The 115,343-nt window shown below is 39.8% G+C and carries 84 protein-coding genes (1 of these 84 running past the window's edge); 37 read left to right on the top strand and 47 right to left on the bottom strand.

Going from position 1 to position 115,343, the window contains the following annotated elements; genetic code table 11:
• Positions 1-799 precede the first annotated feature (799 nt).
• A complete protein-coding gene (locus HCG49_RS07665) occupies positions 800-952 on the top strand; it encodes a YqaE/Pmp3 family membrane protein (RefSeq protein WP_072763420.1) in 153 nt (50 codons plus the stop codon).
• A gap of 722 nt (positions 953-1,674) precedes the next feature.
• Here HCG49_RS07665 and HCG49_RS07670 read toward each other — a convergent pair.
• The 7 genes from HCG49_RS07670 to HCG49_RS07700 form a co-directional block, all read right to left on the bottom strand.
• Complete coding sequence (locus HCG49_RS07670) at positions 1,675-1,953, bottom strand: F0F1 ATP synthase subunit epsilon (RefSeq protein ID WP_168468954.1); 279 nt, start codon at positions 1,951-1,953, stop codon at positions 1,675-1,677.
• 97 nt (positions 1,954-2,050) lie between these two features.
• A complete protein-coding gene (atpD, locus tag HCG49_RS07675) occupies positions 2,051-3,559 on the bottom strand; it encodes a F0F1 ATP synthase subunit beta (protein WP_168468955.1) in 1,509 nt (502 codons plus the stop codon).
• A gap of 199 nt (positions 3,560-3,758) precedes the next feature.
• Entirely contained in the window at positions 3,759-5,381 is a 1,623-nt protein-coding gene (locus tag HCG49_RS07680; RefSeq protein ID WP_168468956.1) for a G-D-S-L family lipolytic protein, read from the bottom strand.
• Positions 5,382-5,416: 35 nt separating this feature from the next.
• Complete coding sequence (locus HCG49_RS07685) at positions 5,417-8,140, bottom strand: TonB-dependent receptor (protein WP_168468957.1); 2,724 nt, start codon at positions 8,138-8,140, stop codon at positions 5,417-5,419.
• 196 nt (positions 8,141-8,336) lie between these two features.
• Positions 8,337-10,184: a glutamine--fructose-6-phosphate transaminase (isomerizing) gene (gene glmS / locus HCG49_RS07690; protein WP_168468958.1), complete on the bottom strand. Its 1,848-nt coding sequence runs from the start codon at positions 10,182-10,184 to the stop codon at positions 8,337-8,339.
• A 131-nt stretch (positions 10,185-10,315) separates the two neighbouring features.
• Positions 10,316-12,163, bottom strand: coding sequence for a DUF4270 family protein (locus HCG49_RS07695; RefSeq protein WP_168468959.1), 1,848 nt, complete (start codon positions 12,161-12,163; stop codon positions 10,316-10,318).
• A gap of 5 nt (positions 12,164-12,168) precedes the next feature.
• Positions 12,169-12,978 (bottom strand): glycogen/starch synthase, encoded by an 810-nt coding sequence (locus tag HCG49_RS07700; RefSeq protein ID WP_168468960.1) that lies wholly within the window; start codon positions 12,976-12,978, stop codon positions 12,169-12,171.
• 103 nt (positions 12,979-13,081) lie between these two features.
• Here HCG49_RS07700 and panC point away from each other — a divergent pair, with 103 nt between their 5' ends.
• From panC to radA, 5 genes are all read left to right on the top strand, one after another.
• Positions 13,082-13,924, top strand: a complete 843-nt coding sequence (panC, locus tag HCG49_RS07705) for a pantoate--beta-alanine ligase (RefSeq protein ID WP_168468961.1) — start codon at positions 13,082-13,084, stop codon at positions 13,922-13,924.
• Between the two features lie 42 nt (positions 13,925-13,966).
• Entirely contained in the window at positions 13,967-14,317 is a 351-nt protein-coding gene (gene panD / locus HCG49_RS07710) for an aspartate 1-decarboxylase (RefSeq protein WP_072763411.1), read from the top strand.
• A 2-nt stretch (positions 14,318-14,319) separates the two neighbouring features.
• Positions 14,320-15,285 (top strand): YbhN family protein, encoded by a 966-nt coding sequence (locus HCG49_RS07715; RefSeq protein WP_168468962.1) that lies wholly within the window; start codon positions 14,320-14,322, stop codon positions 15,283-15,285.
• A 31-nt stretch (positions 15,286-15,316) separates the two neighbouring features.
• A complete protein-coding gene (locus tag HCG49_RS07720; RefSeq protein ID WP_168468963.1) occupies positions 15,317-16,459 on the top strand; it encodes an alpha/beta hydrolase in 1,143 nt (380 codons plus the stop codon).
• 174 nt (positions 16,460-16,633) lie between these two features.
• Positions 16,634-17,995 carry a DNA repair protein RadA gene (gene radA, locus HCG49_RS07725; RefSeq protein WP_168468964.1) on the top strand — a complete coding sequence of 454 codons (1,362 nt, stop codon included), beginning with the start codon at positions 16,634-16,636 and terminating at the stop codon, positions 17,993-17,995.
• Positions 17,996-18,109: 114 nt separating this feature from the next.
• Here radA and HCG49_RS07730 read toward each other — a convergent pair whose 3' ends face one another.
• Both HCG49_RS07730 and HCG49_RS07735 read right to left on the bottom strand, forming a co-directional pair.
• Positions 18,110-19,150 carry an NADP(H)-dependent aldo-keto reductase gene (locus tag HCG49_RS07730; RefSeq protein ID WP_168468965.1) on the bottom strand — a complete coding sequence of 347 codons (1,041 nt, stop codon included), beginning with the start codon at positions 19,148-19,150 and terminating at the stop codon, positions 18,110-18,112.
• An 86-nt stretch (positions 19,151-19,236) separates the two neighbouring features.
• Positions 19,237-19,998 carry an exodeoxyribonuclease III gene (locus HCG49_RS07735; RefSeq protein ID WP_168468966.1) on the bottom strand — a complete coding sequence of 254 codons (762 nt, stop codon included), beginning with the start codon at positions 19,996-19,998 and terminating at the stop codon, positions 19,237-19,239.
• 253 nt (positions 19,999-20,251) lie between these two features.
• Here HCG49_RS07735 and HCG49_RS07740 point away from each other — a divergent pair, with 253 nt between their 5' ends.
• Entirely contained in the window at positions 20,252-22,333 is a 2,082-nt protein-coding gene (locus tag HCG49_RS07740; protein WP_168468967.1) for a TonB-dependent receptor family protein, read from the top strand.
• Positions 22,334-22,637: 304 nt separating this feature from the next.
• On the opposite strand, the gene HCG49_RS07745 is transcribed toward HCG49_RS07740, so the two are convergent.
• Positions 22,638-24,182, bottom strand: coding sequence for a glycine--tRNA ligase (locus HCG49_RS07745; RefSeq protein WP_168468968.1), 1,545 nt, complete (start codon positions 24,180-24,182; stop codon positions 22,638-22,640).
• Positions 24,183-24,219: 37 nt separating this feature from the next.
• Positions 24,220-25,116, bottom strand: a complete 897-nt coding sequence (locus HCG49_RS07750) for a hypothetical protein (protein ID WP_168468969.1) — start codon at positions 25,114-25,116, stop codon at positions 24,220-24,222.
• Between the two features lie 46 nt (positions 25,117-25,162).
• Here HCG49_RS07750 and HCG49_RS07755 point away from each other — a divergent pair, with 46 nt between their 5' ends.
• Together HCG49_RS07755 and HCG49_RS07760 are read left to right on the top strand one after the other, a co-directional pair.
• On the top strand, positions 25,163-25,861 hold the full coding sequence (locus HCG49_RS07755) for a ComF family protein (RefSeq protein WP_168468970.1): 699 nt from the start codon (positions 25,163-25,165) through the stop codon (positions 25,859-25,861).
• Positions 25,862-25,914: 53 nt separating this feature from the next.
• Positions 25,915-27,528 carry an Ig-like domain-containing protein gene (locus HCG49_RS07760; RefSeq protein ID WP_168468971.1) on the top strand — a complete coding sequence of 538 codons (1,614 nt, stop codon included), beginning with the start codon at positions 25,915-25,917 and terminating at the stop codon, positions 27,526-27,528.
• Here the strand turns inward: HCG49_RS07760 and HCG49_RS07765 are convergent.
• The 3 genes from HCG49_RS07765 to HCG49_RS07775 form a co-directional block, all read right to left on the bottom strand.
• A complete protein-coding gene (locus HCG49_RS07765) occupies positions 27,512-28,288 on the bottom strand; it encodes an amidohydrolase (RefSeq protein WP_168468972.1) in 777 nt (258 codons plus the stop codon). The genes HCG49_RS07760 and HCG49_RS07765 overlap by 17 nt on opposite strands.
• 50 nt (positions 28,289-28,338) lie before the next feature.
• On the bottom strand, positions 28,339-28,818 hold the full coding sequence (locus tag HCG49_RS07770) for an ankyrin repeat domain-containing protein (protein ID WP_168468973.1): 480 nt from the start codon (positions 28,816-28,818) through the stop codon (positions 28,339-28,341).
• Positions 28,819-28,886: 68 nt separating this feature from the next.
• Positions 28,887-30,341, bottom strand: a complete 1,455-nt coding sequence (locus HCG49_RS07775) for a catalase (protein ID WP_168468974.1) — start codon at positions 30,339-30,341, stop codon at positions 28,887-28,889.
• Between the two features lie 234 nt (positions 30,342-30,575).
• Here HCG49_RS07775 and HCG49_RS07780 point away from each other — a divergent pair, with 234 nt between their 5' ends.
• On the top strand, positions 30,576-32,783 hold the full coding sequence (locus HCG49_RS07780) for a PAS domain-containing sensor histidine kinase (protein WP_168468975.1): 2,208 nt from the start codon (positions 30,576-30,578) through the stop codon (positions 32,781-32,783).
• Positions 32,784-32,798: 15 nt separating this feature from the next.
• Positions 32,799-33,203, top strand: a complete 405-nt coding sequence (locus HCG49_RS07785) for a response regulator (RefSeq protein ID WP_168468976.1) — start codon at positions 32,799-32,801, stop codon at positions 33,201-33,203.
• A 3-nt stretch (positions 33,204-33,206) separates the two neighbouring features.
• Here HCG49_RS07785 and HCG49_RS07790 read toward each other — a convergent pair whose 3' ends face one another.
• The gene (locus HCG49_RS07790; protein ID WP_240938657.1) at positions 33,207-34,550 is read right to left on the bottom strand and encodes a DUF5689 domain-containing protein; all 1,344 of its coding nucleotides are present in this window, start codon (positions 34,548-34,550) and stop codon (positions 33,207-33,209) included.
• 86 nt (positions 34,551-34,636) lie between these two features.
• Positions 34,637-37,378: a TonB-dependent receptor plug domain-containing protein gene (locus HCG49_RS07795; protein ID WP_168468978.1), complete on the bottom strand. Its 2,742-nt coding sequence runs from the start codon at positions 37,376-37,378 to the stop codon at positions 34,637-34,639.
• A gap of 123 nt (positions 37,379-37,501) precedes the next feature.
• Between HCG49_RS07795 and HCG49_RS07800 the strand changes: the two genes are divergently transcribed.
• Positions 37,502-38,572, top strand: a complete 1,071-nt coding sequence (locus HCG49_RS07800; protein ID WP_168468979.1) for an endonuclease/exonuclease/phosphatase family protein — start codon at positions 37,502-37,504, stop codon at positions 38,570-38,572.
• Positions 38,573-38,652: 80 nt separating this feature from the next.
• Here HCG49_RS07800 and HCG49_RS07805 read toward each other — a convergent pair whose 3' ends face one another.
• The 10 genes from HCG49_RS07805 to uvrC form a co-directional block, all read right to left on the bottom strand.
• On the bottom strand, positions 38,653-39,249 hold the full coding sequence (locus tag HCG49_RS07805; RefSeq protein ID WP_072763394.1) for a DUF1080 domain-containing protein: 597 nt from the start codon (positions 39,247-39,249) through the stop codon (positions 38,653-38,655).
• Between the two features lie 68 nt (positions 39,250-39,317).
• Positions 39,318-39,758 carry a hypothetical protein gene (locus tag HCG49_RS07810; RefSeq protein WP_168468980.1) on the bottom strand — a complete coding sequence of 147 codons (441 nt, stop codon included), beginning with the start codon at positions 39,756-39,758 and terminating at the stop codon, positions 39,318-39,320.
• Between the two features lie 92 nt (positions 39,759-39,850).
• Positions 39,851-42,421 carry a TonB-dependent receptor gene (locus tag HCG49_RS07815; protein WP_168468981.1) on the bottom strand — a complete coding sequence of 857 codons (2,571 nt, stop codon included), beginning with the start codon at positions 42,419-42,421 and terminating at the stop codon, positions 39,851-39,853.
• 152 nt (positions 42,422-42,573) lie between these two features.
• The gene (pgi, locus tag HCG49_RS07820; protein ID WP_168468982.1) at positions 42,574-44,226 is read right to left on the bottom strand and encodes a glucose-6-phosphate isomerase; all 1,653 of its coding nucleotides are present in this window, start codon (positions 44,224-44,226) and stop codon (positions 42,574-42,576) included.
• Position 44,227: 1 nt separating this feature from the next.
• The gene (locus HCG49_RS07825) at positions 44,228-45,496 is read right to left on the bottom strand and encodes a peptidoglycan DD-metalloendopeptidase family protein (RefSeq protein WP_168468983.1); all 1,269 of its coding nucleotides are present in this window, start codon (positions 45,494-45,496) and stop codon (positions 44,228-44,230) included.
• Positions 45,497-45,500: 4 nt separating this feature from the next.
• Positions 45,501-46,463, bottom strand: a complete 963-nt coding sequence (locus HCG49_RS07830) for a tryptophan 2,3-dioxygenase family protein (RefSeq protein WP_168468984.1) — start codon at positions 46,461-46,463, stop codon at positions 45,501-45,503.
• Between the two features lie 3 nt (positions 46,464-46,466).
• Positions 46,467-47,294 carry a DUF3108 domain-containing protein gene (locus tag HCG49_RS07835; protein ID WP_168468985.1) on the bottom strand — a complete coding sequence of 276 codons (828 nt, stop codon included), beginning with the start codon at positions 47,292-47,294 and terminating at the stop codon, positions 46,467-46,469.
• A 315-nt stretch (positions 47,295-47,609) separates the two neighbouring features.
• Positions 47,610-48,752 carry a 4-hydroxyphenylpyruvate dioxygenase gene (gene hppD / locus HCG49_RS07840; protein WP_168468986.1) on the bottom strand — a complete coding sequence of 381 codons (1,143 nt, stop codon included), beginning with the start codon at positions 48,750-48,752 and terminating at the stop codon, positions 47,610-47,612.
• Between the two features lie 366 nt (positions 48,753-49,118).
• On the bottom strand, positions 49,119-51,377 hold the full coding sequence (locus HCG49_RS07845; protein WP_168468987.1) for a patatin-like phospholipase family protein: 2,259 nt from the start codon (positions 51,375-51,377) through the stop codon (positions 49,119-49,121).
• Positions 51,378-51,394: 17 nt separating this feature from the next.
• Positions 51,395-53,182 carry an excinuclease ABC subunit UvrC gene (uvrC, locus tag HCG49_RS07850; protein ID WP_168468988.1) on the bottom strand — a complete coding sequence of 596 codons (1,788 nt, stop codon included), beginning with the start codon at positions 53,180-53,182 and terminating at the stop codon, positions 51,395-51,397.
• Between the two features lie 575 nt (positions 53,183-53,757).
• Here uvrC and HCG49_RS07855 point away from each other — a divergent pair.
• Positions 53,758-54,318, top strand: coding sequence for a 5-formyltetrahydrofolate cyclo-ligase (locus tag HCG49_RS07855; RefSeq protein WP_168468989.1), 561 nt, complete (start codon positions 53,758-53,760; stop codon positions 54,316-54,318).
• Here HCG49_RS07855 and HCG49_RS07860 read toward each other — a convergent pair.
• From HCG49_RS07860 to HCG49_RS07900, 9 genes are all read right to left on the bottom strand, one after another.
• Positions 54,290-54,940 carry a lipoprotein signal peptidase gene (locus HCG49_RS07860; protein WP_168468990.1) on the bottom strand — a complete coding sequence of 217 codons (651 nt, stop codon included), beginning with the start codon at positions 54,938-54,940 and terminating at the stop codon, positions 54,290-54,292. The genes HCG49_RS07855 and HCG49_RS07860 overlap by 29 nt on opposite strands.
• 39 nt (positions 54,941-54,979) lie before the next feature.
• A complete protein-coding gene (locus HCG49_RS07865; protein WP_168468991.1) occupies positions 54,980-55,600 on the bottom strand; it encodes a hypothetical protein in 621 nt (206 codons plus the stop codon).
• A 41-nt stretch (positions 55,601-55,641) separates the two neighbouring features.
• Positions 55,642-56,025, bottom strand: a complete 384-nt coding sequence (locus HCG49_RS07870) for a TraR/DksA family transcriptional regulator (RefSeq protein ID WP_168468992.1) — start codon at positions 56,023-56,025, stop codon at positions 55,642-55,644.
• A gap of 4 nt (positions 56,026-56,029) precedes the next feature.
• Positions 56,030-59,431 (bottom strand): isoleucine--tRNA ligase, encoded by a 3,402-nt coding sequence (gene ileS, locus HCG49_RS07875; RefSeq protein WP_168468993.1) that lies wholly within the window; start codon positions 59,429-59,431, stop codon positions 56,030-56,032.
• Positions 59,432-59,668: 237 nt separating this feature from the next.
• The gene (locus tag HCG49_RS07880; RefSeq protein WP_168468994.1) at positions 59,669-60,619 is read right to left on the bottom strand and encodes a DUF4382 domain-containing protein; all 951 of its coding nucleotides are present in this window, start codon (positions 60,617-60,619) and stop codon (positions 59,669-59,671) included.
• Positions 60,620-61,330: 711 nt separating this feature from the next.
• On the bottom strand, positions 61,331-63,757 hold the full coding sequence (locus HCG49_RS07885) for a TonB-dependent receptor plug domain-containing protein (RefSeq protein WP_240938658.1): 2,427 nt from the start codon (positions 63,755-63,757) through the stop codon (positions 61,331-61,333).
• Positions 63,741-64,460, bottom strand: coding sequence for a DNA repair protein RecO (gene recO / locus HCG49_RS07890; RefSeq protein WP_168468996.1), 720 nt, complete (start codon positions 64,458-64,460; stop codon positions 63,741-63,743). Before recO ends, HCG49_RS07885 begins: the two co-directional genes overlap by 17 nt.
• A gap of 104 nt (positions 64,461-64,564) precedes the next feature.
• Positions 64,565-65,908 carry an NADP-specific glutamate dehydrogenase gene (gene gdhA, locus HCG49_RS07895; protein WP_168468997.1) on the bottom strand — a complete coding sequence of 448 codons (1,344 nt, stop codon included), beginning with the start codon at positions 65,906-65,908 and terminating at the stop codon, positions 64,565-64,567.
• 106 nt (positions 65,909-66,014) lie between these two features.
• Entirely contained in the window at positions 66,015-67,169 is a 1,155-nt protein-coding gene (locus tag HCG49_RS07900) for a cystathionine gamma-synthase (protein WP_168468998.1), read from the bottom strand.
• Between the two features lie 87 nt (positions 67,170-67,256).
• On the opposite strand from HCG49_RS07900, the gene HCG49_RS07905 reads away from it, so the two are divergent.
• Positions 67,257-68,000, top strand: a complete 744-nt coding sequence (locus tag HCG49_RS07905) for a DUF3298 and DUF4163 domain-containing protein (protein ID WP_168468999.1) — start codon at positions 67,257-67,259, stop codon at positions 67,998-68,000.
• Here the strand turns inward: HCG49_RS07905 and HCG49_RS07910 are convergent.
• Positions 67,997-68,467 (bottom strand): DinB family protein, encoded by a 471-nt coding sequence (locus HCG49_RS07910; RefSeq protein ID WP_168469000.1) that lies wholly within the window; start codon positions 68,465-68,467, stop codon positions 67,997-67,999. The genes HCG49_RS07905 and HCG49_RS07910 overlap by 4 nt on opposite strands.
• 171 nt (positions 68,468-68,638) lie before the next feature.
• On the opposite strand from HCG49_RS07910, the gene HCG49_RS07915 reads away from it, so the two are divergent.
• Positions 68,639-68,992 carry an arsenate reductase family protein gene (locus HCG49_RS07915; protein ID WP_168469001.1) on the top strand — a complete coding sequence of 118 codons (354 nt, stop codon included), beginning with the start codon at positions 68,639-68,641 and terminating at the stop codon, positions 68,990-68,992.
• Positions 68,989-69,882 carry a DMT family transporter gene (locus HCG49_RS07920; RefSeq protein ID WP_168469002.1) on the top strand — a complete coding sequence of 298 codons (894 nt, stop codon included), beginning with the start codon at positions 68,989-68,991 and terminating at the stop codon, positions 69,880-69,882. Before HCG49_RS07915 ends, HCG49_RS07920 begins: the two co-directional genes overlap by 4 nt.
• On the opposite strand, the gene HCG49_RS07925 is transcribed toward HCG49_RS07920, so the two are convergent.
• Entirely contained in the window at positions 69,866-70,342 is a 477-nt protein-coding gene (locus HCG49_RS07925; RefSeq protein WP_168469003.1) for an acyl-CoA thioesterase, read from the bottom strand. The genes HCG49_RS07920 and HCG49_RS07925 overlap by 17 nt on opposite strands.
• Before the next feature lie 131 nt (positions 70,343-70,473).
• On the opposite strand from HCG49_RS07925, the gene HCG49_RS07930 reads away from it, so the two are divergent.
• From HCG49_RS07930 to HCG49_RS07940, 3 genes are all read left to right on the top strand, one after another.
• A complete protein-coding gene (locus HCG49_RS07930) occupies positions 70,474-71,448 on the top strand; it encodes an NAD(P)H-dependent flavin oxidoreductase (protein ID WP_168469004.1) in 975 nt (324 codons plus the stop codon).
• Between the two features lie 72 nt (positions 71,449-71,520).
• Complete coding sequence (locus HCG49_RS07935; RefSeq protein ID WP_168469005.1) at positions 71,521-72,483, top strand: YheT family hydrolase; 963 nt, start codon at positions 71,521-71,523, stop codon at positions 72,481-72,483.
• A 40-nt stretch (positions 72,484-72,523) separates the two neighbouring features.
• A complete protein-coding gene (locus tag HCG49_RS07940) occupies positions 72,524-73,003 on the top strand; it encodes a c-type cytochrome (RefSeq protein WP_168469136.1) in 480 nt (159 codons plus the stop codon).
• Positions 73,004-74,137: 1,134 nt separating this feature from the next.
• On the opposite strand, the gene HCG49_RS07945 is transcribed toward HCG49_RS07940, so the two are convergent.
• The gene (locus HCG49_RS07945) at positions 74,138-75,676 is read right to left on the bottom strand and encodes a SulP family inorganic anion transporter (RefSeq protein WP_168469006.1); all 1,539 of its coding nucleotides are present in this window, start codon (positions 75,674-75,676) and stop codon (positions 74,138-74,140) included.
• A gap of 599 nt (positions 75,677-76,275) precedes the next feature.
• Here HCG49_RS07945 and HCG49_RS07950 point away from each other — a divergent pair.
• Complete coding sequence (locus tag HCG49_RS07950) at positions 76,276-77,277, top strand: NAD(P)H-dependent glycerol-3-phosphate dehydrogenase (protein WP_168469007.1); 1,002 nt, start codon at positions 76,276-76,278, stop codon at positions 77,275-77,277.
• A 151-nt stretch (positions 77,278-77,428) separates the two neighbouring features.
• Here the strand turns inward: HCG49_RS07950 and HCG49_RS07955 are convergent, their stop codons facing one another.
• The 3 genes from HCG49_RS07955 to HCG49_RS07965 form a co-directional block, all read right to left on the bottom strand.
• Positions 77,429-79,093, bottom strand: a complete 1,665-nt coding sequence (locus tag HCG49_RS07955; RefSeq protein WP_168469008.1) for a glycerol-3-phosphate dehydrogenase/oxidase — start codon at positions 79,091-79,093, stop codon at positions 77,429-77,431.
• A 105-nt stretch (positions 79,094-79,198) separates the two neighbouring features.
• Positions 79,199-81,550 (bottom strand): penicillin-binding protein 1C, encoded by a 2,352-nt coding sequence (gene pbpC, locus HCG49_RS07960; RefSeq protein WP_168469009.1) that lies wholly within the window; start codon positions 81,548-81,550, stop codon positions 79,199-79,201.
• A 188-nt stretch (positions 81,551-81,738) separates the two neighbouring features.
• The gene (locus HCG49_RS07965; protein WP_168469010.1) at positions 81,739-82,095 is read right to left on the bottom strand and encodes a hypothetical protein; all 357 of its coding nucleotides are present in this window, start codon (positions 82,093-82,095) and stop codon (positions 81,739-81,741) included.
• 107 nt (positions 82,096-82,202) lie between these two features.
• On the opposite strand from HCG49_RS07965, the gene HCG49_RS07970 reads away from it, so the two are divergent.
• The 6 genes from HCG49_RS07970 to HCG49_RS07995 all read left to right on the top strand — a co-directional run bounded on the left by HCG49_RS07970 (position 82,203) and on the right by HCG49_RS07995 (position 87,819).
• The gene (locus tag HCG49_RS07970) at positions 82,203-82,754 is read left to right on the top strand and encodes a CvpA family protein (RefSeq protein ID WP_168469011.1); all 552 of its coding nucleotides are present in this window, start codon (positions 82,203-82,205) and stop codon (positions 82,752-82,754) included.
• A 269-nt stretch (positions 82,755-83,023) separates the two neighbouring features.
• Positions 83,024-83,380 (top strand): dsDNA nuclease domain-containing protein, encoded by a 357-nt coding sequence (locus HCG49_RS07975; RefSeq protein WP_168469012.1) that lies wholly within the window; start codon positions 83,024-83,026, stop codon positions 83,378-83,380.
• 321 nt (positions 83,381-83,701) lie between these two features.
• On the top strand, positions 83,702-85,570 hold the full coding sequence (locus HCG49_RS07980) for a DUF262 domain-containing protein (protein ID WP_168469013.1): 1,869 nt from the start codon (positions 83,702-83,704) through the stop codon (positions 85,568-85,570).
• Positions 85,571-86,022: 452 nt separating this feature from the next.
• The gene (locus tag HCG49_RS07985; RefSeq protein ID WP_168469014.1) at positions 86,023-86,679 is read left to right on the top strand and encodes a transposase; all 657 of its coding nucleotides are present in this window, start codon (positions 86,023-86,025) and stop codon (positions 86,677-86,679) included.
• 70 nt (positions 86,680-86,749) lie between these two features.
• Complete coding sequence (locus HCG49_RS07990) at positions 86,750-87,175, top strand: transposase (RefSeq protein ID WP_168469015.1); 426 nt, start codon at positions 86,750-86,752, stop codon at positions 87,173-87,175.
• A gap of 215 nt (positions 87,176-87,390) precedes the next feature.
• Entirely contained in the window at positions 87,391-87,819 is a 429-nt protein-coding gene (locus HCG49_RS07995; RefSeq protein ID WP_168469016.1) for a hypothetical protein, read from the top strand.
• A 1,357-nt stretch (positions 87,820-89,176) separates the two neighbouring features.
• On the opposite strand, the gene HCG49_RS08000 is transcribed toward HCG49_RS07995, so the two are convergent.
• Together HCG49_RS08000 and HCG49_RS08005 are read right to left on the bottom strand one after the other, a co-directional pair.
• Positions 89,177-89,725: a DUF5004 domain-containing protein gene (locus HCG49_RS08000; RefSeq protein ID WP_168469017.1), complete on the bottom strand. Its 549-nt coding sequence runs from the start codon at positions 89,723-89,725 to the stop codon at positions 89,177-89,179.
• 162 nt (positions 89,726-89,887) lie between these two features.
• Positions 89,888-95,398 carry an alpha-2-macroglobulin family protein gene (locus HCG49_RS08005; protein WP_168469018.1) on the bottom strand — a complete coding sequence of 1,837 codons (5,511 nt, stop codon included), beginning with the start codon at positions 95,396-95,398 and terminating at the stop codon, positions 89,888-89,890.
• A 531-nt stretch (positions 95,399-95,929) separates the two neighbouring features.
• Between HCG49_RS08005 and HCG49_RS08010 the strand changes: the two genes are divergently transcribed.
• The 4 genes from HCG49_RS08010 to HCG49_RS08025 all read left to right on the top strand — a co-directional run bounded on the left by HCG49_RS08010 (position 95,930) and on the right by HCG49_RS08025 (position 101,333).
• The gene (locus HCG49_RS08010; RefSeq protein ID WP_168469019.1) at positions 95,930-96,469 is read left to right on the top strand and encodes a 3-hydroxyanthranilate 3,4-dioxygenase; all 540 of its coding nucleotides are present in this window, start codon (positions 95,930-95,932) and stop codon (positions 96,467-96,469) included.
• Positions 96,470-96,532: 63 nt separating this feature from the next.
• Positions 96,533-98,182 carry a histidine kinase dimerization/phosphoacceptor domain -containing protein gene (locus HCG49_RS08015; RefSeq protein ID WP_168469020.1) on the top strand — a complete coding sequence of 550 codons (1,650 nt, stop codon included), beginning with the start codon at positions 96,533-96,535 and terminating at the stop codon, positions 98,180-98,182.
• A gap of 99 nt (positions 98,183-98,281) precedes the next feature.
• The gene (locus tag HCG49_RS08020; protein ID WP_168469021.1) at positions 98,282-99,835 is read left to right on the top strand and encodes an aldehyde dehydrogenase family protein; all 1,554 of its coding nucleotides are present in this window, start codon (positions 98,282-98,284) and stop codon (positions 99,833-99,835) included.
• 919 nt (positions 99,836-100,754) lie between these two features.
• On the top strand, positions 100,755-101,333 hold the full coding sequence (locus tag HCG49_RS08025) for a hypothetical protein (RefSeq protein ID WP_168469022.1): 579 nt from the start codon (positions 100,755-100,757) through the stop codon (positions 101,331-101,333).
• Positions 101,334-101,695: 362 nt separating this feature from the next.
• On the opposite strand, the gene HCG49_RS08030 is transcribed toward HCG49_RS08025, so the two are convergent.
• Positions 101,696-102,694: an acyl-ACP desaturase gene (locus HCG49_RS08030; protein WP_072763356.1), complete on the bottom strand. Its 999-nt coding sequence runs from the start codon at positions 102,692-102,694 to the stop codon at positions 101,696-101,698.
• 62 nt (positions 102,695-102,756) lie between these two features.
• Positions 102,757-103,482 carry a metallophosphoesterase family protein gene (locus tag HCG49_RS08035; RefSeq protein ID WP_168469023.1) on the bottom strand — a complete coding sequence of 242 codons (726 nt, stop codon included), beginning with the start codon at positions 103,480-103,482 and terminating at the stop codon, positions 102,757-102,759.
• Between the two features lie 342 nt (positions 103,483-103,824).
• Here HCG49_RS08035 and HCG49_RS08040 point away from each other — a divergent pair, with 342 nt between their 5' ends.
• Positions 103,825-106,377: an adenosylcobalamin-dependent ribonucleoside-diphosphate reductase gene (locus HCG49_RS08040; protein ID WP_168469024.1), complete on the top strand. Its 2,553-nt coding sequence runs from the start codon at positions 103,825-103,827 to the stop codon at positions 106,375-106,377.
• 116 nt (positions 106,378-106,493) lie between these two features.
• Entirely contained in the window at positions 106,494-107,450 is a 957-nt protein-coding gene (locus HCG49_RS08045; protein WP_168469025.1) for a carbohydrate kinase family protein, read from the top strand.
• A gap of 14 nt (positions 107,451-107,464) precedes the next feature.
• Here the strand turns inward: HCG49_RS08045 and HCG49_RS08050 are convergent, their stop codons facing one another.
• Both HCG49_RS08050 and HCG49_RS08055 read right to left on the bottom strand, forming a co-directional pair.
• Positions 107,465-108,601, bottom strand: a complete 1,137-nt coding sequence (locus HCG49_RS08050; protein ID WP_168469026.1) for an ATP-binding protein — start codon at positions 108,599-108,601, stop codon at positions 107,465-107,467.
• Positions 108,598-109,371, bottom strand: coding sequence for an SDR family NAD(P)-dependent oxidoreductase (locus HCG49_RS08055; RefSeq protein ID WP_168469027.1), 774 nt, complete (start codon positions 109,369-109,371; stop codon positions 108,598-108,600). Before HCG49_RS08055 ends, HCG49_RS08050 begins: the two co-directional genes overlap by 4 nt.
• Positions 109,372-109,932: 561 nt before the next feature.
• Between HCG49_RS08055 and HCG49_RS08060 the strand changes: the two genes are divergently transcribed.
• The 5 genes from HCG49_RS08060 to HCG49_RS08080 all read left to right on the top strand — a co-directional run.
• Entirely contained in the window at positions 109,933-110,934 is a 1,002-nt protein-coding gene (locus HCG49_RS08060) for an AAA family ATPase (RefSeq protein WP_168469028.1), read from the top strand.
• A 100-nt stretch (positions 110,935-111,034) separates the two neighbouring features.
• On the top strand, positions 111,035-111,901 hold the full coding sequence (locus HCG49_RS08065; RefSeq protein ID WP_168469137.1) for a DUF58 domain-containing protein: 867 nt from the start codon (positions 111,035-111,037) through the stop codon (positions 111,899-111,901).
• 5 nt (positions 111,902-111,906) lie between these two features.
• A complete protein-coding gene (locus HCG49_RS08070; RefSeq protein ID WP_168469029.1) occupies positions 111,907-113,553 on the top strand; it encodes a hypothetical protein in 1,647 nt (548 codons plus the stop codon).
• Complete coding sequence (locus HCG49_RS08075; protein ID WP_168469030.1) at positions 113,554-114,552, top strand: vWA domain-containing protein; 999 nt, start codon at positions 113,554-113,556, stop codon at positions 114,550-114,552. It abuts the gene before it with no gap.
• A gap of 44 nt (positions 114,553-114,596) precedes the next feature.
• Positions 114,597-115,343, top strand: partial view of a vWA domain-containing protein gene (locus HCG49_RS08080; protein WP_168469031.1) — the 5' portion only. 291 nt of this gene lie beyond the right edge of the window; the window shows 747 of its 1,038 coding nt (coding positions 1-747); its start codon is at positions 114,597-114,599; the stop codon falls past the right edge of the window.

A 115,343-nucleotide genomic window follows, 5' to 3' on the forward strand; every position in this document is an offset into this window, starting at 1 on the left:
GAATCATCCTAAATCAGTTCCTGACGATCTATGAAAAAAGGGTCAGACTTTAGATAAAAGTCCAACCCCTGTTATTTTAAACTTACACAGTTTACGGGATAGTGTCACTGAATTCTCTTCTAGCAACCCAAATATATTGAGTAGTTGGCCCGGCTATTAGACGCTCAAAGTACACCTCGCAAATGCCATAGCATTCACGGCATCTTTTGGTTAAAAAACCACCAAGGACGAAACCCGCTTGGCCTATGCCGAGGGAAGTCATGGTACTGGGTGGTTTTATTTTAACACCTTATGATTTATAATTTATTACTAACCCCAAACAAGTCATCCCATGATAAAACAGCCCCATAATGAGTTTATAAGGCATTGTACCCAGGATCTGACCTTGTGCAGTATAATAGTATTAATGAACTAAGAAATAGCACCTAGGTTTATCCTGACAGAATTGACATATAGCACCACCACAGAAAAAAAACTCCAAAATTTTGTTTCTACATTCTATTTGAACACCTAAAAACAGATCTGCCTGTAGTCCGATTACCCCCTATTTTGTTACTATTCATCGATTTATTTATACTTCTATTATACAATTGAGTACTTTTTCTCGCTAAAACATTTTCTATTATTTTAGTTTCTAGCTAGTTAACGAACTATCTTTAGAGTATTAAATAGCTAACGCGAATAGTTAAAACAAGTAATTAGGCGGTTTTTTTTGAAAGAGTAACTTGTGCGGCTCTGCTAGCAGTAGCAGAAAAAAGAGTAGAAGAAAAAATTTACTAATCTTAAAACATATAATACTATGTCATTACTTACTATTATTCTCAACATCCTTTTACCTCCCTTGGCAGTTTTTTTGAAACACGGTGTAGGCTCTGCATTTTTAATTAGTATAGTGTTGACTATAATCGGTTGGTTACCTGGTGTGATCCATGCATTTATAGTAAATAAATAAATTCGATTTTTAAAGGTTAAAACAGGAATCATTCTTCACTGTCCTGGCAAGATTTGAAAACTGGTAAATTATCTGGTTAACTAATCTCATAAGCCATTTTTATTTTTTTGGCAGCTGCCAAAAAAATAAAAATGGCAATAGGGTGTAGATTGCCAATATTGACCATAATATAAACTAAAACGAAACCAGTAACCCAACCCCCCAATATTCTAAGATTCACATTCCACTTTCACCATCCAGTAGTCCATCTAAACAAAAAAGGGCGGAAAACGGCCTTGAAATTCAATTGAGTGTGGTAAAAGCGTTACAACTAGGATTCATTGGTTCCTTTTGTATTGATTGCGGACAATTGTTTATGGTTTATTGAATCTCGCGTTAGGGATGGCGGCGGCATCCCCGCAGCGGAGCAAGGGATATAGCCAAGAGCCCGCCCGACCTAGGAGGGAACGCCCAAAAACAGTATACAGTAGCCAGTAAACGGAAATCAGTAATCGGTATATAGTGAAAAATAAACAGTACAAAAGAGGTATTCATCTTTGTCATCTAGCAGATTTTCAACTACAAGAAAACTAAGCTTTGATGAAGGCCCAACTTTTAGGATTGATCCTGAACAACTTTAAATCGCGCACATAACCATGGAATATTCACATTTATAGATGAGATAAGGGCAAAAAAAAACGCCAAGCGAAAAGCCTGGCGTTCTTAAAATATTTGAATGACAATTAGTCTGCGAGTACAATAACTTTATTGTTCTTCATTTCTACAGTGCCACTGGTAATAGATAGCATAGTGTCTCCGTTTGCCGCTTTAGAGAACTTATCCTTAAAGCTTTCTTCTACCACTACATTCCCCTTGATCTTTACAGTTCCTGCTTCTAACAAGGATACTACGGCGGCGTGATTAGACAACATTTGAAACTCTCCATTGATACCGGGAACGGTAACTGCGGTTACTTCTCCTGAAAATAAAGTGGCCTCTGGTGATACTATTTCTAAATACATACTTCTATTCTGTAATCCCCAAATACTTCGGGAATTGGTTTAATATTTATTGACTTCCATTAGGCGTCCTATTGTTTAGGGGCCTATTAAGAAATTATTAAGCTTCCGCTAACATTTTCTCACCAGCTTCGATCGCTTCTTCGATGGTTCCTTTAAGGTTAAAGGCAGATTCTGGTAAGTGGTCTAATTCCCCGTCCATAATCATGTTAAATCCTTTAATGGTTTCCTTAATATCTACCAAAACTCCTGGGATACCGGTAAACTGCTCTGCTACGTGGAATGGCTGAGAAAGGAAACGTTGTACACGTCTTGCTCTACCTACCGCTAACTTATCTTCTTCAGATAATTCTTCCATACCAAGGATGGCAATAATATCTTGAAGTTCTTTATATCGTTGTAACAACTCTTTTACTCTTTGAGCACATGCGTAATGGTCTTTTCCTAAGATTTCCGCTGTTAGGATTCTAGAAGTAGAATCTAATGGATCTACTGCTGGATAAATACCTAATTCCGCAATCTTACGAGACAATACCGTAGTAGCATCTAAGTGAGCAAAGGTTGTTGCTGGTGCTGGATCCGTTAAATCATCCGCAGGTACGTAAACCGCCTGTACCGATGTAATAGATCCTCTTTTTGTTGATGTAATACGTTCCTGCATGGCCCCCATCTCTGTTGCCAAAGTTGGTTGGTAACCTACTGCAGATGGCATACGACCTAGAAGTGCCGATACCTCTGAACCTGCCTGAGTAAAACGGAAGATGTTATCTACGAAAAATAACACGTCTTTTCCTTGTCCTTCTCCAGCACCATCACGGAAGTATTCCGCTATGGTCAATCCTGAAAGTGCCACACGAGCACGAGCTCCAGGAGGTTCGTTCATCTGTCCGAAAACGAAAGTCGCTTTAGACTCTTTCATTACGTTTTTGTCTACTTTAGACAAATCCCATCCGCCTTCTTCCATAGAGTGCAAGAAATCGTCTCCGTATTTAATAATACCAGACTCAAGCATCTCACGAAGCAAATCGTTCCCTTCACGAGTACGCTCACCTACACCGGCGAATACAGAAAGACCACCGTGTCCTTTAGCAATGTTGTTGATCAATTCCTGGATCAATACTGTTTTACCAACACCGGCACCACCGAATAAACCAATTTTACCCCCTTTTGCGTAAGGCTCAATAAGGTCGATTACTTTAATACCTGTGAACAAAACTTCCGTAGAAGTTGATAAATCTTCGAATTTAGGCGCATCGCGGTGAATTGGAAGACCATCTTTACCAGCTTTTGGTAAATCTCCAAGACCATCAATAGCGTCACCTATAACGTTGAATAGACGTCCGTAAACATCGTCTCCGATTGGCATTTGAATTGCACTTCCAGTTGCTTTTACCTCAACTCCTCTGCTTAAACCATCAGTAGAATCCATTGAAATGGTTCTAACTGTGTTTTCTCCTACGTGAGATTGAACTTCCAATACTAACTTAGAACCATCCTTAGAGATAATCTCTAAAGAATCGTAGATTTTTGGAAGGTCTGCTCCTGACTGAAATTCGACATCAACTACCGGGCCGATAATTTGGGAAACTTTACCTGTAACTTTTGACATTTCTTAAATGTTTATTGTTTAGCGTGATAAATTGTGAACACTAACTTTTTTACCAATAATTGGATGCTTAGTTTTTCGCGTGGCAAAGGTATATCTTTTAAATTAAAAAATAAAGTTGTTTTTTGTGGTTTTTACACTAAAAAAAAAGAACCCTATATAAAAGGGCTCTTTTTATGGAAAATTATAGTTAGAATTACCGTTATGGAATCACAGCGGGATAGTTTGTAGGATAATTACCTGAATTTAAAGTAGCTCCGGCCTCCAAAAAATTAGATTTATATTGCGCATCGATGGCTTCCAAGAATTTATTTGACAAAACTGCATATCCGCGAGCGGTTAAATGAAGTCCGTCTAACCCTATTAGTCCACCTCTCACCAATTGGGTGTTTAAAATAAAATTCCCCGAGCGAATTCCGCTTGAAGCCGCATCGCTCAAAAGCTGTTTAAAATCTACAAATGCCAATTGCTTTTCATCGGCTACACTTTTAATAGTAACGTTATAGGCATCGGTTGCCACTCTTATACTGGCTTGTTCACTTGGCAATAGCACCCATTTATCTACCAATGGCAAGGTTACGCCTTCCACAGAAAACTGTCCGGCCAATGCCTGTGGCAAGCCTCGCCCCATTAAAGCTACCACTGAAGCGGAATTTACCGTACCGATAACGGAGGCACTTGGCAATACCAATAAATCTTCTTCTGTTGCCTGTCTTGTTTGTCCGTAGGCCTCCCCTAATAGTTTGGCCACCGCTGGTGCTGCTTGTTCTGGCAATCCGAATTGGCCGATAAAAGCCGGGAAAGTCGGACTCGCATTCAGGGCCCCTTCTATTTGGGCAGCAATATCGACCAAAGTCTCGTCCCTTATGACCACTGCACTGGCGGCGGTCTGCGAAAATACCACCTTACGATTTGGCTGTTGGAGCGCATCGTAGATTTGGTTTAAAGCCCCAAAAATAGAATTCAAGAGCGGTATCTGTGTTGCAAACTCTGCATTGTCAGGATCTAAAGGATCTAATGGATTGTGTGGTACTGTGGTAAAATGTGGCAAATCGGTAATATAGGGCACATTGGTCACCACCCCTTTGGCTCCTCCGGCCGTTAAAGCATTTACAACCCCTCTAAAGGTCATGTCGAACAGGCCTGGATCGGTAATATCGTTTCCGCCGTACACGGCGGCATTTGGGTTCCCTGTCCTGTCTACCCCTACGCCGCCCGAAACGGCATAGGACAATACGTCGTTGCCCCCAATTTCCGATAGGGTAAAAAATGTAGGCTGTTGCGCCAAGGCGTCTCCCAATATAGAAGCGGTAGGCGCACTGGCCATACGTCCGAAATACGGATTTAAAGTCCCGTAGCCCTGAACACCAAGGTGAAAACTTTTTATCCCGGCCACCCCCATGTTGTTATAGGGCCCGCTTACAACATTAGTAGCCTCGGTTGTTGGTACGGCCGGCAAAGGTACCGGGCCTTCCCCATCAAAAATTAGTCTTGGCCCAAAGCTACCATCGGGCAATTGATTGCCCCCAAAAAGCATTCCCCCAATATTATCGCTCATTAGCGGCTGGGTAAAACTCCCCCCGCCAACAGCACTAAATTGTTGCGATAAAAAGTTGGGAAAAGAATTCGTTTGCCCTGCTATAAATAAGGCGCCATCGGTAAAGCCTGCCGTAAAAGACCCCCCAACGGCTACATACGTAGAGAAATTGGCATCCCCAGCCGTTAAGGTCACCACTGGTTCCACGGGCATCACGGTATCGTCTGACTCACAGGATAACAACCCTAAAGAAGCCATTGCCAGCAAAATATATCTTGTATTCTTCATCTTCTTTAAATTAAATTTTGTTTCGATTAGATTTCCTATAGGTTGTTAATGGTCCATGAAAGGTAAAATTGCGAACCGATATTTCCCGTACCAAAAGCCGTAAAATACTCCTGCCCCAATACATTGGCAGCACCTGCCTTAAAGGTCGATTTTATGCTAGGCACTTGGTAATTAATCTGTGCATCGACTACATGGAAGGACGGTACGTCTCCACTACCAAAGGTAGCTTCCCAGTAATAGGTATCTGTCCATCTCCAAGCCACGTTAAAGCCAAAATCCTTAAATAAATTGGTATTCCCAATCGAGGCTTTTACCTTATGCTCTGGCGTATTAAAATTGGTCTGAAAATCTGGATTTCCGGCTTGGTCAAAATCTAGTTTAGAAAAGGTATAGTTGGCAGAAAGGTCAAAACCATTAAACACAGAAGCAGACAACCCAAGGGCAGCACCATATGAATTTACCGCAGCATCAGAGTTGGTATACGCACTATAGGCCTTAAAATCGTTGTTTTGTATAGCGGCCAAAGATTCGCTTTCCCCTACCTTTCCGTAAAAAGGAACAAATACCGCTTCTTGTGATATAAAGTCTTGGTATTGGTTGTAATACCCGCTAACATCTACAATTAGTCTGTCTATTTTTCCCCTATACCCTAGTTCCAAAGAGGTTACTTGTTCTGGTTTCACCAATTCCACATCGGAAGCCACGGGAGCTCCTGCCAATACAGAACTTACGGTATATGAGTTTTCATAGGCATCCCTACCTAGGATATCAACGGTTGCAGGTTGTCCCTGCGCCTGTCCGCTAGCACTCACCTCGAAGGTACGCACATCCCTGTCCAAGTTAGTTTTGGCCGACCCCACCAAAATAGCCCTTCCGGCATCCAATCCTATAAATAAATCTTGGGTGGTTGGGTTTCTGAATCCTGTTTGAACAGAGGCTCTAATATTATGTCTTTCCATTTCCCCGATAGTATATCCTACGGACAATCTTGGCGAAACGAATCCGTCGAACAACTCTGATTTATCGTAACGAACAGAACCTGTAAGCTTTAATTTCTCATCGAAAAACTTCTTTTGTATTTGAGTATAGACTCCCACTTCTGAATAGTCGATAGGCCCATCATAATCGGTATAAATAGTACCAAAAGAATTTAGGCTATAGGTTCTAAAGGATCCTCCAAGCTGAATTTCGGCAATATCGGTTAAGTGGCTAAAGTTGTAATTAGCATCGGCGTGATAGATTTTGGAATTGTCCTGAAATTTAGATCCGGTCGTTAAATCGGGATCGTTGATACTTTTATTAAAGGCGGCATTAAATTCTGGCGTACCAGGCAAATACCTTCCTTCTTCGGCCTTTGCTCTTGCCAAAGCATGGGCCTGTGTCTCATTGGCCCCACCAAAAGAAGCAGCGGCATAAGTATTGATATAATCGCCGAACCATTGTCTATCGCTCTTCCAAGCTCTATTGATGTTGATTCCGGTAAAGACCATATCATAAGAATCTCCGGCCTTGTCCTCGGTAATATATCCTCTTACAAAGAAGTTGTCGTTTCTAATTTCCAATTTGTGCTGTTGCAAGAAGAAATTATCGATGGCATATCTGTTCAATCCTTGGTAAATAGTAGATCCGCTCCCTACTTTCCCTACATAGGCAATCTCAAAATCGTTCCCCCAAGGACGGTAGTACAGTCCCCAGTCTGCCTTAATACTTTCTGCATTATAATCGGTTAAATCTGTTTCCCTATATCCTGTTCTACTCACGGTAACATCTGGAATAATCCCCAGGCCACCAGAAAGGTCCCTAATATTTCCGCTTACTTCATCTCCATAGACATTTATGCCATCATAATCCAAATTGGCCCTGGTATATCCTCTTCCTAATTTATCGGTCATATTATCGGCTGCCCAATCGGTTCCTTTTAGGTATCCAAAGTTTACCTTAGCCGCAAACTTATCACTGAATTTATGCGCAGCGCGGATACCAAAATCCGTATATTCATTATCTCCAGAAGCTTCTTGCGAAGTAATTCCTTTCTTAATATATCCGCTAATGCCCGAATACTCAAAAGGACTTTTACTTCTCATAAAAAGGATTCCGTTAAAAGCATTTGCCCCGTATAGGGCCGAAGCTGCTCCCGGTAGTAATTCTACGCTCTGAACATCGGTTTCCGTCATCCCCAATAAATTCCCCAAAGGAAAGTTCAAGGCCGGAGCAGAATTGTCCATTCCGTCTACCAACTGCATAAAACGCGTATTGGCAAAAGTAGCAAACCCCCTGGTATTAATAGACTTAAAGGTTAAACTATTGGTATTGATATCTACCCCCTTTAAATTTTCCAGACCGTCGTAGAAATCGGCCGATGCCGTGTTCTTAATCTCTTTAAGCCCAAAACGCTCTACCGTTACCGGCGATTCGAAAATACGCTCCGGTGTTCTGGAAGCCGAAATTACCACCTCGTCCAAAAAGGTTTCCTCCTCATTTAAGGTTACGGTAATATTCTGATTGTTTTGGGTGATTTTTGATTGGGCAGACACATAACCGATACTGGTAATTTGCAGTGTAAACGGTGGCTCCTCTGAAGTGTTCAAGGTAAAAAGCCCGTCGAAATCGGATACCGTTCCAATGGCTTTACCTGTTATGACTATATTGGCCCCTGGTATAGGCTGACCATTAAGATCAACTATCTTTCCCTTTACGATTGTTTGGCCATAGGAAACAAGCCCAAACATTAAAAAGGATAACAACATTACTGTTCTCATACGGTATTTAAGTTTAATTAGTTATAAGCAATATACTACATTTTTTATACGAGCAATAGCAAAACATCGTAAATTATGCATGCATAGTACTTTTTTGAGAAATATAATCGCTACAATTTGCGAATCCCACAAAAAAAATCGGGTCTTGAATACATCAAGACCCGATTTTTTAAGTTTATTAAGTGTTTGTAATTTCTTATTCCACGGTAACGGATTTGGCCAAATTTCGTGGCTGATCTACATTACAACCACGCATTACTGCTATGTGGTAGGATAACAATTGCAATGGTATAGTCGTTAATAGTGGCGTAAGGCTTTCCAAGGTTTCTGGTATTTCGATCACATGGTCTGCCAATTCCTTTACCTGCTGGTCGCCTTCGGTGACCACGGCAATAATTTTACCCTTTCGAGATTTAATTTCCTGAATATTGCTCACTACCTTTTCATAGTGCCCCTTATTGGTTGCGATTACTACTACAGGCATATGTTCGTCTATCAAGGCTATTGGTCCGTGTTTCATTTCTGCCGCAGGATATCCTTCTGCGTGGATATAGCTTATCTCCTTTAGCTTTAAAGCCCCTTCTAAGGCAACAGGGAAATTATACCCTCGTCCCAAATACAGGCAATTGGTAGAATCCTTATAGACCTCCGATATAATTTCTACCAAGGTATTAGACTGCAAGGCTTTTTCTACCTTGGCGGGTATTTGTTCTAATTCGGTTAAATACTCATGGAACCTTGTAGTGGTAAACACCCCTTTTTCCTTGGCCAATTTTAAAGCAATCAGGGTTAATACCGTAATTTGGGTCGTAAATGCTTTTGTAGAGGCCACTCCTATTTCGGGCCCCGCATGTGTATAAGCCCCAGCATCGGTTTCCCTAGCAATGGAAGAGCCCACGACATTACAAACTCCAAAAACAAAGGCTCCCTTTTCCTTGGCCAATTTTATGGCCGCCAAGGTATCTGCCGTTTCTCCAGACTGTGAAATGGCAATAAGCACGTCCTTATCGGTGATCACCGGGTTCCGATATCTGAATTCCGAGGCGTATTCTACCTCTACCGGAATTCTTGCCAAATCCTCAAAAATATACTCGGCCACGAGTCCGGCATGCCAAGATGTACCACAAGCCACAATAATAATGCGGTTTGCATTTAAGAGTTTTTCAAGATTCTCATCAACCCCTGCCATCTTAATGATCCCTTGTTTGGCCAATAATCGACCTCTATAGGTATCTAAGATAGCTCTTGGTTGTTCGTAGATTTCCTTGAGCATAAAATGCTCAAAGCCTCCTTTTTCTATTTCTTCCAGATTTAGTTTTAATTCTTGGATAGAAGGATAGGCTACGGCATCGTCCTTGATCTTGCGCAGTTTTATTTCTTTACCCAAACGGATAATAGCCATCTCCATATCTTCCAAATACATAGCGTTATTGGTATATTCTATAAAAGGAGAGGCGTCCGAGGCAATAAAAAATTCACCCTCGCCTACGCCGATAGCAAGCGGACTTCCCAATTTTGCCACTACGATTTCGTCGGGTTTTTGCTTGTCAAACACGGCAATGGCATAGGCTCCGACGACCTCGTTCAAGGCTATCTGTACCGCCTGGCCAAGCTTTACGTTTTCTTTGTTCTTTATCTCTTCTATAAGGTTTACCAATACTTCGGTATCGGTATCCGAGGAAAAAGTATATCCTCTTTTAATCAACTCCTTTTTAATGGCATCGTAATTCTCAATAATCCCATTGTGAATAATGACCAAATTGCCCGAGTTGGAATAGTGGGGGTGTGAGTTGACATCATTAGGCTCGCCATGCGTAGCCCATCTGGTATGACCAAGACCTAAGCTACCTTTCAATGATATAGTACTTTGAGACTTCTTATGAAGATCTGCTACTTTCCCTTTTGTTTTGGACAAGTTAATATCATTTCCATCGTAGAGGGCTATTCCGGCACTATCGTAGCCTCTGTACTCCAATCGCTGGAGCCCTTTCATTATAACCGGATAGGCATCTCTATGCCCTATATATCCTACAATTCCACACATAATTTATTTGTTGATTAGTTAGTAATTCAAAAAAGGTTTTAAATAACACAAATGTAATGTGATGTTATTTAAAACCTTTTAAATCTCAGACAATTAACTAAAATATACTATATGTGGTACTTTTTTTGCCCTTACTTCACTTCTGTATAGTAAATTTCGAGTTTCAATTTCTTGTTTTCTTGCCCTTCAGAAGTATGATCACTTCCAAATAGCACAGTACCAAGCGGATTGATCACAGACATTAAGGCTACTTTGCCTTCTTTGCCGTTTGCCAACATAGCCTTAACAGCCCTAGACACTCTAATATCGGAGGTCACGGCCAAATTTAAGGTCGCATTGGTAGAATCCCTAACGATGATATCGTTGATATAATTGGTGATCTTTATTTTATAATGATCTCCCTTTCCATTTTTCCTAGTCAACGCTCCATCGTAATTGGTAAGGTTCCCTGCATTAAAATCGGCTTCTTGTTCAAAGAACGGATTGTACACTGGGATATTACTATCGGCCTTGTAGAGATACAATTTAGATGGTTCTATCACTTCTCCCGCGCCATCCAAAGTATTTCTGTCGACATAAAAAACAAGGTTGGCTTCGTTAATGATCCAATTTTTGTTCTTTATCTGGTTGATGATTTCTGCTCCATCGCTGTCATTGAACAATTTAATTTGAGCAAAACTTCCTGCTCCTCCTTTTAAATAAATTCTGGAAGCATTTTCGCCATTGTCCATACTATTGGCAATCTCTGTAGGATAGGCGTCATTGACAAATGTATTGACCGCATTTCCTGTAACAGCCCCTGTATTGGTATTTTTTCTTAGCAGATGCAACACAAATTCACCTTCCTTCTTTACATCAAACTCATCGTCGGAAGTATCAGAAGTCCCCTTAGTATCTACCGTATCGTACTCGTACTTAATGGTAATATTTCCTTGGGTCAAATCTAACAACATCAGGACATCGTCAGAAACGGATAAATGGATACCTCTAAAAAATTCGGCAAAATTCGATTGACTCAATAATTCTGAAGCGCCTTCCTTATCCAAAATATTCTTCTGAAAGAAAGTTTTGTCTAGCGCAACCCTTATCCCTGGTGCAAGGCGCACTGGCGCCTCCTTTGATTCATCTTCTTCTTCGGTCTCTGGATCGTCTTCTTTAAAAATAAGTTCTTCCTCGGTTTTAATCGTTACCGGTCCTTCAAATAAAAGATCTGAAACAAAATCGGGAGAAAACTGCTGAGACGAAAAATATTGCTGCGCCTCTTGGAAATTGCTATTAGGATCTAAATCCCTTAAATAGTAGGTAGAACGCTCTACCTTTAAATTAAATGGAATATCTCTATTCCCATATATACTATCCAAATCGAATTTTATAGGAAATCTGTTCGGAGCCGTATCGGTATCTTTGTCATCATTGGTTCCGTCTCCATCGGTATCCTTATTATAAGGATCGGTACCCATAGCTTTCTCTTGAGCATCTGTCAATCCGTCGCCATCGTAGTCACTGTTTGGATCGTCTGGATCCTTATCGTAAATATCTGGCACCCCATCATTATCCCTATCACCTTTGGTATTGGTCAAAAAGGGAATAAATAAGGTTACTTCCTTAACGGTCTCTTTTTCCTTTATAGTAAGGATATTATCATCGGTATCGGCATTAGCCTCTTTTTGGGCAGAGTAACTGCCAAAAACCGGATTTTCCTTTGATAATAGTACCTGGGTAGTGATCCTAGCTTCGGTTGTCCCGTATACTGGATCATTAAATTTCCCTAATTGGTATATTGGCACCTTATTGGTCTGTACTGCTTCAACTTTTTTGTTGTAGGCAAAAACATCGTACACCGCCTTATTTGCAGTAAATGGTTCGTCTCCTATTACGCCACTACCAATTGTTGTAAGATCGTCTTCACAAGAAACAAAAGTTGCCGCTAACAACATTCCTACAAGCGCAGGAAATTTCAATCCTTTTACTAAATCCATCTAAACTATTTTAATACTTCTGTGTTATAAAAATTCAGGTAAGCTTCTTCAAATTCCTGGATAGGCACATAAGGCAATACAGGTTTCTGAACCTCGGAAATATGCGTTTCCAGTTCATTTGGAAGCTCTTCCGCAGCTAAAATAACGGCATCAGAAAAATCGACCGCTACCTTTAACAAATTATTATAACTAGGATCTTCAAGGGATTTTATGCTTTCTTCGGGCACTCCGTCAAAGGCAATCTTCTTAATCATATCGCTATTTAGACTCCCTTCAAAACCTTGTCCATAGACCGAAAGCACAATTTTACTTTCCGAGAACAAAGGTTCATCGGCGTAGAATTTTTTCAAATACAAGGGAAGTAATGAAGCCATCCATCCGTGTACATGGATAATATCTGGAGACCAATTTAATTTCTTAACAGTTTCAACGACCCCTTTCGCAAAGAAAATAGCACGTTCATCGTTATCAGGAAATCCTTTTCCATCCTCATCGGTGAAAGTGGCTTTTCTTTTGAAATATTCCTCATTATCTATAAAGTACACTTGTATACGTTCCCTAGGGATCGAAGCTACCTTTATAATTAACGGCATATCCATGTCATTGATCACAAGGTTCATCCCTGATAATCTAATGACTTCATGCAATTGATGTCGACGCTCATTGATGTTTCCGAACCTTGGCATAAAAATCCTAATCTGGCCACCATTACTGTTGACCATTCTTGGGGTTTCATAAGACATTAAGGAAACTTCGTTCTCTGGTAGATAGGGTACTAATTCTGAAGATACAAACAATATCTTTTTGCCATTCATAAAAGCTATATTTTATTTATAGTGCAAACGCAGCTGCAAAATTACAAAAATTATAGAGATTAGCGGTAATTATAGTAAGTTTGCTCTCTTTTAAGTTGAACAGATGCAGTTATTTACCACTAAAAAGGATCTTGACTCCTTTCTTTACCCCCTAAGAAAAGGCAAATCGATTGGTTTGGTCCCTACCATGGGAGCCCTACATACGGGACATTTATCCCTTGTAAAAAAATCGGTAGCCGAAAACCATATTACGGTGATTAGCATATTTGTGAATCCCACCCAATTCAATAATCAGGACGATTTAGAGAAATATCCCAAAACTTTGGATGCCGATATTTCATTATTATCTTCCGTTTCGGACGATTTAGTTGTTTTTGCCCCTTCGGTTTCCGAAATATATGCCGAAGAGGTAGCTTCCAAAACCTACGATTTTGAAGGTTTGGAAAAAGTGATGGAAGGCGAATTCCGCCAAGGACATTTCGAAGGCGTTGGTACCATTGTGGAGAAATTGTTCCGATTGACCATGCCCAACAAGGCATATTTTGGAGAAAAGGATTTTCAACAGTTACAAATCATTAAAAAACTGGTTAAAATCACCCAATTGCCCATTCAAATTATTGGATGCCCCATCCTAAGGGAACCTAATGGCCTTGCCATGAGCTCTAGAAACGAAAGACTTACCCCAAACCAAAGAAACACCGCTTCCTTTATTTACAGTACCCTTCAGGAGGCTAAACATAAGTTTGGCACAAAAAGTGCAGTTTCTATAACGGATTGGGTGAAGGAAGAATTTGAAAACCATGAGTCCCTACAATTAGAATACTTTAAAATAACGGACGAAAACAACCTTCAGCCTGTATTGGAAAAGGAAAACAATACCGCCTACAGGGCCTTTATAGCGGTTTATGCAGGAGATGTAAGACTGATTGATAACATTCTGCTATAATACCAATAACAACATTGAGCAATAAATTATTAACTTTGTCCCATGCAAATAGAAGTAGTAAAATCTAAAATACACCGTGTAAAAGTTACCGGTGCAGACCTCAACTATGTTGGCAGTATAACCATTGATGAGGATTTAATGGATGCCGCGAACATTATTCGAGGAGAAAAGGTACAAATTGTTAACAATAACAATGGCGAAAGATTAGAGACCTACGCCATTCCAGGACCTAGAAATACGGGCGAAATTACCCTTAACGGTGCTGCGGCCAGAAAGGTTTGCGTTGGCGATGTATTAATTCTTATCACCTATGCCCATATGGATTTCGAAGAGGCCAAAACCTTTAACCCTTCCTTGGTATTTCCTAACGAGGAAACTAATATGTTGACCTAATCTTGAAAGCCTCCTTTAAGAAAACATTAAAATCGACACTTCCAATTCTATTGGGAGTGTTTTTAGTTTGGTACTCTTACTATAGAACCACAGAGGAGGAAAAACAGCAAATAATACATTATATAAAGGAGGCAAATTTACTTTGGGTAGGAATCTCTGTTATCCTGGGCGTACTTACCCATCTTTCTAGAGCCATTCGTTGGAACTATTTATTAAAGCCGCTAGGATATACCCCAGGGCTTATGAATAACATTCTCATTATACTAACGGCTTATTTCACCAATCTTGGTATTCCCAGATCGGGTGAAATTTTAAGGGCCACCGCACTGACTACCTATGAAGGGGTGCCCTTTGAAAAAGGTTTTGGTACCATAGTCACAGAAAGGGTCATAGACCTTATTATGCTGCTATTGATCGTCGGCATCACTTTAATATTACAGACAGATATCATATGGGCATTTTTACAAGGGAAGGGGTTTAACGGTTCCGTACTGATCGGAGTACTCAGTGTTGGTACTATAGGTCTTTTTCTAAGTATGTATTTTATAAAAAAATCGACCTCTACCCTAGCCAAAAAACTAAAAAAGATACTAAAAGGACTTATGGACGGTGTTTTTAGTATTTTTAAAATGAAAAATAAATGGGCTTTTGCCTTCCATACCCTATTTATTTGGGTGGCTTATATTGCCATGTTCTGGATTATTAAATTTACCATCCCAGAGACCATAGACCTCACGGTTAGCCAACTTATGGTTGCCTTTGTGGCAGGTGCCTTTGCCATGACCGCTACCAATGGCGGTATAGGTATTTACCCCATTGCCGTAAGCGGTGCCTTGGCCATTTTTGGCATTAGTTCTGTTTCCGGAGATGCCTTTGGGTGGATTATGTGGATATCCCAAACTTTCATGATCGTTGTTTTTGGTGCAATATCTTTTCTGTTATTGCCGTTATGGAACAGAAACAGATAGCTTTCTTCAATTTATTGCCAAAATAAAAATTATGCAACGGATAATTACTTTTTGCTTCCTATTGCTGTGCTTTACCAATAACGCCCAGCTCACGAAAGAGATCTTTGAGTCCTTTAAATTACAAGAGCGCCGCGATGTGCGCTACTATTTTCCGGAGGACTATTCTGCCGATAAAAAATATCCCCTGATCGTAGTATTGGATGCCGAGTATTTATTTGACCAAGTCTTGGCCAACGCTAAGTTTTATAGTGATTTTCACGGCATGCCAGAAGCTATTGTGGTAGGTGTAGAACAGGGCAAAAATTCTATTCGCTATGACGATTGCGACTTTGATCCCGAGAGTGGTCTTCCCTCCGAAAAAGGCAAGTTGTTTTTTGAATTTTTAGGGATGGAACTGATCCCTTATCTAGAGAGCAAATATAGTCTGGCCCCTTTTAAAATGTTCGTAGGCTATGAGCTAACGGCCAATTTCGGCAATTTCTATTTGTTTAAGGAAAACTCTCTTTTCAATGCTTTTATCGCGATATCCCCCACCTTGGCCCCAGAAATGGAATCTAGGGTTCCACAAAGGATTGCGGCCATGAAAAAGAAAATTTTCTATCAACTGATCGTCGAAGGAGAAAATAACCCACACACTCATAGCGTTTTGGCCTTTGATCAGGCATTAAAAACTGTAAAGACCGAGAATTTATATTATTACTTTGATCAATACCCGGGTGCCGATCATATTTCCATAGCTACTTACGGTATCGGAAAAGCCTTTGACAACATTTTTGGCATGTTTAAACCGATAAGTCCGGCCGAATACAAAGAACAAATTTTAACTTCCGAGGATCCTGTATTTAAATACCTTGAAACCAAACATACTACTATTGAAAATTTATTTGGGTTTAGAAAAACTACAAGCCTTAACGACATTATGGCCATTTATGCGGCAAGCCGTAAAAAGAAAGATTTTGAATCCCTAAAACCCTTGTCAGAGCTTTGCAAAAAAGAATTCCCTACCACCATGTTGGGATTCTATTTTGAGGGAGAATACTACGAACAATTGGGCGAGCCCAAAAAAGCATTGCGGACTTTTGAAAAAGCTTTTGGCATGGAAGAAATAGACTTCTTAACCAGGGAGATGGCACTAGAAAAAATGGATGCCCTAAAGGCCGATTTCGGTTTTTAGCCCCTATTGTCTCCTTAGCATACCTAACCAAAACAAGGACTAGGCCTGGCCTATTATGAATAGAAAAAAAATCTATAGCCCCTTGGACAGTTTACGCCCACTGACAAAGCCCGGCTAGAAAAACCTCAGCTGTTCCAAACTTTATTTATCTTCGTCAAAATCTTAGAATAAAGAATGGCTAAAACTAAATCGACTTTTTTTTGTCAGAACTGTGGTACCCAATACGCAAAATGGGTAGGACAATGTAGTGCTTGTAAGGAATGGAATACCGTAGTGGAAGAAGTAATCCAGAAGGAAGAAAAGACCCCGTGGAAGAGTCCTTCCAATACCACCAAAAGAATTGCCAAACCTTTACGGGTAAATGAAATAGCTACCGACAAGGAACTTCGGCTAAACACCTTCGACCTAGAATTCAACCGGGTACTGGGCGGCGGATTGGTTCCGGGCTCCCTAACTCTTTTAGGAGGAGAACCAGGGGTAGGAAAAAGTACGTTACTGCTTCAAATAGCCCTAAAACTGCCTTATAAAACCCTATATGTGTCTGGAGAAGAAAGCCAGAAACAGATAAAAATGCGTGCCGATCGCATTAACCCCAATAGTGAAACTTGTTTTATACTGACCGAAACAAAGACCCAAAATATCTTTCAGCAAATAGAGGCCACCGAACCCGATATCGTGGTAATCGATTCTATACAGACCTTACATTCTGATTATATAGAATCTGCCGCCGGGAGTATTTCACAGATACGGGAATGTACCGCCGAACTGATAAAATTTGCCAAAGAAACCAATACCCCTGTTATTTTAATTGGCCACATCACCAAAGATGGCACCATAGCCGGACCAAAGATTCTGGAACATATGGTCGATACCGTACTACAGTTCGAAGGGGACAGAAATTATGTATACCGCATTTTAAGGGCCTTAAAAAACCGGTTCGGATCTACGGCAGAATTGGGAATCTATGAAATGCAGGGCAGCGGATTGCGAGAAGTAAACAATCCGTCCGAAATTCTGATATCCAAAAACGATGAAGGGCTCAGTGGCACCGCAATAGCTTCGACCATAGAAGGCATGCGGCCTTTAATGATAGAAATACAGGCCCTTGTCAGTACCGCTGTATACGGTACGCCACAGCGCTCAACCACAGGATACAATTCCAAACGATTGAACATGTTGTTGGCCGTTTTGGAAAAACGAGCCGGATTTAAACTAGGTGCCAAGGATGTTTTCCTCAATATCACAGGCGGAATATCCGTAGATGATCCCGCCATAGATTTAGCCGTTATAGCCGCTATCCTTTCTAGCAACGAAGACGTCGCAATAGACAAAGGAGTGTGTTTTGCCGCAGAAGTAGGACTCGCAGGAGAAATACGCCCTGTACAACGTATCGATAACCGTATCCTAGAGGCAGAAAAATTAGGCTTTAGCAGCATATTTGTTTCCAAAAACAATAAAATAACCCTTAAAAACACCAATATCCGTATTCATTTAATTACAAGGATCGAAGATCTGGCCAACGCCTTATTCGCGTAATTATTAGCGCTTGGAATTAAATAGTCTTGCCCCAAATAAGATTATGAACACCAAGACGATGATAATGATAAACTGAAAAAAGCCAATTTGTAAAAAGATCATATCTATTGCTTATTAAGGGGCAGGGTTGGGGAATTCCGTATGAATAGCCTCAATACCTGCCAATACTGCATCGCTTAAGGTTACCTCTATACTAGCTATATTTTCTTTTAATTGGTCCATAGTCGTTGCCCCAATAATATTACTGGTAACAAAAGGTCTTGTATTGACAAATGCCAAAGCCATTTGCGTTAGTGACATATTGTGATCCTTTGCCAAGTCATAATATTTTTGGGTAGCTTTTACGGACATCTCATTACTGTAACGATTGTAATTTGGAAAAAGACTTACCCTAGCATTTTCTGGTTGCTTGCCACCCAAGTACTTGCCGCTTAGCACTCCAAATCCTAATGGAGAATACGCCAACAACCCTAAATTTTCCCGGTGTGAAATTTCGGCCAATCCCACTTCATAAGATCTATTCAACAGACTGTAGGGGTTCTGAATGGTTTTCATTCTTGGCAACCTTATGTGCACCTTGCTTTCTTCTAAAAAACGCATGGCTCCCCACGGGGTTTCATTAGACAAGCCCACATGTCGTATTTTCCCTTCGGCTATCAAATCCCTTAAAGTTTCTAGAATTTGATGAAAATTGTCTTCCCAATGATCCCCTACATCTTGTTTATAGCCCAATTTCCCAAAATAATTGGTATTACGCTCTGGCCAATGTAATTGGTATACATCTATATAATCTGTTTGTAAACGCCTTAAACTTCCTTCTACCGCTTCTATGATCGCTGTTTTGCTAAAACCATCGGTTCTTATAAACTTGGTTACCTCCGATCGGCCAGCGATTTTAGATCCCAATACAATCTTATCGCGATTTTTGTTTTTCTTAAACCAATTCCCTATAATTTCTTCGGTAACGGAATGTAATTCTTTTTTAGCGGGAATGGGATATAGCTCTGCCGTATCAAAAAAGTTTACTCCTTGTTCCAGCGCATAATCCATTTGCGCATGTCCTTCTGCTTCCGTGTTCTGACGGCCCCATGTCATGGTGCCCAAGCAAATCTTACTTACTTCAATATCGGTATGTGGCAATTGGGTATATATCATTCTAATTGTTTTTCTTTTATGCTTGTTGTTAAGACAATCTTCTAGTATTCCTAATAGTCGCTTATGCTATTAACACCTATAAATTCTTAATTTAACTCTATCAAAATAGGGCAATGGTCACTGTGCTTGGCTTCAGACAAGATCACCGAACGTTTTAATCGGTCGGCCAATGGCTCGCTCACCATTCCGTAATCTAAACGCCATCCCTTATTATTGGCACGAGAATTTGCCCTATAACTCCACCAAGTATAATTGTGGGGTTCCTTATTAAAATGCCTAAAACTATCTATAAAGCCAGCATCCATAAAATCGCCTATCCATTCCCTTTCTACCGGTAAGAATCCAGAAACATTTTTATTGCGAACAGGATCGTGGATATCTATGGCTTCATGACAAATATTATAATCGCCACATATCACTAGGTTCGGTCTCTCTTTTTTTAATTCACTGATATAGTCCTTAAAATCGTCCATATATTGCAACTTAAGATCTAGCCTATCCAAATTTGTTCCCGATGGCAAATACAGACTCATTACGGAAACCCCATTAAAATCGGCCCTGATATTACGTCCCTCAAAATCCATATAGTCAATTCCGGTTCCGTACTCTATATGATCCGGTTCTTGTTTAGACAAAATAGCGACCCCACTATACCCCTTTTTTTGTGCACTGTACCAGTAGTTATAACGATAGCCCAACTCCTCAAAAATACTCAGGTCTAACTGCTCTTTATTTGCCTTAATTTCTTGTAAACAGACTACATCGGGCCCTACACTCGTTAACCATTCTGCAAAGCCCTTGTTCAAGGCCGCCCTAATTCCGTTTACATTATAAGAAACTATTTTCATGTGATATTTTTATTGTTTGTCGTTCCGAAAATCTAAGCGCTCACAGCAACCAGATAATCCTAAAAATTAATTTTTAAAATTAAGCATTGTTTTTTGGAACAAAAAAGGTCTGTGCCTTAAGTTCCTTATTTCTTGCTTTTTTTATTCCACCATCCAATTTAATGGTCAACCAAACCAGATTTCCTTCATTTTAGAGCATCCCCCTTATAGCAATTTGATATTAATCCATATATTTAAACTTCAATATAAATCAATGAAGTTTTCCCTTTCCTTAGTAATTGCGATGTTCGTTTTTAAGGCATCCATAGCACAAACAGCTCCTAAAAAAGACAGTATCACCCAATTAGATGAGGTCATCATAATAGATCAGCGAAACCCGCTGTACAAAACCCTTACTATTCCGGATAAAACCCTTGGAAAAAAGGAGTTTCAAAATTACAGTCCCACAGATATGGTATCGGCCATCAATCAAATTTCGGGCATTTATGCCATATCCGGAGCCCTGAACACCAATAGGATTACCATTAGAGGGGTTGGTGCCAGAACCTTATACGGAACCAATAAATTAAGACTTTACTACAATAACATCCCTGTCACCAATGGGGCTGGTTTTTCGACCATAGAATCTTTCGATCTAGAAAACCTGAGCGCTATAGCCGTCATCAAAGGTCCTAAAGGCACCTCTTTCGGCACTAATTTAGGCGGTGCCATCATACTGCAGACCAACCCTGTTTTAGAAAACGGCTCTTATATCAACAATAATCTTACGCTGGGGTCCTACGAGCTGTTTAAGAACAACCTCTTGGTTAGCCATAAGGACGACCAACTTTCCGTACGACTGCAATACGGGCATTTAGAGACCAATGGGTATCGGGAAAACAACCGCTTCCAAAGCGATAACCTTTTATTGGATCTTGGATATCGGATAGATAAAAAAAACCATATCTCCCTGTTGCTCAACCAAGTAGATTATACAGCACAAATCCCCAGTTCTTTGGGCGAGACCGATTTTAAGGAAAACCCCAGACAAGCCGCTTTTACCTGGAAAGCAGCCCAAGGGTACGAAGCCAATAAGTACAGCCTAATAGGACTTTCGTACACCCATAAGTTCTCGGAAAAAATTCAGAATACTACCAGTCTATTTTATTCCTATCTGGACCATTATGAACCGCGGCCCTTTGGTATTTTAGACGAGTACACTCACGGTTACGGATTTAGAACAAGTTTTTTAGGATCTTTTGAACTAAACGGCTTGGCGATGAATTACAATTTTGGCGCCGAACTGTCCAGGGACCAATATCACGGGCGGGAGTTTCGCAATCGCTATCGCGAAAACAACGGCCAAGGAAGCCTAAAAGGCGATTTATTCAGTAAAAACAAAGAGTTTAGAAGGCAGCTCAATACTTTTGGAAGCCTCGACATTCCTTTTTCCGACGTTTTTTCGGCCCAATTGGGAATAAACCTCAACCATACTTATTATGACTACAGGGATTTATATAACCAAGGAGAAAATAACAAGAGCGCTAAGCGAAAATTTGACGCTATCCTTATGCCCAGTGTAACCCTTAGGTATGCCGAAAAAAATTCCCCGTCGTTTTATTTCAATATCAGCAAGGGCTTTTCCAACCCCAGTGTCGAGGAAACTTTGACCCCCGATGGCGTAATCAACCCCGATATTGATCAGGAAACGGGGATGAATTATGAAGTGGGAACCGAGCTTTCCCTACTAGACGAAAAACTACAAATTGGGTTGGCTTTATACCGTATGGACATTAAAAACCTATTGGTTGCCCAACGTGTTGGCGAAGACCAATATATCGGTAAAAATGCGGGCAAGACCAAACACCAGGGCTTAGAAATAGAAGCCTCCTACCAGATTCCCATTACCCCTACCGCATCCGTAAGTCCGTTTATCAGTTACACCCTTAGCGATCATAGTTTTGTAAATTTTATAGACGAAGACAAGGACTATTCTGGCAATCCGCTTACAGGGGTTCCCAAGCACCGGCTGACCACGGGCTTGAGGGCAAGGTTTTTTAAAAACCTGTATTGGAATACTGTCCATCAATATGTTGGGGCTATGCCGATGACCGATGCAAACACCCTGTCTAGCGATTCTTTTAACGTTTTCAATAGTAAAATAGGCTACCAAAAACAATGGAGCAAAAAACTATCCGTTGGCCTGTCCCTTGGCCTCAATAATGTTTTTGATGTCGATTACGCCCAATCCGTACTCATTAACACCACAGGATTCGGAGGCGCCGAGCCCAGGTACTATTACCCTGGCAACGGCAGGAATTTTTACAGCGGGATACAAATTCGGTATTTGCTATAGTCAACGGCGATTTCTAGGGGCCTTAGAGTTCTTTTAAGGAGCAATTTCAAGGCCTTCTTCGGTAAGGATATTTCTTTGGGCGTTCCCTCCTGCGTCGGGCGGGCCCTTGGCTGTATCCCTTGCTTCGCTGCGGGGATGCCGCCGCGGTCCCTAACGCGGTTTAAGGTGTAAATGAATCAATTAAGGACAACGATAATGTAAAACACCAAAAAAACAAACCCCTTAACAAAACAAGGTTTTGTTAAGGGGTTATAAGGTATTCGACGATGATTATGATAATGACCGTCGCATTGTAGAATATGGCTTATGCCATTTTCTTCAACCATTCTTTCATATCTACTTCCTTAGCGATAATAGACTTCACGGCATCGATAGATACACGTTGTTGTTCCATGGTATCTCTGTGGCGTATGGTAACTGTTCTGTCTTCTAAAGACTGGTGGTCTACCGTTATACAGAAAGGAGTACCATTGGCATCTTGTCTTCTGTAACGACGCCCCACAGCATCTTTCTCATCGTAGATGACATTAAAGTCCCACTTAAGTTCGTCTATAATTTCGTTTGCCAATTCTGGCAGTCCGTCCTTTTTTACCAATGGCAATACAGCTGCCTTGTTCGGGGCCAATACTGCTGGTAATTTAAGCACTGTTCTAGTAGTACCGTTCTCTAGCTCTTCTTCTTGTAAGGCATTAGAGAAAACGGCTAAAAACATACGGTCTAAACCAATTGAGGTTTCTACCACATAAGGTACATAGCTTTCGTTTAATTCAGGGTCAAAATACTGTAATTTCTTTCCTGAGAATTCTTCGTGGCTGCTTAAGTCAAAATCGGTCCTAGAGTGTATCCCTTCCAATTCTTTAAAGCCAAATGGGAATTTAAATTCTATATCTGCGGCCGCATCGGCATAGTGGGCCAATTTCTCATGGTCGTGGAATCTGTAATTGTCTTCCCCGATCCCTAAAGAAAGGTGCCATTTCATTCTGTTCTCTTTCCAAGCCTCGTACCATTCTTTTTGAGTCCCAGGACGTACAAAAAATTGCATTTCCATCTGTTCAAATTCGCGCTGACGGAAAATAAACTGTCGGGCGACAATTTCATTTCTAAAGGCTTTCCCGATCTGGGCAATTCCAAAAGGAACCTTCATTCGTCCTGTTTTCTGAACATTTAAAAAGTTCACAAAAATTCCCTGCGCAGTCTCTGGCCTTAGGTATAAGTTCATGGCACTATCGGCAGAAGCCCCTAATTTAGTACCGAACATTAGGTTAAATTGCTTTACTTCTGTCCAGTTTTTAGAACCCGATACAGGACAAGCAATTTCTAGTTCTTCGATCAGACTTTTAACATCGGCCAAATCTTCTGTTTCCAAAGATTTTCCCAATCGTTTTAAGATGGTCGTAATCTGTTCTTGATAACCAATAACCTTTGGGTTGGTTTCCAAGAATTGTTTTTTATCAAAGGATTCTCCAAAGCGCTTTGATGCTTTGGCCACTTCCTTGTCTATTTTAGCTTCAATTTTAGCAGTATAATCTTCTACTAAAACATCGGCACGATATCTTTTTTTAGAATCCTTATTATCGATTAACGGATCATTAAAGGCATCGACATGGCCGGAAGCCTTCCATACGGTCGGATGCATCAATATTGCAGAATCTAAGCCTACAATATTATCATTCATCTGAACCATGGCCTTCCACCAATATTCTCTGATGTTTCTCTTTAATTCTGCGCCATTTTGGGCATAGTCGTAGACAGCACTTAGTCCGTCATAAATTTCGCTAGACTGAAATACGTACCCGTATTCCTTCGCGTGGGATATTACCTTCTTAAAATCGTCTTCTTGTTTTGCCATATGGCAAAAATAGAATAATACCTCATATTTGGGTAATTTATTTCAAATGAAATTCTGTTGTACTCAGCAATTTCTCCTCTTCAAAAATATTCAAGGTATAAGTACCTGATATTAATGAGCCTTCGGGTACTGAAATGGCATCACAAACATTGAATTCCTCGTCCTGAAAGATAAATTGTACGCGCCTACTGTACACATTTCCATTAAAGGTAATAGTATTGGCATTATCTGCTATAATCTTCATATCGGGACCTAAAAACTGATAGTAAATGGTTCTTTCCTCCTTGTTAGTGGCCGGATTCCCCATAATGGTGATACAGCCCCTAAGTTTGGTCACGGAACTGGCCTTACTTGTCTTAATATGTTTGGAGCTTCGCAATTTAAAACCAGCTCCTTCACTATTTTCTAATGTTAGATAACTTTGATTTTTAAGCTCCAAACTCAGTTCTCTGTTCTTTTTACGTAATAAGGCTTCGGTCTCGGCCAAGGAATGACTTTTGCTTTTTAGTTCGTCCAGGATATCCTTCGTTTCTTTGTATTGGTTCCCCAAAAGCACATTGTTATACCTTAGGGTATTGTTCCTTGCTTTAAGACTATCATTTTTAGCCTCTAATTTGGATAGGTCCGTCTTAAATTCTTTTAACTTTTCTACATTAAAATTTAACTGTCCAACAGAATCTACCAATTGTTGTATCTGAAATCTTGAATCCTGTAATTCTATTTCGTTAACTTCATTGAGTGCCGAGAGGCGGTCTACATCAGATTTTACTAGGGTGAGGTCTTTTATTAAAAGTTCTTTTTCTTGTTTCAGAAAATTTATACGCCCCTTAGATTGGGCATAACTAAAATAAAAGGCAATTAAAACACCTAATATGATAGCTACCAGAACAGCAAAAGTGAACTTATAGTTGAATTTATTATCTTGTAGATTCATCTATCATAAAAAGTATTAAGTAGGTTATTAGTAATTAAGATTTGGTATGGGCTATATTTCAAATATAATAAATGATATCAATTCTATTCTTTTCCCTAGGCAATGTTTTGGATGTAATGCGCTATTAATTAGAGGAGAAGAGCATATTTGCACCATTTGTCGGAATCAATTACCCCTTACCGAGTACAATTATGAGATAGAGAATCCGGTAGACCGCATTTTCTACGGTCGAGTGGCCATTGAAAAGGCCAGTTCCTTCCTTTTTTTCACCGAAAATGGCATCGTTAAAAACCTCATCCATTATTTAAAGTACAAAAACCAGGTCCAGATAGGTCAATTTTTAGGGGACTGGTATGGACATATTTTAAAGGAAAACAATTCCTTGGCACATATCGATTATGTTATTGCCGTTCCCTTGCACAAAAACAAATTAAAAAAACGGGGCTACAACCAAGTAGCCTTATTTGCCCAGAAAATTGCCGAACATATCGATGCCCAGTACATAGACCATATTCTAATAAAAACGACCAATACCAGGACCCAGACCAAAAAGACAAGGATCCATAGATGGCAGCAAAAACAATCTCTCTATATCCTTAGCGATCCAAATTTCCTTAGCAATAAAAACGTGCTCTTGGTAGACGATGTCATCACCACTGGGGCCACCATGGAAGTATGTGCCAAAACCCTTGGGGAAACCCCTGGAATAAAACTGTATCTGGGCGCTATGGCCGTAGTGTTATAATTTTAGATTTCTCCAAATTAGTTGTTTCTTTGTTAAACATTTTTGTAATTGTTATGATGCAACGAATTTTAGGATTTCTCTTTTTATTTTTATCCATTTCTGCTTTTGTTCAGTGTGCTAGAAGAGGTGCGCCAAGTGGTGGCGATAAGGACATTACCCCGCCAAAACTGATACGGGCAGAACCAAAAAATATGTCTGTTAATTTTAAAGAGAAAAAAATCAGATTGTACTTTGACGAGTACATAAAACTAAAGGACGTACAAAACCAGTTAATTATTTCTCCCCCTTTAAAATATACTCCATTAATTTCTCCTCAAGGTTCTCCAAGTAAGTTTGTAGAAATTATCATCAAAGACACCCTAAAACAAAACACTACCTACACCTTTAATTTTGGGCAAAGCATCATTGATAATAATGAAGGAAACCCCAATCGTTTTTTATCCTATGTGTTTTCAACCGGAGACTATATAGATTCCTTATCGGTTTCTGGGGTGGTCAAGGACGGTTTTCATAAAAATGCCGACACCTTTATCAGTGTAATGCTTTATGAGATAGATAGTACTTATACGGATTCTACCATTTACAAGCGTCCGCCTAACTACCTCACCAACACCTTGGACAGTACCACTATTTTTCACCTAAAAAACTTAAAAGAAGGCAAGTATGCCATTTTCGGACTAAAGGACGAGGCGAAAAACAATATTTTTGATCAAAAAACCGATAAAATCGCCTTTATAAAGGATACGGTAAGTTTACCGACCGATTCCATTTACTTGCTGACTTTATTTAAGGAAATTCCAGATTACAGTATTTCGGTGCCCAATTTTGCTTCTAGGAATAAAATTATATTTGGCTATCAAGGTCTTGGGAAAGATATAGAAATTACCCCGCTGACCAAATTGCCCGATACGGTAAAAACATTGGTGACCAAAGAACCCAAAAAGGATACCTTAAATTTTTGGTTTACGCCCTTTAAAACCGATTCCATCGTTTTTATGGTCACCAATACTAAGGAAAAATTAAGAGACACCTTTTCTGTGAAAACCAGAAAAGTAGGTATGGACACTTTAAATTTACAGCCCAACCAAAGGGGAACTCTAAAATTCGGAAATCCACTTTATATTACCTCCAACACCCCTATTACTAATATAGACTCTACCAAAATAAGTATGATGCGAAAGGACTCTTCCACGGTTAAAATGCATCCGACCTTAGACAGAAAAGACAATACAGTAGCGATTTCCTTTGATTTAGAGCCAAATGAAAAGTACGATCTAAAACTCCTTCCCGGTGCCATTGAGGATTTTTTCGGCACAGTAAACGATACCTTATTATACCCTTTTACCACACAAAGTCTTGCCGATTTGGGGAATCTAAGACTTACCTTAGAAGGCGAAGTTACTTATCCACTTATTGCGCAGCTCACCGATGAAAAGGGGGTCACCAAAAAAGAATTGTTTGCCACAAAACCAGGAGTGCTCGAATTTAGCCATATAGAACCGGCAAAGTATGTCATTAGGGTTATTCACGACACCAATGGCAACCAAAAGTGGGATACCGGAAACTACCTTCAAAAGTTACAGCCCGAAAAAGTTAGCTATTACCCAACAATATTGGAGGTAAGAGCTAATTGGGAACTCGAACAGACCTTTACCCTTTTAAAGTAAAGCCGTCCCTATCGTCCAAAAATTTTAATTCCTTCCTGACCTTGGTGATATGCGCTCGGGTCAGGGAGGCATACAGAACCTCTTCTCGGTCCGAAAACACTAATGGATGACCAAGAAGATCGTACACCGCAGAATGCCCGGAATATTCGTGTCCGTTATTGTCTAGGCCTATTCTATTGACCCCGATAACATAAGCCATGTTTTCTATGGCTCTTGCTTTTAGCAGGGTATCCCATGCCACGATTCTTTGCTTAGGCCAATTAGCGACATAAATTAAAATATCGTATTCTTCAACATTTCTTGCCCATACCGGAAAACGTAAATCATAACATATGAGGGGACATATTTTAAATCCCTTATAATGAAGGATCAATTTGTTTTTCCCCGCAGCATATACCTGGTTTTCCCCAGCCAAAGTAAAGGTATGTCGTTTATCATAATAGGAGCAATCTCCATCTGGTGTTACAAATAACAGGCGGTTGGTATAAGTACCATTCTCATAATAAGCAGCACTGCCCACTATGGCCATATGGTGTTCTTTGGCCACTTGCTGCATCCATAGAAGGGTGTTGTACCCTTCGTCCTCCGCCATATTTTCCGGATGCATGGTAAATCCGCTCGTAAACATCTCTGGCAAAATAACCAGATCGGTGTCTTTAGAAATCGCTGCGATCTGTTTTTTAAAATTTGTTCTATTCTGATCGGGATTTTCCCATACCAAAGAAGATTGCACCAAGGCTACTTTAAGCTCATTCCCCATATTATAAGTTATTAGCGTACCTTAGTACGACTGCATTTTTGGCATCTAATTTACGTGTTTCCCAGCAATTCCATTAAGGATGGCAACCCTTGCATTCTGGCATGATCTAGGGCAGAATTGCCACGGGCATCTTTTAGTTCTTTATCGGCACCGTGTTTTATAAGAAGTTTAGCAATGACTTCTCTATTAAAGGTAGCTGCGTAAATAAGGCAGCTGGCTCCCATAGCATTTCTCGCATTTACGTCGGCTCCTTTTTCTATAAGATTTTTTGCTACCGAGGTAAACCCTTTAAAGCATACTCCCATCAGGGCAGTATTCCCAGAAGCATCCTTGGCATCTACCTCAGCCCCTTTCCGGATCAGTTCATTGGCAATTTCTCCCCTATCGTAGTAAGTGGCCAGTATTAGAGGCGTTGTTCCTCGCTCATCCCTGGCATGTATCAAGTCAGGATTTTCAGAAATCATCCGAACCACATCTGCTGTTTCCCCGTTTCGTATGACGCTAAAAAAAGATTCTATATCATTTTTCATCTTCTTCCAATTAAAAAAACTGTTCTCCTTAATTTTAGGGAACAGTTTTTATTCTTTTTATGCTATTATTAATAGTTCGCCAATTCACTAATTCCCAAGGCTTTTCTCACTCCATTTCCGTAGTCGGGATCGGCCTTGTCAAAATGCGCTAATTGCCGTTTGATCACTTCCATGGAAACCCCGTTCATGGCAGTTGCGATATTGCTAAAGAGGCGTTCCTTTTGTTCCTTATTAAAGAGCCTGAACAGATCTCCTGGCTGTTTGTATTCGCCAAAAGTATCATTCTCTTCAAAGCGTCTAATATCTCCGCTGATTTTCATTGGTGGCTCTTCAAAACTATGATCTTCCACAGGCCCTCCTTTGGAATTAGGTTCGTAATAAGCATCTGGATTCCCAAAATCATTGGTAAAGAATCGCATGGCCCCATCCTTATTATAGTGATTTACCTGCGCCTTGGCTGCATTGGCGGGCAAGGCTTCATAATGGGTCCCCAATCGATATCGGTGTGCATCGGCATAGGAAAAAATCCTAGCTTGCAAAACCTTATCCGGAGAAAAACCGATTCCAGGTACAATATTGGACGGGGAATAGGCTGCATTCTCTACGTATTGGAAATAGTTTTCCGGATTCTTATTCAACTCCATTACACCCACCTCAATCAAAGGATAATCGCCATGTGGCCATACCTTGGTTAAATCGAAAGGATTATATGGTGTTTTTTCGGCTTCGGCTTCCGGCATTATCTGTATCATTAATTTCCACCTAGGAAATTCTTTCCGTTCTATAGCCCCAAAAAGTTCTTCCTGATATTTCTCCCTGGTTTCCCCTATCACCTTTGCGGCTTCTTCATTGGTATAGTGTTTGTGCCCCTGCTGTGTTTTAAAATGAAACTTTACCCAATACCGTTCCCCTTCGTTATTCCAAAAACTATAGGTATGCGAACCATAACCATTCATGAACATTGGCGCTTTTGGAATCCCCCTATCCGACATAAGGATAGTTACTTGGTGTAAACTTTCGGGAGATAAGGACCAATAATCCCACATAGCTTCTGGAGACCTTAAGTTTGTTTTAGGATGACGTTTTTGGGTATGGATAAAATCTGGAAATTTATAACCATCCCTTAAGAAAAAAACAGGGGTATTATTCCCTACCAGATCCCAATTTCCCTCCTCCGTATAAAACTTAAGCGAGAAACCGCGTACATCCCTTTCGGTATCGGCCGCTCCCATTTCTCCTGCCACGGTAGAAAAACGGGCCAACATTTCTGTTTGTTTCCCTACTTTGGAAAATATTTTGGCTCTTGTATATTTAGAAATATCATTGGTGACCGTAAAGGTACCCATGGCTCCCCAACCTTTAGCGTGTACCACCCTCTCTGGAATTCTTTCCCTATTTTGGTGTGCCAATTTTTCGAACAATTTATAATCCTGCATTAAAACAGGTCCTCGTTGGCCAGCAGTTTGTGAACGTTGGTTGTTAGAAACCGGAGCACCTGCCGTAGTCGTTAATTTCTTTTTCATTTTTTATATTTTTTAGTCAATTGCCATAGTGACAACGGTATTAAACATGCTTTTCCTAAAATTACGAAATAATTCATCGACCTCGCGACAAAATCATATTAATTCACTATAATGCAACAGTTTATACCTGCACCAACTATTCTTATGTATTTAAAATAACCTACTTGTATAAAACCCGATATAATGGTACCTTGCCTAACCAGTAAACACAACTAACTCTTTTAACGTTCCCTATTGGATACTCTTGCTTCTATATTAACCCTTAAAGATGCCCCTGTTGCCATTGCTATGGTTGATAAGGAGTTTAATTTTATAACCTATTCCAATATTTGGTTCGAAGAGTTAGGGATCCCGAAAGAAGATATCCGGGGCAAATCATTTTTTGATGTAGTTCCTTACACCCCTATCATTTTTAAAAATATTCTAAAAAATTGCTTAAAGCAATCTGTTGTTACCAAAATAGAACAACAGCATACCAAGCCAAACGGAAGTAGTCAATGGTACGCATGGCGGGTAAAACCATGGAAAGATAGGGAGGGAAATGTTTCTGGACTTATAATAAACAGTGAAAATATTACAACCCTTAAACGCACCAAAGAACTTTTAGAAACCACGCAAAATGTGGCACGAATCGGTGGGTGGGAATTAGACCTCATTACCAACACTATTCAATGGTCCGATATTACCAAGGAAATCCATGAAGTACCCTTATCCTATGTTCCCTCTATAGATACTGCTATGCAGTTTTACAAAGAAGGAGAACCTAGGGAAAGGATCGGTAAATTTATAGAGAATGCCATTGAAAAGGGACAATCCTGGGATACTGAAGTACAGATTGTTACGGCTAGTGGCAAAGACCTATGGGTAAGAGCTAAAGGTGTACCCGAATTTATCAACGGTAAAATTGTACGTCTTTTTGGTGTTTTTCAAGATATAGATACTATAAAGAGAGCAGAGCTCGAAAACGAAATCATTGTAGAACGATTAAAAATAGCAACTGCAGCAGCCAATGTAGGTATTTGGGAGTATCACCTAGGGGATAATACCATATCGTGGGACGATCGAATGTACGCCTTATACGGTGTAAAAAAAGAAAGTTTTACCATAAGTTTCGAAGCTTGGCATTCTTGCATACATCCCGATGACAAAAAGAGAGTTCTTTTAGAAGTAGGTATGGCCCTTAGAGGGGAAAAAGAATTTAAGACCCAGTTTAAAATACTCCTCCCTTTTGACAACATACGACATATACGAGCCATTGCTACCATGCAAGAGGATGAGGATGGAAACATAATTAAAATGGTAGGGACCAATTGGGATATCACAGAATTGGTGAATACCCAATTAAAACTCGATAAAAGTCTAGCATCCTTAAAAGGTAGTTTTGAATCTTCTGCCGTAGGGATGTCCTTGGTAGGCGTCGATGGTTCTTGGCTAGACGTTAACGAGAGCCTCTGTAAAAGTTTAGGTTATACCCGAGAAGAAATGATGCAACTAACTTTTCAGGATATTACCCATCCCGATGATTTAGATGAGGATTTAGAATATTTGCAGGCACTGTTAGACGGAAAAAGTGATAGCTACCAATTAGAAAAGAGATATTTTCATAAAAAGGGACATATCGTCTATATAATATTGACGGTAACAGCCGTAAAAGATATTTCAGGCAACATTTCCCATTTTATCTCCCAAATCCTCGATATCACTTCTAGAATAGAAGCTACTAAAAAATCTAATGAATTATTAAAAGTCAGCAAAAGCCAAAACGAGAGCCTGACCAACTTTGCCCATATCGTTTCCCATAATTTAAGATCGCCTTCGTCTAACCTGTCCATGCTGATCAATTATTTAATGGAAGAAGAGGACAAGGAAGAACGGAAATTACTGGAAAACATGATATTGGATGCTAGCGAAAGTTTAAATGAAACCGTTCAACATTTAAATGAAGTTATTTCAATAAAAACCGATGTACAAGACCAATTACAAGACTTAAGTTTATTGGAAGGCATTCACAGCGTAGTGAAAAATATCAGTGGTTTGCTAAAAGAAAGCAAGGTTCAATGTAAAATTGATATCAACAAAGACGAAAAAATTAAGGCAGTTCCAGCCTATTTAGACAGCATATTGCTAAACCTCTTTACCAACAGTATTAAATATTGCAGTCCAGACCGTACCCCCATAATCAATATCACTGCAAAAAAAACAGCCGATATGGTTACCCTAGAATTTACGGACAACGGCTTGGGGATTGATTTGGACAGACATGGAGACAAGATTTTTGGAATGTATAAAACCTTCCATAAGCACAAAGACGCTAAAGGAATAGGCTTATTCATTACCAAAAATCAAATAGAGGCTATGAACGGCAAAATACAAGTAAGAAGTAAGGTCGATGAAGGCACTACTTTTATAATTTCTTTATTATCGGCCAACAACCCCCATTAAAAACAAAAAAATATCATGATGACATTTAACCATAGCTGTATCATAGACGATGACCCCATTTCTGTATTTGGAATGAAAAGATCTATGAAAAAGGTAAACTTTGCTAAAACTATAGAAGTTTATCACAACGGTCAAGAAGCTATAGACGGTATCACCTCCATGGTTGAAGCAGGACAACAAATACCTTCCGTGATTTTTTTAGATTTAAACATGCCGATTATGGACGGGTGGGAGTTTTTGGAGAATTTTATTAAAATCCCCAATTACAACACTGACTCTGTGACCATTTTCATCGTAAGTTCCTCGGTGAACCCCCGTGATATTATCCGTGCTAAGGAATATAGCATTGTAAACAACTATATATTAAAACCCATAAAGCCAGAAGATTTGACAAAAGTCTTATCTGAAATAAAACTTTAATAATTATCTGATCCCTGGACTAAAGTCCTCCGGCGCATTTTGCGGCAAATTAATGGTGCCACTGGCTCCGGTATCGTTATAGATGGTCCATTCCGAAAACGTATACTCGGAATTTCCCGCATTAATATTCTCATTGCGCAATGCTCGGCCATCTTCAAACTCATGATTAGTGCCCGAGCCATCTTCCCCTACCACCCCAAAACGATCTATGACAACCCCAAACGGATCTACCAATTCCAAATTATCGTCCCCATTAGAATCTGCAGGACCATTTGCGGCTCCCGAAAAATCCGGACTAAACCCATAAACCGTTAAGAATTCGGCAGCATTTGGCGAAATCAGAAAGGTACTTTTTGCCCCGATACTATAGTCCGTCAAATTTATAGTAGCACTAATTTCGGTATTGGCATTCGTATAACGATTCAATTTCCATCCTTTTAAACTCAAGGGCTCGGAACCAGCATTATACAACTCCACAAACCTAGCTTCCGTATTATTATTGGGGTCTGCCAATTCGGAAATAAAAATAAGATTAGAGGTAAATTCATCCTGTATTTTTTCACATCTCTCTTCGGTAAAAACAATGTCCTCTGTGTTGCGTATCGCCAATAGAAAATCTTTGTGTTCCTTTAGGATTACCCCCACTATTGAACCCCTAGCTTCCGGCAATAAATTTGCTTGAAAGTCGGCATATCCACTATTTTTAAGCGATAATTTATCGCCCTTGCAATTGGTTAAGGTCCTAAGGGTCTCCTCTTCCTTAACAGCAAAAGGAAGCCCTAATTCTTCCGATATTATCTGTACATCCTTAATTAAAACCAAGGTATTTATATGTTTATCTGACAATTGCCCCATGGTAATTTCCATTGGGGTAATGTCTCCCGGTTTATCGCAAGCTTTAATGATATGTTGGGCTACTACCGCCGCTGGTAATCGGCCTACCGATAAATTTCCAAAAGAAGAGAATACGCCTCCAAGTTTTAAAACGCCTTTACTGCTCCCCAAATAAAGCCCTTTTAAGCGAATAAGTATCTTGCTGCCCTCCTCATAAAACAAATGGGAATCCCTTAAGTCTATTTCTATTTGCAGCCCCGAGCTAGGATCCTTGGCCTTGTCTTGAAAATGAAGCGTTCCAAAAAAATTGGATGCCAAATCGGAAGAAATCACAACCCCCTCCATGACCAAATCGTCATGAAACTGAATCACCCCATCGGTATACATGGATTTTATTTCATCGAAGGAGATATTTGCCTGTAGGGCCGTCTCACAGGCCTTTTGAGGAGCGTTAAAATTAGAGTCCTTTACGCAAGCCCATACAATGCACAGTCCAAGAAGGAATAGTAACATCCGGAATAGTCTTATATTTCTCCTTATCATGACTAGCATTATTAGTTTTAATTATAAATCTTTTTACCATTAACCCTAGGCAACCCTTAAAAGCTTATGGCAAAATTTAAAAAAAAGGAACGCCCATAGCCATACCAATATTTAGGGGCAAAAGAAGGACTACCGCTTAAATTGTCCTGTTGCCATTGCCCAAAGTTTCCATTTCTGCTTTGCTCATACCCGCCAGTTCTAAAAACGGCATCGAAAACATTGGAAACACTAGCAAAAACACTGATATAGGTTCCTTTTCTCAACCACGATTTTCCCCCTATCACATTCAACAGATAGATATCGTCCAGTTTTTGTTGCGCCAATAGTTTTTGTACATTTTCGTCCGTAGCTTCGGGGAACGGCCTTCCCGTTTCAGGATCTAGATAAAAACTTTTTGTTCTGGTGATGGTCGATATTCCGGCATAATTATTTGTCAGGTAATTGGTGGTTGCGGCTACCCACCAATATTTAGGGTCTCGGTATTCAACACCTAAAGCCATGGCCAGCTGCGGGCCTTGTGCAAGCTTGTAATCCTTTATTTTAGCAGTTCCCAAATCGACACTCCCAAGCGGATTAATAATATCTTCCTGGGCCCCGGCGGTATCAAAATTTATACTCACCAAAGGGTCACTTGCATATAGGTACTTGCCTATAGCACTTACCATCGTTAATTTTACCGCCGCCGATACCTGATATTCCAACCCCAGTTCTGTGCCCATATGCAACTTGTCCAAATCGGTGATTACTTCTTGGACAAAATCGCTTCCCACCCCTGCATCTACAAAGAAGAAATTAACATCGGTAGTATTTTGAAAACGGGTATAAAATCCGCTTAACCTAGCCGTTACATTGGGCAATCGTAAATAGTAATTAAAATCTGTGGTCACGACATGCTCACTTTGTAGCTTCCCCACCGTCTGATTGTTTTCCCTTGGGTTTATGAAAACATTCTGCAGAAGGGGTGCTTTGGTCATATAGGCGCCATGCAAAACCATCCAGTGACGACCATTTAATTTATAGGTACCCCCAACCTTAGCGCCATAATTGGAAAAATTAAGCGCATCGCTTTTTCCTAAAGAATTCTCTAAATACCGCTGGTTCTTAAATTTTCCGTCTCTTTGATAATCGGTCACGGACAGCTTCGCTGCCACAAATCCCTCCCATTTTGGATAGCGCAGTTCGGCTTGTAAAAATCCTGCTATAACACTAGAATTAAGATCATACAAATAATTGAACTTATCTCCGGAAATCTTATTCACTTCCCCCTCCAAATCGTTATTGGTTTCGGAAAACGGATCTTTATCCTCGTGAAATTGTGCCCCTAACAAATCGTCTATTTCCGCGTAATTCTCGGATTCGATACTCCTATAATTGCCCCCAAAAGATACTTTCAGACGATCGTTTATTCGGTAGTTCCCTACACTACTAAACTGAAACTGTTTTTCGTCCGTAACATCCTTATAAAACACATAGGCTGCCTTACCCTTTAAGGCCAACATTGCGTTTGCCTCATTAACCTTGGACCATAGTAGCTGAGGGTTCTGAATTATCCCTTCCCTAGCCATATTGGCACTGATAAAATTGGCGCCAATAGGACTGTCGATATAATAACTAGGTAAATACCTGTAATAGGTAGGATCTGGATTGGGCGCATTAAAATATCCCAACCTGCTTTGTGAAAGGGTGCCAAATTGATAAGAAATTCCTGTGTTTACATTAAACCTTTCTGACCTATAAAAATGATTCAGCATCCCTATTGGCTCTAAAATTTTCCGTTCCCTAGAATTTCTTATATCCCCATTTTGGTACCCCCAATATGGATTATAAGTACGTCCCAATAATTCAAAGACTTCCGCTGTCATCGCCGAAGATTTTCCGCGTCGGTTAGCAGCAAGGACAACGGTTGCATTTAGGCTATGCTTCTCGTTCATTTGGTACTCTATGGCCGTAAAAAAAGAATAGGCATCATATAAAGTACCGTCCATATACCCTTCTTTGGCCCATCTTCTAGACCCCGACACACTATAAGCAAGTCCATTTTTTTTCCTCCCAGAAGAATAGGTGGCCATTAGTCGCCCGGCATATGTCCTATTAGAGGCCGATGTAGATAGGCGCAGCCCTTTCCGAAACCCGGAGGCCCTGGTATCTATGTTGGTTGTCCCCAAAATTCCACCAAAAGAGTAGTCAGAGGCTACTAGCCCATGGGTAAATTCCTGGTTTCTGGTAACATCATTGAGTCCGCCCCAATTGTTCCACTGCGGTCTACCATTAAATATCTTATTCATGGGCATCCCGTTTAGCAGTACCGTCCCATTTTCCGAACCATAGCCCCTTACCCTAAAAAATGCCTGTCCAAAATCGAAGGCGGCACGGTTTAGGAAAACATCCTTGGTAGCCTGAAGCATTCCTGAGGGATAAGATGCCGTTCTTTCGTCTTCTATATCGGCCTCCGTCAGCATAATTAAATTATCGGCCTTTTCATAAGTAATGTCCCTTTCCAAATACAGGGTTCCCACATCTATATCGCTATTTTCAATTAAAATAGGAATTCTTTTCCCCATATATTCTGGGGCAATTATTGATAGTATATAATTCCCAGGCTTTTTAATAGTCAGTTCAAATTTTTCTTCCAAGGCTTTGAAACTATAAGCGGTAACACCTTCGATCGTAATTTGAAGATGTAGAATATTTTCCTTGCTTGCTTGATCCTTTACCAGGCCAATAACCATATAACTTTCCTGGGCCGAGGCAACGAAGTTTCCAACTATAAAACAAAATATGAGGTAACTTTTTTTCATTTAATTGAATATTGGCAGCTTCTACAATCTTTTATAAGATATTCGTTTTTAGACAATTATTATCTAAATAATCTATGAACTATGCCATTTAATAGTTAATTTAACAAGTAATTACCTAAAGAAATGAAATCAACTGTTATAAGCATCCTCCTAATTCTTAATTCTATTTACCTACAAGGTCAGATAGCTAATACCTATAGAGTTAGGACAATTGCCTTTTATAATGTGGAGAACTTATTTGACACTTTGAATGACTCCTTAACTTTTGACGATGACCGAACGCCCCTTGGCAGGGATCAATGGACCTTAGAACGCTATCGGAAAAAACTAGGTAATATCGCCAAGGTACTCGCGGAGATTGGGGCACAGGAAACCAACAGTTCTCCCGATATTATCGGCCTTTGCGAAGTAGAAAACCAACAGGTGCTCGAAGACCTTATCAGGCATCCTACTTTAATAGACAAAGGCTATGGCATCATTCATTTTGATTCTCCGGACGAACGTGGGATAGATGTCGGACTATTATATAAGAAATCGGCTTTTATTCCCATTACTTTTAGCAGCCATAGGTTACTGTTAAAAAAAGATAATGGGGACCGGGATTATACCCGCGATCAATTGGTGGTTGCCGGTCTTTTAGATGGGGAGGAAATACATTTCATTGTAAACCATTGGCCTTCTAGAAGTGGCGGAGAAACCAGAAGCAAGCCCAATAGGATTGCTGCGGCTACCCTTAACAAACGTATTATCGATTCTATCATAAGATATCATCCAGACGCAAAAATATTGAGTATGGGCGATTTAAATGACGATCCGATAGACGACAGCCTAAAGAAAATTTTGAAAACAAAGGGCAAGCCCAAAAACCTGGCCACCCATGATCTATTCAATCCGATGGAACGTTTGTTCAAAAAAGGGATAGGAACCTTGGCTTATAGGGATCGATGGAATTTATTCGATCAGTTATTTTTCACCGCAAATATGCTACAAAACACAGAGGGAAGCTATAAATATTGGAAAGCAGGGGTCTACAACCCTTCTTATTTGGTAGACCAGCATGGCAGATACAAAGGCTATCCCTTGCGCACCTATGCTGGCGGGAGTTATGTCGGGGGCTATAGCGATCATTTTCCCGTATACTTGTTACTTATAAAAGAGGAGCGCCATATGACACCGTCCGTACAGGGGCAATAAAAAAACCATGTTCTTCTGGAATTTCCCAGTGAACATGGTTTTAAAAGAATATCAAAATAAGGAATCTCTTCCTTATGGTCTTAGTACACTATTTCTCGTATCTGTATATTTCTCCATTTTACCTTAATTCCGCCACCATCGTGAATTTGAAGGGCAATTGAACCTCTCCCTTGCGCAATTTTATCATCGGTAATCGTAATCATTTCGGTACCGTTTAACCAAGAGGTCAATGTACCGCCAACTACGCGGATCTTCATCTTGTTCCACGCTCCTTCTTTAAGGACCTTTTCCTTTTCGGCCGCTGGTTTAATTAACCAACCTCTACCATAAGATTCATATACCCCACCAGTGTGCAGGCCTTTAGGCGCCACTTCTACTTGCCAACCGCTAACTTTTGTGCCATCTATGGTAGAACGGATAAACACTCCGCTATTACCATTGGCTTCTTGCTTAAATTCTAGGGTAACCTCAAAATCGTTATATTCCTTTTCTGTTGCCAGGTAACCATATTGTTTGTCCGGGCCACTCTCTGAAATTAAAAGACCGTCTTCCACATACCATTTTTCGGTACCGTAAGCTTTCCAGCCATCTAAGTTTTTCCCATTGAAAAGGGATTCTTCCTGTGCAAAAATTGGCATGGCCAACAAAGCCATTACTAATAACGTAATTTTTTTCATGTCTTTAATTTAGAGTTTATAGTTGGTTTACAATAGATTTATATACTAAGGCTCTACTGAAAGGTGTATTAGTTAAGCCATTGGCCCCATGGAACCCTACTTAGAATCAATACCAATCCCAACCCGTAAAAAATAGTGATCAGCTTAAATTTCTTAGAGGCTTCCAATACCTTTTTGTGTTTAGACCAACCAATAGTAATTAAAACCAAGGCAATAATATTAACAAATGGATGTTCTACCGCCAATAATCGAGCAGCTGCATTCATTCCGCCCATTCCCAATTCCTGGATGGCATTTAGTCCATTTGCGGAAACAAAATACAATATTAAACCTACCAACAATTGAATGTGCGACAAAATCAGCGCAAAAAGACTAATTCGCAAATCTTTTTCCAATGTAAAGTCCTTTTTCCCTACCAAACCAAGGATGGCATTGGCAACAGCTAAAAAAAGAAGGGCCAATACAATGTAGGCCAAATAAGAATGTGTGTTTAATAATGTTTCGTACATGGTTATAAAATTTTAGCTATAAATGTACTGACTTTTTAAGTATAAAAAAACCCTGCCGGAGGGCAGGGTTCTAAAATAACACAAGGATGTTTTTAGAAGTTATATCGCAAACTTACATTCCATGTTCTTCCGTAACCAAAGCGCACTCGGTTATCGGTATTTACACCGTTCCAAACGTCATCTCCTGGATTTACATGTCTGTTATCCCTAGAGCTTTCTAGGTATGATTCGTCAAAAAGGTTATTGACATTAACGCGGAACTGAATTGATTTATCTTCGTTCTTCCCTACTATCATTCTATAAGACACCCCAGAATCTACCGTATTGTACGATGGTAATTTAATAGCGCCCCTATTGTTGGCGGTAGAAAATTCTGAATCTCCAAAATCAGTAGAACCATATAGGTTATCGTATAAGTTCCAGTTAGCATCTACTTTAAACCTTGGGAAAATTTCGTAATCTCCACTGATCCCAGCAGTAAACTGTGCGGCTTGACCAATTTTCACCCCGTCAATATAACTTGCGTCACCCGTTGAAAGGATATTTCCATTTTCATCCGAAGTTGTGGTGGTTACGTTTCCATCGTACTCCCAATTACCAACAGAAACAAATCCTTGAAAATTCAATCCGTCAGCAGGACGTGCAAACACCTCCAATTCAACTCCAGAATGCACTTGTTTTAATGGGCTGGTCTGTGTAAACTCATCGACAATATTATCTCCATTAGTATCGTCAGAGCTATATACTATTCTGTTATCCCAGATGGTATAATATACGTTCAGGTTAGCAGAAATAACATCACCCAAAAACTTGTAACCACCTTCGAGGCCGGTGATTTTCTGATTTTCTTTGGCCAAAGGATTCAATTGGTTCGAATTTCTATCGTCTATATACAAATCACTGTGATATGGCTGACGCGAATAGTACCCAGCATTCACGAAAACTATATTTTGATCTGATAGGTTATAAGCAGCCCCTCCTTTTAGGTTAAACCCTGGATTGTTCACCTTATCGGATTCTTCCGATTGTCCTTGGTTAGCAGCATTTAAATATTCTGTTCTTACGTGCGACTGTGTAGAAGCAGATCCTTGGAAAAATGCCGAGAAACTATTTTTTGAATACTCTAATTGTCCAAATACACCACCGTAGTTTATGGATTCTTCATAATCATAACCAAAACGCTGTGCGTGATCTGTATTTGGATTAAAAGTAACATTCCATGGATTGATACCACCATATGTTTTGGTCAGTTGGTAGGCTCCTCCGTTGTAATTGCTGGAAGCCGATACAGCACTAGCACCTAAAAACTCCCTTACGTCCCTAAAATGTATTCCTTTATACAAACGAACATCAGCTCCAAAATTAAAATTCAGGTTTTCGCTAAGCTGCTTATTGAAGTTAGACACTAAACCGTACCAGTTGTGGTTATTGTTAGACCCTCTTGCGTATAGTGGTTCTCCTGTTCCACGGTCGGTAGATACAGAGGCAAAGCTACCTCTCCCCAAAGAACCGTATAATACGGTTGACAAAGATGCAGTTTCATTGAACTTTAAATCCCAGCTTAAGTTGGCTACTGGTTTGTGATAAATATTTCTACCTCCTGGATAAGCCCCTCCATTTAAAGTATTAGGACTATCGACGTCGTGAAAGTTCCAAGAGTTGTATTTTCTTCCGTTATCCAAGAAAGTTCTTAAATTATCCGTTCCAGCTGCGGCATGCCATTGTGGAGCCCCGGTTAAAATAAAGTTGAAAATATTGTTTTCGTTTGGTACATACCCAAAAGACAAGAAATACGTTTGCCCTTGCCCTCCTGTATTATCTACATAACCATCGCCTTGCCAATGTCCCAACATGGCAGAAACGGCCAATCCATTTTCCATTAAGCCAGTAGAATAATAGCCAGTAGTTTTTACGTAATTATCGTTCCCTAACATTGTTTGAAAAAATCCTCCTTCTCTCTTGTCCACTGTTTTAGTCACAATGTTTACGGTTCCCCCGACAGAAGAAATGGCCAATTTAGAAGATCCCAATCCTCTTTGTACCTGAACGGCATTGGCTATGTCCAATACTCCAGACCAGTTAGACCAGTACATTTTTCCATCTTCCATTCCATTGATAGGCTGTCCGTTTAATAAGAAAGCGGTATTGGTCTGGTCGAATCCTCTTAGGAACATTTGACCATCTCCAAAACCACCGCCTTTTATATTTTGAACAGAGGGAGTAGATTTTAAAACTTCGGGCAGGTCCCAGTTTCCTGTTTTCTCCCTAATTTCGTTTGCCTTAATAGTAGAAACGGCAATCGGTGTTTGTCTATCCTCGGCTAAATCGATAATACCCGATCCAACAACGACAACACCTTCTAATTGTGAAGCATCTTCCATAAGGCTAATAGTTCCAATATTCCCAGCCTTGGAAAATTTTACTCTTTTGGAGATAAACCCAATATAAGAAACTACTAGCGTCCCGCTTGTGCCCGGAGCTTCAATGGAGAAGTTTCCATCAAAGTCGGCCGCGACCCCTATGGTAGTTCCCGAAATTAGAATGTTGGCCCCCGGCAGAGGACCACCTAAACTACCATCCAATACTTTACCCGTAATGGTTACCTGTGAAAACGCTGACAACGTACACAGAAAAACTGTAAGAAAGAAATAGATTTTTTTCATTTTATTGAGTTATTTAGTGTTTTATTAGGCAGCAAAAGTGCTGTAATTTTCACAACAATCTGTTACCATAATGTTAAATTAGCTGCCGCTAAATTAACAAAAAAAATAAACCAATAAAATGAATTACAATAAGTTATACTTATTGTTATAATTTATGAAATTACCTGCTCGTTCTTAAAAGTCTCAAGAAGGTTCAGGGTAGATCCATCATGATCTGCTATTTCTTGTCCTTCAATATCATTCAATACCGTTGTAGCCAATTGCTTACCAAGCTCTACTCCCCATTGATCATAGCTAAAGATGTTCCAAACAATTCCTTGGACGAATATTTTATGCTCGTACAAAGCTATAAGTGCACCAAGACTTTTTGGCGTAAGTTTATCTATCAAAAGGGTGTTCGTAGGCTTATTTCCTTCAAAAACTTTGAACGGCAATAATAACTTCCTGGCTTCTTCTGACATATTCGTTTGCACTAACTCACCATTTACCTGATCGGATGTCTTACCGTTCATAAGTGCCTCTGTTTGGGCAAAGAAGTTAGCCATAAGTTTGTTATGGTGATCGTTATCGCCATGTAAAGGAGATTTAAATCCGATAAAATCTGCCGGAATTAATTTGGTCCCTTGATGAATAAGCTGGAAAAAGGCATGCTGAGAGTTGGTCCCTGGTTCTCCCCAGATAATAGTTCCGGTTTCATAGGTAACGCGTTCTCCATTTCTGTCTACACTTTTACCATTACTCTCCATAATTCCCTGCTGTAAATAGGCCGAGAATCGGCTTAAATATTGTGTGTAAGGGATAATTGCTTCGGTTTCGGCTCCGTAAAAGTTATTGTACCAAATACTGATCATGGCTAAAACAACTGGGATATTCTCCTGAAAATCTGCCGTTTTAAAATGCTCATCCATGTCATTAGCTCCTTCCAACATCGCATCGAAGTGGTCGTACCCTACCGCCAAGGCAATAGAAAGTCCAACGGCACTCCACAATGAAAATCGGCCTCCAACCCAATCCCACATTGGGAAAACGTTATCAGCAGCAATTCCGAATTCCGCTATTTTTTCAGTATTGGTAGAAACCGCCGCAAAATGCTTGGCAACATCTTCTTGCTTGGCATGCTTTAAAAACCATTTTTTTATGGTGGTAGCATTGCTTAGGGTTTCTTGTGTGGTAAAGGTTTTAGAAACCACTACAAATAAGGTTGTCTCAGGATCTAAGCCCTTTAAAGTTTCGTATACATGGTCTCCGTCTACATTGCTTACGAAATGCATTTTTAAGTGATTCCCGTAAAATTTAAGCGCTTCGGTAACCATCGCCGGCCCAAGATCCGATCCTCCAATTCCGATATTAACCACATCGGTAAAGTTCTTGCCGGTATATCCTTTTTTATCGCCAGAAATAATAGCATCGGTAAAGGCTTTAATTTGCGCTTTTACCTCGTACACTTCAGAAACAATATTGACACCATCGAGGGTAATCACGTCCGATTTTTTTGCTCTTAATGCAGTGTGCAAAACAGCTCTATCTTCTGTTTGGTTGATTGTCTCACCACCGTATTGCTTTTCAATGGCATCTTTCAACCCTACCTCATTGGCCAATTCCATCAAGAGATCCAAGGTCTCTTGCGTCAATCTGTTTTTAGAGAAATCGACTAAAAAATCGTTCCAGCTAATAGTGTGTTTTTGGGCTCTTTTTGGGTCTTCCTTAAATAACTCTTTTAAAGTTTTTGCTTTAGTATCCGCTAGGTGCTGGGTTAATTTTCCCCAAGCTTTTGTTGTTGTAGGATTTGTATGCTGTAATGCCATTCTATTCATTAAGGGTTAACAATTCTTCACTAGGTTCTTCTATATATTCTATACAGTCTAACTGATTCTTAAAAGGGGCAATATGCGCTAGGTACTGTTTCTTAAGGCTATCAGCGATAGGGTCTGCAGTAGGCAATTTTTCACGTAGGGGATCTACTTGACGGCCATTTTTCCAAAAACGGTAGCACACATGCGGGCCACTGGTATTTCCGGTCATCCCGATCCACCCAATAACATCGCCCTGCTTGACGTATTGGCCTTTTTTTACATTTTGGGCCTTCATATGAAGGTACTGGGTACTATAGGTACCGTTGTGTTTAATTTTAACGTATTTTCCGTTACCGCCTCGTCTGGTAGATTCTTCTACGGTACCGTTGGCAGTTGCCAAAATAGGTGTTCCTATAGGGGCTGCATAATCTGTTCCCTTGTGAGGACGTACCTTATTCCCGTAAAATGCTATTCTTCTGTTTAAGTTGTATCGCGAAGAAATTCTGCTAAACTGTACAGGTGACCTTAAAAATGCCCGTCTTAAATTCTTGGCCTCATGGTCATAGTACTCCCTGATGTTCCTTACAGAATCCGTTACGTAATTAAAAGCGTAGAAAGGCTCTCCATTATGTTCAAAGTAAGCAGCTTCAATACTCCCGGCACCGGCATAGATGGTGTCGTTTATATATTTTTCTTTGTAGATCACTTTAAATTTATCGCCTTTTTGAAGTCTAAAAAAGTCAATGCTCCAAGCATAAATTTCCGATAGGCTATTGGTAATATTATAATCAATCCCCTGTTGTAAAATTGCTTCGGACAAGGAGGAATTAATGACCCCAGAAGCCTCACGGGTCACATATTTTACCTTTTGTTTTTTATTGTAGGCCACCACATCGCCCCTAAAATCTATCACGGTATAATTTATAGGGTCGCTCTGATAAATAAAAACTTCGGTAGCATTGGTGCTATCCTTCGATTTTAATATCACATAAGGTTTTCCCTTTACGATTCTTCGAACGTCAAAAGTATCTTTATAGGTCTCTGCTATCATAGCAATTTTAGGATAGTCTATCTTATTTCTAAGCATAATAGCCCCAAAGCTATCTCCATCTCTAATCGTATCTTGCACCACCTCAAAATCGTTCATTAAAAACCCAAACTGTCTTGTTTCGACCGGTTTTTTAATGGTTACGACTTCCGATAATTCATCTCCTGCCTGCTTTTGATCTTTGCAAGAAACCAAAAAAGCCAAGCCTAGCGCTAGTCCCCAATATTTATGCATTCTACTATTTTATTTTTTCTGGGTTAAAGATATGATCTACCCATTGCTTCCCCCAATTATTTAACTCCTCTTTTGAAAATAACTCCGGAAAAAACACCACTTTCTGGAATCCTGGCGGCAAGTATTCTTTCCAATTGGTACCTCCTGTAGCGTCTATGGCAGTATTTTCTTTGGTTAGATAACGATATGCCGACCCCATATGCATTAACGGCCAATTTACATTGGCATTAACATCTAGGGCTTTTAACGCTTCTATTAGTTCTTTATTGTTTCTAGCAGCTTCTGGCAACTGCTGGTATTTATGATATACTGTACTGTGCTGCACTTCTTTGGCGATCCTTATCAACCGTGGTGTATAGCGGTACTCGAACTGCTTTAGGGTAAGGGTTTTTTCACCTGTTACCACATCGGTGGCCCCTTTTTTCCAATAAATACTTTCGTACAATTCCTCTATAGAGTTTTGGCTCGAGAACTGCTCCCTTTCCGTGTGGTGAATCAGGTTTTCCATAGGGGTAGCATAGAGCTCTATCATTCTGTACTGGGCAGATTGAAAACCACTGGCTGGCAACAAGGCCATCCTAAACTGCATGAACTGTTCGCGTTGCATGCCTTTGATCATGATACTAAACGAAGAAATCAACACTTTATAATAACTGTTGATCCTATTGGCCTTTTCTATAAAAAAGTCGACGTCCTGAGATTTGTCGTCTACAAGTTGTTTTTGCTCGTGAAGGATGAGTTTAAAGTACAATTCGGTAATTTGATGGTACATTATAAAAATTTCCTCATCCGGAAAATGTGTCCTTGGCACTTGAATACTCAACAAGGTATCTAGGTTGATATAATCCCAATAGGTAAGATACCGTTGATAAAGAAGGCCGTCCAAATAAGAGCTTAGGTCTTGCCCAGAATCTTTATATTTTTCCTCTAGTTTTGAAATCTGGGAATCAATATGCTCCTTATCCATTGTTTAATCCATTATTATTTTAAATTGATGCTTTAGGCCATTATACCCATCCAGATCAGCTTTAATAGACCCTACGGCCAAATCGGCCTTGATTCTGACCGGTATTTTATTGTCGTCATTGGAAACCCATAGGGTTAAGCTTTCTTGTTCTTTAAATACCCGACCAGACTGTACGTAGGGCCTGAATTTTAAACATTCGACTTTGCCGTATTTGGTTCTCAGCACTTCCTTGCCTAAATATTTCAGCTTAAACTGAAACACCCCGTCATCGTCGTATAAAAGATCCAAGTTAATAGACTTCCCTTCGACCAAGTCTTCGGCTTCAAAATTATTTCGTAGAAAATAAAAGGCCGATACCAAGTCTTGAATACTTTCCTGGATGGTAAAATTAATCTTTTTATCCTTTTTCTTATCGTTTAGGACGGCTACGTCCTTGTTGTAATCAAAATTTATTTCGATATCCTTGGTATAGCCACCTTCGTCAATTTTACGGATAAACCTATAGGGTCTCCCATCTTCCTTGCCAAAATAGCTTTCATAGGTGTCATCGACCTTAAAAAACAAACTTGCCAGGCCAACGGTTTTCCCATTTCCAACCACATGATATACGGGAATGCCATCTATTTTTGTCGATTTTACTTGAAGTGTTGCATAGCTAGCGTTCAAAAATCCGTAGTGCAAGCGAAATTTGAGCCATTCACCAGGTTTAAAAGCAGATTTTTTTTCTTTCTTTTCAACGTCTTCGAGCTTATTGCCTTGGTTAGAACGATACATTTGGGCGTTGATAGAAATCCCTAGAATTAAAATAAGTAGAATGCTAATCTTTTTCATACTTTCTCTGATTTTGTAAAACTACTAAAAACGATTAAACTACGTTTTTATTTATAAATATCTAACAAAATTTATTCCAAAGTACTCTTAAAAAAAAAAGCCCAGTTTTACAACTGGGCTTTTCCTAAATAACCAACCAAACTTTAAATTATGAAAAACCAATACTTAAAGTTGTAAGGGAACCACCCCTTACGAGGACAAATTTAAGACAAGAATTTGTTTTGAAATAAAATTTAACGTAGTTTAACGGTTCTATTAACAGTATTTTATAGCTAAGGCACAAAAAGTGCTTTAGAAGGCATAAAATTCATATATTTATAAGGTTCCTCGGGCCTCTTGCTCTCTTTCTATTGCTTCAAAGAGTGCTTTAAAATTTCCTTTCCCAAAAGATTTTGCGCCTTTCCTTTGAATAATTTCTATAAACATAGTAGGCCTATCTAAAATCGGTTTTGTAAAAATTTGTAGCAAATACCCTTCATCATCCCTATCTATTAAAATCCCCAACGCTCTTAAGGGCTCCAAATCCTCATCTATTTGCCCTACTCGATCCAAAACATCCTCGTAATAACTGGCAGGCACCGTTAAGAACTCTACGCCCCTATTTTTAAGGGCCGTTACCGTTTCTATGATATTATCTGTTGCCAAGGCCATATGCTGAACTCCGGCCCCGTTATAAAAATCTATATACTCTTCTATTTGAGACTTTTTCCTTCCCTCTGCGGGTTCATTAATCGGGAATTTAATACGCCCATTGCCATTGCTCATTACCTTGCTCATAAGGGCCGTATATTCGGTAGAAATATCCTTGTCATCAAAGGACACCAATTGAGCAAAGCCCATTACCTTGGCATAAAACTGACACCATTTGTTCATTTCGTTCCACCCTACGTTTCCAACGATATGATCAATATATTTTAACCCCAGTTCCGCCGGTTTATAAAACGGATCCCATTTTCTAAACCCAGGCATAAATACCCCTTTATAGTCGCCTCTTTCAACAAATACGTGGACGGTTTCCCCATAGGTATGAATACCGGAAAGCACTACTTTCCCATTCTGGTCTTCTAGGGTTTTGGGCTCAAAGTAACTTTTTGCCCCCCTAGCGGTAGTTTCTTTATGGCTTTTTGTAGCATTATCTACCCATAGGGCCACTACTTTAACGCCATCGCCATGAGCTTCTATATGCCTGTTGATTTCTCCTCCCGATTGTAGGGGAGAACTAAGCACCAACCTTATTTTATCTTGCTGCAGCACATAAGACACCTTGTCTTTTTGTCCCGTCTCCAAGCCGGCATAGGCCAAGGGCTGAAAACCCCATGCAGCCATATAGTAATACGCCGATTGTTTCGCATTCCCTACATACAATTCTATGTAATCGGTACCCAATAAAGGAAGAAAGTCTTGGGCTTCCGGATTTTCTATTGGTAATTTTAAAGAAGATTTATCTACTGTTGCCATGATGTTACAATTTTGAAATTATTAGATAATGTATATTGAATAAACGGTATATCAGAAGCTTTCCATAGTTTGAAAAGCACTGTTTTTTTTTACTCTATACTTACCACATTGCCCTAAGGTGGGCTGTAATATCTATTCTAAATCGCAGCATAATTTTTATTGTTCACTCCCCTCCGATCATTAAGCTATCTTAATTTGCCCTTGGAGAAAATCCTTAACATTAAAAGAACCCGTCTTACTTAAGGATTATAACGCACTAGGAGCACTATTCCATAGCAATATAGCAAATATCCCGAATATTTACACCTATCCTCTTCTTTTTCAATCGTTTCTACTTCCTATACACCCAAAAAACCCCAAACATACTTAGAACCAATATCCGATACTGAAATAAAAATTATTGTCTTTGTTTTCTGGAGAGTAGGAATAGAGTACTTGCATGGGGCCCAGAAAAGATTGGAATCCATACCCTATGGCATACCCCGTATATTTTGGGGCTTTAAACCAATCTGCAGTCCTAAAAAGGTCATCGTCTATATTCGCAACATTAGCCGCTAACACCAAGTGGTTTTTTGGTACAAATTCATAATCTAGCCTAGCCGTTGCCTTTACATAACTATTCCCAACAAGGCTCAAAAAATCGTAGCCGTAAAAAGGCACAAAATTATTGATCAAATTAGTGCCGTAGCCCCCCATTACAAAATCGAGGGAGGTGACCGGGGAAACACCCCATTTAAATCCGCCTTCTGTTTCTAATTTAAGGTATAGGTTTTTAGCCGCAGAAAATGCCCAACCCATTTTAGCCCTCCCGACGGAGAAATCCTTAAAATTATCATTGAAATCAGAAGACAATATGTAATAATGAAAATCTCCATCGAAGTAAAGCCCCTTCTTTGGAAAATAGATATCATCATAGGTATCATAGGTCAGTTTGCCGTAGGTGCTGAAAAAATTACTCTTTTCAAAATAAGTCCTAGAATTAGCAGGCGGGGAGCCATCATTGGTACCTCCTACAGATCCCAAGGTTCTAGTGCTGTATTGCAACCATTTATGCTCCAATCCCATAATAAAGGAAAATTCCTCTTCCAGGACTGTTTGCAGGTATATTTGGTTTGTAATGTCGGTGACTCCTAAATTTATATTACGGATATTGGCATTATTCTCGACTTCGAAATTAGACTCTATCAAGGAAAAATCTATCTCCTTGCTAAAATCGTTAAACCTAGAGTTCACCCCAAAACTCCAATAAAAACCACGGTCTACATAATATTCTAGATAATACCTAAGATTGTCGCCAATTATAAAATCGAAGGAAGCTACATCATCATCTCTTAAAAAATTCTTTTTGGTCAGGTTAATAAGGCCAGAACTTTTGTACAAATCATCATAATGTACTCCAAGGCGTATGGACATCTTATCCATATTTTCTTTTAGTTTTAAAAATAGCCCCACCCCATTACCATTGGAAAGCAATTCGTATTTTATGGCATTAAAGTTTCCGGTAGCAGATAAATTATTAATCCCACGTTCTAATTTGGCAAAGGTTATCTTCTCGTCTGTATTGAACCTTAACTTCCCTTTGATATAAGCACTGGAATAATTGTTGTTTCCTTCAATCATGATTTCATTAATCAAGATACTATCCGATATATGGGCCGGCACAAAATTATCGGGCTTATTAAGGGTCCTGCCCCCAATTCTCTGTAATTCCCGAAGTTTTGACCTGGCAGCCTCCTCGCCATTTTTTATAATGGTATTCCCAAGGGCAAAATCTATCACGGAAAAATTTTTGATATCCGGAGTAATATAGATATCGGTTTCCTTAGATTTTCTATCCATATCCCTTACGGTCCTATAGTTGTTTATTTGCAATAAAATTTCGGTGGCGGTCTGTAAGGCTTCTCTATCGGATAGGCCGTGTTGTACATCGACCCCAATTATGATATCGGCTCCCATATTGCGCACTTCCTGTATGGGGTAATTATTGACTACGCCCCCATCGACCAATACTCTTCCGTCTATTTCTACAGGTTTAAAAAGCGAAGGAAAGGTACCACTGGCCAAAATAGCTTCGGGCAGGTACCCTTTATTTAAAAGCACCTCTTCTCCGGTTTCTACATCGGTAGCCATACAGAAAAACGGAATTTGCAACTTACTAAAATCCTTGACGTCCCTCACGTGGTACAACAACCTTACAAATTCATTATAAACGCTTTGTCCTCCCGAAATTGCCTGAGGAATAGATACTTTAAATCCATTAAAGGGCAAGGTCAGGGCATATCTTTCGGAATCTTCCTTTTCATAAAAGGTTTTGGCGCTTCTCGGCAAGTTATCCTGGATCAAATAATTAAAATCGGTAGTTCTAAAAATAGAATCCAAGGCCGCTGCAGAATACCCCGAGGCATAGAGGGCTCCTATGATGGCTCCCATACTGGTACCGCCAATATAATCGATCCTTACTCCGGCTTCCTCTATTACTTTTAAGACCCCTATATGTGCCAAGCCCTTAGCGCCTCCGCCACTTAAAACAAGCCCCACCTTAAGGTCCTTAATTTCATTAGGAACCTGTCCGTGGAAAATTTGAGAAAAAAGAAACAGACTTAGTATTGCCAGTAATTTTTGCATATAGTTAAGATAAGGCTTTAATGAAACGATTCATAAATTTTCTTTGCTTTTGACCTGCCTACAATGCTTATTAAATTCTCTAAAGAGGCTTCCTTGATCCGTTTAACGGACTTAAAATATTTTAATAAATCTTCTACGGTTTTTTCCCCTATCCCATCGATACTTTCCAATTCCGAATTTATGGCGGCCTTACTTCTCTTATTCCGGTGAAAGGTTATTCCAAACCTATGGGCCTCATTTCTAAGCTGCTGTATTATTTTCAGCGATTCGGACTTTTTATCCAAGTATAGCGGAATGGAATCTTCGGGAAAATAAATTTCTTCCAATCGTTTCGCAATCCCGATAATGGCTATTTTTCCTCTAAGCCCTAAGTCGTCCAGACTTTTTACGGCCGAGGAAAGCTGCCCCTTCCCCCCATCGATCACAATTAGTTGTGGCAGGTCTTTCCCCTCTGTCATCAAGCGATCATAGCGCCTGTATACTACTTCTTCCATGGAAGCAAAATCATCTGGCCCCACCACCGATTTAATATTAAAATGACGGTACTCCTTTTTAGAAGGCTTCCCGTCCTTAAAAACGACACAGGCGGCCACAGGGAAGGCTCCTTGTATGTTAGAGTTATCAAAACACTCTATATGCCTTGGCTCCTGAGACAACCGAAGATCGCTTTTCAATTGCGCCATGATTCTATTGGTATGCCGGTCCGGATCTATTATTTTAATCTGCTTAAACCGGTCTTGCCTAAAATACTTGGCGTTTCGTTCAGAAAGTTCCAATATTTTTTTCTTATCCCCTAATTTTGGCACCGTCACTTTTAGTTCTGGTGGTAAGCTTACTGGAAAAGGCAGGTACAACTCTTTGGAAAGGGATTGAAACCTTTGCCTTATTTCTATAATAGCCAGTTGTAATAATTCTTCTTCCGTTTCCTCGAGTTTCTTTTTAATTTCCATGGTATGGGAACGGATAATAGATCCATGGGATAGTTGCAAGAAATTTACATAAGCATATTCCTCATCTGAAATGATGCTAAACACATCTACATTATTGATTTTAGGATTTACTATGGTCGTTTTTACCTGATAGTTTTCTAAAACCTCTATTTTCTCTTTTATTTTTTGGGCTTCTTCAAATTTCATTTCTTGGGCCAAGGAAGTCATCTGCCCTCTAAAATAATGCAAGGATGCCTTAAAGTCGCCTTTTACAATTTCACGAATTTCTTGTATTTGTCGGTTGTATTCCTCTTCTGACTGAAAGGCTTCACAAGGCCCTTTGCAATTTCCCAAATGATACTCCAAACACACCTTGTATTTGCCCTGGTCTATTTTTTCCCTAGACAGGTCGTACTTACAGGTCCGCAGTGGATAAACACTTTTAATAAGATCTAATAAAGTATATAGGGTTTTCATACTGGTATAGGGCCCAAAATATTCCGAGCCGTCCTTTACGAGCCGTCTTGTAGCAAAAACCCGTGGAAACCTTTCCTTTTTTATACAGATCCAAGGATATGTTTTATCGTCCTTTAACAACACATTATACCTAGGACGATACTTTTTTATAAGGTTGTTCTCTAGCAATAAGGCATCGGACTCCGTAGGCACCACGATATGCTGAATACTCCGTATTTTCTTTACCAACACCCGAGTTTTACCAGAGTCATGGTTCTTGTTGAAATAAGAAGATACCCTCTTTTTTAAATTCTTTGCCTTTCCTACATATAAAATTTTATCCTCGGCATCATAGAACTGATACACCCCAGGATTGTTTGGCAACGAGCTTAATTGTACTTCTATGGGTATTTGAGTCATGTACTTGGTATAAATCTTTTCTAAATCTCCTTACTTAAAATACTGCATTTTTTTTTCAATCTACAAAATGCCCGCCCCTATTCTAGGGAGATCTTCGTGATCACAAAATAAGGATATAAAAGCTATTATTGAAGTTTGCACCCTCTTAATATTATTATAATTCCAACATTTTTACGCATTTATAAAATCAACATCCGGAAGGGATAAATTTAAGAAGTTTTTGTGTTTCCCGATTTTTTTTCGACCGCCCTACCTATGCAAGGCAGGCTGTATCAACCTTCAAAACCTGCAAATAAATAAACTAACAAGCTGTTAAATAGACTATTATATTCTTAAATCTTGTTAAATGAATGTGTATTTTATCGATAAAACCATGCCTTTTACGGAATAATTCGATGGTTTTTTTATATTTGGCTGATTATTAGAAATATAAGATGGACAAATATTTAATTACTTTGGGAGCCTATTTACTATTGATGGTCTTCTTCAAGATTTACTACACTATAGCAACTAAAAAGTAGCATTCTTTAGCGGTTCTTAGTATATTCGCTATACAGCCCGTTTGCTCAATAGTTATGTTAAAAAAAGAATTGCGTGCCACCTATGCCCAACGCCGTGAGCGCCTCAGCCACGAACAAGTATCAGAGGCTAGTATAGCTTTAGCCAACCAACTTCTTACATTACCGATTTGGAATTTTGACTATTACCATTTGTTCCTGTCTATTACCGAAAAGAAAGAGGTAGACACGGAATTTGTCATGTCCATATTACAGGGAAAGGACAAAAACATTGTTCTTCCCAAGATGAGCGACAACCGATCTTTACTGAATTATTTACTAACCGACAATACGGTCATTAAGAAGAACCATTGGAACGTTCCTGAACCCCAAGACGGTATTGAGGTACCTACCCTTAAAATTGACGTGGTGTTTTTACCCTTATTGGCTTTTGACCTAGAAGGAAACCGCGTAGGCTATGGCAAGGGATATTACGACATTCTACTGCAGCAATGCCGACCAGATGTCGTAAAGATTGGACTGTCTCTTTTTGAAGCCGAAGAAAAAATAACGGATATCAATCCAGAGGATGTTCCCTTAGATTTTTGTGTTACTCCACAACGGATTTATTCGTTTTAACTTCTTCTACACTGTCCCCAAAGGCTTTCTTATTAAATACAATAAGAATCCCTACCCCAGTACTAATAGCCGTATCGGCAATATTAAATACAGGTTCGAAAAAACGAAAGGTATTGCCTCCAACCACAGGTATCCAATCTGGCCAAGTAGTGTCTACCATCGGAAAGTAAAGCATATCTACTACCTTCCCGTGAAAGAGACTGCCATAAGGCTCTGATGAAAACAAGGTGGCCACTTGGGCATAACTATCGTTAAAGATCATTCCGTAAAAAACCGAATCTATAATATTCCCCAATGCTCCGGCAAAGATTAATGATACTGCAAAAATTAAGGTCGTGGACGATTTTTTCTTGATGGTATCCCACAGCCAGTAGCCTATCCCTACGATTGCAAACAACCTAAAGATGGTTAATACGAGCTTGCCAGTGGTATCGGCTATCGGAAATATATCGCTTAGCTTAGTCCCCCATGCTGCCCCTTCATTTTCTATAAAAAGGATTTTAAACCAATTAAAAACATCTACGTATTCGCCAAGAACAAAATGGGTCTTTATATAGATTTTACTTACCTGATCTACGATTAAAATCAGCGCAATTAATAGAAGGGATTTTTTTAAATTCATTCTTTTTAATAAAATATGGATTCGGTAAAAATAGACATATTATTCGATTTTCCGAATGTTGATATTCCCTGTAATGGAATTAAGGGTAAAATATGCATCTCCTTTTGGAATAATTTCGGATTGCTTTACCCCATATTTACTGTTTGCAATAATATGGCCTTTTTTCACCCCTAGCACAATAGCACCGCTTTGTGTCGTTACGGTTGTATTCTCCCCAACGTCGAGCAGGGTGCAGTTACCGTCGTTTAAAACAACCTTTAAGTCCGAATACTGGCCTTGCACATTGATATTGGCATTGGTGCCGTAGACCAAGACTTGGAGGTGTTTAGGTACCTTAATTTTAAGTGCAATGGAAACAACCTTATGCGCACTTAATTTATCGTTAGGATCTAAAAAACTAGGCTGAAAGCCTGCGCTGACCAACAGCGCGTTCCCTTCTTCTTTCACTTGCACCAAAACATTGTTCATATACTCACCTTCCATGACCCCCTCCACGGACATTTCGGATCCGCTAGTGGTAGCCAAATCTACCCTAAAGCAGTCTTTGGTATCGATCTGAATATTGGTGATATGGGGGTTCAGAACAGTTTTATGAACCAATTTCTGAGCATACACTACTGGCAGGCTCATCGCAATAAGAAAGGTAAGCAGTTTTTTCATTCCATAAAAAAACGCCTTGTGAGGCGTTTTTTTTAAAATTTTTAAGCTTGTAAGTTTTTCGCTTCTATGCTCAATGTCGCATGAGGCACCAATTTTAGGCGTTCTTTACTAATAAGCTTACCAGTGATACAACAAATGCCATAGGTTTTGTTTTCTATACGCAACAAAGCATTTTTTAAATCTCTAATAAACTTTTCCTGACGAATTGCCAACTGGGTATTAGCTTCCTTACTCATGGTCTCGGAACCTTCTTCGAAGGCTTTAAAGGTAGGAGAAGTATCATCCGTACCGTTATTACCATCGTTCATATAAGAACTTTTAAGCAGTTCCAAGTGACTTTTCGCTTTTACAATTTTTTCTTCGATTAGAACTCTGAATTCATTCAAATCCTTATCGGCATACCGTACTTTTAAATCTTCTGCCATAATGTTAATGTTTTACTATGAACAACTTTGTATTAATTTCGTCGAAAGAAACCTCTATTCCTTTCTCCAAAGTTTCTTCAAAATTAAGTTCAGCCGCTAAGGTTTCCGTTTTTATATATGACATATTACTTACTACAGCCTCTTCGACAAAACCATCCTTCAATAATTTAATATCTATTTTATCCGTCACTTCAAAACCTGATTCTTTTCTCAGATTCTGAATTCTATTGACCAGCTCCCTGGCAATACCTTCATTTCTTAGGTCCTCTGTAATAGAAATATCCAAAGCCACTGTCAAGGCTCCTGAACTTGCTACTAACCAACCCTCAATATCCTGAGATGATATCTCTACATCTTGGAGCTGTAAAATAATACTTTTATCTTCAAGTTGTAAGATTATTTCGCCATTCTGCTCAATTTTTTGGATTTCCTCCTGATTTAGTCGAGAAACAGCCGCAGCAATGAGTTTCATATCCTTCCCAAACTTAGGACCAAGGGTCTTAAAGTTAGGTTTTATTTGTTTCACTAAGACCCCAGAAGCATCATCTAAGAGCTCTATTTCCTTAACATTCACTTCCGTTTTAATAAGATTGGCCACCGCTTCTATTTCCACTCTCTGCTTATTATCCAGCACTGGAATCATAATCTTCTGTAGCGGCTGACGCACCTTAATCTTCTCTTTTTGGCGAATAGACAGGACCAAGGACGATATGGTCTGAGCCTTTGCCATCTTACTTTCTAAGTCCTTATTGACCATGGTCATATCGTACTTTGGAAAGTCTGATAAATGTACGCTTTCAAAAGAGTCTCTATGTGTCGTATTTGTTAAATCTTTGTATAATCTGTCCATAAAAAATGGCGCTACCGGTGCCGCTAATTTAGCAACCGTAGTCAAACAGGTATACAAGGTCTGATAGGCCGATATTTTATCGAATTGATAATCACCTTTCCAGAAACGTCTTCTGCTTAAACGCACGTACCAGTTGCTCAGGTTTTCCTGAACGTAGTTAGAAATTGCCCTAGTAGCCCTAGTAGGTTCGTATTCTTCATAGGCCTCATCTACCGTTTTTATCAAGGAATGCAGTTCGGATAAGATCCACTGATCTATTTCTGGGCGTTCCGATAAAGGAATATCAGCTTCCGAATAATCAAACTTATCTAAATTGGCATACATGGCAAAGAAAGAATAGGTATTGTACAGAGTTCCAAAGAACTTCCGCTTCACCTCTGCAATACCTTCTACATCAAACTTTAAATTATCCCAAGGGTTGGCATTTGAAATCATGTACCAACGTGTCGCATCCGGACCGTATTCTTCCATGGTTTCGAAAGGATCTACGGCGTTGCCCAAACGTTTGGACATTTTTTTACCATCTTTATCCAATACCAATCCGTTAGACACTACGTTTTTATAGGCCACGGAGTCAAATACCATCGTAGCAATAGCGTGCAGGGTATAGAACCACCCTCTTGTCTGGTCTACTCCTTCGGCAATAAAGTCGGCCGGGAAGGTCTTTCCTTCATCGATCAGTTCTTTATTTTCGAATGGGTAGTGCCATTGCGCATAAGGCATAGAACCACTATCGAACCAAACATCGATCAGATCGCTTTCGCGAGACATTGGTTTTCCCGAAGGGGATACCAAGGTAATCTGATCTACTATATTTTTATGTAAATCTATTTTATCGTAATTCTCTTCGGACATATCGCCCACGACGAAATCCTTAAAGATATCTTCTGCAAGCATTCCGGCCGCCACGGCCTTTTCCATCTCTTGTTTCAATTCGGCCACCGAACCAATGATCAGTTGTTCACTACCATCTTCGGTACGCCAAATCGGCAATGGAATCCCCCAATAACGAGAACGCGACAGGTTCCAATCATTGGCATTCGCCAACCAATTCCCAAACCTACCTTCTCCAGTAGCCTTAGGCTTCCAATTGATGGTTTGGTTCAGTTGGAACATATTGTCCTTGACATCGGTGATTTTTATAAACCAAGAATCTAAAGGATAATACAATATAGGCTTATCTGTACGCCAGCAGTTCGGGTAGCTATGCACATACTTTTCTACCTTAAAGGCTCTATTATCTTCTTTTAATTTAATGGCGATCTCTACATCCACAGATTTCTCTGGAGCTTCGCCATCGTTGTAATATTCGTTCTTTACGTATTTCCCTGCCAGCTCCTTTAATTCGGGGCGGAATTTACCCTGTAAATCTACCAATGGCACGGGGTTATTATGATCGTCCAATACCAACATCGGCGGCACCTCTGGTGTTGCCTGTTTTGCTACCAAGGCATCATCTGCCCCAAAGGTAGGTGCGGTATGCACAATTCCTGTTCCGTCTTCTGTGGTTACAAAATCGCCTGCAATGATCCTAAAGGCATTTTCCGGATGCTGATATGGTAGGGCATAGTCTAATAACTGTTCGTATGTAACCCCTACTAGGTCGGCTCCCTTGGCCTCTCCAACAATTTGGTACGGGATTTTCTTGTCTTTTGAGCTGTAGTTTGCAAAATCGTCTTCACTTTCAGCAGCAAAGAATTTTCCACTAAACTGCTTGCCTACCAAAGTATTGGCAAGCACCACATGCATAGGTTCAAAAGTATATTGATTGAAGGTTTTTACCACTACGTAATCAATCTTAGGACCTACGGTCAAGGCAGTATTCGATGGCAATGTCCATGGCGTGGTTGTCCAGGCCAAGAAGAAAATATCGCCTTCTATGCCTTTAAAATTATCGCCCAAGGTTTCTTTTTTAACCTTAAACTGAGCTACCACAGTAGTATCGGTAACGTCTTGATAGGTCCCTGGCTGGTTCAGCTCGTGAGAACTAAGTCCAGTTCCCGCTTTTGGGGAATACGGTTGTATGGTATACCCTTTATAGATAAGTCCTTTGTCGTAAATCTGCTTTAGCAACCACCATACAGATTCCATGTACTTGGATTTGTAGGTGATATACGGATCTTCCATATCTACCCAATACCCCACCTTTTCTGTCATGGAGTTCCAAACGTCCGTATAGCGCATCACCGCTTTTTTACAGGCCGCGTTATAATCTTCTACAGAAATTTTTGTCCCAATATCTTCCTTGGTAATCCCCAATTCCTTTTCAACTCCTAATTCTATCGGTAGTCCATGGGTATCCCATCCGGCCTTACGTTTCACCTGAAAACCTTTCATGGTTTTGTAACGCGGAAAAATATCCTTGATAGTACGGGCCATTACATGGTGGATTCCCGGCAATCCGTTTGCCGATGGAGGTCCTTCATAAAAAACATAACTCTCCTTTCCCTCCCTACTAGTTACACTTTTTTCAAATATGTGATTCTCCTTCCAATACTCCAAAATGCTTTCCGCAACTTTCGGTAAATCTAATCCTTTATATTCTTCAAACTTCATATTAACTAGTTGTAGTGGTCTATTTTAAGTTTGCAAAATTACTAAATTTGAACAAATTTATACGCATCTTACCCCTGGTAAAAAAATCTTTTGTTCAAACGCTAGCTTTTCTACTAATAATTTTACAAGAGCCATCTCCTTCCATTTAGTTTTTAATGGCTTCCAGGGCTATAAAAACGCAAAAAAAAAGCCGCCCTTTCAGGCAGCTTTTTCCAATCAATGGGGAAACATTATGTATTATTGTACGGTTCCCGTAACCTTTACATTAACAGTTAATTTAAGGGCAGAGTTTACATCGATAAGTCCTAGTTTTAATCCTGTAGCCGACTCAACTTCTAGTAAGGAGTTAAAAGAAAACCCATTAGCTTCATCTTCTTTGTAAGAAGCAAAGATCAGTTCGTACTCACCTTCTTCCAAGAAATCCAAGCTGTAAGATCCGCTTATTCCTTTTACCTCAGCACTAGTTACCGCGTTGGCAAATGTTACACCACTTTTACCTTTACCTTTTGTTTCTGCATCGGCATTGAACGTACCTTTTTTGTAGGCATACACGATAATTTTGTCCGAAGTGTTTTTAGAATCGCTGGCAGAACCGGAAATTTTTCCAGTAGTTTCTTTATTTACAGTTCTAATTCCGGCAGAAAGCTCGCTCATAGTCACAAAATCAAAGTCGCTAGAAAGGGCGCTTTTCTCTTCTTTAATTGTTTTTCTAAGGTCAAAATCAATTACAATCACATTCTTAGCTTGGGCCAGTACCTCGAAAGAATCGGTGATATTAATTTTGTTGGAAGCAGCAACCAAGGCATCTTTTTCTCCGTTTGCCTTTTCTACATAGCAACCAGGCGCATCCCCGTTTACGTCTTTGTCAAAATCCAATTCAAATACAATATTCGAATACGTTTTTGCCTGTAAGTCCAAGTTTCCTAAAACTGCGGTCTTTCCATCTACCAAAGCAGCTAGGTTTACCGTGGTAGCGTTGAATCCTTCTAGTGACTTTCCGTCTACTGTAACATTGGTTATGGTTACAAAAACAGCTTCTACATTGGCATTATCTATGGGGGCGTCGGTTACTTCAAAAGTAGTATTATACGATTCCCCTTCCATGGCCGTGTCGTCATTTTTACTACATGACACCATTGCCATTAAAGCTATAACTGCCAATCCTGAAATCTTAAATAAATTTTTCATAATCTTCATAATAATTTAATTTGTTTGTTTGTATATGAAACAATCAAGTCCCACTTCTCCCTACCTTGAAAATGTTAAAATTTTCACGACACCTGCTACTTGTCTGATTTACAGATCACTATATCGATGAATTTTTTACATAATTTCTTAAATAAAACAGTAGGCGCCTTTTTATAAACCGATGTTTATTTAGCCGATGCCCGTTTTTTGGGCGTTCCCCTAGCGGGGCGGGCTTTCCGCTGTATCTTTTTTAGCCGGCGCTGCCGCTAAAAAAGGATGCCGCTGCAATCCCTAACGCGGAATACAGTGAACAATTTTCAATTGGATGAAAGAAAAGAGAGGACCGCTCTGCAAATGCAACGACTTGCATTTGCAGTAAGAGGCCAAATCAATTTACAATAAGCAGTAAACAATTAACTATAAGAAATAGAGAAAAGAAAACAGAGAAAAGAGAAAAGAAAAACTCGTTATCTTTAATAATGAAATTAATATCTAAAACCGGACAACGTTTATCAGGGAAGTACAACTCTTTTTTTATTGTTAATTGCTAATTGTTTATTGTTCACTGAGAAGCGTTAGGGATAGCGGCGGCATCCCCGCGGCGGAGCAAGGGATATAGCCAATAGCCCGCCCGACAAAGGAGGGAACGCCCAAAAAATACGGATAAAAACGGCTTTCTACGACACTATACCTGTGCGCGGCATTCGTTTTTTAAAACTTATACCCCAGGGCCAAGACAACATTAATGCCGGGCGCCACAATCCCCGAAGAATAGGAGCGATACCTTTGATCGGTAATATTCTCTAGGTTAAAAGTAGCCGTCAATGCCTTTGAAAACGTGTATTGCGAGCGAAAATTTAAGGTATACCAAGAAGGCGTATAGGAATTTCCGTCGGCATCCGCGGCATAAATATAGCTCTTGTCCCTTTCGGACATCGCCATATCTTCGTGGGCAATTTTATCGTTAAAATTAAGGAAGAGGTCTGTTTTTAACTTTTGATTCTTCCATATTACATGGAAATCGCCAAAAGTAGGTGCCACATGGCGTCCCGGGGAATCCGAACCATCTGTCTCCTCCTCTATTCCCTTAGTAATCGTAAGGTTGGAAACCAAGGACAGTTTTTCGGTCAGAAAGGCATCTAAGCCTATTTCGAAACCATATACATACGATTTAGCGGCATTTTGTATAGCCTGTACCTTACTCATTTCCCCATTGTATTCTATGTGGTCCTGCCCATTAAAGTGATAATCACGGCGCACCAAGGCATCGACCAAATAGGTGTAAAAAGTCGTTCCCCTAAGCATTACGCGATCATTAAAATTTTTCTGCGCCCCCACTTCAAAATTATAGGCATATTCCGGCTCCAAATCCGGGTTGGGCACCACTACCTTTCCGGGTTCGGAATCGAATATTTTCCCCACATCATCTACATTGGGCGCCCTAAATCCGGTAGACGCATTGGAGGTTATCTGCAGATCGGTCTTTGGAAACCAACTAAAGCCTAAACTCCCCGTTAAAGCCCCGGTACTAAGGGTAGCATTATCGAAAGGAAAAGGGTAGAAAGTCTTATCAAAAGTAGCATCGACCCATACGTGGCTATAGCGTAGGCCCGATAAAAAGGTAAAATTAGGCTTGGTTTTTAGCTCTCCACTAATATACCCGGCCAGGGTTTGCCATGAGGCGCCGTCCGGATACCTAGTGGCCGAAGCCATGGTAGCCCCGGTGGTGATATCTTCCTCACTTCCTGTAGACCCCACCCTATTAAAAACGTATTCCGTTCCGTAGTACAACCTAAGGCTGCCCATTCTTTTATTTTCGAAATCGATATTGACCGAATAGGCGTCTACATTTTCTTTGGTAGAAAAGCGGATGTCCTTTTGAAACCCTCTATCGTTTCTGCTTTCCTGAAAATTTTGATAGGCCGTCGTAATTTTTAAGCCGTCATAGAAGCTTCCCTTTCCGTTTTGAACCAACTGAAGGTTTCCCATAAACCACTTTTGAGGACCATAATACCACTCTGCAGAACGCAAGCCTGTATTGTCCTTAGAAGGCCTTATCAATCTATCGTACCTCGCATAATCCGAAGTTTCCGAGTAAAATGTATTCAGGTTTAAGTTCCAATTGTTATTGGGTTTAAAGGCTATTTTTTGCATCAGGTTAATTTGGTCGTAACCCGAGCTGCGCTGTTTTTTAGCATTGGGATTTTGGACCAATTTATCTTCGCCATTTTCCCTGATGACGTACTGTTTTCTCAGATAGGAATCGGGACCGTGCGACCCCATTTTTAGGTCGCCAAAATCGCTATAGCTCACACTGGTCAAAAAGGCCCATTTCTTTTTCCCCACATTTACATCTAAATGATAGGTCCCCTCATTATTCGCAGAAGCATACCTATAATAGCTACTTCCCGAAAAGGAAAGGCTATCGGTACTGGAGAACTCTGGTCTATGGGTATAAAAATTCATCACCCCACCAATGGCGTCGGAACCATAGATGACCGAACCGGGACCAAAGATTATCTCGGTGTTTTTTACGGTGAAGGGATCTATAGAAATAACATTTTGCAGGTTACCTCCTCTAAAGATGGCATTGTTCATCCGCACACCATCTACAGAGATCAATAATCTATTGGTCGCAAAACCGCGGATCATAGGGCTTCCGCCTCCGAGTTGACTTTTTTGTACAAAGACTTTCCCGCTTTGCTGCAATAGGTCTGCCGAGGTTTGGGGGGCCGTAAACTGTATGGCTTTAGCGCCTATAACAGCCATCTTTTGTGGAATGTCCTTTCGTTGCTGTTCCCATTTAGAAATAGACATTACCACTTCTTCTAACTGTTCCATACTGGGGAACAAGTATATTTTGCCTCGGTTTACGACATGATTTTTATTTGCTTTGGCGGTTTGGTAGCTAAGATGCCTAAAGGTTATTCGCTCATGATCCCCAAAAACAGAAAGATCGCATTCTCCCGTAAGTCCCGAGAGAACAGTGATCGATTTATCTACATTATAAAGCACTACATTGGGAATGGGCTGCCCATCTTCGGCATCCAGAACAATGATTTTTTGGGCAGAAAGTCCTTGAAATATTAGAAATAAAACAATAAAAATAATCTTTTGCATACTAACCAAAAACTTCATTTAAAACAGCAAGCGATTTAGGCTTTCTAAATCCTTGTAAGTGTAACTCGTAATACAGGACAAGGTTTTTTAGCAATTCTTGCCGTGTAGATTTCTTCATTTTTACAGCAGCTAAACCATCAAAATCTGTGCCCAATAGACTGTTAAAATAAAATATATTTTCGCCCGAAAGGTTAGGATTTAGGGAGGGGGATTTTAAAAATTCGCCTTCCAACAAATCAAAATAAGGAAAATCCCTATTTTGGGTATCCGGATAAAAGCCTAGATATTTGGTAAGAGTCAGCAAGAAATACAAATGAAAATTGGCCATTTCCTCATGGGTATCGAGCCATTGCAAGGCGTGTTCTATAAAACTAAACAGCACCTCATTGGGTTCTTCCTCGCCAATACTATTGCTCAACATTTCGGCCAAAAAAAAAGCCAAGGCATTTTTGGCAACATTGGCGTGTATACTTTGATAATGATAAGCAACCTTGGCTTCCCTGATACTTTCTAAAGTGCCTTTGTTTTTGTGAAAGGCCTGTATTTCCAATTGTACCAATGGCTGAAAATAGGCCGATTTCAACTTTCCTCTTTTAGAAGACAGCACCCCTTTTAACAGATAAGACTTCACCCCGTCGGTCTGGGTGAAAATTTTAGTGATTAAACTGGTATCCCCATATTTTATGGCAGATAAAACAATGGCCTTTGTATTTACAAGCATCGGTATCCGATTTATAGCACAAAGATACTACAAAGAGACCTGTTAGGGAGGTCCCTAACAGGTCTTATGAGAATGCATCCGTGGATACATGGATTTAAAAGAAATTAAATAACGCCTTGCGCCAGCATAGCGTCGGCTACTTTTACGAAACCGGCAATATTGGCTCCTTTTACATAATTGCAATATCCATCTTCTTCTTTTCCGTATTCGATACAAGAATCGTGAATATCACTCATAATTTTCTGAAGTCTTTCATCTACTTCCTCACGAGTCCAGCTGATACGCAAAGAGTTCTGAGACATTTCCAATCCTGAAGTGGCTACCCCACCGGCATTGGAAGCTTTCCCTGGTGCAAATAAAATTTTAGCCTGGTGAAATGCATGGATAGCTTCTGGTGTCGAAGGCATATTAGCCCCTTCTGCCACACAAATACAGCCATTTTTCAATAAAGTCTCCGCATTTTTGCCATCCAACTCATTCTGGGTAGCACAAGGAAGTGCTATATCGCACTTTACCTCCCATGGTGTTTTTCCTTCAAAGAATTCTGCCGAAGGATATTTCTCGGTATATTCAGAAATTCTACCACGTCTGTTATTTTTTAAATCTATGACAAAGGCAATTTTCTCATCATCAAGTCCGTCTTTATCGTAGATATATCCGCTAGAATCAGATAAGGTAACTACCTTACCGCCCATTTGGACAACTTTTTCTGCGGCATATTGCGCCACATTTCCAGAACCTGAGATCACTACCGTTTTTCCTGCAACGGTCTCATTTCTGGTTTCTAACATGCTTTGTGCAAAGTATACCGTACCGTAACCTGTTGCTTCTGGTCTAATTTTAGAACCACCCCAAGAAAGTCCCTTTCCTGTTAACACCCCGGTAAACTCGTTACGGATCTTTTTATACATTCCGAACAAGAAACCGATTTCTCTAGAACCTACTCCGATATCCCCTGCAGGCACATCTGTATTAGGACCAATATGTCTAGAAAGCTCGGCCATAAAGGCATGGCAAAAACGCATTACCTCGTCGTCTGATTTTCCTTTAGGGTCAAAATCCGATCCTCCTTTACCACCACCCATAGGCAGGGTCGTTAGACTGTTTTTAAATACTTGTTCGAAAGCAAGAAATTTTAAAACACTGGCATTTACGGTAGGATGAAAACGCAATCCACCTTTATATGGTCCGATGGCAGAATTCATTTGGACTCTATATCCTCTATTTACATGAACAGCTCCCTTATCATCAACCCAAGCAACTCTGAAAGAGATTAACCTTTCTGGCTCGACCATTCTTTCTAATATGCTTTTGCCTTTATAAATATCATTCTCGGCAATGTAAGGTATAACCGTTTCCGCTACTTCATGTACAGCTTGTATGAATTCTGGTTCATGACTATTACGAGCCATCACCTCTTCCATAAATGCATTTATTCTTTCTTCCATAAAAAAATTAACTATCTGTTGATTATTAATAAATATTGAGTTTGTTGACAAAATTATATATTTTCTTTAATGTATACGCATATTCCATGCAAATTCACTAAGAAAATCACTGAATTGCTTGATTTAAATCAGCAATTAAATCTTCCCGATCCTCGATTCCTACACTTAATCGAATTAAGGCATCTACTACGCCACTTTTTTCTCTCTCTTCTGCAGGTATACTTGCATGGGTCATGCTAGCAGGATGCCCCGCCAAGCTTTCCACGCCCCCCAGGGATTCGGCCAGGGTAAATAATTGAAGTCTTTCTACGATGGCTATTGCTTCTTTATAGCTGCCATTTTTGGGAACAAAGGAAATCATGCCCCCAAAGTCTTTCATCTGACTTTTTGCGATTTGGTGATTTGGGTGGTCCTCAAATCCGGGCCAATACACCTTTTCTATTTTGGGGTGCTTCGCCAAAAATTCGGCTACAGCCCTTCCATTTTCACAATGCCGCTGCATTCTCACATGCAGGGTTTTGATGCCCCGTAGGACCAAAAAGCTATCCATGGGACCACAAACGGCACCACTGGCATTCTGTATAAAATATAATTTATCGGCCAATTCCTTGTCTTTTACGACTAGGGCTCCCACCACCACGTCGCTATGGCCACCTAAGTATTTCGTCGCGGAATGCATTACTATATCGGCCCCTAAATCTAAAGGCAACTGTAAATAAGGCGTCGCAAAGGTATTGTCTACCGCCAATAATACTTGATGTTTTTTCGCCAAGGCCGCAACAGCCTTGATATCTATGATGTTCATCATAGGATTGGTAGGGGTTTCTACCCAAATTAGCTTGGTATTCTTATTGATATACTGCGCTATTGCCGAGGCATCCTGCATTCCTACAAAATGAAATACAATGCCGTAATTTTCGAAAATCCTTTTAAAAATACGGTAACTCCCCCCGTACAGGTCATTGGTAGATATTACCTCATCACCAGGGGACAATAGTTTAATAACAGCATCTATGGCAGCCAATCCGCTTCCAAAAGCCAAACCATACGTACCGTTTTCTATACTTGCCAAGGAATTCTCCAAGGCCGATCTGGTCGGATTAGCACTCCTAGAATACTCATATCCCTTGTGCCCGCCAGGGGTACTTTGGGCATAGGTAGAAGTTTGGTAAATAGGAGGCATTACCGCGCCATAGGCCTTGTCCGGAAATTGCCCTCCATGGATGGTTTTACTGTTAAATTTCAATTGTTCTTTACCCATATTCACTTTAATTATACAAATCTACCTTTATCTTTTAGAGATTGCAATGATATTGTAGCTTTGTACTTTTCTATAAATCTTTATTTTATGAACACTAAATTAGCGTTTTTGTTACTTCCATTGTTTTTCTTGAGCTGTACCAACCAAGACAAACTTGTTTTTGAGCCTTTAGAATTTAAGGAGGCCAGTTGTGACAACTGCCCTAAAGTTACCGTTCAAATTCCCAAAGCACTAGAAAACCATGCCCTGGCCTCTATCATCAACAATACCCTGCGAGAGGAGGTTATTTCCATGTTATCCTATGATGATGAATTTGAACCTACCACTATAGAAGAGGCTATTCGCTCTTTTAACAATGGCTACTCGGATATGAAAAAACTGTATGCCGAGGAACCTGTTGGTTGGGAAGCCATTATTGATGGTACCGTCACTTACGAAGACGATACTATCATCACTATCAAGCTTAACTCCTATTCCTTTACCGGAGGGGCCCATGGATATACTTCTACGCAGTTTTTTAATTTTGACAAGAAAAATAACATAGAAGTTAATACGCTGGATTTTATTGATGACTTGGATCAATTTCGTTTGTACGCCGAAATTAAATTTAGAGAACAAGAAAAAATTCCCTCGGACAAGTCTATAAACACCACCGGTTTTATGTTCGAAAACAATTTATTTTATCTTCCAGAAAATATTGGTTTTACAAAAGAAGGCCTACAACTGTATTACGAACAGTACGAAGTAGCTTCCTATGCTGATGGCCCTATTTTATTAAACCTTCCTTTTCAAGAGATACAACCCTATTTGTCCTTAAAAATAAAATCTTAGTTAGCCTTACCTCCAACAACCTTTGATAGGGCAAGAACGGCACCAAGGTGAATTCCCTCGTGAAAAGCATTGAAGGCCAAAGCGTCTTCTACCTTTTCCAAGGTTACGTCTACACTAGTGGTATAGGTGTTATAGGTCGTAAAAATGCCATCTTCATAGTCCTTTTTTACCCACTCTACGGTAGAGATCAATAAATTCCCTATAAGATCTATCTCCTCATCGGTAGCCGTACCATCGGGAGCGGTGCCTTTTTTAAACTTATCGACCAAGGCCTCATCTACCCTCATTTGCTGACCTCCTAATTTATATACCAACAACTGTTGGGTTACTACCACATGGGCAATATTCCACCAGATATTATTGCGAAATCCGTTCGGGATTTCCAATAGATTTTCCTTAGGGGTTTCCTTTAAAAACTTATATAATAGTTTTCTATTCTTCAGCGTAATATCAAATACCTTTTCCAATGCTAGCTTTTTCTGTGATTATAACTTTAGTCTAGGCATTAAAAATAGTGCAATTCGATGAAAATAGGTTTCTTTGTACCCTAAAATTAGCATTATCCATATTGCTTTTAGCAAAATACCTCCGTTTGGCATGGAAAAATGTGAAAAGTAAAAAATTAAACATCAATTTAAATGAAAAGAATATTTCACTTGAGTAGCTGTGATACCTGTAAAAGAATCCTCAAAGAACTGCAGCCTTTAGATGGTTTTGAACTTCAGGATATAAAGACCGAAGCTATAACGCCCGAACAGCTAGAAGCCATGGTGGCATTATCGGGTAGTTATGAGAGTTTGTTCAGTAAAAGGGCGCGACTCTACCAAGAGCGGAAGCTGAAAGAACAAACACTTACCGAAACCGATTACAAAGCATTGATCCTAGAACATTATACCTTTTTAAAACGCCCAGTTATTCTAATGGAGGATGCCATCTTTATTGGCAATAGCAAATCGACCGTTGCAAAGGCACAGGAAAAAATCCATTCGTGAGTAAAAGAACACTAGCACTATTGGCAGCTTTTGCTGCCAGCATTATTTATGGTTTAAACCATACCATTGCCAAGGGAGTGATGCCTACGCATGTACAACCCTATGGGTTTATATTATTACGCCTTTTGGGAGCCACCGTACTCTTTTGGGCAATATCTTTTTGGGGACCAAAAGAAAAAATATCCAAAAAAGATTGGGGCCGATTATTCCTTTGCGCCATTTTCGGAATGGCCGTTAATATGCTGTCCTTTTTTAAGGGACTTTCCTTGTCTACCCCCATCAATAGTGCTGTTCTTGCCACGATTACCCCCATTATTGTAGTGGTTTTATCGGCCATACTTATCAAGGAAAAAATAACCTTACAAAAGGGGTTTGGAGTGCTTTTGGGCCTTATTGGGGCTTTGGCCCTTATATTGTTCGGGGTAAAGGTAAAACAAGACGCCCCTAATATTCCTTTGGGGAATTTCCTGTTTCTAGTAAACGCCACAAGCTTTGGCTTTTACCTTCTATTGGTAAAGAGCTTATTGGGAAAATATCATCCTTTGACCATTATGAAATGGTTGTTTACCGTTGGTTTTCTCCTTACCCTTCCGATAAGTTATTCGGAATTTGCGGAAATAGAATGGCAGCAATTGCCTTTAGACATCATTGGCGCCATCCTTTTTGTAGTTATTGGCACCACCTTTTTGACCTACTTGTTTAATGTGTTTGCCCTTACCCAACTAAAGGCTTCTACAGTGGGAGTTTTTATCTATATACAGCCACTTGTAGGTATATTGTTTGCCATAGGTACGGGTAAGGACCAACTAAGTTTGATAAAAATAATAGCCATTATTTTGGTCGTTGTCGGGGTGTATTTAGTGAGCAAGACTCCTAAACCAACTCCTTAGGACGTCGTCCAAATTTACGGGTATCTTCCCTGGTCAGCACCTTAAATCCTGCTGCCCTGGGCACCTTATTAAAGGCCTCCAAAAAATTATTTTCCAAAGGGGTCAAACTCCTTGTTTTTAAATCTATCCAGGCCCCCATGACTTCACAATGGGCAAAGTTCACCCCCTTGTCGTCATAAAAATCATGATGAAATTCAAAAAACATACCATCTTCACTTAAGCCCATAAGCTCTAGGGACACCTTTACCGGCTTGCCCAAAAAGGCTTCTCTATAGTAATACATATGCTCATGAAACACCACCGGACCTAGGTTATGTATTGCCATGCTCTTCTGATCGAAGCCCAGCTCTAGTAAAAACGCCATTCGGGTGTGACTCATAAAGTTTAAATACGCAGAATTTGCCATATGACGGTTGGCATCGACATCACTCCATCGGATTTCAAAATCTTTTAAATACATCTTTTTATTTATTACATTTGTTATGCACGCATAATATTTTCAAAAATACTATAGTTTTGTGAAAGGAGGACATTTTTACACACGAACTTAAGCGGCCTTTATTTATTAATCATATAAATCCAATCACCAATATGAGCACAAAAGCATCTTTTATTAAAGACCTATCCTTACCGGCCATTGCGGCACCCATGTTTCTTATCTCTGGCCCAAATTTGGTTATAGAATGCTGTAAAAACGGTATCGTTGGTACTTTTCCTGCCTTAAACCAACGTACTACGGAAGGCTTTGAGGCATGGGTCATAGAAATTAAGGAAGCTTTAAAAAGTTTTGAGACCGAAACGGGCAAAAAGGCAGCGCCTTTTGGCGTAAATTTAATCGTTCACCCTACCAATCCCAGGTTGGAAGCCGATTTAAAGGTCTGTATAAAACATAAGGTGCCCTTAATCATCACTTCTTTAGGGGCGGTTTCCCAACTCGTTGATGCCGTTCACAGTTATGGCGGACTGGTATTTCATGATATCATAAAGAAAAGACATGCCGAAAAGGCTGCTGAAGCCGGGGTAGACGGATTAATATTGGTTGCTGCCGGTGCGGGCGGCCATGCGGGGACTATTAACCCCATATCATTGGTGGCCGAGATAAAAAAGTTTTACGACAAAACCATATTGCTCTCGGGCTGTATCAGCACTGGGCGAGACATTGCCACGGCCTTGCAGATGGGGGCAGATTTAGCCTATATGGGGACTCGTTTTATCAATACCAAAGAAAGCAATGCTCCAGACGAATACCGAAAAATGATTGTGGACGCAGGGGCCAGTGATGTGGTATATACCGCTGCCGTATCTGGGGTACATGCCAACTTTTTAGGCGCAAGCTTAAAAGCTGCCGGAATAACCGAAGAAGACCTAAAAAAAGATACTAAGATAGATTTTGGCAAGGAACTGGATACCGAAGCTAAGGCATGGAAAACAATCTGGTCTGCCGGGCAAGGGGTCACGACCATAGATTCTGTCGAAACCGTGGCAGATTTGGTGAAAAATTTAAAAACTGAATTTAGGGAAGCCATAGAAGCACAGCATAAATTATTGGAAACCTATCCAAAATAAACCCAGATTACTGGACTTTTAAAAAGAAGCGTTTCTTTTTGCCAGATCTATAATTACAAAACAACCATAAAGATGCCCATTCATCCCACACATTACAACCCACCCTTCTTGTTTAAGAACGGCCATTTTTCTACGATTTACTCGGGAATGGTCAGAAGGGTCAACGGTCTTGTTCAAGAACGGGAGCGGTTAAAACTAGAGGATGGGGATTTTTTGGATTTAGATTGGAGTTTTGCCCCCCATCCCACCAATAGAGTAGCCATACTTTTGCACGGTTTGGAAGGCAATGCCCAGCGGCCATACATTAGTGGTAGCGCCCTACAGTTCAACAAAAATGGCGTGGATGTCTGTGCCATAAATTTCAGAGGGTGCAGCGGAGAAACCAATAAGCTGTTCCGGTCTTATCATTCTGGAGAGACCCGAGATCTGGCCGCAGTGGTAGAATATCTCTTGCACAAAAAAAATTATGACCATATCTATTTAAAAGGCTTTAGCCTAGGCGGAAATGTAGTCTTAAAATACTTAGGGGAAGAGAATGCCATTCCCAAGGAAATAAAGGCGGCTATTGCCGTTTCTGTCCCTTGCAACTTGCACTCCTCGCTCGTAGAACTCTTAAAACCTAAGAATGCCCTCTATGCCATGCGTTTTAAAAAACACTTGGTAGAAAAACTTAAAATAAAACAATCCCAATTCCCCGATAAGATTTCGGATCAGGATATTGCCAATATTGTGACCCTTAAGGATTTCGATGACATTTACACCAGCAAGGCCCATGGCTTTAAGGATGCTATGGATTACTACCAACAAAGCAGTTCTCGACAGTTTTTAAAGGCCATAGAAATTCCTTCCTTATTGATCAATGCCAAAAACGATTCCTTTTTAGGGAATCAATGTTACCCCTACCAAGAAGTAGACCGCAACAATTTTTTACATCTAGAAGTTCCCCTTTATGGAGGGCATGTTGGATTTTATGATCAGAACAACGTCACTTATACCGAAAAAAGAGCGTTAAAATTCATAGAAGAACTTCCATAATTAATCTATTTGCTATATTAGTGGCGAAATACTTAAAATGATGAGAAAAATATTTATTGCTTTAGCATTAGTTGGTTTAATTACCAGCTGTGGAGAGAAAAAAGAGGAAAAGAAGGGCGGCTTTGAAATGAACCGTACCAAGAAGGAAGTGAAGACTACTACGGTAAGCGAAGGTGTTCCTGTAGATATGAGCAACAAGGGTGTTGGCCCTATCAAATCTATCTCTTTTCCAGAGGCTATCGATGCTGATTTGGCTGCAAAAGGGAAAAAATTATTTAACAGTGCATGTGTAGCCTGTCATATGGTAGACCAACGTTTAATTGGTCCTGCTCTTAAAGGTGTTTTTGAGAGAAGAAGCCCAGAATGGGTAATGAACATGATGTTAAATCCTGATGGCATGCTTAAGGAAGATCCTATTGCAAAGGCCCTATTAAAGGAGTACAACAACGCTATTATGCTTAACCAAAACTTATCTGAAGACGATGCCAGATCATTGGCCGAGTATCTAAGATCTCTATAAAAATAACATTTTTACAAGTACATGGGTTTGTTGCAACGGCGCGTTGGTAACAAACCCATTTTTTTTACTACAAAGTCACGGAATAAAATCAATATTCAAGGGCTATAGGGCCATGTCGGTGCCTTGAATTTTTCTTATAGCCCCTATCATAAATATTTGGGCGTTCCCTCCTGCGTCGGGCGGGCTATTGGCTATATCCCTTGCTCCGCTACGGGGATGCCGCCGCTATCCCTAACGCTTCTCAGTGAACAATAAGCAATTAACAATAAAAAAAGAGTTGTACTTCCCTGATAAACGTTGTCCGGTTTTAGATATTGATTTCAGTGTTAAAGAACAGCTTTTATTAATCATTGTTTAAAGAATCCCGACTTAAAGGGGTATTCTTGACTACAACCCAAAACCAGTCATACCTGACTTCTAAGAGGTTAGTTTTTAGTTTCCAGTAGATTGTAGATGCTGTTTTCGGCGTGCTAGCGCGAGCGTCACGCTCGTGCCCGTACAGAAAAGAATAGGGAGACAGCAATAATTTTGAAGAATTCTATTTATATCGGATAGTAACTTTTTGAAGTGCGTTTACTTTTAATTGGTCAATCTAAAATAGGGGCGTACAGTACTGACAACTGGTTACCGTTTACTGATTATTTTTTTTATTGTTAATGGTTCCTTGTATTCCTGTCCATGCCTGAATAGCATTGACCGTTTTTAAGCATTGTCAATTGCTAATTGAAAATCTCTACTTCCATGGCCAACGCGCCAGCTGGCCCCTTACTGCAAATGCAAATCGTTGCATTTTCCGCTCGGTCCTCTTTTCTCTGTTTTCTTTTCTCTATTTCTTATAGCTAATTGTTTACTGCTTATTGTAAATTGATTTGGCCCCTTACTGCAAATGCAAATCGTTGCATTTTCCGCTCGGTCCTCTCTTTTCTTTTATCCAAATGGAAATTGTTCACTATTTACTGTATTCCGCGTTAGGGATTGCAGCGGCATCCTTTTTTAGAGGGCCGTAGGGCCTTTAAAAAAGATACAGCGGAAAGAGCGACCCGATAGGGGAACGCCCAAAAAACGGTGTTTCAACCGCATAAAAAAACCCCATATCCAGAAGATACGGGGCTTTTGTTTTTAAGATATATGCGTTTAGATCTTATCTACAACCACCTTATAGGTAGGGTCTTCGATAATGTTTACGTCTATAATACTATCTGCATTTGTCAATAGTTTTAAACAGTCGGAGCTCAAATGTCTCAAATGTAATTTTTTACCTTCTTTCTGATAGCGTGCAGTGATTTTATTCAGCGTATCTATGGCCGACATGTCTACCACCTTGCTCTCCTTGAAATCGATTACGACTTCATCGGGATCGTTGGCTACATCGAATTTTTCGAGAAATGTAGCGGTAGAACCAAAGAAAAGCGGACCGTATATTTCATAATGTTTAACCCCATTTTCATCGATATGCTTTCTAGCCCTAATACGTTTTGCACTTTCCCAGGCAAATACCAAAGAAGAAATTATCACACCGATCAATACCGCTAGGGCCAGGTTGTGTAACACAATGGTCACGGCAGCTACCAAAATCAACACAAAAATATCGTGTTTGGGCATCTTATTGATAATTTTGAAACTTACCCATTCGAAGGTACCTATAGCTACCACCATCATTACACCTACCAAAGCAGCCATCGGGATCTGCTCTATGAGAGGCCCCCCGATCAAAATTATTACCAATATAGTCATGGCACCTATAATTCCGGATAGTCGTGCTCTTGCTCCCGATCCGACGTTTACCAAGGTTTGGGCCACCATAGCACATCCTCCCATACCGCCAAAAAAACCATTGACAACATTGGCAATACCTTGTGCAGCCGCTTCCCTATTAGACTGACCTCTAGTATTGGTAATTTCATCGACCATATTTAGGGTTAAAAGCGTCTCTACAAGTCCAACACCCGCCATTATCAATGCGTATGGAAAAATAATCATCAGGGTCTCTAAAGTAAAAGGGATTTCTGGGATATGAAATGAAGGCAAGGAACCACTTACCGAAGCAATATCCATTACTTTTTTGGTATCTATATCAAAAGAATACACAATACCGAATACCACCAATATAGCGACCAATGAAGCAGGTACCGCCTTGGTAATTTTAGGTAATAAGGCTACGATTGCAATGGTTAATAGGGTTAAACCGGCCATGATATATAGGGCCGAGCCTTCCATCCAACCTTCCATGCCGTTTTCGACAGTTTTAAATTGGGCTACCTGTGCCATAAAAATGATCACGGCAAGTCCGTTTAAAAATCCGAACATCACTGGTTGCGGAATGAGGCGAACAAACTTTCCCAGCTTAAACAGCCCCACCAATAATTGCAGCACTCCGGCCAAAGCCACCGCCGCAAACAGATATTCTACCCCGTGAGAAGCAGCCAAAGCGATTAAAACAACTACCGTAGCACCTGCACCACCAGAAACCATCCCTGGTCTTCCACCAAAAATTGCCGTCACGATCCCCATTAAAAAGGCAGCATACAGTCCCGTTAAAGGAGATAAGCCTGCCAAAATAGCAAAGGAAAGAGACTCTGGTATCATGGTCATGGCAACCGTTAGTCCAGCTAAAACTTCATTTTTATAGTTTATTTTCTGACTAAAATCAAATAAGTTCAAATAATTCTTCACAACATTGTTTTAAGCCGGCAAAAATACTCGATTTTGCCCTTTTTTGAACTATGATCTTGCTAAAAACCAATTAAAACCTTAAATCTCAATAGATAAGAAGCTATCCAATGGTACATTATAAGGGATAAAAACATTGATTTATCCTTATGTTCCAAATTTGTTTTCATTGATAAAAGCGACCTAGGGCATTCCTGTTTCTTCCCAAAAAACATGGTCACACCTTGTCGTTTAGTAGAATTATCAACGCTCTTGATTACAAAACAAGGGTATTGAAGCCCCTCATTGTTGCTATTTTTAAGGCGCTGTAAACCTTCATGACTTGTCTCTTTGATTGTTAAAAAAACAATACTACATTGCCGTTGTTAAATAAAATTACCTTTACAAAAAATATAAGCCCATAGGAAGCATTCCGAATTTTTACTCCTGTGCTAAAATTAAATACTAAGAAATGTCTTAGCACTGCTTTTCGGCATGGCATAGAACAAGGATATAGGAAATAACATTTAAAATAGAAACTATAAATTTAGAACGGAGTGCAGTAACTTATCTTACTACTCCCCTTTTATGGAAGGATTTAGATTTATATAAAAACTAATAGCGTGAAAAATGATATAAAATTTGCAGTATTGGGAGGTGGCAGTTGGGCCACGGCCATTGTTAAGATGTTAACGGAAAATGCAGACACCGTTAATTGGTATATGCGGAATGCCGATGCCATCAACCACATTAGAACACAAAGCCACAATCCAAACTATTTAAGTTCCGTAGAATTTCACACCGAGCAATTAGAATTGACCGACGACCTAAATGTTGCCGTTGCCAATGCCGATGTGCTTATTTTTGCCATTCCATCTGCCTTTTTAGACAAAGAATTGCAGCAACTAACGGTAGACATCAAGGAAAAGACCATTTTTTCTGCTATCAAGGGTATTGTTCCGGAGTCTGGTTTAATTGTCGGCCAGCATTTCCATGAAAACTACGGTGTTCCCTATGACAATATCGGTGTTATCACCGGTCCTTGCCATGCCGAAGAGGTAGCCTTAGAGCGATTGTCGTATTTAACCATTGCCTGTTCTGATATGGAAAAGGCAGAATTGGTTGCCGAACACCTCAGCAGCAACTATATCAAAACAAAAATATCCGATGATATTATAGGGACGGAATACGCCGCTATGTTGAAAAACATTTACGCCATTGCAGCGGGAATTGCCCATGGTCTTGGTTATGGGGACAATTTTCAAAGTGTCCTTATGAGCAACGCCATCCGAGAAATGAAACGCTTTATTAAACGGGTACATAAAATGAAGCGGAATATTAACAATTCGGCTTATTTAGGCGATTTACTGGTGACCGGATATTCTGTTTTTAGCCGTAACCGTATGTTTGGGAATATGATCGGGAAAGGATATACCGTAAAAAGTGCTATGATGGAAATGAAAATGGTGGCCGAGGGGTACTATGCTACCAATAGTGCACATCTGATCGTTTCCAAGCACAAGAAAAAATCGAAAACACCGATATTAAATGCTGTGTACGAGGTGCTTTATGAGAATAAAAATCCAAAAACAGTGTTTCAGGATTTGACCGATAAACTAGATTAATTCTTTTTACAACAGTCTATTCTAGTCTTGGATATCGGCCTTCCAAGAGTTTAAAAAACACCGAAAAATGTCTATAAGAGGTTCTGCCTATTATAGACATTTTTGCTTTTTGCTTGTGCCCCCTTGCTTGCCAAAAAAAGTGCATGCAAACTTATCCTGGCACAGAAAAACCTGAATGTTCCTTTATATCGGCCAGCAGCTGGGCCCTATACCCTTCTATGGCATCGTCACTGAGTTTAAACATAATTTTAAATTCGGCCAATACGGGCTCCATATATTCGTTAACACTCTCAATATCAAAATACAGCCTCCCTGTTCTTCTAATAAAGAAATCCATTGGGGTGTGAATCATCTCGTGCTGTACCCCAAACTTTAATTCTGCCAAGACCATCCGCAACTGCTGATCATCTCCATTTTCTTGGGCATATATTTCTAGGATATTTTCTGTTTGTTTCCCATAATTGGTAACCAAGTACCAAGCATCGTATTTTGAAAAGCCGTCGGCCTCTATTCTTTTATATACTTTAGAAATGTATTTTTTTACCTGTTTGTACGATTTAAAATCGTTTCCACACAGGGGTATCTTTTCGGTGGTACATTCCTTTAGCGTCCTATGATGGTCCTCCTCCATTTTTTTTGCGACCAGGTTTACGACGCGTTCGGCCATTTTTCGATAGCCCGTAAGTTTCCCCCCAGCAATACTGATGAGTCCGGTTTCGGAGGTAAAAATCTCATCCTTGCGCGACAATTCCGAAGCCGATTTTCCTTCTTCGTAGATCAAGGGCCTTAATCCGGCCCAGGAAGAGATGATATCTTCTAACTCCAAATTTATCGTTGGAAACATATTATTTACGGCCGATATTAAATAAATAGCATCGGCAATTTCGGTTTTCACATGGTCTTTGTCCTCATCGTATTTGGTGTCCGTAGTCCCTATATAGGTGATTTTTCCCCTTGGAATGGCAAACATCATCCGTCCATCGGGAATATCGAAATACACCGATTGTTTTACGGGTAATTTCTCGTACGGAAACACTAGGTGCACTCCTTTGGTGAGTTGTAAATGCTTCCCTTTTTTGGAATTATTGAGTCCTCTTAGCTCGTCTACCCATGGCCCGGCAGCGTTGACCACATAACTACCTCCTACCGTAAATTCGGTATTCAAAATATGATCCTTTACCGCTAATCCGGTTACCTTATCATCCTCATAGATAAAATTGGTCACTTCCGTATAATTTACGGCCGTGGCCCCGTAAAAGAGGCTGGTTTTTATATTTTCGAGGGTTAAGCGGGCATCGTCCGTTCGATACTCGGCATAATACCCGGCACCTTTTAAAATTTTCTTGGGCAATAAGGGCTCTAGTTTTAGCGCCTCTTTCTTTTCCAACATTTTACGCTTGTCCTCTCCGCTTACCTGGGCCAATATATCGTATACTTTTAGCCCAATGGAGGTGAGCCATTTTCCGTAGGAACCATGCTCTATCAGGGGGAGCAACATTTTCTCGGGCAGGACCAAATGCGGGGCCAAATGGTGAACAATAGCGCGCTCTGATCCTACTTCCTTGACCAACCAGAAATCGAATTGCTTTAGATAACGCAATCCGCCATGGATCAACTTTGTAGACTTACTACTGGTGCCAGAGGCAAAATCGTTTTTTTCGAGCAGAGCAACTTTCAGCCCCCTAGAGGCCGCATCCAAGGCGATACCGGCACCAGTAATCCCGCCGCCGATCACCAGCAAATCAAAATGCTCTTCAGACAGTTTGGCTGCCGTTTTAAATCTTTCAAGAGTAGAGAATTCTAAGGGCTGTTTCATCTATGGCTATGGTTTAAGGAAGTTCGTTATAAGAACACCAAAATAATGGGCCTCTATAACTGTCTTAAAGATAGTTGAATAATCTGCTATTACCAAGGGCAATCCTTACTCTATGGTAATGGTGATAGCAGCCTCTTGGCCCGAGGCATCTATTGCGGTTATGGTATGCTTCCCTGGCTCAGGAAGTAATCCGATTTCATGGAAATGGGAAGTTTCGCCAACAAATTTTTCATCTATATACCAGTAGACCGTGGTTGCCGGTTTAATATGGGCCAGTTTAAAGATCAGTTCGTTTTTTACGCCTTCAAAATTCTTTACAAGGCTCATCCGGTTGCCATTGTTAGGGTAGATAAATTCCATTTGATTCCCCCTGTCCTGAATGCAGTCGGCCAGAAAGGGCGGCAAGCTTTTATACGTGGGGTGACTTCGTTTATAGTAATACTCTATTAATGGGGGCAATACAAACCAAGACTCGGCTTGGGCATTGGACAGATCGATACAGGAAGCGTTTACCCTGTACTGCCCCTGTTCTTCCAAATAAATTTGTTGATGGTACTTACAGGGCGCTACAAAGTTTTCCTTATTGGGAATCGCTACTGTATTTTTCGGACATATATCCGTAGCTAGGTAGCCGCTTTCCAAGCAGGTTTCCATCCTTATAAATTCGTCCAGGGGCTCTTGGAACCATGGCGACCTTGGCAAAAGATCGAACACATCAAACAGTATTGGAGCGGCAGAGGTTACTCCGCTTACATTGGGCCTGCCTTCGCCATCGGCATTCCCTACCCATACCCCTACCACATAGTCTTTGGTTACTCCTATGGCCCAGGCGTCCTTATTGCCAAAACTGGTTCCTGTTTTCCATGCCACTTGCTTGGAAGAATCAAAAAACTCCCAGGATTCATTCCCATCAGGGCGATTTACTTCTTTCATCGCCTCAAAGGTGAGGTAGATACTGGCGGCATCAAAAATGGTTTTTTCGGTCGATTTTTTACCAAAATCGGCCCGGTCCTTCTCTTTGATAATGGGAGCTATAAATTCTCCCTTAAAGTACTCGCTAGAGGTTTCATTAAAATGATTTACGGTGCTGGCCAAGGAAGCATAGGTTTTGCACAAATCCCACAAGGTACTTTCTGCCCCGCCCAAAACCAATGTCAGCCCATAGTGATTGGCAGGTTTATTGAGTCCCCGAAGGCCAAAAAAGTTTAACTGTTCCCTGAATTTTTGCACGCCATAGTCCTGTAAGAGACGTACCGAAGGAATATTCAGCGATTTCGCCAAGGCCTTATCGGCCCGTATAGCGCCGCTATAACTTTCGTTAAAATTCTGGGGCGTATACCCGGCTATTTGAGTGGGTATATCGGGGATGAGCATCCCGGGCAACAATTCTCCCGCATCTAACATGGCAGTATAAAGAAAAGGTTTTAAAACACTACCGGTACTTCTAATAGCCTGTACCATATCTACGTCCTTTTCGTGTTCCCTATCTGTAGGCGTGTTTCCTACATAGGACAATACCTTACGCGTTTTTACATCCATCACCATTACAGCCGCGTTATGCACCTGGTTTTGTCTTAGGTGCTGGTAATGTTTGTCTACAATGGTATTTACCGAAAGCTGTAGATTTTCGTCGATGGTGGTACGGATTCTTTTACCCTTATCGTCCTTGGCAATATAGTGCAGCAGATGTGGCGCCTTTTTAGGTAATGGAAATGGTTTTTGGGGCAATTTTTCTAGGAGTGCCAGTTGGTAGGTGGTACTGTCTATTCGGGTGGTTTTATACAGTTTGTACAGCAGCCTATTTCTTTTTTGCAGTAAGCGCTCCTGGTTTTTTCCTGGATAAATTAAACTAGGGGCATTTGGCAATACCGCCAAGGTAGCCGATTCTGCCCATGACAATTGATGCGCCTGTAGTCCGAAATAGCGCCAAGCGGCCACTTCCAATCCAACCACATTGCCCCCAAAGGGAGCGTGACTGGCATAGCGTTTTAATATGTCTTTTTTAGAATGGCGGAGCTCTAGCCTTGTCGCCAATATAAGTTCTATCAGTTTTTCGCCATAGGAACGTTGCCTTTGCCCCCTATGCAGGCGGATCAACTGTTGGCTAAGGGTACTGCCCCCTCTGATGGTTTTCCCCGATTTTATATTTGCCGCTAGGGCCTTTGCCATGGCCACGGGGTTAAATCCCGGGTGCTGGTAAAAATAAGCGTCTTCAAATAATAACAGGCAGGTTTCAAATTTATGGGGAATACTATCTACTTCAGGAAACCGCCATTGTCCGTCGTCTGCGATCAGGGCTCCCAGCAACCGACCAGAAGTGCTCTCTACAACGGTGGCCGTCGGTGCCGTAAATAATTGTTTTGGAAGGCAAAAATAATAGGCGATCATCAAAAAAAGGCCCAAAAGAAGTTTCTTGGGATGCCTTTTAATAAATGTGACGACGCTACTACTCTTCATATTTAATTGAATGAATATATCCCCGAAAAACACCTCCTAGCTATCCCCTAGGGTTTTAGATCATGGTAAAGTCTGACTGTTTCCTCTCCAGCAATTCCCTCTAGGCCGTTAATTTCTTATAGCCTTCAACATCCTTGACTAGGATGGTTGTAGCAATAACGGCCTAGAGGGCCTGTTAGTGTCTTTCCTTATTCAATATATTCTTTTTCTATAAAATAGCCTACGATGGCTTCTTTCATCAAAACCGTCTGCTCCCCAGCCTTCAGGGTAGGCAATTCTTCTTTAATGGTGTAATGTGGCCATCCGTCCTCATCAAAATAGTCGAACTCATAATACCCATAAGGCTCCAACAACCTGCAGATAGCGATATGCATCAGGTTAAGCTTTTCGTCTTTTTTGTATTTTTTATGGATTTGACCCAATTCCTGTACTCCTACCAAATAAATAATGGCATCTAATTCTAGGGGATCCCCATCGGCAAATTGGGCCGATAATTTTTGGACCAAAAGCTCCCATCTTTCTTTTAATTGTATATCTCTAGACATGATAATTTTTACTTTATTAGATCTGTTCCCTCGCTAACAAGCGCCTAAGGGGACAGAAGTTTCCAAAGGTACAAATCAAAGTTCTATATTTGTGAAAAGAGTTTTTTATGGGCACAGTAGATATTATTTTAGGGTTATTGTTGTTATATGGTCTTTACAAAGGCTTTAAAAATGGCCTTTTTGTAGAAATCGCCTCTTTAATAGCCCTTATCGCCGGCTTGTATGGTGCCTTTCACTTTTCCTATATCACTGGGGAATATCTTGGTGAACGAATGGATTGGAATGAAAAATATATCAATACGGCCTCCTTCATTATTACCTTTATCCTTATTGTAGTGTTGGTAAACATCATTGGGAAACTATTGACCAAAATTGCCGATTTTGCCATGCTGGGCTTTTTGAACAAAATGGCGGGAGGTATTTTTGGCGCTTTAAAAGTGGCCATTATAATAGGGGCCCTTTTGATATTTTTTGATAAAAGCAACAACCAGCTTGGCTTTGTAAAGGAAGACACCATTCTGGAATCTAAACTCTACACCCCGGTAAAAGATATTGGGGAATTGGTATTTAGCAAGGTATTAAAGCACGCCGACCAATTGGAGGATTCTCCGGTAGAAAAAGAAACCATGCCAGCCACCGAGGCTAGGGGGCACTATTAACCGAACACTACTTCCTATATTCTTTTAGAATTGTTGCGCCTTTGGTTTTGGGAACTCCCCTTAGCCAGCAATCCTATATTAACTTCTCATAACTGTCACTTACTTTTTTGTAGTTTTTTTCTTTATTTTTTATTTGTCGTTTACTTACTAATGTTATAATATTGATCTTTCTGTTTATGAGAGGATAGCTGTACCGTATATGGTTACTGTTGTCTAGGGTGATGAATGGTATATATTAAACGGATGTAACGTCGTTATCTGCAATGAAAATGAATTATAATCCACTTTTAGAACCACAGAGAGAAAAAGCAGGCTCAACTACTTTTGGTAAATATGGATATCAGTATCACTTGGCATTGTTCCGAATAATTGAAGAACACAAGGAGTTCAACGAATATGCAGTATTTTTAGAATTGCATGAGGACGTAGTAAACTCTAATTCATTAGACCAATCAAGCGCAACATTTGATTTTAAACAATTTAGAACTAATAAACCAAGATTTACCGAGCATGGATTAACCAAAAAAACTAAAACTAAGCCTTCCGTTTTAGCAAAACTTGTTGGTAGCTGCATAAACAAAGACTATAGTCTTCTGATCACCTCAATGAATATGGTTCAGAAGTGATTGCTCCCCTAGTAATTGATACACCTAATCAACAGGAGCAGTCATTATCTAATTATGATAAGATTGTTGAAATCTTAACCCAAGATTTACCATATAATTCGCAAGTTATTGTTTGTGCAATGAAAAACGAGCAATTAAAACCTAACGAATCAATCACTAATGTGATAGAGCTAGATGAACGAAAAATTTTGATAAATAAAAAGTAATATCAATTATAAAAATATTTGGCTTGGCTAAGTGATAAACCTAAGGAGCAGTATTTCAAACTCTCCTACGTTTCTTAGTCGGGTCATTAGGAATAATTAACACCTTGAAAAAACAATGAACTTTTCAATAGACGCAAGTACTTTTACGCTAAAACATAACTACAAAGATCATGAAAATCAAATTTTAAATAGAAACGTTAAATATGTAATTCCTATTTATCAGCGTCCCTACTCTTGGACAGAAAGTCAAATACAAAAATTTATTTCAGATATTTTTATTTCGTTTTGGGGCTATAATAAAAGTAGTCATTCTGAACCTATGTTTATAGGTACTATGCAGTTATCAAACATCCAGAATAACGAACAGGACATTATCGACGGACAGCAAAGAATAAGTACATTTTTAATTCTTTTAAAAGTTTTAAAATTAGAATATCCGAATTTAAAAGAGTTAGAATCATTAACCTTCGATTGGCTAAAAACTAAAGTTAATAGTGGAAAACAACAAGAGAAATTAATGGAGTTAATAAATACAACTTCTTTAGATAATCTGACAGAAACTGGTCTGAATAAATACCTTGAGAATGCAATCCTAATTCGTCAAATTTTTCTTAAAAATATTAAACAACGTAACGAAGATGACATTTCTTTTAATCCAAAAAGCTTTTTAGAGTATCTATATTCTAATATCTACTTTGTTGTTATAGAAACAAATGCGAGTTTATCAAAAACACTTCAAATTTTTGATGCCATTAATACCACAGGTTTAGACTTAAATGCTGGAGATATTTTTAAAATTAGAATGTTTGAGTACCTAAATAAAAATGGCGATAACGATAGCATATTTAATGAAATCAGCAAACTCTACGAAAAAATAGATGCAAAAAACAAAGAAGTTGAAACGCGATTAACAGATATAAGAGGAATACTAAACATATATCAATTCTATCTTATTGCTAAATACAAATTACCAACTGTTTTATACTCTTATGGTGTAGATACTTTCTACGACCGACTTTTTGAAACATTATTTAACATCAATAAATGGGAACATTTCAAAAACAATGTAGAAGATAATAAAATAGCTTTGTCGTTGGAGGAAATTAACAATATTATATACCTACGGTACGAATGGGAAATTAAATGGCGTAAAAATGAATATGGAAATGTGAAAAATAAAGGGTTACAATATTTGTGGTGGTGGTCAAGATATAGTAAATTTTGGATATTCAAATTTGTTTTCCTATTCATTTATAAAGATGACCCTATTCGCTACAACAAACTTTATGAGTTTTCAGAAAAATTAATTAAAGTTTACTTATTATACAGCATTGTTTATCAAAAGTCTGTAAACAAAATTAAAGGTCAATTTAACAACCAATTACTTGATTTGTTAGTTAATGGTAACTATTCAGATTTAATTAATCACATTGACCAAAAACTATTAACAGGAAGTGATTGGGAGAAAAACAGATTTAAAGAAATCTTAACCGGAGACATCTTATATAGTAGTAAAGTGAAAAATATTCTTTGCAGACTATCTGCACTTTTGGAAGAGAATTATACAAGTGAAAATCCAGAAGAAATAAGGTTAATAACTGAAAAGTTATTTCATCTTCAAATAGATATTGAACACATTCAGTCTTATAATGATGAAAATTTAGAGGAACGAGATAGAGTAAAACAAACTTGGGGCGACAATTTAAACTCTCTTGGAAACTTGGTTGTCTTAGAACAAAATATAAATCGTTCTATCAACAATTCAGAAAATAAAAAGCTTGAAAACTATAAATTAAGTTCATACAACATTGTTAATAAAATTCTTGTTGACCAATATGACAATTGGAATTTAAACAAATGTTTATTACGTAAATCTTACGAGATTTCTAAAATTTGTGAGTACGTTATTGAAACAAAAGTAACTGTGCCTAGACGAGTAGGTAAAGGGTCGACTCACCCCGACAATGTCTCGCTGACTATGTAAGTTTAAAACAACAGGGGTTAAACTTTTAAAAGTCTGCCCCTTTTTTCATAGATCATCAGTAACTGATTCTTATGCGACTCCACGTATATGCTTGGTCTTGGTCAATGCCCAGACAGATCAGGTTTTTCCGTTTCCTTCCCGCCAGCGGCCTCATTCACTAAAATAGTCTACTAGAAAATTTCTTGACGTTCTGCCTTCCAAGAATGTCATGATCAGTAGCGTGGTCGGTTTTTCTAGCAATTTTAATCCTTTCATCGGTTAAAATATTTTCTTACAAAAAATAATTTTGCTTAATTGAAGCTCTTGATTGGCTTCGCTCGCTATGTGCTGAGGCAAAATTGCTTCGCTCAGGAAGTCCTGTTTAAAACGAAACCATATACTAGAACATAACCAAATAAGGGCTATGTAGACATTTATAAATAATAGCAACCTTAACTGTATCTATAAAACCAATGTCTGATAAATTCCAAAATAAATACCGGATTCCTTCTGCTCGGATGAAAAATTGGGATTATAGTTGGAATGCCCCTTATTTTGTAACCATCTGCACAAAGAACAAGGAACATTTTTTTGGTGAGGTAGTAACTACTACTGACTTGGGCACGTCCACCATGGAATTGTCCGAAACTGGAAAAATGGCAGAAAAATATTGGTCTGAAATACCACAACATTTTCCTTTTGTAGCATTAGGTGCCTATGTGGTAATGCCAAATCATGTGCATGGTGTCATTATTATTCATAAAACCGATGATAGAATTAATGGCGAAAAAAACGATAGAGGGTCCGTGGTAGAGACGCCCAAATTGGGCGTCTCTACGAACAAATCCCTTGACGACGCAATTTCCAATAATTCCACAACCAATCCGTATACCCCCATGAATCGCACAGCCTCCGCATCCCAGAAATGGAAATCAGGCACATTGGGTGTCATTATCAATCAATACAAACGAATTTGCACCATTAATGCCCGTAAGATTCATGCTGGTTTTGCTTGGCAACCACGTTTTTACGATCATATCATTCGTTCCAACGAATCGTTTCTAGAAATAGAAACCTATATTCACGAAAACCCTGAAAAATGGAGTCATGATAAATTTAATAATCTTTAAACAGCATGAAGGATAGACGGTTAGACATCCAAATGGATGTTGTAGCAAATACCGGATTCCTTCCGCGCGAATGAAAAATTGGGATTATGGTTGGAATGCCCCTTATTTTGTAACCATCTGCACAAAGAACAAGGAACATTTTTTTGGTGAGGTAGTAACTACTACTGACTTGGGCACGTCCACCATGGAATTGTCCGAAACTAGAAAAATGGCAGAAAAATACTGGTCTGAAATACCACATCATTTTCCTTTTGTAGCATTGGCTGCCTATGTGGTAATGCCAAATCATATGCATGGTGTCCTTATTATTCATAAAACCGATGCTAAATTTAATGGCAATAATGTCGAAAAAAACGATAGAAGGCCCGTCGTAGAGACGCCCAATTTGGGCGTCTCTACGAACAAATCCCTTTACGACGCAAATTCCGATAATTCCACCTTCCATCCGTACACCCCTATGAATCCCACCCCCTCCGCATCCCAGAAATGGAAATAAGATATATTGGGTGTCATTATCAATCATCACCAAAATTTCCAGAAAGAAACCGACTGATAAGCACTTTGCGGCAAGGAATTTGAACAAAAACAACCAACCATAAAAAATTGATTCACAGAATATTTAGAATAAATTTAAAATAACTACGTTTTTGGATTAGGGATTTTATCGACTTATTTGTTTTATGTAAAAACAATTAACAAAAATTACTATAAATGAAAAGATCATATTTTAAGCTACTTACGATTTTAACTGTAATGACATTATTTCTAGGAACAATTACATCTTGTTCTGATGATGATGATGCAAGGGTGAATATTACTGTCAATGAAGGACCTTCTGGAGATATTGGTGGAGATTTTACTGGTAATGGTGGAAATGGCTCAAGAACTATCAATTGGACCAACAACTTGGCAACGGCTGACTATAACGCCGATATTACTGCCACAGTATCTGGAATATTTCAAATTGTAGTAGCAGATGCAAATGGAACTATAGTTCTTGACAAAACTCTGAATGGTAAAACCGAACCCGATAGTATAGATGGGGTAACAAGAGCTGGAGAACCTGGAAATTGGACTGTTACTATTACGCTGACTTCATTTAATGGAGACGGAAGTTATTCATTAAGTGCTGGAGACTAATCGTAGTTGATACATATATAAATTAATAAAATAGGGCTGTCATTAAATTGATAGCCTTTTTTTATATGCTATATATGAAATCTACAGCCAATAATTATAATAAAAAGTATTCGGCCCGCCGAAATATACCAAGGCCGAATATCTTGCCCACAGATATCCCCCTGCTCTACCCTATAAACCTTAAAACATTGTTATAAAAAGCGCCTTTCTTAAGGCTGTTTTGTTTTTTAAAAGTGACTTGCTCCCGTCTAATGAATAGATTCTATTTGAAATATTTTCTTACAAATAATATTTTCCCTAAATTGAAGCTCTAGATCGGCTTCGCTCAGGAAGTCCTGTTTAAAACGAAACCATACATTAGAAATTGACTAGAGAAGGTTTAAGTAGATATTTATAAAACAACCTAATTTACAAACAGTTAACCATACCAATAACTTATTTAAATAATAAAAAAATGCCCATATTAAGAAATCTAAAATGCGGTATCTGTAAAGCTAAAAGCTCTCAAGGAGATGTAATATACGGTAAACCAGTAGCTTATAACCCTACAGAAGAACAAAAAAAATGTAACCACATTTGGCTTAATGATGATTCATTTTTTTAAAGATTTAGTTGATCTTTAAACCGCCAGTTTCTATAATTAGACGCTCATTGTAGACTACTTACTCGGAATGAAAGCAAATAGATATATCTTGGAGCATATAGTTAGAAGGAATAGTAAAAGAAAGGAAACAATTGAAAAATGTAATGACGCCACATTGGATATTGTTATAAAAACAAATCCGATTAAAAGATTAATGGCAGAATTGCACACGGATATTGCGAGGTAGAGGCCCCAAAATTGGGCATCTCTAGTTTTGTACCATTCATTAATTATCGAATTATTAAAGCCTATTACGAATGATATTTTTTAAGAAAAAAGAACCTCAACCTGTAGAAGTAGCAGGAAATACTTTAAGATGCCCCGTATGCCGCAACGATCAATTCTGGAGCAGAAGGGCACAATTGAATTCTGCTGTAGCCTCATTCTTCAGTCTAGATTGGGCCAATAGAAGTGCTAGCTGTTTTGTATGCTCGGAATGTACCCACATATCGTGGTTTCTGGGAAAATAAATCGTGCTAGTGGTAATTTTATAGCGTACGAAAGAAGAAGGAATCAGGCCTAAATTTACATTTACCGGATTCATCAACCCAAAAAAATCGCAAAAAAAATGCTGCCTAAAACATCATTTGACCATTTCCAAAATCAGCTACGTATTGACTTTGGAACGGGTACAAAAAACAAAATCCTTATGGGCTATACTACCTTATAGGATGTTTTTGCTAAGATGTTTAAGACAGCATTTTAAACAGACATTTAATTTTCTGTTTCTAGTTCGTTTTCAGGGGTATCCTTGGTATAGGTAAATGTAACAACCGTCTGTATAACCTCTCCATTTGGTTGTCTTACCGTTGAATTCAACGAAAAAGTATACGCCGTATTCTCTTCGTTAAATTCTAAAACTACATTCTGGCTAGAGCAATTCCCCACCAAACTCAAAACCTTTCCTGTGTACTTCCAAGAACCGTTTATTTTTAGTTTATTAGAACAGTCATCCGTGTTTTCTGCTTGGTTATATTTATAACCTCTATTGGTTTCAAAGGTATAGGAAGCATCTCTTTCGCAAGCTGAATATTGTTGGTAAATATTCTTGTTTGGGTTGTCTTGTTGATCATCCGTAATATCTACTTCTTTTTCAGATGTAATAGCGGTCAGTTTCCATGTTCCCAACAACACATTTTCATTTTCAAGTAATGGCCCTGTAAATTCTTCGGGACATTCTATTGTATTATCTGTACTACAACTACTAAACAAACTAGTGATGGCTAAAACCCCAACCACTAATAAGGATTTACTTTTATTCATTTTAACGATTTTTAATTCATTAATAAGAATGCAGTATGTGCCAAATGGTTGCGCAAAAACCTCAACAATATTATACCTTTCCATTTAGAAAGTACTGCCTAAAAAAACAACACTCGCCTACTTCTCCAAATCCTTTTTATTAAAACACTAAAGCATAGATATTTACGGGATCACATGAACCCACATCCCTTTTGTACGCGCCTTATAATCATTATCGTACATAGATTGCGCCTGTATCCCTGGCAAATAATATTTTCCAAGGAAGGACGCATTTAGCAATACCCTAAAGGTTTTGGTTTCATTTTTCTTCATATCAAAATAGAAATTCGCCCTATCATCCCTCAGATCGGTATGGGTAACATCATTCTCTTCAAAATCGCCAAAGTCTGTAAATCTCGTATTCACTATCTCCCAACCGCTTGGAAATATTTGTGTTAGGGCTACATTTTTAATAGTATTCGCGCTGGTATTGGTCAGGGTGACCTCTGCTACAAAATCGGTTCCTTGTCCTAGGGAAGTAGGGTCTAGTTTAGATCCGTTCCTGCCTTTATAGACCACTTTGGCCACTAAATTTTGCTGTTGTTCCTGTTCTTCCCCTACTGGTAGCACTCCACTATTTAAGACCCCGACGTACAGCGTATTGTTCCCGGTATTCTTCAAAACGAGCTTATTATTTCCGTTTTTGATATTCAGAGAGCTATTGGCCAAGGGTTTTTCCGTGGCTACATTGTCAGTTTTCCCCTGTAATGTTATACTGGCCGCTATGCCCTTGCCTCCCAACATTCCGGCAAATTTTGCCATGGCCAGTAGACAATAGCTAGTGGTTTGGGTATTCATCCATTGATCTTTACTTAATTCCTTGGCTAGGACTTTTGCTAATTCTTGGGCCTCTACCTTATCTTTTAGCAGTACAAAAGTTTCTAGAGCCATTGCCCTATTTCTTTCGGAAGACCCAAAGGTTAGATCATTGAATCGGTTCCTGTCAAAATCAAAGTTTGCGGACTGCACCAAATCTTTTGCGATATTGTTTTGCCCTATGAGGGCATAGCTTGCCGCCAAACGGTATTTGGCTTCATTAGACAAGGTAGCTGTTTCCCTGAGTCTGTTCATAGAGGCAATATCCGAATTCCCGGAAAGGGCAAGGGTATACAACCGATATGCCTGGGCCAAATCTGAGGCATTGGCTTCTGCCCGCCATTGTTTGGCGCGATTCTGTTGGTACTGTATCCATGCCGATTTGAATCCCAAGGGCAGGACATAACCTTTGTTTGCTGCTTCCAATAAAAAATGCCCTGCAAAGGAGGTACTCCAATCATCGGCATTTTGTTGTCCTGGCCAATACGAGAAACCTCCATTCGCAATTTGTGATGCCCCCAAGCGTTTTATGGCAGCGGTGACATTTTCTTGAAGCTGTTTTTTTCTAGATGCCGGCACCTCAAAAACATCGGTAAGATATAGTTGCGGAAAGGCAGCCGCGGTAATTTGTTCCAAGCAGCCATGTGGATATTGAATTAAATATTCCATTCTGCCGTTAAAATTCATGGGCGGAAGGGTAGATAATTCTATTGCTGCCGAATTGCTCCCGGGTATCCCAAAAGTTTTTAGGGCAATGGTCTTGGTTTCTCCAGCTTCCAAAGCAAGCTCTTCAAGGCTTGTGGTTACCGGATTTGGGTTCACAACATCGATCGGGATTTCGAAAGAGGCGTATTCCCCATTTCCGGAAGCTTCTACCACCACTTTCCCGATCCCATTAAAATCTGCCACGGACAACTGAAAATACGCCATCTTTTCCTCGGGCTGGGAAAATGTCACGTTTTGCTCCGACCCACCTAGGACGGTAAAGGATGGGTCTTCTTTGATTTTTAAACGCACTTGTTTTATTTTATTCTCCAGGGCAAAAACGGTTACCGGCAAGGTCACAGATTCGCCCGGGGTAATTTTCCTTGGCAAAGAAGCCAACACCATCAAGGGTTTACGAACGGGGGTTGATTTCTCTGCTGTTCCATAGGCTGCTTTTTTGGAATTTCCTGCCACTACCATAGTACGTACTGCTCCAATATATTTAGGGATGGTTATTTTGTGCGATTTTGTCTCCCCTTCCTTTAAAGTAAAAGGCCCCAAATGAAGCACCATTGGTTTAAATCGGTTTGCTTTTCTATTTTTAGCGCCTATCAACTCCCCATCTCCACCGATGGCAAAAACCTGATCGATTCTGCCCCCGAAAGCGCCAATAACATCGTCGTACACATCCCAGGTTTTTACCCCTAAAGCTTCATGGGCATAAAAGGTATTCCATGGATCTGGTGTTTTAAACCGAGAAAGATCTAATATCCCCTCATCAACCACAGCAATCGTATAGGTCATTGCCTTGCCTTGTTTTTCATTGACCTTAAGGGCAAAACTTTCTTCTGGACGCAATAGCGCCGGCATTGTTATATTAGGTTCTAACTTGGTCGTAGGATTTTCTACGGCAATAGGCACCACGCCATACATCCGTATGGGGGAATCGTTTATGGTAGTAGCATGGGGTTGTAACAAGCTTATGCTCAGATAGACATTTGGCGTATGCGCTTCGGTAATGGGAATTTCAAATTTAGTCTCTCCATTTTGTGTTTCTACCCAAAGGGAATGCAACACCTCTGTGCCATTCTCCAAAGTTACTAAGGCTCTTCCTCCTTGGGAACTTGGCAGGGTAACGATGGCTTTTTCACCCACCTTATAAGATTCCTTGTCGGTTGAAAACACTAACATAGTAGCGGCAGACGGATCGTTTTTACGCGACTTCCCTGCCCAACCCGGCCAATCTACATAGATGGTCTGTCCCGTCGCGTGTTTGCCTTTTTCATCTTCTACGCGAACCAAATACCGGCCCCATTCCGGATATTTTAAGGTAAAGGTAAATTCGGCCTTCCCCTTTGCATCGGTGCTTAGGTATTTTTCGAATACTTTTTCCTGGTAATTGTCACTGTTAAAACTAGAGAGATTTTCATTGGTAGTTTCCCACCACCATCTCCACTGAACCTTATAAACGCTCGCTTTTAATTTCTCGGCCGCCTTAGGGTTGCCTTTTTCATCAACGGTTACTACCTCAAACTTCTGGGGCACATCGGTGAGCAACATCCCTCTTTTCTCATCGCCTTTCGGCGCATTTAAACCTACGTATGTACTATAAGGGGAAAGGGGCATGCCAAAAACATCCGTACTAAAATCGCCCCCGTTTTCATAAACCTTCGCCAGAAAAACCGCGTTTAACATCCCTGGAGCTTCACTGGTAAATTGTGGACGAATTGAAAAAGCAGCCTTTCCCTCGGCGTTGATCTTATTGTTGAACACTAATAGGTCTTCCGATTTAAAAGTGCGGGTAGGATCGTCAAAAACATAGCCTTCAAAATTTTTAAAATGGGTAGCCTGCGGTTTAAATTTTGCGGTAATATCGGCCTTTAGGTTTTTTGCCGTCGCTCCGTGCAACCAAGCTACTTCTAGTTCGCCCTTTATAGGTTTTGCCAAGGATAAAAGCTCTTGGGAAAAGGTCGTATTTATTTTTAAGCGATTTGGTTTTATGGTTTCTATCCTAAGTTTTTTGACAAATGTGGCTCCGCCCACCGCTACCTTTGCTGTCCAATTCCCAGTAGGGGCATCGGTATCGGTTTTTAGGGTAAAGGCATACATATTATCTATAGGATTCGTATGCACTTGTCTGGCCACAAGTTTCTGGTACGGATCTATCAGTTCTAACTTTACAGGATGATTTTCTGGAAGTTTATTGGCATTATCGTTCAACATAAAAGTCAGGTACAAGGTATCCCCTGGACGCCATACCCCACGTTCGCCAAAAATGAAGCCCTTAATTCCTTTTTGGGGCTCTAGGCCAGACACCTTAAATTTACTCACCGACAGCGCATTGCCATCATTGAGTTTAATATAGGTTTTTTGTCCTTGGCTTTCCGCGATGGCAAAATAGGCCATGTGCTCCGCTTCGTATATAGAAGTCCCATCCACACCGGTCGTTACCTGTCCTATAGCTTGTTGCTGATAATTGTAAAAAGTAACTTTGGCCCCGCTAATAGGAGCTGTACTCACTAGATCGTTTACACTGACAAAATAACTTTTATTGGTCCCTTTCTTGATGATAACCCCCAGATTGGTCGCTAAAATATTGGTCGAGGCTGTTTTATCATAGTAATAGGAAGTATGACAGGGATTATCGCGTTCGTTCCAGTTGTAGTTCTCATAGTAATCTTCGTAATAGGATTCTATTTCGTCCCAACGGCTATCTTCAGACGCTTGATCAAAATCATCGATCGCCGCATCGCTTTTGTCAAAATTGTTGGACTCGCATTGGTATAAGCTGTAAGTCGGCTTGATACTAAAAGCTACCTTGTAAAGGGCCCCGGGCTCTGGACGTATCAGGGATTTTAGATCCAGGGCATGGGCTACCCATTTATCTGCATTCGAGGAAGCATTATTTTGAAGATCTAGTTTTATATACGCAATAGGTCTACCTACTTGTTTTAGGTTATAGTCTTCATTTAAATTGTTATCCTGTAAGAACTGTAATATATTATTTTCGAAAATCCGATATACTTTTACGTCTACGGCCTTTAGGTTTACTGCCTCAAAATTTATTTTCAGATTATTCGAGGAGGGCAAAATGGTACCATTGGACAATAAGCGAACTTCTGGTTTCATTTGTTCAAAAGCCAGCCGTTCTTCGTATTTCGTTTTTAACTTATAGCCATCGATACTTTGAATGCCCTCAAATACTTCAAGCTGTGGCGTACCGATAACGGCTTTGGAAGGGAAAACTTTTAAGGTATTGCCCACAACATCATAGGTAAGTTCTTTGGCACCTTCCAAAACAACCAGCCCTTTAAAATTTTGTTCTTTCTTAAGAGGGTCAGAAAAGTTAATACGCAACATCTGTTGCGCTCCGTTGGATACTTCGACATTGAGAATGCTAAAATTATTTTTACCAGGAATTACTATCGTATTGGCCCCCTTACTTTCAATTCCCAAATGAGCTCCACTCCACCGTATCTCTAATTCACTGTCCTCCTCAAATCTCCGGATACTGTCTATTTTAAAATAAAATTGGGTTCCTTTACCTATGGCTGTTTCAAATTTTATGGGAATGTCATTGCCATTTTGTGATGCCTCGACCATTTTTTTGGCCTTTTCCAAACTTAATTGATCTGCACTTTTTATATGTCCTTCAACAAATTGATACTCTTTAGAGTACGATTGTGGCGCTTGGGCATATACATTAAACTGCTGCTTTATAGTCTTTACCTGAAAAGTAAAGACGTGCAGCTCCTTTGGAATCTCTGGAATAATTTTCCCTAGGTTTAACCGAAATTTATAGGAAGTATCATGATCAAAACCGTTTAGGGGTACAAAAGCCAAAGTAGTACTATTTAGGGCTATCACCTTTCCTTTAAGCTCAGGCGATGGTTGTAACAAATCGTCATGTAGCTCTTTTCCCTGTTCCCATTCTGCTATTGGGGTAGTGAGCACAACCCGAATTTGATCTTCCGAAGAAATTATACCATGGGACACTTCGTTGATATACTCCTTGTACCTATTTATATTGTCTATGGCATCTAAAACGGTTTCTTTTTTCTGCTTACAACCGATTAGAAGTATAAATAACACGGAATAGAATATAAATTTCATGGCGGAAAGTTTTATAAAAGTAAATATAAACGGTTTTTCCTGTGTAAGAAAAATATTTCCAATTGATTATTAAGGAATTAACATCCGAAGACTGCCACTTTCTAAGAAACTAAGGCTACTTCCCGATGCTATCATTATCTATTCCTAAACCCATTCCCCCTCGAAAAACTGACGCCATCCATTAACGAAAAAAACAACTGCTACCCTATGGATTAAAGCAAGCCTTCATTATTTCTTTTCTTTGCCACCCCTCTGTTAATAATGGACTCGAGACCCAATGGTTACAATGCACTACAAAGGCACCCTACTATGGAAAAGGAAATGTACACATACTGCGGTCAGTGTTACAGTGAATGCCGCTGGAAATCTGTATTTTACCCAATGATTCTATAAGGAAGTCTTCTTAAAGATATTTTCTTTTGTTAATTTTAATACATATTCTTTGGAAACAATGGTATTATGGTAGTTTTCTATAAATAGTCCTTATGGAAAACACAGTATCTTTGAAGACGCACTAAAATAAAAATACTTATGTCTGTAAAACCCCCTTTTAATTTAACGAAATGGATCGCTGAAAACCGGGACACCCTAAAGCCGCCCGTAGGCAATAAAAACCTGTATAAGGATGCCGGCGATTATATTGTCATGATCGTGGCCGGACCAAATGCCCGAAAGGATTATCACTACAATGAAACCGAAGAACTTTTTTATCAGTTAGAGGGTGCTATTGAGGTTCATATTCAGGAAAACGGGGAAAAGAAAACGATGCTTCTTGGCCCTGGGGATATGTATCTTCATCCGGCTAAAGTTCCCCACTCCCCAGTAAGACACGAAGGATCTATAGGATTAGTCATAGAACGCAAACGTGCCGACATGAATATTGACGACGGCTTGCTTTGGTTTTGTGACAACTGTAATCACAAGCTCTACGAGGCTTATTTTACGCTAAATGATATAGAAAAAGATTTTCTGGCGCATTTTAAAACTTTTTATTCGTCCTTAGATCATAGGACCTGTAAGAATTGTGGAACCGTTATGCCTGTTGATAAACGCTTTATTGCCGAAGAATAGTGTATATTTAAAAAGTTTAAAAATGTGATTATCCGGATATTACCTTTAATTCTCCATTAATTAATGATCAGTAAGAAAAGTTATAAATACCTAATTATCCTTTTGATCGGCGGATTAATTTCTTCTTTACTTTTCTATTATGCTAATCAAAGGCGCATCGCCGAAAACGAGGTGTTTGTAGAAAACACCATCACGAGAGCTAAATTAAAATTCAACCAGGAGCTTTTAAAAGTAAATACGGTCCTAGAGTCTATGGCGTTCTTTTTTGAGAACAATAAGCAAGTTACCCTAGATAAGTACATAGAATTTACAAACCCATTTGTTTCTGGTTTACCAGGGATAAGAGCTTTAGAGTGGGCACCACGGTTAAGCCCAGGGAATCTCATGCATTTAGACGAGGGCCAAGTAAGGGTCTTGGATAGCAGTTTCAATATCACGAAAATAAATTTCAATTCAGCCCATGGAAACTTTGCTCCGACGCGGGACTATTATCCTATAATCTATACGAATCCAAGGGATTATTTACAAAAGGTAATCGGTTTAGACATCGCCTCGGTTCCCATGGTTGGGGGCGCTCTTAGATTGGCAGACAGCACCCAAAAGATTGTAAGCTCTAAACCCTTAAACTTAATCACTTCTAAGAACAGAGAACACTTTGGCTTTGTTATGATAAAAGCTGTCTTTGGTACCGACAAAAAACAAGTTGACGGATATGTCTTGGGCGTATACGATATGACCGCTTATATCGAAACCATTTTGGGGCCAGAAATGAAGGTGTTGGATATCTTTATAACCGACGTTACAGAAGAAATCCTCCCTTTATATTATAGCTCCCCAATACTCATAAAGAACAACAATCTTAAGGCCAGCAATGAGACGAGCATTGATATTGGCAATAGAAAGTGGGAAATTCAATTTTTCGCCAAAGAGGGGTTATTGGTATATCCGCACACTAGGGAATCGTATTTTTTACTTCTTTTCGGGATGGTCATTTCTTCCTTAATTGGCGTTATTGCGTTTAAAAATGATCGGTACCAAAATACTTTAGAGAATGAAGTGCGCACACGGACCTTGGATTTGGAAAAATCGAACAAGGAAAAAGAAAACCTGCTGCAAGAAATACACCATAGGGTAAAAAACAATCTGCAAATGACCTCGAGCTTAATTAACATTCAAAAAAGAAAGCTCACCAATAAGGCGGCCATTGCGGCCTTAGAAGAAAGTCAGTCCAGAATATCTGCCATTGCCCTTACGCATCAAAAAATTTACCAGGACGAGAATTCAAAATCAGTAAATTTAAGGGAGTACTTAACCGATTTAATGGCCTACCAGAAAAAATTGCTTCCCTCGGTGAATTATGCCATCCATTGTTCTCAGATCACTTTAAACCTAGATGTAGCCTTGCCTATTGGTCTAATTATTTCAGAATTGGTCACCAATGCACTAAAACATGCTTTTAAGGAACATCAATTTAACAACAATCTCAGTATTACCGTTATTCAAGATAGAGAAGGAGAGCAGCTAATTCACATCACCGTTGCGGATAACGGCAAGGGGCTACCGCCAGACTTCGACCCCAATTACACCAGTGGTATAGGCTTTAAAATCATCAATTCGTTCTGCAAACAAATTACAGGAAAGCTAAGCTATAACTCTTCATCCCAAGGCACTTGTTTTACCCTAAGTTGTAAAAATTTAGAAAATTTAATTTAAATACTAATATTCATTTTTATATTTATGGCAATTAGCAATACAAAGTCTAAATGTATAGCTTTGTATAAATCTAACATTTATAAATAAAAAAGTTATAAAATGTCACAAATTGCAAAAACCTTCGGAATTAATGATGCCCTTAAGCAATTAGGGATTCAAGATATTAATCCAGGCACTTCTACTGGATCCGAAAACTTTTCTTCTGGAGAAATCATATCGTCTTATTCTCCTGTAGATGGAGCCTTAATTGCAAAGGTACAGGCCACTACCCCAGAAGACTATGATAAAGTAATTACTGCCGCTACATCGGCTTTTAAAACATGGAGAACCAAGCCTGCCCCTTTGAGAGGTGAAATTGTACGCCAGTTTGGCGATAAATTGCGCGAACTAAAGGAACCTTTAGGGAAATTAGTATCCTATGAAATGGGAAAAAGTTACCAAGAAGGATTGGGCGAGGTACAGGAAATGATCGATATCTGTGATTTCGCTGTTGGCTTGTCCAGACAATTGCACGGACTTACCATGCATTCCGAAAGACCAGGTCATAGGATGTACGAGCAATACCATCCTTTGGGAGTAGTAGGTATTATTTCGGCCTTCAATTTCCCAGTAGCGGTATGGGCGTGGAATACGGCCTTAGCATGGGTCTGTGGAGATGTATGTATATGGAAACCGAGTGAAAAAACACCTTTATGCGGTATTGCCTGTCAAAAAATCGCTGCAGACGTCTTTAAGGCCAATAATTTGCCTGAAGGGATCTCTAATTTAATCAATGGCGATTACCAAGTAGGAGAGCTTATGACCAAAGATGTCAGAGTTCCTTTAATATCTGCCACAGGATCTACCAGAATGGGTAAAATAGTTGCCCAAGAGGTTGCCGGACGCCTAGGAAAATCCTTATTGGAGCTCGGTGGTAACAACGCCATTATTGTGACTCCGGATGCCGATATTAAAATGACCGTTATAGGTGCTGTATTCGGTGCTGTAGGTACTGCCGGACAGCGATGTACTTCTACCCGTAGACTGATCATCCATGAGGATATTTACGATACCGTTAAAAATGCCGTAGTAACTGCTTATAAACAACTACGCATTGGGAACCCATTGGACGAAAACAACCATGTTGGGCCACTGATCGATACCGATGCAGTAAAAATGTATCAGAATGCTTTAACTAAAGTAGTAGAAGAAGGTGGTAATATTATAGTAGAAGGTGGAGTTTTAAGCGGTAACGGATACGAAAGCGGCTGCTATGTAAAACCAGCTATTTCCGAAGCGCAACCTTCCTATTCTATTGTACAACACGAAACTTTTGCCCCTGTATTGTATCTGTTAAAATATTCTGGGGATGTAGAAAATGCCTTGGAAATACAAAATGGGGTAGCCCAGGGATTATCTTCGGCCATTATGACCAATAACCTAAGGGAAGCAGAAAGGTTCTTATCGGTAAACGGTTCGGATTGCGGTATTGCCAACGTAAACATAGGAACTTCGGGTGCCGAAATTGGCGGTGCCTTTGGAGGAGAAAAAGAAACTGGTGGCGGACGTGAATCTGGCTCAGATGCTTGGAAAGTGTATATGAGAAGACAAACCAATACCATTAATTACACAACAGAGTTGCCTTTGGCACAAGGGATAAAATTTGATTTGTAATCCCCTTGTAACTTTATAACTAAAAGCCCGCTATATACAGAATCAAATTCGGCAAATAGCGGGCTTTACAGCTAACTAACTCAAATAAAAAACCTTCAATTATTCCCCTTTTATACTCAGGGTCCAATACTTTTATTCTATTGTTCTATTGTTCTATTTTTAAGGGACTTTGTCTCATCTACAGACCATCTTCCGCGGAGCAGTGACTGTGCTCCAAGCAATACAACCATACACACAAATTTCCAAATTTTCATTAGTGTCTTCATTTGTTTTATTGTAAGGGGTTGTTACTCTTTTTTCTTAGGTGATACACCTCATACGTCTTTTATCTTTTTTGCCTTCACATTTAACTTTATGGCTTAAGGAGTGCCCAAAACTCGACCTTCCATTGCAAGCCGTCCTACCATGGACCGGTAGCATTTTATTTTTAAGGGACTCTAAAATACAACCTAAAACAATGAAAACAATCTAGTTATGTACATCTGACAACCATAGCTGTATAAATGTCCACTATGCTGTATTTTCCGCTCCTATAACATGGAGAAAAAAGGTTTTTCAGCAGAAAATAAGGAATCTCCTTATATACTACATCGTTCTTAACTAGCTGATAAAGAATATTTTTCGTCTAAGTTATTAATCTTTTTAAGATTTTTTTAATACATTGTAGACTACAACCATTAACCCAAGCCAACGATGACCAAAAGAAAAACCTAGCAAAGCCCGTTATTTATAAGCATTATTGTTGCCCACAGCTCTTCTGATCTACTTCCCCTACTCCTTCGAAAGGTAAAAATTCAACGACCTGTTAAGAGGGACATACGGCGTCCAGATATTTTAAAGCGTTGTTCGGAAAGAAGTACGAGAAACCACTAATCACCAAAAAAAAAAACAATAAACCTATATTTAAAACCACACTAATATGAACGTTGAAAATCTGAACGGCTGGAGCTTGATAATTCTGATTATAGTTGGAATCATTTGTGCCATCATAGGATATTTTATGGGCAAAGGCAAATTTGTAGCTCCCGAACATTCGGCAGAATTAACAAGCCTGAGAAGCAAGAACGATAAATTGGAGGCCGACTTATTGGCCTGTAACCAAAAGCTAACGGAAATGAATGCTGCTCCCATACATTCGAATGCGATTACGCCCCCATCGATGACCAAAGCAACCTCGGCTACAGCTAATAATTCGATTCCTTTTAGTGCTACTGCTGCCAAGGCGGCCTTGGGGAAAAGTATTAAGGAAAACGACTTAAAAGTAGTGGAAGGTATAGGTCCAAAAATTCAGCTATTATTCCATTCTTTCGACATTACCACCTGGCAAGCGTTATCGGAATCATCGGTATCTAAATGCCAGGAGGTGTTGCGTTCTGGTGGCGACCGTTATAAAATCCACGACCCTTCGTCATGGCCATTACAAGCTAAAATGGCTTATGAAGGCAAATGGAAGGAACTACAAAGATGGCAAGACGAACATAAGAGAGGTAAGCTGTAATTTATGGTAAGGGCTCAAAAACAGGGCAACATGGGCTTATATTATATCCTTTTTCCCAACTGATACTTATAAGAACGGTTTAAAGGCCTTTTTAACGCCCTGCTACTTGGCAATTGAGCACTGGCTTCATGTATATAACATACCGCGTTAGGGAGCGCGGCGGCATCCCCGCAGCATGGCAAGGGATATAGCCAAGCGCCCGACCGACGAAGGAGGGAACGCCCAAATTATAATGTTTCCATTTATACAAATTTAAAATTGGCCCCACTTACATATGACTGTAAACGGCCTTGTGAGGTGCATGGAAAAAATCGCTTAAAAAAGTCCATAAAAAAAGCCGGTTACAATAACCGGCTTTCGTTTTATACCATTCTACCATTGGCCTCGACCCATTTGAACTTGTACTGGTCTTCTGGATATTTCATCCTACTAGCAATACGCTCTAATCTGTCCGGTAATTTCATCAGATAATCCCTTGCCCTTTCGGCATCGTCATTTAGGGCTCTAATACTATCTAATTCCCAATAAGAATTCAGTTTTTTCAATATGTCGATATAATCCTGTGCGGTATACACCCCAAGTCTCTGAGCGCAATTTGAGAAAGTTTCGAATGCCGAACCGATCTCTCCTCCAGACTCTCTTAGGAAATGTGCAGGCATCACAATCTTTTTCTTCATCATATCTGCAAAGGCCAGCATCATCTGACTAGGGTCCTGTTCAAAGATTACCTTCACAAACTCCCTATAAGCCAAATGGTGGCGCATTTCGTCACCAGCGATAATGGTACACATTTTCCCTAACAGGGAATTGCCGCCTTTTTTACACATTTGACCTACTCTTTTATGAGAGATGTTGGTCGCCAATTCTTGAAAAGAGGTGTACACAAAGTTTTTGTATGGATCCCTATCCGTTCCGATATCGAAACCATCGGCAATAAGATGTTGGGTAGTGATTTCCATTTCGCGCATATTTACCCTACCTGACAAATACAGATATTTATTTAGGACATCGCCATGTCTATTCTCTTCTGCGGTCCAATGGCGCACCCATTTGGACCAGCCATTTTTATTTTCTCCATGTTGATCTATCCCTTCTACATCCATCAACCATGATTCATAAGTAGGCAAAGCCTCTTCTGTAATGGTATCGGCCACCAAAGTCACCCATAGATCATACCCCAATTCCTTGGCTTCTTCACGAATTTGGTGAACATCGTCTAAAAAGGTATCACTTTCAGAATTAGGTAAAAAATCTGTAGGCTGCCAAATATCATTTATAGGAATAAGGTATGAGTCTATAAAGCCTTCTACCTTGCTCTCTATGGCTTTCATTACTTCTATTCTAACGTTCTTATTTGACATAGTATAATTTTTTGTAAATATCTTTATTAATCTTGAAATATTGCCCACCTAGGGCATTAAATTTAGTTTCTACCCTTTTCTAAAGGGTAAAACTTATGTACCGGGTCGCTTTGCCAATATTCCTTGGTGTTGGCATCCATGATGGTCAATGGGCCCATAAAAGCCGCTCCGGTATCGATATTCCAAACATTCGCTGCATTTTGCGGGGTTGTTTTTCCTATCCTTGTCACTGGGGTATGGCCTATAAAGATCTCCTTGTAATGCGTTAGTCTTTGCGGATAAACAGCATCCTTTAAGGTTAGTTTTGGATCTAGGGACAAGGCCAATTCCCATAAGGTTCTATCCCAATAAAGGGTCTTTGTAAAATACTCTTCTGTTACACCCTTTAAGTTAGTAAATCCTGCATGAAGAAACAAGCGATTTTCTTCATCTAAATAATAATTTTCCAAAGCATTGAAAAACTGGATATGGGCTTCTTTTTTTGTTTCGGCCAGCTGTCTGTAAGATTGCAGTGTGGCATTGCCACCGTGCTGCAACCAAAGATGGTTGTCCTCGCCGCTTTGCAGCCAATCGAGACACAGTTCATCATGGTTCCCCCGTAAAAAGGTACAGCTATAGGTATCTTTTAACTCCATTAAAAAATTAACGGTTCCTACGGCTTCACTCCACCCATCGACATAATCTCCTAAAAAGATCAAATGGTCGTCGGGCGTGACTTTGGCTCTTTCCATTGCCTGTTGTAGCGCTTTTAATCCAGCGTGGACATCTCCAATTACCAGTATTCTCATTGTGCAAAAATCGCAAATAGCGCTGTAATAACAATACTAAAAAGAAAATTTCCAAAAATGTTAAAATGATGAAGGCGAATGACATATCACTTAAACTGCGTATCCATAGGCCCTATCCGATTAAATACACACAAAACGGTATAAGAAACAAATTCAGATTAAAAAAATAATAATTTTTATTTGCACACTTTTTACATTTTAAAATTCCCTACACAACTGCTTATCAGGTTTTTAACTACTTTTTCTTGTAAACATTCATGATTTAAGTCATCTTTTTGTTGAATTTATTTTTAATACTTTTGTCTCGATACTATAAACACATTCACCTTAAAATCTTATTCTATGTCGACTGAAATAGCCCAAAGACCACAAAAGACCTATACCCAAGAAGAAGCGTTTGAAGCTTCTCTTGCCTATTTTAAAGGAGATGATCTTGCCGCAAGGGTATGGATAAACAAGTATGCCCTTAAGGACTCTGAAGGCAATATTTATGAGTTGACACCGGATGATATGCATCGTAGGATTGCAAAGGAGATCGCCCGCATAGAAAAAAAGCACCCCAATCCTAAAACCGAGGAGCAAATTTTTGACCTTATCAAAAATTTCAAATACATCGTCCCCCAAGGGAGCCCGATGGCCGGCATAGGCAATCCATTTCAAATTGCATCCCTATCTAACTGCTTTGTCATTGGCAACGATGGGCAATCCGATTCTTATGGGGGCATCATGAAAATAGACCAAGAGCAGGTACAGCTGATGAAGCGCCGTGGCGGTGTAGGGCACGACTTGTCGCACATACGCCCAAAGTCGTCCGCAGTAAAAAATTCGGCCCTTACCTCTACGGGCCTAGTCCCTTTTATGGAACGGTACTCTAACAGCACACGAGAAGTAGCACAAGACGGAAGAAGGGGCGCCTTAATGTTATCGGTTTCTATAAACCATCCGGATGCAGAAGATTTTATCGACGCAAAAATGGAGCAAGGAAAAGTAACCGGCGCCAATGTTTCCGTTAGAATAGATGATGCTTTTATGCAATCTGTGGACACCAATGTCCCTTACACCCAAAAATTCCCCATCCACAGTGACTCTCCCAAGGTGGAGAAAACTATTGATGCTCAAAAACTTTGGGGTAAAATAGTGCATAACGCATGGCAGTCGGCAGAACCAGGGATTCTTTTCTGGGATACCATTATCAATGAATCCGTTCCTGATTGTTATTCTGATTTAGGATACAAAACGGTCTCTACCAATCCTTGTGGTGAAATTCCCTTGTGCCCATACGATTCTTGCCGATTGTTGGCCATAAATCTTTTCTCGTATGTAGACCAGCCCTTTACCAAGGAGGCTAGTTTTAATTTCGACTTATTCAAAAAACATATTGCCGATGCACAGCGTATTATGGACAACATTATTGATCTTGAATTGGAAAAGATCGATGTTATTCTAGAAAAAATAAAATCGGACCCTGAACTGGAAAGCACCAAGGCGGTAGAATATAACTTATGGAACAACATTAAAGAAAAAGCTGCCCAAGGCCGCCGTACCGGGATAGGCATTACTGCCGAGGGCGATATGTTAGCGGCATTAGGCCTGCGTTACGGAAGCGACAAGGCTAACTCCTTCTCTATTGAAGTACATAAAACCATCGCTTTAGAGGCTTATAGGGCTTCTGTGCATTTGGCCAAAGACCGAGGCGCCTTTGACATTTTTGATGCCGAACGAGAAAAAAACAACCCCTTCATTCTTCGTCTTAAGGAGGCCGATGAAGAACTCTACTATCAGATGTTAGAATTTGGACGAAGGAATATTGCATTATTGACCATAGCCCCAACAGGAACCACCAGTTTAATGACTCAAACAACTTCGGGCATTGAACCTGTTTTCCTTCCTGTTTACAAGCGCCGTCGCAAAGTTAACCCCAACGATAAGGATGTACGGGTAGATTTTGTAGATGAGGTTGGTGATTCTTGGGAAGAATACACCGTTTTCCATCATAAATTTAAACAGTGGATGTCCGTGAACGGTATAGACACCACAAAAAACTACAGTCACGAAGAATTACAAAAAATCGTGGCCAAGTCTCCTTACTACAAAGCGACCTCTAATGATGTAGATTGGCTTAGCAAGGTGCGTTTGCAAGGGGCGGTACAAAAATGGGTAGACCACAGCATCAGTGTCACCATAAACCTTCCCAATGACGCTACCGAAGAGTTGGTAGGGAAATTGTACTTAGAAGCTTGGAAAGCTGGTTGTAAAGGCGTTACCGTATACCGAGACGGATCTAGGTCCGGTGTTTTAATTTCCAATGAACCTGCGAAAAAGGAGGAGGAAGAGGCCCTTACGCCTTTTCCTACCAAGCGCCCACAGATATTGGAGGCCGATGTGGTAAGACTTCAGAACAACAAGGAAAAATGGATCGCCTTTATTGGATTGATAAACAACAAGCCTTATGAAATTTTCACCGGGATGGCCGATGATGAAGATGGGATACTAATTCCTCGTTGGGTAAATAATGGTTTAATCATAAAGAACAGAAATGACGACGGTTCCTCACGTTACGATTTTCAATACAAGAACAAAAGAGGCTACAAAACAACTATTGAAGGGCTTTCCCATAAGTTTGACCCAGAATATTGGAACTATGCCAAATTAATTTCGAGCACCCTAAGACACGGAATGCCCATTGAAAATGTGGTAGACCTTATTAACAGCTTACAATTGGACAGCGAATCTATCAACACCTGGAAAAATGGTGTGGCCAGAGCCTTAAAACGATATGTAGAAGACGGTACAGAAGTAAAGGGCCAAAAATGCGAGGCCTGCAACTCTAACAACCTGATCTACCAAGAAGGCTGCCTTACCTGTAAGGATTGTGGATCTTCGAAATGCGGATAGGTCTTTAATTGAGATTTTATTTTAGAAAGCTATGCCCCTAAATTTATAAATTTAGAGGCATAGCTAGTTTTAGTGCATATTTCTACTTAATTTATGCTATTAAATAAGGAAAGCGGATGAAAAATGTTTTTTGTATCGGAGAGTTATTGATTGATTTCATTGCCGAAAAGCAGGGCAGTGATCTTTCCAAGGCTACCGAATTTACAAAAAAAGCAGGAGGTGCCCCGGCCAATGTCGCCTGTGCCATCAGCAAACTTGGCGGAGAAAGTGCTTTTGTAGGGTGTATAGGCGAAGATCCGTTTGGGTCTTTCTTACTTAATACCCTTACGGAATCTGGGGTAGATATTTCCTTTGCCCAACGCTCCAAAACCTTTACCACTTTGGCCTTTGTATCCATTGCTTCGGACGGAGAAAGGGACTTTGTCTTTAGCAGGGGAGCAGACAGGGAATTAACATACCACCCTGAACTATCAGCTCAGTTTAACGGAAATATTGTCCATTTTGGAGCTGCAACAGCTCTTTTGGGCGGTCCCTTAGAAGAAACCTACGCGCTTTATTTAAAAGACGCTGCCAAAAACAATGTATTTATCAGTTACGATCCCAATTTTAGAGGGGACCTATGGAAAGGCTCTGAAGCTATTTTTATTAAGAAATGCCGACCCTATATCGCTAAGGCACACCTATGTAAATTTAGCCTGGAAGAAGCCCAACTGCTCAGCGGAAAACAAACACTAGAAGAGGCCTGTGAAATACTTCATGCTCTGGGCACAAAAATAATAACAGTTACCTTGGGTGAAAAAGGCACTTATTTAAGTACTCCGACCCTTAAAAAAATAATCCCAACAATTAAGGTAAGCCCAATAGATACCACCGGAGCAGGCGATGCTTTTATAGGGTGTTTATTAAAAATACTGGCCACAAAAGAAAACCCCTTGTCGCTATGGGAACACGGAGCACAATTAGAAGAGATGGTGTCAGAAGCCAATAAGGCAGGCGCCATTACCACTACTAATTTTGGAGCTATAGCCGCCCTCCCCGACCAAGCTCAGCTTGACAGTTACCCTCTTCGTTAAGGATTTTGAACTGCTTAATTATAGGTCATCTTACGAATAATACGCAAAGACTCCTTTACGGATCGGTATACGCTTAAATCGTAATTTTTAAGTAGCGGTTTTGCTTTTTCCAAGTATACTTTAGCTACTTCAAAGCCGCTGATATAACAAACCAACAGGGTATCTGGTAAGGAACCTAAATCTTTTCTTTCGACGGCATCCAACCGAATTCCCTTTTCTATCTTTTTTAACAAGGCCACTTTGGCATTAAATATATGGTGAAGACTTCTTTTATCGTATAAAGGCGGCTCAAAGATTAAATCGCTCTTAATAGTATAGGTTCCGTTTTCAAAAAAGGTAATCACCATTTTTTCTAAGGGGTAATACTTTTGCTGAGAACTGAGCCCCAATTGTATATATTCTATAGTTGTAAAAGAATCCTCATCATAGGCAATAGTAATTTCGTCGAATTCCGAATAAAACAATTTCACTTGTTCATTGATCAGTTCGATATCAACTCGGGAATAATAGGTATGTTCTTTTACTTTTTTCTGATTTCCGGCCCAACAAACAACAAATTGTTCTTTAAACACCTTATAATTACTCGTTAGGTCCTTGTGCCTAAGGTTTAAGAAATCGACCACCCCATCCAGGGTCAGTTCAATATTGTTTTTCGCATGTTGTTCTATGGTGGCTACTACTTGAGAATTGATATCCTTTAACTCTATTCCGTAGGCCTTAGGCATACTAATACTGCCTTCCCTAAAAAATACCGCCCCTCCATAATATTTCCATATATTTTTTCGCAGGGAACAGACCTTGCCATTAGATCTAATGGTCACCAGCCCCACCACCTTATTTATAGGCAAATGTGGAAAAGGAATATTCTCGTACGAAATCAGGGGAGGATTATCTATGTAGGCATTGACCAAATTCTGAATTTTGCTATCGTCGAAAAAATCGACCCCTACAATTTTATTTTCTTCATCCTCTACCCCTACAACTATAAAAGAATGGTTATTGGGATTACTATTGGCCAAGGCACAAACATGTTTCAAAAACTTTCCTTTCCCTTCTTTCTGGCCAATATCTATAAAGCGCTTCTTATCATAAAAACTATTCTCGTCGTTATGAGCTAAAAGGTTTTTAACAAGAAGGCGTTTATTGATCATGAATTTCTATTAACGATAGTACTACTAGCTTGGGCCGTTGGCATGACTATTAAATCTGCTATATTTACATGATAGGGCCGTGTCACTACAAAATGGATAATATCTGCGATATCTTCTGGTTTTAATGGCTGAAACCCTTGATACACTTTGGAAGCCTTCTCCTGATCTCCTTTAAAACGGACCTTGCTAAATTCTGTATCTACCAGGCCAGGATTCACCGCTCCTACCCGTATTCCGTATTGGTTTAAGTCTATCCGCATCCCTTGGTTAATAGCATCAACGGCATGCTTACTAGCACAATACACGTTTCCCTTAGGATATACTTCCTTCCCTGCCGTGGAACCTATATTAATAATATGCCCGGCTTTACGTGCTATCATTTTAGGCAAAATGGCCTTGGACACGTACAACAAGCCTTTGACATTGATATCTATCATGGCTTCCCAATCGTCTAAACTACCTTCTTCTATAGGGTCTAACCCATGAGCATTCCCAGCATTATTTATTAAAATGTCTATTTCGGAAAAATCTTCTGGGAGTCCATCAACAGCTTCAAAAACAGCCTTTTTATCCCGAACATCAAAATTTAAAATACAGACCTTGGTATGTACAGAGAGTTCCTTTTTTAATTTCTCCAATTCCGTAATCCTTCTTCCGCACAACACTAAATTTATTTTATGGGTAGCGAAAAGTTTCGCGGTTTCCATACCGATACCACTAGTGGCGCCTGTAATAAAGGCAATTGGTTTTTCTTGATCTGTTTTACTCATAAAATATAGTTAGGCGATTTATATTACGCCCTATAAAAATAAGACATAACATCGTATGGGACAAACATCCGGACATTCAAAACAACCCCTAGAGGACTTTATTTTTTTACTTGCGAAGACCATGGATGCACGACTGAGACCCCCTCTTTTTAAAGAAGCTATTGATAGGTACAAAAACCGGGAGCATTTTTATATTAGGGTAAGTGAAACCACTCTTTAAAGCATCGCTTATTTAATATCCTAAAGTATTCAATCCTTAATATGAGCCGGAATTATCGCTTGTTTAGAAGTGTTTTTTGTTTTTTTTTGCGAGGTCTTTTACATTTTTTAAAGAATTGCTTTTATCTTGGCTGTTAAAAGTTTGGAGTTGATTTTTGAATAAGCCACTTTCTTTTACATAAGTTTGTGATATTATGAAAAAATCCCTTAATTACTTCATAAAAATTGATGCCACTTTTAACATTTAACCATACATTAACAAGCTATAACTAAATAAATTTTCAATTTGCATGAAGTTAGTTATAACGGAATTTAAACCAAATAGATAAACAATAGCATTATATGGAAGAAAATACTTCGGTAGATATCAGCGCCGTAAATGAGAAAATTGCGCAGGAGAGTGCTTTTATTGACCTTCTTATTTTAGAGATGAACAAAGTAATCGTTGGTCAGAAACATATGATCGAACGCTTACTGATAGGGCTTTTAGGGCAGGGACATATATTATTGGAAGGGGTTCCAGGACTTGCCAAGACTCTTGCCATCAACACTTTGGCGAAGGCCGTAAAAGGAAGTTTTAGCCGTATACAGTTTACGCCAGATTTATTGCCTGCAGATGTTGTGGGAACCATGATTTACAACATGAAAGTCAATGATTTCTCCATCAAAAAGGGTCCTATATTCGCTAATTTTGTATTGGCTGATGAGATAAACCGAGCTCCGGCAAAGGTACAATCGGCCTTATTGGAAGCCATGCAGGAAAAGCAGGTTACCATTGGTGATGAAACCTTTATATTGGACAAACCATTTTTGGTGATGGCCACCCAAAACCCTGTAGAACAAGAAGGAACTTATCCGTTGCCTGAGGCTCAGGTAGACCGTTTTATGTTAAAAACGGTTATAGACTACCCAAAACTGGCCGAAGAGCAGTTAATTATTCGTCAAAACCTTAATGGTGCTTACGAGCAAGTAAAGCCCGTCATTTCTGTAGACCAGATCTTAAGTGCCCAGAAAGCGGTCAAAGAAGTGTATATGGACGAAAAAATAGAGAAATATATTCTCGATATTGTTTTCGCCAGTCGTTATCCTGAAAAATACAACTTGGCTTCCCTTAAACCTTTGATAAGTTTTGGAGCTTCGCCAAGAGGAAGTATCAACCTGGCTACTGCTGCAAAATGCTATGCCTTTATCAAAAGAAGAGGCTATGTGGTGCCCGAAGACGTTCGTGCCGTAGTACATGATGTTTTACGTCATAGAATTGGGATTACCTATGAGGCCGAAGCAGAAAACATAACCTCAGAAGACATTATCAATAAGATCGTCAACGAGATTGAAGTTCCTTAAAACAGTGGGTAGTTTTTAGAACACTGTAGGGCAGTGCTAAATTCTATTTTTCAAAAACCTATTGAAATTCAATACCTATTGAAGACTGTTTATTACCATGATGGATACCAAGGAATTACTTAAAAAAGTTCGTAAAATAGAGATTAAGACAAGACGTCTTTCCGACCATATTTTTGGGGGAGAATACCACTCTACTTTCAAAGGTAGGGGAATGACCTTTAGTGAGGTACGCCAGTATCAATTTGGCGACGACGTTAGATCTATAGATTGGAACGTAACGGCCCGATACAATGAACCTTATGTAAAAGTTTTTGAAGAAGAGCGAGAGCTTACCATGATGCTCCTAGTAGATGTCAGTGGCTCGGAACTATTTGGCACTAACAATCAATTTAAAAAGGACATCATTACCGAGATATCGGCCACCTTGGCTTTTTCGGCCCTTCAGAACAATGATAAGGTGGGTCTTATGCTGTTCACAGATGAGGTAGAACTTTTTATCCCTCCTAAAAAAGGAAAAAGTCACGCCCTTAGAATCATTCGCGAACTGTTAGAATTTTCTCCAAAAAGCAAGAAAACCAATTTAGAGGCGGCCTTAAAATTCCTTACCAATGTAATGAAGAAGAAGGCCATTGTTTTTGTGCTCTCGGATTTTATCACCGATGACTACCTACAGACCTTGCGCATTGTAGGTAAAAGACATGACCTTACCGGTATCAGAATTTATGACGAAAAAGAAACACAAATCCCCAATTTGGGAATGGTACAGCTGCAAGACGCCGAAACTGGTGCCGTGCAATTGGTAAATACCCAATCGAAGAAAGTACGCCTTAGCTATGAAAAACACTATCAGGAACAAGTAGCTTACTTTCAGGAGACCTTTACCAAAGCGGGCTGTGGTGTGTTGAGTTGTCGGGTAGACGAAAGTTATGTAAAAAAATTGTTGGGTTATTTTAAGCGACGAGGATAAGAAAAATGAACGATTATAAATTATTTTCACCTAAAAGAATCTCTCTAGGGACACTGCTATTCATCCTTTTTTTCTGTTTCAAAGGCTTTTCCCAAAGTCTGCCTAGCGTTTCTTCTACGGTAGACACAACTGCTATAAAGATAGGGGAGCAAATACGGTATAAAATTACGGTAGAGGCAGATTCATCGGCACAGGTAATTTTTCCCGAGGGGCAGACCTTTTCTCCTTTGGAAACCGTGGAGGCTTTAAAAACAGACACCGTAAAACAACTGGATAGGGTTACCTTACAAAGAATATATGCCCTAACCCAATTCGATTCTGGCGCCTATACCATTCCGAAGCAATATATAGTGGTGAACGGAAAATCATTTTTTACCGATTCCATTCAGGTCCATGTCGCCAACGTTTCGGTAGACACTTTGACCCAGAAGCTGTATGATATTAAACCTATCATTGAGGTAGAAAAGAGCAATTCGGGACTTTGGAAAATTATCTTGGGCATATTAGGGGCATTACTTCTTGTAGGCGGATTGGTTTATTGGTTTGTCTTTAGAAAAAAGCCGTTGACGGCTGCCGAAAAAATTGCCTTATTACCGCCTTTTGACAGGGCCATCTTAGAGCTGAAAGAACTAGAAAACTCCAAATATCTAATTCAGGACGATTTTAAGTCCTATTATTCGGAATTAACGGATATTGTCCGTTCTTATTTGGAAGAAGAAGTACATGTAACGGCCTTGGAAAGCACCACTGACCAGTTGATAGACACCTTGGAAATGATGAAGGATGCCGGTCAGCTGAAGTTAGAGGAAGATACTATTAAACAGTTTAAACAAGTGTTACAAACCTCAGATTTGGTAAAATTTGCCAAGTCTAAACCGGAGACTTCGGTCGCCGAGCGAGATCGAAAATCGGTAGAACAGATCGTTATAAAAACCAAGGAGGCGATTCCCGAGCCGACCGAGGAAGATTTGTTGCAACGCGAAGAATATTTAGAAGCCCTGGCAAAAAAGAACCAGAAGAAAAAATTGGTCCTTACCGCCGTCATTGGTGTTTCCATACTCCTGATTGCAGGGGTGGCCACTATTGGATACTATGGTTTTGGATATGTAAAAGATACTGTTTTAGGACACCCTACTAAAGAATTATTGGAGGGCGAATGGGTACGCAGCGATTACGGGAATCCTCCTATCGGTCTGCAAACTCCAAAGGTTTTATTGCGACAGCCGGTAAAATTACCGCCAGAAGCGCAGGCCAATATTAAGGAAATACAAGCTTTCGCCTACAGAAGTTCTATCGGTTTATTTACGGTAGCCACAACCTCAATGACCTTGACACAAGCTGTAGATCCTAATTTTGAAGAAACGGCAGAACAGCTATTGAAAGCTTTTGAAGCCCAAGGAAACAAAATAATCACCACCAAGGAAGAAGAGTTCTATTCAGTTTCGGGCGTTAAAGGCGCCAAATTATACGGTAGCGGAAAGTTTTCTGTTCCGGAATCTAAAGAGCTTGTAGATGGAAAGTATGTTATTCTTTTCTTTGGCGGCAAGGGTTTCCAACAAAATATAATGCTGAGCTGGTTATCCGAAGACGCTTATGCCGAACAGATCGTAGACAAAATTTTAAACACCGTAGAAGTAAAAACAACATTATAAATGTTAGAAAATATTTCTTTTGCCAACCCACAATTTTTCTGGTTGCTATTATTGCTACCAGTGGCAATCCTTTGGTATTATTTTAAAAGAAAGGAAGAAAGTGCTTCTTTGACCATATCGAGCATCAAAGGGTTTTCCCAAGACAGCCTATTGCCCAAGTTAAAACCTGTGTTGTTTTTAATGCGGCTCATAGCCCTTGCTGCCATTATAGTAGCTATGGCACGACCACAAACCGAGGAAATCTCTACCAAAACAAAGACTACTAAGGGAATAGATATAGTTATGGCCATAGATGTATCTTCTAGTATGTTGGCCAGAGATCTAAAACCGAATCGTTTGGCAGCTTTAAAAGAAGTTGCTGCCGATTTTATAAAGCAACGCCCAAATGACCGTATAGGACTGGTAGAATATGCCGGAGAAAGCTATACGAAAACCCCTATCACCAGTGACAAGGCTATTGTTTTAAGAGCATTGGACGACGTCACTTATGGCAAACTTACCGATGGTACGGCCATAGGTATGGGTTTAGCAACCTCCGTAAACCGATTAAAAGACAGCAAAGCCTTGAGCAAGGTGATTATTCTGTTAACCGACGGGGTAAACAATTCGGGCTTTATAGAACCGAAAACCGCTGCTGATTTAGCCGTTGAATTCGGGATAAAAACCTATACCATTGGCTTGGGGAGCAATGGAACCGCTCTTTCTCCTGTTGGCTATAATTCCGACGGTTCTTTTAGGTACGCCATGCAAAAAGTTGAAATAGACGAGCAATTGTTGAAAGACATCGCCACGGCTACCGGAGGGAAATATTTTAGGGCTACGGACAACAAGAAACTAGAAGCTATTTATGACGAAATAAACAAGCTGGAAAAAACAGAAATCGAAGAATTTAAATACCACAAGCACGAAGAAAAATTCAGACCTTGGGTTCTTTTGGCCCTAGGCCTGCTTTGCGTAGAGTGGTTCGTGCGCAACACCTTGTTCAGAAGCTTTATATAACCGAATGAAATTGATCGTTACCGATCATAAATGAAGAAAACAAAATGATTCAATTAGACGAAAAAACATACCTATACCTGTTGTTCATAATTCCTGTGGTAATTGTCTTTTTTGTATTGCTTCAAATATGGAAAAAAAGGACCCAAAGGAAATTTGCGGACCTCGCTTTATTAAAGCGATTGACGCCCGATAAATCGGACTTTAAGGCTACTTTAAAATTAATTGTTCTTTTATTGGGGGTGGCCTCATTAGCCCTGGCCCTGGCCAACCCTAAAATTGGGACAAAATTAGAAACGGTCAAACGCGAAGGGGTCGATATTGTTTTTGCGGTCGATGTTTCCAAGAGTATGTTGGCCGAAGATATTGCCCCCAATAGACTGGAAAAATCAAAAAGATTGGTTTCCGAGATCATCAATCAACTGGCCAGTGACCGAATTGGGATCATTGCTTATTCCGGCCAGGCGTTTCCACAATTGCCGATCACTACAGATTACGGGGCCGCCAAAATGTTTTTACAGAGTATGAACACCGATATGCTTTCTTCACAAGGAACTGCAATCGACCAGGCCATAACATTAGCATCTACCTATTACAATGACGATGAGCAAACCAACAGGGTACTGTTTATACTTTCGGACGGGGAAGATCATTCCGAAGGTTCTATCGCACAAGCTATAGAAGATGCGACCAAAGAAGGAATACGCATCTTTACCATTGGGGTAGGAAAAACAAAAGGAGCGCCTATTCCTATAAAAAGAAAAGGTGTCTTGGAAACCCTAAAAAAGGACTCC

The sequence above is a fragment of the Arenibacter sp. 6A1 genome, from assembly GCF_012272855.1.
Lineage (GTDB): Bacteria > Bacteroidota > Bacteroidia > Flavobacteriales > Flavobacteriaceae > Arenibacter.

Excerpts from the sequence above, each read along its gene's own strand:
- HCG49_RS07665 (WP_072763420.1), top strand. The coding sequence starts at position 800 with ATGTCATTACTTACTATTATTCTCAACATCCTTTTACCTCCCTTGGCA.
- HCG49_RS07670 (WP_168468954.1), bottom strand. The coding sequence starts at position 1,953 with ATGTATTTAGAAATAGTATCACCAGAGGCCACTTTATTTTCAGGAGAA.
- atpD (WP_168468955.1), bottom strand. The coding sequence starts at position 3,559 with ATGTCAAAAGTTACAGGTAAAGTTTCCCAAATTATCGGCCCGGTAGTT.
- HCG49_RS07680 (WP_168468956.1), bottom strand. The coding sequence starts at position 5,381 with ATGAAGAATACAAGATATATTTTGCTGGCAATGGCTTCTTTAGGGTTG.
- HCG49_RS07685 (WP_168468957.1), bottom strand. The coding sequence starts at position 8,140 with ATGAGAACAGTAATGTTGTTATCCTTTTTAATGTTTGGGCTTGTTTCC.
- glmS (WP_168468958.1), bottom strand. The coding sequence starts at position 10,184 with ATGTGTGGAATTGTAGGATATATAGGGCATAGAGATGCCTATCCGGTT.
- HCG49_RS07695 (WP_168468959.1), bottom strand. The coding sequence starts at position 12,163 with ATGGATTTAGTAAAAGGATTGAAATTTCCTGCGCTTGTAGGAATGTTG.
- HCG49_RS07700 (WP_168468960.1), bottom strand. The coding sequence starts at position 12,978 with ATGAATGGCAAAAAGATATTGTTTGTATCTTCAGAATTAGTACCCTAT.
- panC (WP_168468961.1), top strand. The coding sequence starts at position 13,082 with ATGCAGTTATTTACCACTAAAAAGGATCTTGACTCCTTTCTTTACCCC.
- panD (WP_072763411.1), top strand. The coding sequence starts at position 13,967 with ATGCAAATAGAAGTAGTAAAATCTAAAATACACCGTGTAAAAGTTACC.
- HCG49_RS07720 (WP_168468963.1), top strand. The coding sequence starts at position 15,317 with ATGCAACGGATAATTACTTTTTGCTTCCTATTGCTGTGCTTTACCAAT.
- radA (WP_168468964.1), top strand. The coding sequence starts at position 16,634 with ATGGCTAAAACTAAATCGACTTTTTTTTGTCAGAACTGTGGTACCCAA.
- HCG49_RS07730 (WP_168468965.1), bottom strand. The coding sequence starts at position 19,150 with ATGATATATACCCAATTGCCACATACCGATATTGAAGTAAGTAAGATT.
- HCG49_RS07735 (WP_168468966.1), bottom strand. The coding sequence starts at position 19,998 with ATGAAAATAGTTTCTTATAATGTAAACGGAATTAGGGCGGCCTTGAAC.
- HCG49_RS07740 (WP_168468967.1), top strand. The coding sequence starts at position 20,252 with ATGAAGTTTTCCCTTTCCTTAGTAATTGCGATGTTCGTTTTTAAGGCA.
- HCG49_RS07745 (WP_168468968.1), bottom strand. The coding sequence starts at position 24,182 with ATGGCAAAACAAGAAGACGATTTTAAGAAGGTAATATCCCACGCGAAG.
- HCG49_RS07750 (WP_168468969.1), bottom strand. The coding sequence starts at position 25,116 with ATGAATCTACAAGATAATAAATTCAACTATAAGTTCACTTTTGCTGTT.
- HCG49_RS07755 (WP_168468970.1), top strand. The coding sequence starts at position 25,163 with ATGGGCTATATTTCAAATATAATAAATGATATCAATTCTATTCTTTTC.
- HCG49_RS07760 (WP_168468971.1), top strand. The coding sequence starts at position 25,915 with ATGATGCAACGAATTTTAGGATTTCTCTTTTTATTTTTATCCATTTCT.
- HCG49_RS07765 (WP_168468972.1), bottom strand. The coding sequence starts at position 28,288 with ATGGGGAATGAGCTTAAAGTAGCCTTGGTGCAATCTTCTTTGGTATGG.
- HCG49_RS07770 (WP_168468973.1), bottom strand. The coding sequence starts at position 28,818 with ATGAAAAATGATATAGAATCTTTTTTTAGCGTCATACGAAACGGGGAA.
- HCG49_RS07775 (WP_168468974.1), bottom strand. The coding sequence starts at position 30,341 with ATGAAAAAGAAATTAACGACTACGGCAGGTGCTCCGGTTTCTAACAAC.
- HCG49_RS07785 (WP_168468976.1), top strand. The coding sequence starts at position 32,799 with ATGATGACATTTAACCATAGCTGTATCATAGACGATGACCCCATTTCT.
- HCG49_RS07790 (WP_240938657.1), bottom strand. The coding sequence starts at position 34,550 with ATGTTACTATTCCTTCTTGGACTGTGCATTGTATGGGCTTGCGTAAAG.
- HCG49_RS07795 (WP_168468978.1), bottom strand. The coding sequence starts at position 37,378 with ATGAAAAAAAGTTACCTCATATTTTGTTTTATAGTTGGAAACTTCGTT.
- HCG49_RS07800 (WP_168468979.1), top strand. The coding sequence starts at position 37,502 with ATGAAATCAACTGTTATAAGCATCCTCCTAATTCTTAATTCTATTTAC.
- HCG49_RS07805 (WP_072763394.1), bottom strand. The coding sequence starts at position 39,249 with ATGAAAAAAATTACGTTATTAGTAATGGCTTTGTTGGCCATGCCAATT.
- HCG49_RS07810 (WP_168468980.1), bottom strand. The coding sequence starts at position 39,758 with ATGTACGAAACATTATTAAACACACATTCTTATTTGGCCTACATTGTA.
- HCG49_RS07815 (WP_168468981.1), bottom strand. The coding sequence starts at position 42,421 with ATGAAAAAAATCTATTTCTTTCTTACAGTTTTTCTGTGTACGTTGTCA.
- pgi (WP_168468982.1), bottom strand. The coding sequence starts at position 44,226 with ATGGCATTACAGCATACAAATCCTACAACAACAAAAGCTTGGGGAAAA.
- HCG49_RS07825 (WP_168468983.1), bottom strand. The coding sequence starts at position 45,496 with ATGCATAAATATTGGGGACTAGCGCTAGGCTTGGCTTTTTTGGTTTCT.
- HCG49_RS07830 (WP_168468984.1), bottom strand. The coding sequence starts at position 46,463 with ATGGATAAGGAGCATATTGATTCCCAGATTTCAAAACTAGAGGAAAAA.
- HCG49_RS07835 (WP_168468985.1), bottom strand. The coding sequence starts at position 47,294 with ATGAAAAAGATTAGCATTCTACTTATTTTAATTCTAGGGATTTCTATC.
- hppD (WP_168468986.1), bottom strand. The coding sequence starts at position 48,752 with ATGGCAACAGTAGATAAATCTTCTTTAAAATTACCAATAGAAAATCCG.
- HCG49_RS07845 (WP_168468987.1), bottom strand. The coding sequence starts at position 51,377 with ATGCAAAAATTACTGGCAATACTAAGTCTGTTTCTTTTTTCTCAAATT.
- uvrC (WP_168468988.1), bottom strand. The coding sequence starts at position 53,182 with ATGACTCAAATACCCATAGAAGTACAATTAAGCTCGTTGCCAAACAAT.
- HCG49_RS07855 (WP_168468989.1), top strand. The coding sequence starts at position 53,758 with ATGTTAAAAAAAGAATTGCGTGCCACCTATGCCCAACGCCGTGAGCGC.
- HCG49_RS07860 (WP_168468990.1), bottom strand. The coding sequence starts at position 54,940 with ATGAATTTAAAAAAATCCCTTCTATTAATTGCGCTGATTTTAATCGTA.
- HCG49_RS07865 (WP_168468991.1), bottom strand. The coding sequence starts at position 55,600 with ATGAAAAAACTGCTTACCTTTCTTATTGCGATGAGCCTGCCAGTAGTG.
- HCG49_RS07870 (WP_168468992.1), bottom strand. The coding sequence starts at position 56,025 with ATGGCAGAAGATTTAAAAGTACGGTATGCCGATAAGGATTTGAATGAA.
- ileS (WP_168468993.1), bottom strand. The coding sequence starts at position 59,431 with ATGAAGTTTGAAGAATATAAAGGATTAGATTTACCGAAAGTTGCGGAA.
- HCG49_RS07880 (WP_168468994.1), bottom strand. The coding sequence starts at position 60,619 with ATGAAAAATTTATTTAAGATTTCAGGATTGGCAGTTATAGCTTTAATG.
- HCG49_RS07885 (WP_240938658.1), bottom strand. The coding sequence starts at position 63,757 with ATGAAGTTTTTGGTTAGTATGCAAAAGATTATTTTTATTGTTTTATTT.
- recO (WP_168468996.1), bottom strand. The coding sequence starts at position 64,460 with ATGCTTGTAAATACAAAGGCCATTGTTTTATCTGCCATAAAATATGGG.
- gdhA (WP_168468997.1), bottom strand. The coding sequence starts at position 65,908 with ATGGAAGAAAGAATAAATGCATTTATGGAAGAGGTGATGGCTCGTAAT.
- HCG49_RS07900 (WP_168468998.1), bottom strand. The coding sequence starts at position 67,169 with ATGGGTAAAGAACAATTGAAATTTAACAGTAAAACCATCCATGGAGGG.
- HCG49_RS07905 (WP_168468999.1), top strand. The coding sequence starts at position 67,257 with ATGAACACTAAATTAGCGTTTTTGTTACTTCCATTGTTTTTCTTGAGC.
- HCG49_RS07915 (WP_168469001.1), top strand. The coding sequence starts at position 68,639 with ATGAAAAGAATATTTCACTTGAGTAGCTGTGATACCTGTAAAAGAATC.
- HCG49_RS07925 (WP_168469003.1), bottom strand. The coding sequence starts at position 70,342 with ATGTATTTAAAAGATTTTGAAATCCGATGGAGTGATGTCGATGCCAAC.
- HCG49_RS07930 (WP_168469004.1), top strand. The coding sequence starts at position 70,474 with ATGAGCACAAAAGCATCTTTTATTAAAGACCTATCCTTACCGGCCATT.
- HCG49_RS07935 (WP_168469005.1), top strand. The coding sequence starts at position 71,521 with ATGCCCATTCATCCCACACATTACAACCCACCCTTCTTGTTTAAGAAC.
- HCG49_RS07940 (WP_168469136.1), top strand. The coding sequence starts at position 72,524 with ATGAGAAAAATATTTATTGCTTTAGCATTAGTTGGTTTAATTACCAGC.
- HCG49_RS07955 (WP_168469008.1), bottom strand. The coding sequence starts at position 79,093 with ATGAAACAGCCCTTAGAATTCTCTACTCTTGAAAGATTTAAAACGGCA.
- pbpC (WP_168469009.1), bottom strand. The coding sequence starts at position 81,550 with ATGAAGAGTAGTAGCGTCGTCACATTTATTAAAAGGCATCCCAAGAAA.
- HCG49_RS07965 (WP_168469010.1), bottom strand. The coding sequence starts at position 82,095 with ATGTCTAGAGATATACAATTAAAAGAAAGATGGGAGCTTTTGGTCCAA.
- HCG49_RS07970 (WP_168469011.1), top strand. The coding sequence starts at position 82,203 with ATGGGCACAGTAGATATTATTTTAGGGTTATTGTTGTTATATGGTCTT.
- HCG49_RS07975 (WP_168469012.1), top strand. The coding sequence starts at position 83,024 with ATGAATTATAATCCACTTTTAGAACCACAGAGAGAAAAAGCAGGCTCA.
- HCG49_RS07980 (WP_168469013.1), top strand. The coding sequence starts at position 83,702 with ATGAACTTTTCAATAGACGCAAGTACTTTTACGCTAAAACATAACTAC.
- HCG49_RS07985 (WP_168469014.1), top strand. The coding sequence starts at position 86,023 with ATGTCTGATAAATTCCAAAATAAATACCGGATTCCTTCTGCTCGGATG.
- HCG49_RS07990 (WP_168469015.1), top strand. The coding sequence starts at position 86,750 with ATGAAAAATTGGGATTATGGTTGGAATGCCCCTTATTTTGTAACCATC.
- HCG49_RS07995 (WP_168469016.1), top strand. The coding sequence starts at position 87,391 with ATGAAAAGATCATATTTTAAGCTACTTACGATTTTAACTGTAATGACA.
- HCG49_RS08000 (WP_168469017.1), bottom strand. The coding sequence starts at position 89,725 with ATGAATAAAAGTAAATCCTTATTAGTGGTTGGGGTTTTAGCCATCACT.
- HCG49_RS08005 (WP_168469018.1), bottom strand. The coding sequence starts at position 95,398 with ATGAAATTTATATTCTATTCCGTGTTATTTATACTTCTAATCGGTTGT.
- HCG49_RS08010 (WP_168469019.1), top strand. The coding sequence starts at position 95,930 with ATGTCTGTAAAACCCCCTTTTAATTTAACGAAATGGATCGCTGAAAAC.
- HCG49_RS08015 (WP_168469020.1), top strand. The coding sequence starts at position 96,533 with ATGATCAGTAAGAAAAGTTATAAATACCTAATTATCCTTTTGATCGGC.
- HCG49_RS08020 (WP_168469021.1), top strand. The coding sequence starts at position 98,282 with ATGTCACAAATTGCAAAAACCTTCGGAATTAATGATGCCCTTAAGCAA.
- HCG49_RS08025 (WP_168469022.1), top strand. The coding sequence starts at position 100,755 with ATGAACGTTGAAAATCTGAACGGCTGGAGCTTGATAATTCTGATTATA.
- HCG49_RS08030 (WP_072763356.1), bottom strand. The coding sequence starts at position 102,694 with ATGTCAAATAAGAACGTTAGAATAGAAGTAATGAAAGCCATAGAGAGC.
- HCG49_RS08035 (WP_168469023.1), bottom strand. The coding sequence starts at position 103,482 with ATGAGAATACTGGTAATTGGAGATGTCCACGCTGGATTAAAAGCGCTA.
- HCG49_RS08040 (WP_168469024.1), top strand. The coding sequence starts at position 103,825 with ATGTCGACTGAAATAGCCCAAAGACCACAAAAGACCTATACCCAAGAA.
- HCG49_RS08045 (WP_168469025.1), top strand. The coding sequence starts at position 106,494 with ATGAAAAATGTTTTTTGTATCGGAGAGTTATTGATTGATTTCATTGCC.
- HCG49_RS08050 (WP_168469026.1), bottom strand. The coding sequence starts at position 108,601 with ATGATCAATAAACGCCTTCTTGTTAAAAACCTTTTAGCTCATAACGAC.
- HCG49_RS08055 (WP_168469027.1), bottom strand. The coding sequence starts at position 109,371 with ATGAGTAAAACAGATCAAGAAAAACCAATTGCCTTTATTACAGGCGCC.
- HCG49_RS08060 (WP_168469028.1), top strand. The coding sequence starts at position 109,933 with ATGGAAGAAAATACTTCGGTAGATATCAGCGCCGTAAATGAGAAAATT.
- HCG49_RS08065 (WP_168469137.1), top strand. The coding sequence starts at position 111,035 with ATGGATACCAAGGAATTACTTAAAAAAGTTCGTAAAATAGAGATTAAG.
- HCG49_RS08070 (WP_168469029.1), top strand. The coding sequence starts at position 111,907 with ATGAACGATTATAAATTATTTTCACCTAAAAGAATCTCTCTAGGGACA.
- HCG49_RS08075 (WP_168469030.1), top strand. The coding sequence starts at position 113,554 with ATGTTAGAAAATATTTCTTTTGCCAACCCACAATTTTTCTGGTTGCTA.